This window comes from Pseudomonas sp. B21-017, from assembly GCF_024749245.1.
Lineage (GTDB): Bacteria > Pseudomonadota > Gammaproteobacteria > Pseudomonadales > Pseudomonadaceae > Aquipseudomonas.
Window position 1 is genome coordinate 3,174,231 of sequence record NZ_CP087194.1, and the last position, 115,343, is coordinate 3,289,573.

At 58.9% G+C, this 115,343-nt stretch carries 86 protein-coding genes, 1 tRNA gene and 5 pseudogenes; 26 read left to right on the plus strand and 66 right to left on the minus strand.

What is annotated here, in order from left to right:
* Positions 1 to 39 precede the first annotated feature (39 nt).
* The 3 genes and pseudogenes from LOY28_RS14335 (at position 40) to LOY28_RS14345 (ending at position 3,595) form a co-directional block, all read left to right on the plus strand.
* Positions 40 to 517, plus strand: a pseudogene (locus LOY28_RS14335) (hypothetical protein).
* A 102-nt stretch (positions 518 to 619) separates the two neighbouring features.
* Positions 620 to 2,173 carry a sensor domain-containing diguanylate cyclase gene (locus tag LOY28_RS14340; RefSeq protein WP_245220332.1) on the plus strand — a complete coding sequence of 518 codons (1,554 nt, stop codon included), beginning with the start codon at positions 620 to 622 and terminating at the stop codon, positions 2,171 to 2,173.
* 555 nt (positions 2,174 to 2,728) lie between these two features.
* Positions 2,729 to 3,595 carry a patatin-like phospholipase family protein gene (locus LOY28_RS14345; protein WP_018925936.1) on the plus strand — a complete coding sequence of 289 codons (867 nt, stop codon included), beginning with the start codon at positions 2,729 to 2,731 and terminating at the stop codon, positions 3,593 to 3,595.
* A gap of 76 nt (positions 3,596 to 3,671) precedes the next feature.
* On the opposite strand, the gene LOY28_RS14350 is transcribed toward LOY28_RS14345, so the two are convergent.
* The 7 genes from LOY28_RS14350 to LOY28_RS14380 all read right to left on the minus strand — a co-directional run bounded on the left by LOY28_RS14350 (position 3,672) and on the right by LOY28_RS14380 (position 11,884).
* Positions 3,672 to 5,090 (minus strand): aldehyde dehydrogenase family protein, encoded by a 1,419-nt coding sequence (locus LOY28_RS14350; RefSeq protein ID WP_018925937.1) that lies wholly within the window; start codon positions 5,088 to 5,090, stop codon positions 3,672 to 3,674.
* 12 nt (positions 5,091 to 5,102) lie between these two features.
* Positions 5,103 to 6,143: a homoserine dehydrogenase gene (locus tag LOY28_RS14355; protein ID WP_086944289.1), complete on the minus strand. Its 1,041-nt coding sequence runs from the start codon at positions 6,141 to 6,143 to the stop codon at positions 5,103 to 5,105.
* 115 nt (positions 6,144 to 6,258) lie between these two features.
* The gene (locus LOY28_RS14360; protein ID WP_018925939.1) at positions 6,259 to 6,696 is read right to left on the minus strand and encodes an Lrp/AsnC family transcriptional regulator; all 438 of its coding nucleotides are present in this window, start codon (positions 6,694 to 6,696) and stop codon (positions 6,259 to 6,261) included.
* Positions 6,693 to 8,081: a threonine synthase gene (thrC, locus tag LOY28_RS14365; protein WP_258614345.1), complete on the minus strand. Its 1,389-nt coding sequence runs from the start codon at positions 8,079 to 8,081 to the stop codon at positions 6,693 to 6,695. Before thrC ends, LOY28_RS14360 begins: the two co-directional genes overlap by 4 nt.
* 18 nt (positions 8,082 to 8,099) lie before the next feature.
* Positions 8,100 to 8,990, minus strand: coding sequence for a LysR substrate-binding domain-containing protein (locus tag LOY28_RS14370; protein ID WP_258614346.1), 891 nt, complete (start codon positions 8,988 to 8,990; stop codon positions 8,100 to 8,102).
* A gap of 51 nt (positions 8,991 to 9,041) precedes the next feature.
* Positions 9,042 to 10,478: an amino acid permease gene (locus LOY28_RS14375; RefSeq protein WP_258614349.1), complete on the minus strand. Its 1,437-nt coding sequence runs from the start codon at positions 10,476 to 10,478 to the stop codon at positions 9,042 to 9,044.
* A gap of 137 nt (positions 10,479 to 10,615) precedes the next feature.
* Positions 10,616 to 11,884, minus strand: a complete 1,269-nt coding sequence (locus LOY28_RS14380; RefSeq protein WP_064621278.1) for a cystathionine gamma-synthase family protein — start codon at positions 11,882 to 11,884, stop codon at positions 10,616 to 10,618.
* A 456-nt stretch (positions 11,885 to 12,340) separates the two neighbouring features.
* On the opposite strand from LOY28_RS14380, the gene wrbA reads away from it, so the two are divergent.
* The 3 genes from wrbA to LOY28_RS14395 all read left to right on the plus strand — a co-directional run bounded on the left by wrbA (position 12,341) and on the right by LOY28_RS14395 (position 19,331).
* Positions 12,341 to 12,943 (plus strand): NAD(P)H:quinone oxidoreductase, encoded by a 603-nt coding sequence (gene wrbA, locus LOY28_RS14385; protein ID WP_008010452.1) that lies wholly within the window; start codon positions 12,341 to 12,343, stop codon positions 12,941 to 12,943.
* Positions 12,944 to 13,465: 522 nt separating this feature from the next.
* Positions 13,466 to 18,280, plus strand: coding sequence for a M10 family metallopeptidase C-terminal domain-containing protein (locus LOY28_RS14390; protein ID WP_258614350.1), 4,815 nt, complete (start codon positions 13,466 to 13,468; stop codon positions 18,278 to 18,280).
* A gap of 400 nt (positions 18,281 to 18,680) precedes the next feature.
* Positions 18,681 to 19,331: an MliC family protein gene (locus tag LOY28_RS14395; protein ID WP_258614351.1), complete on the plus strand. Its 651-nt coding sequence runs from the start codon at positions 18,681 to 18,683 to the stop codon at positions 19,329 to 19,331.
* 141 nt (positions 19,332 to 19,472) lie between these two features.
* Here LOY28_RS14395 and LOY28_RS14400 read toward each other — a convergent pair whose 3' ends face one another.
* From LOY28_RS14400 to LOY28_RS14415, 4 genes are all read right to left on the minus strand, one after another.
* Positions 19,473 to 19,814 carry a hypothetical protein gene (locus LOY28_RS14400; RefSeq protein WP_026286402.1) on the minus strand — a complete coding sequence of 114 codons (342 nt, stop codon included), beginning with the start codon at positions 19,812 to 19,814 and terminating at the stop codon, positions 19,473 to 19,475.
* Between the two features lie 75 nt (positions 19,815 to 19,889).
* The gene (locus LOY28_RS14405; protein ID WP_258614352.1) at positions 19,890 to 20,534 is read right to left on the minus strand and encodes an ATPase; all 645 of its coding nucleotides are present in this window, start codon (positions 20,532 to 20,534) and stop codon (positions 19,890 to 19,892) included.
* Positions 20,535 to 20,687: 153 nt separating this feature from the next.
* A complete protein-coding gene (locus tag LOY28_RS14410) occupies positions 20,688 to 22,190 on the minus strand; it encodes a sensor domain-containing diguanylate cyclase (protein WP_258614353.1) in 1,503 nt (500 codons plus the stop codon).
* Positions 22,191 to 22,278: 88 nt separating this feature from the next.
* Positions 22,279 to 23,190 carry a LysR family transcriptional regulator gene (locus LOY28_RS14415; protein ID WP_258614355.1) on the minus strand — a complete coding sequence of 304 codons (912 nt, stop codon included), beginning with the start codon at positions 23,188 to 23,190 and terminating at the stop codon, positions 22,279 to 22,281.
* Positions 23,191 to 23,331: 141 nt separating this feature from the next.
* On the opposite strand from LOY28_RS14415, the gene LOY28_RS14420 reads away from it, so the two are divergent.
* The 3 genes from LOY28_RS14420 (at position 23,332) to LOY28_RS14430 (ending at position 25,144) form a co-directional block, all read left to right on the plus strand.
* Complete coding sequence (locus LOY28_RS14420) at positions 23,332 to 23,715, plus strand: DoxX family protein (RefSeq protein WP_018925955.1); 384 nt, start codon at positions 23,332 to 23,334, stop codon at positions 23,713 to 23,715.
* Positions 23,716 to 23,756: 41 nt separating this feature from the next.
* Positions 23,757 to 24,596, plus strand: a complete 840-nt coding sequence (locus LOY28_RS14425) for a pirin family protein (RefSeq protein WP_258614356.1) — start codon at positions 23,757 to 23,759, stop codon at positions 24,594 to 24,596.
* A 116-nt stretch (positions 24,597 to 24,712) separates the two neighbouring features.
* Positions 24,713 to 25,144, plus strand: a complete 432-nt coding sequence (locus tag LOY28_RS14430; protein WP_258614357.1) for a nuclear transport factor 2 family protein — start codon at positions 24,713 to 24,715, stop codon at positions 25,142 to 25,144.
* A gap of 387 nt (positions 25,145 to 25,531) precedes the next feature.
* Here the strand turns inward: LOY28_RS14430 and LOY28_RS14435 are convergent, their stop codons facing one another.
* From LOY28_RS14435 to LOY28_RS14445, 3 genes are read right to left on the minus strand one after another with little or no spacing between them, the layout of a single operon-like run.
* The gene (locus LOY28_RS14435; protein ID WP_258614358.1) at positions 25,532 to 27,040 is read right to left on the minus strand and encodes a tripartite tricarboxylate transporter permease; all 1,509 of its coding nucleotides are present in this window, start codon (positions 27,038 to 27,040) and stop codon (positions 25,532 to 25,534) included.
* A 24-nt stretch (positions 27,041 to 27,064) separates the two neighbouring features.
* Positions 27,065 to 27,556, minus strand: a complete 492-nt coding sequence (locus tag LOY28_RS14440) for a tripartite tricarboxylate transporter TctB family protein (protein WP_111453354.1) — start codon at positions 27,554 to 27,556, stop codon at positions 27,065 to 27,067.
* A gap of 1 nt (position 27,557) precedes the next feature.
* Positions 27,558 to 28,523 (minus strand): tripartite tricarboxylate transporter substrate binding protein, encoded by a 966-nt coding sequence (locus tag LOY28_RS14445; protein ID WP_018925961.1) that lies wholly within the window; start codon positions 28,521 to 28,523, stop codon positions 27,558 to 27,560.
* Positions 28,524 to 28,746: 223 nt separating this feature from the next.
* Here LOY28_RS14445 and LOY28_RS14450 point away from each other — a divergent pair, with 223 nt between their 5' ends.
* Both LOY28_RS14450 and LOY28_RS14455 read left to right on the plus strand, forming a co-directional pair.
* Entirely contained in the window at positions 28,747 to 29,400 is a 654-nt protein-coding gene (locus tag LOY28_RS14450; protein ID WP_028940578.1) for a hydrolase, read from the plus strand.
* Positions 29,401 to 29,449: 49 nt separating this feature from the next.
* Positions 29,450 to 30,802, plus strand: coding sequence for an OprD family porin (locus LOY28_RS14455; protein WP_155944796.1), 1,353 nt, complete (start codon positions 29,450 to 29,452; stop codon positions 30,800 to 30,802).
* Positions 30,803 to 30,820: 18 nt separating this feature from the next.
* On the opposite strand, the gene LOY28_RS14460 is transcribed toward LOY28_RS14455, so the two are convergent.
* The 7 genes and pseudogenes from LOY28_RS14460 to fdnG all read right to left on the minus strand — a co-directional run bounded on the left by LOY28_RS14460 (position 30,821) and on the right by fdnG (position 39,772).
* Positions 30,821 to 30,916 (minus strand) — tRNA-Sec (locus LOY28_RS14460).
* 6 nt (positions 30,917 to 30,922) lie between these two features.
* Complete coding sequence (gene selB, locus LOY28_RS14465; protein WP_258614364.1) at positions 30,923 to 32,842, minus strand: selenocysteine-specific translation elongation factor; 1,920 nt, start codon at positions 32,840 to 32,842, stop codon at positions 30,923 to 30,925.
* Entirely contained in the window at positions 32,839 to 34,287 is a 1,449-nt protein-coding gene (gene selA, locus LOY28_RS14470; protein ID WP_258614367.1) for an L-seryl-tRNA(Sec) selenium transferase, read from the minus strand. The genes selB and selA overlap by 4 nt, the downstream gene beginning before the upstream one ends.
* Before the next feature lie 60 nt (positions 34,288 to 34,347).
* Positions 34,348 to 35,107, minus strand: a pseudogene (fdhE, locus tag LOY28_RS14475) (formate dehydrogenase accessory protein FdhE).
* A gap of 4 nt (positions 35,108 to 35,111) precedes the next feature.
* Positions 35,112 to 35,765: a formate dehydrogenase subunit gamma gene (locus LOY28_RS14480; RefSeq protein WP_258614368.1), complete on the minus strand. Its 654-nt coding sequence runs from the start codon at positions 35,763 to 35,765 to the stop codon at positions 35,112 to 35,114.
* A complete protein-coding gene (gene fdxH, locus LOY28_RS14485; protein ID WP_258614369.1) occupies positions 35,762 to 36,706 on the minus strand; it encodes a formate dehydrogenase subunit beta in 945 nt (314 codons plus the stop codon). The genes LOY28_RS14480 and fdxH overlap by 4 nt, the downstream gene beginning before the upstream one ends.
* A complete protein-coding gene (gene fdnG / locus LOY28_RS14490) occupies positions 36,707 to 39,772 on the minus strand; it encodes a formate dehydrogenase-N subunit alpha (protein ID WP_258614370.1) in 3,066 nt (1,021 codons plus the stop codon).
* 235 nt (positions 39,773 to 40,007) lie between these two features.
* Between fdnG and LOY28_RS14495 the strand changes: the two genes are divergently transcribed.
* Positions 40,008 to 41,156: a MalY/PatB family protein gene (locus LOY28_RS14495; RefSeq protein ID WP_258614371.1), complete on the plus strand. Its 1,149-nt coding sequence runs from the start codon at positions 40,008 to 40,010 to the stop codon at positions 41,154 to 41,156.
* Between the two features lie 52 nt (positions 41,157 to 41,208).
* Here LOY28_RS14495 and LOY28_RS14500 read toward each other — a convergent pair whose 3' ends face one another.
* From LOY28_RS14500 to LOY28_RS14510, 3 genes are all read right to left on the minus strand, one after another.
* Positions 41,209 to 42,117, minus strand: coding sequence for a zeta toxin family protein (locus LOY28_RS14500; RefSeq protein WP_258614373.1), 909 nt, complete (start codon positions 42,115 to 42,117; stop codon positions 41,209 to 41,211).
* A gap of 128 nt (positions 42,118 to 42,245) precedes the next feature.
* Positions 42,246 to 44,525, minus strand: a complete 2,280-nt coding sequence (locus tag LOY28_RS14505) for an ATP-dependent DNA helicase (protein WP_258614374.1) — start codon at positions 44,523 to 44,525, stop codon at positions 42,246 to 42,248.
* Entirely contained in the window at positions 44,522 to 46,189 is a 1,668-nt protein-coding gene (locus LOY28_RS14510; protein WP_258614375.1) for a VRR-NUC domain-containing protein, read from the minus strand. The genes LOY28_RS14505 and LOY28_RS14510 overlap by 4 nt, the downstream gene beginning before the upstream one ends.
* Positions 46,190 to 46,396: 207 nt before the next feature.
* Between LOY28_RS14510 and LOY28_RS14515 the strand changes: the two genes are divergently transcribed.
* The gene (locus tag LOY28_RS14515) at positions 46,397 to 46,621 is read left to right on the plus strand and encodes a YgdI/YgdR family lipoprotein (protein ID WP_258614376.1); all 225 of its coding nucleotides are present in this window, start codon (positions 46,397 to 46,399) and stop codon (positions 46,619 to 46,621) included.
* A 180-nt stretch (positions 46,622 to 46,801) separates the two neighbouring features.
* Here LOY28_RS14515 and LOY28_RS14520 read toward each other — a convergent pair whose 3' ends face one another.
* From LOY28_RS14520 to LOY28_RS14580, 13 genes are all read right to left on the minus strand, one after another.
* Positions 46,802 to 47,881, minus strand: a complete 1,080-nt coding sequence (locus LOY28_RS14520) for a tartrate dehydrogenase (RefSeq protein WP_138867568.1) — start codon at positions 47,879 to 47,881, stop codon at positions 46,802 to 46,804.
* A 24-nt stretch (positions 47,882 to 47,905) separates the two neighbouring features.
* Positions 47,906 to 49,363, minus strand: a complete 1,458-nt coding sequence (locus LOY28_RS14525; protein WP_192350539.1) for an NAD-dependent succinate-semialdehyde dehydrogenase — start codon at positions 49,361 to 49,363, stop codon at positions 47,906 to 47,908.
* Positions 49,364 to 49,604: 241 nt separating this feature from the next.
* On the minus strand, positions 49,605 to 50,762 hold the full coding sequence (argE, locus tag LOY28_RS14530) for an acetylornithine deacetylase (RefSeq protein ID WP_258614377.1): 1,158 nt from the start codon (positions 50,760 to 50,762) through the stop codon (positions 49,605 to 49,607).
* Positions 50,759 to 51,928: an FAD-binding oxidoreductase gene (locus LOY28_RS14535; RefSeq protein ID WP_018925979.1), complete on the minus strand. Its 1,170-nt coding sequence runs from the start codon at positions 51,926 to 51,928 to the stop codon at positions 50,759 to 50,761. Before LOY28_RS14535 ends, argE begins: the two co-directional genes overlap by 4 nt.
* The gene (locus LOY28_RS14540) at positions 51,925 to 53,316 is read right to left on the minus strand and encodes an NAD(P)/FAD-dependent oxidoreductase (RefSeq protein WP_258614378.1); all 1,392 of its coding nucleotides are present in this window, start codon (positions 53,314 to 53,316) and stop codon (positions 51,925 to 51,927) included. The genes LOY28_RS14535 and LOY28_RS14540 overlap by 4 nt, the downstream gene beginning before the upstream one ends.
* Positions 53,298 to 53,606 carry a (2Fe-2S)-binding protein gene (locus LOY28_RS14545; protein ID WP_018925981.1) on the minus strand — a complete coding sequence of 103 codons (309 nt, stop codon included), beginning with the start codon at positions 53,604 to 53,606 and terminating at the stop codon, positions 53,298 to 53,300. Before LOY28_RS14545 ends, LOY28_RS14540 begins: the two co-directional genes overlap by 19 nt.
* Positions 53,603 to 55,444 carry an ABC transporter ATP-binding protein gene (locus LOY28_RS14550; protein ID WP_258614379.1) on the minus strand — a complete coding sequence of 614 codons (1,842 nt, stop codon included), beginning with the start codon at positions 55,442 to 55,444 and terminating at the stop codon, positions 53,603 to 53,605. The genes LOY28_RS14545 and LOY28_RS14550 overlap by 4 nt, the downstream gene beginning before the upstream one ends.
* A gap of 1 nt (position 55,445) precedes the next feature.
* A complete protein-coding gene (locus LOY28_RS14555) occupies positions 55,446 to 56,321 on the minus strand; it encodes an ABC transporter permease (protein ID WP_018925983.1) in 876 nt (291 codons plus the stop codon).
* A complete protein-coding gene (locus tag LOY28_RS14560; protein ID WP_064617984.1) occupies positions 56,318 to 57,274 on the minus strand; it encodes an ABC transporter permease in 957 nt (318 codons plus the stop codon). The genes LOY28_RS14555 and LOY28_RS14560 overlap by 4 nt, the downstream gene beginning before the upstream one ends.
* A gap of 47 nt (positions 57,275 to 57,321) precedes the next feature.
* Positions 57,322 to 58,959, minus strand: a complete 1,638-nt coding sequence (locus LOY28_RS14565) for an ABC transporter substrate-binding protein (protein ID WP_064617986.1) — start codon at positions 58,957 to 58,959, stop codon at positions 57,322 to 57,324.
* Positions 58,960 to 59,053: 94 nt separating this feature from the next.
* Complete coding sequence (locus LOY28_RS14570; RefSeq protein WP_258614381.1) at positions 59,054 to 60,328, minus strand: FAD-binding oxidoreductase; 1,275 nt, start codon at positions 60,326 to 60,328, stop codon at positions 59,054 to 59,056.
* 42 nt (positions 60,329 to 60,370) lie between these two features.
* Positions 60,371 to 61,039 carry a haloacid dehalogenase type II gene (locus LOY28_RS14575; RefSeq protein WP_018925987.1) on the minus strand — a complete coding sequence of 223 codons (669 nt, stop codon included), beginning with the start codon at positions 61,037 to 61,039 and terminating at the stop codon, positions 60,371 to 60,373.
* Positions 61,040 to 61,566: 527 nt separating this feature from the next.
* Positions 61,567 to 63,039: an aldehyde dehydrogenase gene (locus tag LOY28_RS14580; RefSeq protein ID WP_258614382.1), complete on the minus strand. Its 1,473-nt coding sequence runs from the start codon at positions 63,037 to 63,039 to the stop codon at positions 61,567 to 61,569.
* A gap of 241 nt (positions 63,040 to 63,280) precedes the next feature.
* Here LOY28_RS14580 and LOY28_RS14585 point away from each other — a divergent pair, with 241 nt between their 5' ends.
* From LOY28_RS14585 to LOY28_RS14595, 3 genes are all read left to right on the plus strand, one after another.
* Positions 63,281 to 64,138, plus strand: coding sequence for a GNAT family N-acetyltransferase (locus tag LOY28_RS14585; protein ID WP_258614383.1), 858 nt, complete (start codon positions 63,281 to 63,283; stop codon positions 64,136 to 64,138).
* 69 nt (positions 64,139 to 64,207) lie between these two features.
* Entirely contained in the window at positions 64,208 to 64,921 is a 714-nt protein-coding gene (locus tag LOY28_RS14590; RefSeq protein ID WP_258614384.1) for a cupin domain-containing protein, read from the plus strand.
* A 113-nt stretch (positions 64,922 to 65,034) separates the two neighbouring features.
* Positions 65,035 to 66,339, plus strand: coding sequence for an amidohydrolase family protein (locus LOY28_RS14595; RefSeq protein WP_258614385.1), 1,305 nt, complete (start codon positions 65,035 to 65,037; stop codon positions 66,337 to 66,339).
* A 313-nt stretch (positions 66,340 to 66,652) separates the two neighbouring features.
* Here the strand turns inward: LOY28_RS14595 and LOY28_RS14600 are convergent, their stop codons facing one another.
* The 6 genes from LOY28_RS14600 to gabT form a co-directional block, all read right to left on the minus strand.
* Positions 66,653 to 67,963, minus strand: coding sequence for a hypothetical protein (locus LOY28_RS14600; RefSeq protein ID WP_258614386.1), 1,311 nt, complete (start codon positions 67,961 to 67,963; stop codon positions 66,653 to 66,655).
* An 87-nt stretch (positions 67,964 to 68,050) separates the two neighbouring features.
* Positions 68,051 to 68,239 (minus strand): OprD family porin, encoded by a 189-nt coding sequence (locus LOY28_RS14605; protein WP_258614387.1) that lies wholly within the window; start codon positions 68,237 to 68,239, stop codon positions 68,051 to 68,053.
* 97 nt (positions 68,240 to 68,336) lie between these two features.
* Positions 68,337 to 69,542 carry a DUF1624 domain-containing protein gene (locus LOY28_RS14610; RefSeq protein WP_258614388.1) on the minus strand — a complete coding sequence of 402 codons (1,206 nt, stop codon included), beginning with the start codon at positions 69,540 to 69,542 and terminating at the stop codon, positions 68,337 to 68,339.
* Positions 69,543 to 70,114: 572 nt separating this feature from the next.
* The gene (locus LOY28_RS14615; RefSeq protein WP_003174918.1) at positions 70,115 to 70,603 is read right to left on the minus strand and encodes an Lrp/AsnC family transcriptional regulator; all 489 of its coding nucleotides are present in this window, start codon (positions 70,601 to 70,603) and stop codon (positions 70,115 to 70,117) included.
* Between the two features lie 45 nt (positions 70,604 to 70,648).
* Entirely contained in the window at positions 70,649 to 71,305 is a 657-nt protein-coding gene (locus LOY28_RS14620; protein ID WP_064617999.1) for a hypothetical protein, read from the minus strand.
* 96 nt (positions 71,306 to 71,401) lie between these two features.
* Positions 71,402 to 72,694, minus strand: coding sequence for a 4-aminobutyrate--2-oxoglutarate transaminase (gene gabT, locus LOY28_RS14625; RefSeq protein ID WP_204123552.1), 1,293 nt, complete (start codon positions 72,692 to 72,694; stop codon positions 71,402 to 71,404).
* A gap of 272 nt (positions 72,695 to 72,966) precedes the next feature.
* Here gabT and LOY28_RS14630 point away from each other — a divergent pair, with 272 nt between their 5' ends.
* Positions 72,967 to 73,893 carry a glyoxylate/hydroxypyruvate reductase A gene (locus LOY28_RS14630; protein WP_258614389.1) on the plus strand — a complete coding sequence of 309 codons (927 nt, stop codon included), beginning with the start codon at positions 72,967 to 72,969 and terminating at the stop codon, positions 73,891 to 73,893.
* A gap of 29 nt (positions 73,894 to 73,922) precedes the next feature.
* Here LOY28_RS14630 and LOY28_RS14635 read toward each other — a convergent pair whose 3' ends face one another.
* The 11 genes and pseudogenes from LOY28_RS14635 to LOY28_RS14685 all read right to left on the minus strand — a co-directional run bounded on the left by LOY28_RS14635 (position 73,923) and on the right by LOY28_RS14685 (position 88,910).
* A complete protein-coding gene (locus LOY28_RS14635) occupies positions 73,923 to 74,288 on the minus strand; it encodes a hypothetical protein (protein ID WP_258614390.1) in 366 nt (121 codons plus the stop codon).
* A gap of 257 nt (positions 74,289 to 74,545) precedes the next feature.
* Complete coding sequence (locus tag LOY28_RS14640; RefSeq protein WP_258614391.1) at positions 74,546 to 76,399, minus strand: polyurethanase; 1,854 nt, start codon at positions 76,397 to 76,399, stop codon at positions 74,546 to 74,548.
* Positions 76,400 to 76,496: 97 nt separating this feature from the next.
* Entirely contained in the window at positions 76,497 to 78,185 is a 1,689-nt protein-coding gene (locus tag LOY28_RS14645) for a polyurethanase (protein WP_258614392.1), read from the minus strand.
* A 23-nt stretch (positions 78,186 to 78,208) separates the two neighbouring features.
* Positions 78,209 to 81,256 (minus strand): autotransporter serine protease, encoded by a 3,048-nt coding sequence (locus LOY28_RS14650; RefSeq protein ID WP_258614394.1) that lies wholly within the window; start codon positions 81,254 to 81,256, stop codon positions 78,209 to 78,211.
* A gap of 66 nt (positions 81,257 to 81,322) precedes the next feature.
* A pseudogene (locus LOY28_RS14655) lies at positions 81,323 to 81,580 on the minus strand (autotransporter domain-containing protein); the annotation flags it as partial.
* A pseudogene (locus LOY28_RS14660) lies at positions 81,576 to 82,079 on the minus strand (S8 family serine peptidase); the annotation flags it as partial. The pseudogenes LOY28_RS14660 and LOY28_RS14655, both read right to left, overlap by 5 nt.
* A 180-nt stretch (positions 82,080 to 82,259) precedes the next feature.
* Positions 82,260 to 83,624, minus strand: coding sequence for a TolC family outer membrane protein (locus tag LOY28_RS14665; RefSeq protein WP_258614396.1), 1,365 nt, complete (start codon positions 83,622 to 83,624; stop codon positions 82,260 to 82,262).
* A gap of 2 nt (positions 83,625 to 83,626) precedes the next feature.
* On the minus strand, positions 83,627 to 84,976 hold the full coding sequence (locus LOY28_RS14670; protein WP_111453380.1) for an HlyD family type I secretion periplasmic adaptor subunit: 1,350 nt from the start codon (positions 84,974 to 84,976) through the stop codon (positions 83,627 to 83,629).
* Complete coding sequence (locus tag LOY28_RS14675; RefSeq protein ID WP_064618015.1) at positions 84,973 to 86,760, minus strand: type I secretion system permease/ATPase; 1,788 nt, start codon at positions 86,758 to 86,760, stop codon at positions 84,973 to 84,975. Before LOY28_RS14675 ends, LOY28_RS14670 begins: the two co-directional genes overlap by 4 nt.
* A gap of 211 nt (positions 86,761 to 86,971) precedes the next feature.
* Positions 86,972 to 87,394, minus strand: coding sequence for an AprI/Inh family metalloprotease inhibitor (locus LOY28_RS14680; RefSeq protein WP_018926003.1), 423 nt, complete (start codon positions 87,392 to 87,394; stop codon positions 86,972 to 86,974).
* Between the two features lie 67 nt (positions 87,395 to 87,461).
* Positions 87,462 to 88,910, minus strand: coding sequence for a serralysin family metalloprotease (locus LOY28_RS14685; protein ID WP_018926004.1), 1,449 nt, complete (start codon positions 88,908 to 88,910; stop codon positions 87,462 to 87,464).
* 514 nt (positions 88,911 to 89,424) lie between these two features.
* Here LOY28_RS14685 and LOY28_RS14690 point away from each other — a divergent pair.
* Positions 89,425 to 90,456, plus strand: coding sequence for an NAD(P)-dependent alcohol dehydrogenase (locus tag LOY28_RS14690; protein WP_258614398.1), 1,032 nt, complete (start codon positions 89,425 to 89,427; stop codon positions 90,454 to 90,456).
* A 270-nt stretch (positions 90,457 to 90,726) separates the two neighbouring features.
* Here the strand turns inward: LOY28_RS14690 and LOY28_RS14695 are convergent, their stop codons facing one another.
* From LOY28_RS14695 to LOY28_RS14710, 4 genes are all read right to left on the minus strand, one after another.
* On the minus strand, positions 90,727 to 91,185 hold the full coding sequence (locus LOY28_RS14695; protein ID WP_192350564.1) for an REP-associated tyrosine transposase: 459 nt from the start codon (positions 91,183 to 91,185) through the stop codon (positions 90,727 to 90,729).
* Between the two features lie 89 nt (positions 91,186 to 91,274).
* Positions 91,275 to 92,360 carry a polyamine ABC transporter substrate-binding protein gene (locus LOY28_RS14700; protein ID WP_019579015.1) on the minus strand — a complete coding sequence of 362 codons (1,086 nt, stop codon included), beginning with the start codon at positions 92,358 to 92,360 and terminating at the stop codon, positions 91,275 to 91,277.
* Positions 92,361 to 92,495: 135 nt separating this feature from the next.
* Positions 92,496 to 93,902 (minus strand): FAD-binding oxidoreductase, encoded by a 1,407-nt coding sequence (locus tag LOY28_RS14705; protein WP_258614402.1) that lies wholly within the window; start codon positions 93,900 to 93,902, stop codon positions 92,496 to 92,498.
* A gap of 51 nt (positions 93,903 to 93,953) precedes the next feature.
* On the minus strand, positions 93,954 to 94,769 hold the full coding sequence (locus LOY28_RS14710; RefSeq protein ID WP_086944249.1) for an AraC family transcriptional regulator: 816 nt from the start codon (positions 94,767 to 94,769) through the stop codon (positions 93,954 to 93,956).
* 275 nt (positions 94,770 to 95,044) lie between these two features.
* Between LOY28_RS14710 and LOY28_RS14715 the strand changes: the two genes are divergently transcribed.
* A complete protein-coding gene (locus LOY28_RS14715) occupies positions 95,045 to 95,320 on the plus strand; it encodes a DUF1652 domain-containing protein (protein ID WP_018926009.1) in 276 nt (91 codons plus the stop codon).
* Positions 95,321 to 95,537: 217 nt separating this feature from the next.
* Here LOY28_RS14715 and LOY28_RS14720 read toward each other — a convergent pair whose 3' ends face one another.
* The 3 genes from LOY28_RS14720 to LOY28_RS14730 form a co-directional block, all read right to left on the minus strand.
* Positions 95,538 to 96,734 carry a cystathionine gamma-synthase gene (locus LOY28_RS14720; RefSeq protein ID WP_018926010.1) on the minus strand — a complete coding sequence of 399 codons (1,197 nt, stop codon included), beginning with the start codon at positions 96,732 to 96,734 and terminating at the stop codon, positions 95,538 to 95,540.
* Positions 96,731 to 98,107 carry a cystathionine beta-synthase gene (locus tag LOY28_RS14725; protein ID WP_064618027.1) on the minus strand — a complete coding sequence of 459 codons (1,377 nt, stop codon included), beginning with the start codon at positions 98,105 to 98,107 and terminating at the stop codon, positions 96,731 to 96,733. Before LOY28_RS14725 ends, LOY28_RS14720 begins: the two co-directional genes overlap by 4 nt.
* Positions 98,108 to 98,388: 281 nt before the next feature.
* Positions 98,389 to 100,863, minus strand: a complete 2,475-nt coding sequence (locus tag LOY28_RS14730; RefSeq protein ID WP_258614403.1) for a UvrD-helicase domain-containing protein — start codon at positions 100,861 to 100,863, stop codon at positions 98,389 to 98,391.
* 281 nt (positions 100,864 to 101,144) lie between these two features.
* Between LOY28_RS14730 and LOY28_RS14735 the strand changes: the two genes are divergently transcribed.
* Positions 101,145 to 101,840, plus strand: coding sequence for a pirin family protein (locus LOY28_RS14735; protein ID WP_018926013.1), 696 nt, complete (start codon positions 101,145 to 101,147; stop codon positions 101,838 to 101,840).
* Positions 101,841 to 102,015: 175 nt separating this feature from the next.
* Here the strand turns inward: LOY28_RS14735 and pgm are convergent, their stop codons facing one another.
* Positions 102,016 to 103,662 (minus strand): phosphoglucomutase (alpha-D-glucose-1,6-bisphosphate-dependent), encoded by a 1,647-nt coding sequence (pgm, locus tag LOY28_RS14740; protein WP_138867588.1) that lies wholly within the window; start codon positions 103,660 to 103,662, stop codon positions 102,016 to 102,018.
* 110 nt (positions 103,663 to 103,772) lie between these two features.
* Positions 103,773 to 105,020: pseudogene (locus LOY28_RS14745) on the minus strand (aminotransferase class I/II-fold pyridoxal phosphate-dependent enzyme); the annotation flags it as partial.
* Positions 105,021 to 105,096: 76 nt separating this feature from the next.
* On the opposite strand from LOY28_RS14745, the gene LOY28_RS14750 reads away from it, so the two are divergent.
* From LOY28_RS14750 to LOY28_RS14765, 4 genes are all read left to right on the plus strand, one after another.
* The gene (locus LOY28_RS14750) at positions 105,097 to 106,467 is read left to right on the plus strand and encodes a site-specific integrase (protein ID WP_258611983.1); all 1,371 of its coding nucleotides are present in this window, start codon (positions 105,097 to 105,099) and stop codon (positions 106,465 to 106,467) included.
* 137 nt (positions 106,468 to 106,604) lie between these two features.
* Positions 106,605 to 108,296, plus strand: a complete 1,692-nt coding sequence (locus LOY28_RS14755) for a hypothetical protein (RefSeq protein WP_258611984.1) — start codon at positions 106,605 to 106,607, stop codon at positions 108,294 to 108,296.
* Positions 108,297 to 108,301: 5 nt separating this feature from the next.
* A complete protein-coding gene (locus LOY28_RS14760; protein WP_258611985.1) occupies positions 108,302 to 110,350 on the plus strand; it encodes a hypothetical protein in 2,049 nt (682 codons plus the stop codon).
* Between the two features lies 1 nt (position 110,351).
* Positions 110,352 to 110,762 carry a hypothetical protein gene (locus tag LOY28_RS14765; protein ID WP_258611986.1) on the plus strand — a complete coding sequence of 137 codons (411 nt, stop codon included), beginning with the start codon at positions 110,352 to 110,354 and terminating at the stop codon, positions 110,760 to 110,762.
* A 597-nt stretch (positions 110,763 to 111,359) separates the two neighbouring features.
* On the opposite strand, the gene LOY28_RS14770 is transcribed toward LOY28_RS14765, so the two are convergent.
* The gene (locus tag LOY28_RS14770; RefSeq protein WP_258611987.1) at positions 111,360 to 111,866 is read right to left on the minus strand and encodes a hypothetical protein; all 507 of its coding nucleotides are present in this window, start codon (positions 111,864 to 111,866) and stop codon (positions 111,360 to 111,362) included.
* 461 nt (positions 111,867 to 112,327) lie between these two features.
* Here LOY28_RS14770 and LOY28_RS14775 point away from each other — a divergent pair, with 461 nt between their 5' ends.
* Entirely contained in the window at positions 112,328 to 112,651 is a 324-nt protein-coding gene (locus tag LOY28_RS14775; protein ID WP_258611988.1) for a tyrosine-type recombinase/integrase, read from the plus strand.
* Between the two features lie 98 nt (positions 112,652 to 112,749).
* Positions 112,750 to 113,049, plus strand: a complete 300-nt coding sequence (locus LOY28_RS14780) for a hypothetical protein (RefSeq protein WP_258611989.1) — start codon at positions 112,750 to 112,752, stop codon at positions 113,047 to 113,049.
* A 108-nt stretch (positions 113,050 to 113,157) separates the two neighbouring features.
* Here the strand turns inward: LOY28_RS14780 and LOY28_RS14785 are convergent, their stop codons facing one another.
* Together LOY28_RS14785 and LOY28_RS29930 are read right to left on the minus strand one after the other, a co-directional pair.
* The gene (locus LOY28_RS14785; protein WP_258611990.1) at positions 113,158 to 113,715 is read right to left on the minus strand and encodes a hypothetical protein; all 558 of its coding nucleotides are present in this window, start codon (positions 113,713 to 113,715) and stop codon (positions 113,158 to 113,160) included.
* 726 nt (positions 113,716 to 114,441) lie between these two features.
* Entirely contained in the window at positions 114,442 to 114,876 is a 435-nt protein-coding gene (locus LOY28_RS29930; protein WP_309475727.1) for an antitoxin Xre-like helix-turn-helix domain-containing protein, read from the minus strand.
* Between the last annotated feature and the right edge of the window lie 467 nt (positions 114,877 to 115,343).

The window sequence follows — 115,343 nt, forward strand, 5'->3', positions numbered from 1 at the left end:
CCACATCGAGCAGGGTCTAGCGCGGCGTAAAAAGCTCCCATGATGCAGCCGCTCTTTGATTTTGACCTCAAACGCGCCTCCCGCGAAAACTACATTACAGGGAAAGCCGCCATCAATTTCCCACATCCAGGAAGCACCACGGGTGGGTGGCATTTCCTTTCATATTTTGATCGGGAATCCGGCGTGGCCAACGTATCATTGGCAGGCATCCATTATCCTGACACCACCGACTACTTTGGCGACCTGGGCATCAGACGTCACTGATCAGCTAGTTGGCCGTGGCTGGGCTGTTGAAGGACGACGTCTATACATGGCGGATCACTAAAGGGCTGCAGCGGACATGATCGTGAGATGGGCATTGAGCGAGTCCATACACTGCAGCGTTGAAATTGATGATTGGTTTCCCTCCCGAATAGAAAAACAGCGACTGCTTGAGGTTTTAGATCTAGCAAAGTCAAAGCTTCTCGAGATTGGCAGATTGCAAAAAGTGGAAGCTTGGCTACGCACGCAAACCTGAAGATTGAGTAGATAGGTATCCGGGTCGCATAGCCTATAAAGATGTCGTCGGAAGTGCCGATAATTCGAAAGAATACTAGATGACCGCGCGTCGATTTTGGCGATGAGCAAGGAACAGAAAATGATGTCTTCTCGTCAGAACGCATTCAAAGCATCAGATGTGAGCCTCTGCGCTCTGGTGTTCCTAGCTGGTGTCGCCGTCACGGTCTTGGTACTGATTCTTTTCGTTGGGTCAGAGCAGCGCACCGTCAACGTTGCGTTCCAACTGGAGGTCGACGAACGATTCAGTCGCCTGCAACGACGCTTTAATACGCAGGTCTTAAAACTAGACGTTGTGAAGCGTTTCTTTATCAATGCCGACGATGTCACTGAAAAGGAGTTTCTGGGATTCGTCACACCTCTAGTTGGAGAGGACGAAGCCTATAGCTGGGTACCGAGGATTCTTGAGAAGGATCTACAGTCGTTTCGCGCGAAGGCGCTCCTCAACGGTACAAGTGATTTTTCATATCATGAAATTAATCCAGTCACCGGCGAAAAAATCCCCCTCTCCAGCAGGCCGGAACACTGGATATTGCTCTACCTATTGAAGCTCGATGACGTGAAGATCGTTCCTGGCATGGATGTCATGGCTCGCCCGGGTCGCCAGGTCTTGATGAGCAAGGCGAGAGAAACACATCAAATAGTCGTGTCGGAACCATTGAAAATGACTAATGGGCAGTCCGGGATTTTCTTCGTCGCACCCGTATTCCAGGACTACCTTAAGGTTCCATCTAAAGATGATGGTTTGCAGGGTTTCGTTGTCTCCACCGTACGCCTGGCGTCTTTGATGGAACAAGGCATTCCATCACCCAGTCTGCAACGGCTGAACGTGAGACTTTCACTGATCGACACGCAGCATCAAGGGGAAACCATTTATCAGAGCCAGGCCCCCGCTGCCCCGTCAGAGCTGTACGCACAACGGCTGTTGAAAGTGGCCGACCAGAATTACCTGATGCAGTTTCGGCCCAGCTCAACTTTTCTGGTCGCCAACAGCAACGTCCTGTCCGTCAGTTTGATTGCAGTATTCGGAGTAGGATTGACGCTGCTGCTGACCTTGATGGTGTACTTGCTGATCACACAGCGCGCCCGCGCCCTCTCGCTGGTTGATGAGCGCACGCAAGACTTGCGTTTATTGAACATTACCGATCACCTGACCGGTGTCTATAACCGCCGGTATTTCGAAGATTTGATGGAGCGCCTGCTCATCGAGGCTGACGAGCACGACAAGCCTCTATCGCTGATCCTGTTCGACGTCGATCACTTCAAATGCATCAACGACCGCTGGGGGCATCAGTGTGGTGATAACGTTCTTAAGTCGTTGTGCGCACGAATACGTACGGCAACACGCAATACCGATTTGCTGTGCCGAACGGGCGGAGAAGAGTTCGCATTGATCTGCCCGGACAGCGAATCGAACGATACGAGCCTGCTGGCAGAAAAGCTTAGAGTGCTGATAAGCGCCCTCCCATTTGACGAGGCAGGAGAGGTTACTTGTAGCTTCGGCGTTGCAACGTGGGTTCCATCGGAATCGTTTGACGCCTTCATTCGGCGTGCCGATACCGCTATGTACAGTGCTAAATCAAGTGGTCGTGATCAAGTCCAACTTGCGAATCCGTAACAAACTGACTATCGAGTTGTCACTACACAAGGTTGTCAGTCCCCGCCACAAAACCACATGACGTACCCATTGCCATGCATTAAGAAAATGTCTGGCCTGGCGTTCGGAAGCTGTGTTGTAACAGTACCGGGAACGCACCTTCCAAACTCCGAAGTCCAAGATTGATCACGGAAACGTTCACAGCGCCGACTAGCTGAGCGCTGGCCCCCTGCTTTTCTCAAGACAGTGATACACATCAACTATGCCAGCCCCTGAGGCCTATAGGCATTTAACGAATGATATCGACACCGCCCATGTAGGGTTTGAGCACCCATCCTCATCGGAGCCGATTGGTACGCTAGCGTCCGATAGGTTGGGAACGGCCAGAACGATATCGTCCAGTTCTGCCTGAAGTCTCGCAGTAGAAGTACGCTCCGTTACGCATTGATCCCGTGGGATTCGGCATCGTCCGGAACTACTAGCTTACGACGGCTCGAGCATATGGCGAGCCGCCCAAAGTAACACCACCCCACCAGCTACACTCATTCGATACATTTCCGCACCGAGACTTCGACCATGGCGACCAAAACCGCAATCGTATTCGCTGGCGGCGGCAGCTTGGGTGCGGTCCAGGTGGGGATGTTGCGGGCCTTGGTCGAGGCCAATGTTCGATTCGACATGGTGGTTGGCGCTTCGGTAGGCGCTATCAACGGTGCCTACTTTGCCGCAAGGCCCGATTCCGATGGCGTCGAGGCGCTCGCCGGATTCTGGCGCGGGCTGAGTAAAACGGACATCTTTCCCCTCTCCTGGCTCGATACCTGTAGAGGACTGCTCAAACGGCGTGGTTTTCTGTTGCAGCCGGCGGCCTTGCACCGATTGCTGGGTCAGGCACTGCCCATTCATCGCATTGAGGATGCGGCGCTGCCCCTGCACATCGTCACCACCGACCTGCTCAGTGGCGCCGAGACGGTGCTGTCCAGTGGCGAACTTGAGCAGGCGTTACTGGCCAGCGCTGCTATCCCACTGGTGTTCCCCTGCGTACAAATCGCCGATCGGTTCCTGGTTGACGGCGGCGTGGCAAGCAATACACCTATTTCGACTGCCGTAGCCTTGGGAGCCAGCAACGTCGTGGTCATCCCCACCGGGGTCAGTTGCGCCCTGACACAACCGCCCCGAGGCTTGGTCGCCTTGGCCTTGCACACCGTCAATCTGATGAGCATGCGCCAACTGGTGAGCGACATCGAACACTTCCGCACGCTCACCAGCCTGCACATCGTCCCGCCCTTGTGCCCTGTGGATGTCTCGGTGTTCAACTTCGACCAGACCGAGTCTTTGCTGCAGCGTGCCTATGAGCAGACCCTCCGGTGGCTGGAACATGGGGGGCTCGAACGCACCAAGGTACCGGGTGCCCTGACCATCCATTCACATGCCCATGAGCATTGAGAAAAAACATCGGGTGTCACTGGACGAGCAACTTCACCCGATGTAACGGTCGACGGTAATTAGCTACTTTGATGGCTCAACCCATTTCATTGATGCAGACCACTTTAGGCTGCGTCATGTCCTCATAGGCAAACCGGACACCTTCTCGCCCCAGACTTCCGTACTTGAAGCCACCGAAAGGCATGGCATCAAAACGATAATCGGAAGAGTCATTGATCATCACGCCACCGGCTTGAATTTGCCGCGCCAATTTCAAGGCCTTGGAAAGATCACGTGTGAAGAGTCCCGCATGTAAGCTGTACTCCGGAGCGTTGGCCAGAGCAACAGCATCATCCAACTGGTCAAAAGGCTCCAGGATGACAACCGGCGCGAAGACTTCCTGCTGCCAGATACGACTGTTATGGCTTACACGCTCCAGCACGGTCGGCGCATAGCTTCCCACTTCGCGATGGTGCCCACACAGAAGAACGGCCCCCTCGGCCAGTGCTTCATTCACCAATTGTTCGGTACGACGGGCCGCCTGTTCTGTAATCATCGGGCCTACATCCGTTGCTCGCTGGTCAGGATCACCCACTACCAAGGCACGCGTTTGGCTGACAAAACGCTCACGGAAGTCCTCATAAATTGAACTGTGTACAAGGATGCGTTGAGTGCCGATGCAATTCTGCCCTGCTGCCCAAAAGGCGCCAGACACACAGGACTCAACAGTCGGTTCGATATCGCAATCTTCAAGCACGAGAACCGGGGCATTTCCTCCCAGATCCATCGCTAGCTTCTTCAACCCTGCACTACGAGCGATGGCCTCACCTGTGGCAAAACCGCCCGTAAAGGAAATCATCCGAACTTCACGAACCTCCACCAATGCTTTACCCAGATCGACGCCACCGGTCGCCGGGGTTACCACAGACGGAGGCAGACCCGCTTCCACCAGGCACTCAACCAGCTTGAGAGCAGACAACGGTGCGAGCTCTGAGGGCTTCAGGATCACAGCATTACCACCGGCGATGGCCGGGCCAAGTTTATGGGCGACCAGGTTCAGCGGATCGTTGTAGGGAGTGATCGCGACGATAAGCCCCAACGGTTCTCGAGTGAACCAGCCTTGGCGCGATTCGGAGCCTTCATATGCCTCAAATGGAATCACTTCCCCGGCGTTACGACGAGCCTCTTCCGCCGATAGCTTCAGCGTGTTCACACAGCGCTTCACTTCCTTCTCTGCTTGTCGCAGCGTCTTCCCCGCCTCTGCAACAATGAGTTTGGCAAACGCTTCAGCCTCAAGCTCTACACGCCGGGCCGCCTCCTCAAGGATGCGTGCACGCAGGTGACGAGGCATTGCCGCACTCTCACGCACGCCAATTCGCGCACGTTCCAGCAAGCCAGGAACTGCGGCGGCATCGAGGCAAGGGACACTGCCCACCAAGCGACCATCGAATGGACTGAACACATCAATCTGTTTGGCTTCAACAAGCTGGATACTGGCCATGCTGGATACGCTCATGACTATCTCCTGTTATTTGCCGTGGGCGGAGTGGATGGCGACGATGTCCGACAGCAATGCGAAGGCTGTTTCGATGCGCCCTGCCCCAGGCCCGGACACCGTGACAGCTCCCAGGAGTTCGGTCTTGAATGACACTGCATTCGTAGCGCCGTTGATTCCGGCAAGAGGATGTGAGTTCGACAGTAAGCGAGCCTCGACACTCGCTCGAACCGAGCCATCCGCTTCACGATCGGCTGAGCCAATCAGTTTCCAGCTCGCGCCATTGGCACTTGCCTGGGCAATATCTTGTGCGCTGATATTGCTGATACCCGAGCACGCTACATCGCTGACATTCAGTCGTGCGTTGAGCAGTTCGTTGGCCAGGATCACCACCTTGAGGCGTACGTCAAACCCTTCCACATCGGCGGTTGGATCTGCCTCGGCGTAGCCGAGTTGTTGCGCTTGTACGACGGCATCGTTGAACGCCAGGCCGTCTTTCATCCGGGTGAGCACGTAGTTGGAAGTGCCGTTCAGGATGCCTTCGAAGCCTTGCACGTTGGCACCCGCCAAGGCCTGCCTGGCCAGACGAATCACGGGGGTGCCACTCATCACCGCCCCCTCGTATTCGAAGGCGACCTGGTTGCGCCGGGCCAACGCCTTGAGCTCGGCACCGTGCAGCGCAATAGGTCCCTTATTGGTGGTCACTACATGAATGCCGCTTTCCAAGGCCCAGCGGCAAAAGGTAGTGGCGGGCTCGCCATCCACCGGATTGGTGAAAGTGGCTTCTGCGATGATGTCTGCACCGGAATGCTTGATCACGGTTTCGTTGAAGGCCTCAGCATTGCCGCCGGGCAGTTGAGCGAATGCGCCCTTCTCAACCGGCAGCGCCACCAACTGCTTTGCATCCAGACCGTCCTTGGCAACGATTGAGCCGAGGAACAGATCGGTGACACCGACAATTTTAATGGTGAAGCCGAGGGCCTCTTTCCACTCGGCATTACGATCGGCGACCAATTGGGCGAAGCCACGGTTCACGCCACCAAACCCTACCAAGGCAATTTTGTACTCAGTCATAAACGCTGTTCCTTTATTGATGTTGTTCGTTAGGAACATCCTAAGAGCCGGGCTTTGGCAGTTGAATATGGCAGAGTGCTGTATTAATTGAGCGTTTTGCCCAAGCACGATGTTGTCAAAACACCGCAGAAAGGACGAACGATGTCACGGTGTTTTCCACCCCCGGCATGGCCGCGATTTCCTTCCACACGAGATGGACGCGTTCAGGTGTGGCGGCATTCACACGCAGCATTAAATCGAACTCACCACTGAGTACTTCACATTGCACGACTTCGGGAATGGAGCGCAGCGCAGTCAGTACTTCTTCGCCACGCATGCGGTCGTAGCGGTAGACAAAGATCACCGCGCTGATAAGTGACGTAGGCCGCCGCGACTCACCGAGAAGTACCGTATAGCCCTGGATCGCACCGTCGCGCTCAAGACGCTCGATGCGCTGGCGCACCGCATTGCGCGACAAGTTGATCTTGGCACCCAGTTCGATATGGGCTATTCGCGCATTGGCGGTAAGTTCGGCCAGTATGCGTTCGTCCAACGGATCTAGAATGCGCTTCATGCAGACCTCTGCTGCGCCAGACGAAGAGCCTGGCACAGACCGTCCAGATCGCCCTTGGCCAGGTACGGCGGTTGCGCGCGCACCTCGACAGTGCTCGGAACGCTTGCTTGCCAGACGCCCAGTTCGGCCAACAGCGCCGCTGACTTGGCCGGCGCAATTTGCCCGAAGGTGACCATCGGCGCGCCCAGGCTGCGTCGATGAAGCCTGCCGGCCAGTACACCGACAGCGGTGTGAGGATCGATGGCCGAGCCTGTCTCTCGGAACAGTTCGACTACTTCATCGCGCACCTGGGATTCGTGTACGGCATAGGAATCGAAGAGTACTCGAGCACGCAGCCATTGCTGGTTGCCGATGCTCATTTCTCCGCAACTTTCAAAATGCTCCATCAGTGTCTTTGTTGAGCAGCTATCGTGCTCGTAAATCTCCCAGATAAACCGCTCCAGGTTGGAAAACAACGAGAAGTCCATCGCCGGCGACACTGTTCGATTAGTCATCCGGGTGGAGTACCGATTGCAATGAAAAAACTGGTGCAGGGCATCATTGCTGTTGGTGGAAATGATCACCTGATTGATGGGTAATCCCATTTTCTGCGCAATGTAACCAGCGTAGATTTCGGCCGAGCTGGCAGCTGGAACGCTAAAGCCAACGGGACGCGAGCCACCGCCCAGTTGCAAGGCTGCGTGGAAGTAAAAAACGATCTGGGCCAGGACGCCGATCCAATTGGTCGAGTTGAAACAGACCGGCAACACTCCATCCAACGGCCACTCACGCAAGAGTCGGGAGACCAGCGTCTGGCAATCATCGAAATTACCGTCAACCGGAAACAGCTGAACCCGCTGCGGGTCGGCTGCCTGCAAGGCACTGAGTTGCTCAGGTGCAAGCCCGTCGCGCGGATAAAGTATCGCCATGCGGGCGGCCGGGCAGTTAGCAAAGGCTTCAAGCGCCGCGACGCCGGTATCACCGTTAGTTGCACCGACCACCAACGCTTCTTTACCGATCTCCTTCAGGAAATGGTCGACCAGGCGCGACTGCAATTGCGCGGCGAAATCCTTGGAAGAGCCGGTCGGACCATGAAACAACTGGAGTATCCACTCGTTGTGCCCGATTTGCTCAAGCGGCGTAATAGCGCGGTGCTTAAATTGTTGATAGCTGTCACTGAGCAAGGCACGCAGGGTGCTTTCGTCTATGGAAGAGCCGACAAAAGGCGAAATCACTCGCCAAACCAACTCATCAAACGGCAGCCACGACCAGCCAGCAATCTGTTTCTCGGTAAAGACAGGCAAACTGGCTGGGACATAGAGACCGCCATTTTCGGCGAGCCCCGACAGAACCACACTGCGAAAATCAGCACGCATGTCGCCGCCGCGAGTGCTTACATAATCCATGGCAACTCCAAATCAGTTTTACAAAAGGCGATGGGCTTGAGCCACCAGCCAGGTAGAAAAATGTGCGGCATCAGGCGAGAGCGCTTCGTTCTGTTCGTGCACCAGATAAAAGGATTCGCTTGCCTCGATTCGGTGATTGAATGGCGCAACCAATTGCCCGCTCTTAAGCAAATCCTCGACCACGGAAGACCGTGCCAGCGCAACGCCCTGCCCCAATTCGGCCATGCGGATCGTGGAAATCAGCGTGTCAAACTGAAGGCCACGGGAGTAGTCGACGTCGTCTGCACCAACTCGTTTTAACCAGTAACCCCAACCTTCTTCGTACCCCAACACATGAAGCAGAGAATGGTTCATCAAGTCGCGTGGCTCATGTATGGGTGAGCTGGCCATGAGCGTTGGGGAGCAAACAGGCTGAAGGATGTCCCAAGTCAACCGCTGAGCGTGCAAGCCCGACCACTCACCGCATCCCCAGCGAATCTCCAGGTCATCCTCGCCGTCCGGTTCTTTCACCCAAATATTGCTGATATATCGAATATCAATCTGGGGATACTCCCGACAAAAATCTGCGAGTCGGGGGGCCAACCAATAGTGAAGAAAGGAAAGGCTGCCACGCACCTTCAAATGTCTTCGATTGCGCTGGCCGAAAATCTCGTTTGTGCCGACTGCAAGGCGACTGATCGCGTCTTGTACGACAGGCAGGTACGACTGCCCTTCCTCGGTCAAGCCAAGTCCTCGAGGTAAGCGCTTGAACAGCGCCACACCGAGGTGACTTTCTAACTGACGGATCTGCTGACTCACAGCCCCTTGAGTCAAATGGAGTTCTTCCGCCGCGTGGGTAAAATTTAAACAACGCGCCGATACTTCGAATGCCCTCAACCAGTTCAAGGGTGGTAGTGACTTTTGACTCATCGGCGCAACCTCATCAGGGCTTTAACTATGCTCAATCATTGCCTGAGAAACTCACACGGTGCCAGAGGAATGAACAGCGGCGGCTAAAGCCAATCGCTCTGCTCTCTTGTTTCGAGTGACCCAGTAAACGAAATAACACCACGCGATAAAGGGCAGTCCGAAGTAAAGCGCCACTCGCTGCTCAGGATCAAAAGCGATACCCACACAGGCCAGCAAGCAACACAACAGTGCACCGATAGGCACCCATGGATAGCCGCGTACACGGAAATGCAGGTCTTCAACTCGTCCGCCATTAGCAACGTATTGACGACGGAACGCGATCTGGCTGGCAGCAATGCTCATCCACACGACTACGACCGCCAGACCGGAAATGGACACCAAGGCCAAGTAAACCGTATCAGGGGCAAACACACTGCTGAGCAGAGAAGCCACTGCGCCCGCCATACTAAGCACGATGGCGTTCACCGGTGTGCCACGACTGGAGAGCCTGGCGTAACGCTTAGGCATATGTCCTTGATCGCTCAATGTCCACAGCATGCGCGATGCTGCATACAGCCCCGAGTTAGCGGCGGAAATCAGTGCCGTAAGAATGACGAAGTTCATAATGTCGGCAGAGTATGGGATGCCAATCAGCTCAAACACCATGACGAACGGACTTTCTACAAGCCCCGCTTGCTCTCGTGGCAGTAACGTCGCAAGGACGAAAATGGTCCCCACGAAGAACAGCGCCAAACGTACCACTGTCGTGCGGATTGCCTTGGGCACGCTAGTATGTGGGTCTTGCGCTTCGCCTGCCGCAATCCCGATCAGCTCAGTTCCCGAAAAGGCGAAGGAAACAGCCAGGAGGGTCATTGCAATGGGTAGAAATCCGGTGGGAAAAAGCCCCTCACGTGTGAAGTTGGAAAGTCCCGCACCCTGCAAACTCTGTACTTGAATAAGACCGAAAATTGCCGCTCCGCCGATCACAATGAATGTGATAACGGTCAGCACCTTAATCAGCGAAAGCCAAAACTCAGTCTCCGCAAACCACCGAACGGAGACAACATTGCTTGAGAACACTGCGATGGCAAATAGCGCGCTCCAAATCCAGACGGGTGTATCAGGAAACCACCGAACCATCAGTATGCCCGCAGCTGTGAACTCTGAACCGATAGCTACTGCCCAAGTGAGCCAGTAAAGCCAGGCCACTGTATAGCCTGTGCCTGGGCCCAGGTATCGCGTTGCGTAACTACTGAAAGATCCGGTTTCTGGCATCTGTACAGCCAGCTCACCGAGACAGACCATGACTAAATACACCATCACTGCACCGATGATGTAAGCAATCACTGCACCGAGTGGCCCTGCCTGATTAACCGTGTAACCGGAGGTAAGGAATAACCCCGTACCGATCACACCGCCCAGTGCCAACATAACGATGTGGCGTGTTTGCATTTCCTTTTTGAAACGCGAGTTTGGGTCGGACTGATTATCTTTAATATGCGTGGACATAGTTTTATTCTCATGAAATGTGCGGACAAGCGTCCTTGTAACTGGCGGTTGGGCAGTACAATTTAGTTGTCGCTGGATTTTATTATTTTCATTCTTCATGAAGGGCTTAAGATGAATCTCGAGCGTCCTGCCCGTATTCAGGCTTCTACCTCAATGAAACGTTGGGCATTATCAGCGTTAATGTTTGCATCACCGTGTTTAATTCGCACTAAAGCGAAGGCTTGTTTTAGGTCAGCCAATAAATCTGCTGAATCTTCAATACCTACGGACACTCGAACCAAGCCTTCGGAGATTCCCAGTGCCTGACGCTCTTCCAAAGTATTTTCCACGTGACTGGTCGTCCGAGCCGGCCCATAGATGGTCTCGACAGCGCCCAAATTACCCGCCCGATGCGCATACCTGAGCAGCGGTAGCAAACGAGTCACTGTGTCCATGCCTCCTTTCAGCACGAAGCTGACGATGGCTCCGAATCCGTTCATTTGCGAACGAGCGATGTCATGACCTGGATGTTGAGGCAGCCCCGGATAGTTCACCGACTCAACCAGCGGTTCGGTACAGAGGTACTCGGCCAAAAGCTTCGCGCTCGCCTGTTGCTGGCGAACACGCAGAGCCAGAGTCTTGATGCCTCGGATGATTAGATACGCCGAAAAAGGATCCAGCGAGGCACCATTGATTTCGCGGTAATGGCGAACTTGAGACATCAAATGCTCGGCGCCGCAGACCACACCACCGAGGACATCACCATGACCGGACAGGAATTTGGTCGCGCTGTGCACAACCACATCAACGCCTAAGGCGAGCGGGTTCTGATTCAGAGGCGTCGCGAATGTATTGTCCGCAACAACCAAAGCGCCCACTCGCTTGGCCGCTGCCACAAGGCGCCGAATATCAACGATTTTCAGCGTTGGGTTCGTGGGTGTTTCCAGGTACAGGACGTTGCAGCCTTTAGCGATCTCCTGCTCAAGTGCCACGGTGTCGAGCGTATCGCAAAGGGTTACCTCCACCCCCATGCGTGGAAGAAACTCCTCGAAAATCTTGTTCGTACCACCGTAGCTGTCACGCGTAGATATCACACGCTGCCCAAAGGACAGGAAGGTGTGCAGTACACCGCTGATCGCGGCCATTCCGGTACTGAAAGCTACGGCCGACTCTGCGTTTTCGAGCTCACAGAGTTTATCTTCCAAGACGGAGACAGTGGGATTGCTCATCCGGCTGTAAATGAAGCCGGGCTCCTTTCCCAATGCCACGTCATACCACTTATCGATATCGTCATAGCCATAGGCAGCACTGACCACGATGGGTGTCTGCGTCGCATTGTAGGGATGTTGAACCTGCTCTCCTCCCCATACGACTCGAGTCCCCATCCCAATGTCTGAAGCCTGGACGGCGCGTTTCTTATTTTCCATAAAGTTCTCTCGCATCAAGGGAAACACAGCCGTGTTCCAAGTGGGCTTGGGAGGACTATATGGAAAGCTCATGCATGTGAAAAATCATGATATCCGGGAGTAAGGGGTACTTTTTTTAATGGCTGGGTACCGGGTGCCCTGACCATCCATTCACATGCCCATGCGCATTGAGTGAAGTGAATTACCTATGACAGATGCCCTCTTTGCTGCGCGCCCTTCCCCACTACACGTGCTGCCATCTGCCACCAATCAAATAGCTTCCCTGACTGCCCGGCAGGCAGCATACGGAACTGCTAGTGTTAATCCGCATGCCGTCAAAGTCCCTGCAGTCGGGTGGGTGTGAGCCGCCGTTTTGTTCGTGACCGAGTGCTGCACCTGCCGCTGCTGTTCGTTGGCAGTGGTGTAACCCAAGATCTTCCTAATCCATCGAATGGCGCTTAATCCAGGAGAAAAATCATGGCGAAGGTACTGGTTCTCTATTACTCAATGTACGGTCACCTCGAAACGATGGCTGGAGCAGTGGCCGAAGGCGCACGATCCGTACCTGGCACCGACGTGACGCTCAAGCGTGTTGCTGAAACCATCCCGGCCGAACAGGCAGCAGCCATCGGCGTCAAACTTGACCAGAAGGCACCGGTGGCGACACCTGACGAGCTGGGCAATTACGATGCAATCATCTTTGGTACACCGACGCGCTTCGGCAATATGGCGGGACAGATGCGCACGTTTCTCGACCAGACCGGCGGACTGTGGATGAGCGGCGCGCTGGTCGGGAAAATCGGCAGTGTCTTTGCATCGACCGGCACCCAGCACGGTGGCCAGGAAACCACGATTACGTCGTTTCACAGCACACTCCTGCATCAAGGGATGGTCATCGTGGGTGTGCCTTACACCTGCGCAGGGCTGACCAACATGAGCGAGATCACCGGCGGTACGCCCTATGGCGCGACCACCCTGGCAGGCGCTGACGGTAAACGGCAACCGTCACAGAATGAACTGGATATTGCGCGTTTCCAGGGTAAACACGTCGCTGAGCTTGCAATAAAGATCGCGGGTTAACGCAAGCACCTGAATGGGCGCGTATTGCAGGACACGAGCTAGCCTGTGTAAGGCCGGGGCGGACTTCACCACCGCGCCGCTGATACTCGCTGGTGGCTTGGCGATTCTAGAGAAAGCCTTGCGCGTCGGGAGTCATTGAAGACGACGTAAGCGTTGTTGGATTCAGAGGAGCGACGTTCTGGCGAGGTCGCTCCTCATTACCCATGCCGCTCATACACCTCCAGCTCAAGCATCGCGCATACAACATTGCTGCAGCGCACCTGCGGGCTATCGATAGCACCTCGTAACACACCTCAATGATGAAAAACCGCTCCCACAGAGCCATCGCTCGCTACCGGAGTGAGCGTCAACAATCTGTTACTTTTTTGAAACACCTTCTCAACCGCTAATCAGTTAGTCCGGTTTTTTGACACATCCCCGATATGTGGTCATAACTTTTGCACTCCGCTGGGTCAAACCACGGTGGCTGTCGATGGAATATTGGCATCTTCCGAGGTTCTTGCCTGATACGGAGATAAGCTCATGATTTTCAATGTACAAAATTTTGGCGCCAAAGGAGATGGCATCACTGACGACACAGCGGCGATACAACGTGCAATTGATGCGGCGGCCGCCGCAGGCGGGGGGCAGGTTTACGTGCCGACCGGAACCTATATCGTTTCGGGAGGAGTGGAACCTTCCGACGGCTGCCTGATGCTCAAGAGCAACGTCTACCTGTACGGCGACGGCATGGGCGCTACCACCGTCAAGGTGGCTGACGGCTCCGACACCAAGATCACCGGAGTCATCCGCTCCGCCTATGGCGAGGAAACCCACGACTTCGGCGTCAGCAAGCTCACCATTGACGGCAACCGTGACAACACTACGGGCAAGATCGACGGTTGGTTCAACGGCTACATTCCCGGGCAAGCAGGCTACGACTCCAACGTCACCCTCGACAGCGTCGAGATCAAGGACTGCTCCGGGTACGGTTTCGACCCCCATGAGCAGACCGTCAACATGGTCATCAAGAACAGCGTGTCCCACGGCAACGGCCTGGACGGTTTCGTAGCTGACTTCCTGAGCAACAGCACCTTCGAAAACAACGTCGCCTACGACAACGACCGGCACGGTTTCAATATCGTGACCAGCACCCACGACTTCACGCTCACCAATAACGTTGCCTACAACAACGGCGGCAATGGCATCGTGGTGCAGCGCGGCAGCGAGAACATCCCCTCCCCCAGCAACATCACCATCACCGGTGGCGAGGTGTATGGCAACGGCGCCGAAGGGGTGCTGATCAAAATGTCCAGCGAGGTGACGGTCAGCGGCGTCGACATTCACGACAACACCAGCGCCGGGGTCCGTATCTACGGCAGCAACCACGTCGAGCTTATCGACAACACGCTCAACAGCAATTCCCTGGGCAACCCCGTGCCGGAGATCATCATCCAGTCCTACAACGACACCCTGGGTGTGTCCGGCAAGTACTACAACGGCAGCGATAACACCATCCAGAGCAACATCATCACCGGCAGCAACCTGTCGACCTACGGCGTTGCGGAGCGCAATGAAGACGGCACTGATCGCAACGCCATCATCGGCAACACCATCAGCCACACCAGCAACGGTGCGACGCTGGTCTATGGCGACGGCAGTTACGTCAGCGACACGGTCCCGATGATCACCGTGCAAGGCACAGCTGGCAACGACACCCTGCTGGGCAGCGCCGGCAGCGAGATTTTCTATGGCGGTGCTGGCAACGACACCATCAATGGCGGGGCCGGTGACGACATTCTGGTAGGCGGTGCAGGCATCGACAAACTCACCGGCGGTACCGGCGCCGATACGTTCCGTTTCACCACTCAGTCCGACAGCTACCGCAATGCAACCGCGAGCTTCGATGACACCATCACCGACTTCGATGTCACCCAGGACAAGATCGACCTCGCCGGCCTCGGTTTCACCGGCCTGGGCAATGGCCATGGCAGTACCCTGCAAGTCAGCTACAGCGCCAGCACTAACCGCACCTACATCAAGGACTACGATGCCGACGCCAGTGGCAATCGCTTCGAATTGATACTCTCGGGCAACCTCGCCAGCACTCTGACCGCGAGCAATTTCATCTTCAATCGTGTGCTCACCGGCACCAGCGGCAACGACTCGCTGCTGGGCAGTGATTCGGCCGACACCCTGCTCGGCCTGGCGGGCAACGATAGTCTCAGTGGCGGCGCGGGTGACGACAAACTCGACGGCGGTGCCGGTATGGACACCCTCACCGGTGGCGCCGGAGCGGACACCTTTGTGTTTTCCAATCGCCTGGACAGTTATCGCAATTACAACACCGGTGGTGCCAACCTTGCCGACCTGATCACCGATTTTGATATCACCGCCGACAAGATCGACCTCTCGGCCATGGGTTTCACCGGCCTGGGGGATGGCAAGAACAACACCGTGTACGTGGTGCTCAACAGTGCCGGCACCAAGACTTACATCAAGTCCCTGACTGCCGACGCCGATGGCAACCGCTTCGAAGTGGCACTGAACGGTAACTACCTCGACAAGCTGACCAGCGCCAACTTCGTCTTCGCCACGTCGTCACCGACCAACCACGCACCGGTTCTGGCCACGCCGCTGCTGGATCAGAACGCAACCGAAAACGCCCCGTTCAGCTACGTGGTGCCAGCCACCAGCTTCACCGATGCGGACAATGACAACCTCAGCTACACCGCCACCCTCGCCGATGGCAGCGCCCTGCCCGCGTGGCTGAGCTTCAATGCCACCAACCTGACCTTCAGCGGCACGCCGACCAGCACCGCATCCGGCAATTACGACGTGCTGGTCAAGGCCACAGACCCGGCCGGTGCATCGGCCAGCGATAGCTTCGCCCTGGGAGTGGCCAACACTGTCACCGGCACCAACAATGCCGAAACCCTCAACGGCACGGCGGGTGCAGACCTGATCCTCGGCCTCGGTGGCAACGACACGATCAAGGCCGGCGCTGGCGCCGACACCGTCGACGGCGGTGCCGGACGCGACTCGCTGTATGGTGGCGACGGTGCCGACACCTTCCGCTATACCAACCTGCTCGACAGCTACCGCGACTACGACACGGGTGGTATCACGGCCACCGACACGATTTATGACTTCACCGCGGGCGTCGACAAAATCGATGTGTCAGGCCTGGGCTTTGTCGGCCTTGGCGATGGCCACAATGGCACGTTGTACATCACCCTCAACGCGGCGGGCGACAAGACCTACATCAAGTCCGCCGAAGCGGATGCCGATGGTAATCGTTTTGAAATCGCCCTCAGCGGCAACTACCTCAACACCCTGACCGCCAGTGACTTCGTGTTTGGCCAGCACGCGCAGCAGGACATCCTCTACCTGCCCACCCTCGGCCAATCCAATGCGCGCCTGCTGCGCATGACGGAGGACGACAATCAGTCCGGCACCTCGATGCTGGTCAACGACCTGGATCGCTACACCCCCTATGACGTGCGCAGCCAGTTCACCGATGCCGATGGCAACGGCATCGACATCGCGGTGGGCGGCAGCACGGTCACCGGCCTGTCGACGCTCAGCGCCGAGGAACTCAAGTTGTGCTGGTGGCTGACCGACACCAACCAACCCGGGGCTGCGCTGTTGCGCGCCGTGACGCTGCTGAGCGAACAGCGCTCCGAACTGCAATCGATCAATAACGTCACCATGGGCATCATTTGGGGCCAGGGTGAGGAAGCCGCTCAGGAGATCGCCCAAGCCACGGACAAAGCAGCGGCAGCAGCAGCCTACAAGGATGCGACCCTAAAGGTGTTTGACTACCTGCATGCCCAGCTCGGCAACTTCGACGTGTACATGATGGAAACCGGTCACTACGAGCAGGACGCGGCGCGCGCCCGTGGCTATTCGGAAGAGAAGATTGCCTCCATCGTCGAGGGGGTTGGCTATGTTCACGCCGCCCAGGAAGCCATTGCCGCCGAGCGCGCCGACGTCAAGCTGGCGGTGGACTACAACGACCTCCCCTTGCGACACGAAGTCGATCCGCTGACGTATCCCGACGACGTCTGGCACCTGCACGAGGAATCGGCGGAAATCGTCGGCCAGCGCCTGGCCGACTACATCGCCAATGACCTTGGCTTCCAGGGCAACCCCAACGACAACAACAGCGTGCAGGACATTTTCGACAACAACCGGAAGATGATTTCCGGTACCGACCAGGCGGATACCCTGGTGGGCAGCTCGGGTAACGACACGCTGGATGGCGGCCTGGGCGCCGACACCATGACCGGTGGCGACGGCAACGACATTTATGTGGTCAACAACGTGCTCGACCGCGTGGTGGAAACCAACACCTCGACCTCGCAGATCGATACGGTACAGGCCTCGGTCAGCTGGACCCTGGGCGCCAATCTCGAGAACCTGGTGCTCACCGGCGTGTCGGGCATCAACGGCACCGGCAATGAGCAGCACAACTTCATCACCGGCAATGCCGGCAATAATGTGCTCGATGGTGCCGCAGGGGCCGACAGCATGAGCGGCGGCGATGGCAACGACACCTACTATGTCGACAACGCTGACGACGCCGTGATCGAGACCAACAGCAATGCGGCGTCCGGAGGGATCGACAGCGTGCACAGCAGCCTGGCGGCCTATACCCTCGGCAACAACGTCGAGCATCTGTATATCGATAGCACTGGCGCCGCCAATGGCACGGGCAACGCGTTGGACAACACGCTGTTCGCCGGAGCCGGCAACAACGTGCTGGACGGACGCGAGGGCAATGACACGGTGTCTTTTGAACGCGCCGCGTCTGGCGTTACCGTCAACCTCTCGACGTCAGCGCAGCAAAACACCGTGGGTTCCGGGCTCGACACCGTGAAGCTCTTCGAAAACCTCACGGGAAGCGCCTACGCCGACACTCTGTCGGGTAACAGCGGCGCGAACGTTCTGAACGGTGGTGCGGGCAACGATACGTTGGTGGGCGGTTCGGGCGATGACCGGCTGATCGGCGGCGCCGGCACCGACAACCTCACCGGAGGCACTGGCGCGGATACCTACGTGTTTGATGCGCTGTCAGACATGGGCGCCGGCGCTTTACGCGATGTGATCAACGGTTTCAAGAGCACCGAGGGTGATCATCTGGACTTCACCGGCCTGGACGCCAACCCGCTGACCACTGCTATCGACGCCTTCACCTTCATCGGCGCCAACGCCTTCGACCCTGCCGACGCCACCGGCCAACTACGCTTTGCCGATGGCATTCTCTACGGCAGTGTCGATGCCGACGCCGCCCCCGAGTTCGAAATCGCACTGGTGGGCGTCACGGAGTTGCACGTCAGCGATTTCACAGCCTGAGTCAAGCCGAGAGGGGATTTGCAGTGCTCGAAAGATTGAAAACAACACAGACAATGTCGGGGTATAGACGAATTTAGTGGCGAGGGAGCTTGCTCCCGTTCGGCTGCGAAGCAGTCGTGAGCCGATGGACTCGGTCGGCCTGATGCGGCACATCCAACGGGTTTTGGGGCTGCTTCATTGCCCAACGGGAGCAAGTTCCCTCGCCACGGGCGCTACTTGAAACCAAGAGATCGCGCTTCTCGGCGAGCCCCTTCCTACAACCCAACCACCGCCGAGCGGTATGGCAAGTTCTGAGCACTGACTTACACTGCGATACACCAATGCGAACGAATAACTATTCAACGCATCGATCAATCCCACGGCAATCCGGGCATCACGTAATGATCTGGGTGAAGCCAACATGAAAACGGTCACGGCCCTTTTCGCCTGTCTACTCGCTGCCAGCGTATGCGCGGCGGCGAGCACTTGTGTTAATGCTGCACCAACCTTCAAGACCAGCTTCGACTGTGCCGAGGCAAAGGCGTCCGTCGAAAAGCTGATCTGTCGCGATCCGCAGCTGGCGCAGATGGATATCGAACTGACGCGTCTTTATCGCCTGGCGCTCACGGATGAACATTCAGTGCCGCGTCCGGACAAAATCATGATCGACCAGCAGTTCTGGATCGATGCCCGCAATCAGTGCGCCTCCACACCTGTACCCAAGGCGTGCACAGTCCGCAGTTATGCCGAGCGCGCGTACCAGCTGCGCCAAGGCTCGGCCATCGTGAGAACCAAGGACCCATACAGACTCACCGAGGGCCCCCTGGCTTTTCGTTGTACAGGGCTTGACCCGCTGGTTGCCGCCACCTTCTTCACCACGCAGCCTGGTGTCGTGTACCTGAAATGGGCGAACACCTCGATCGTCCTGAACCAGGAGCCGAGTGATTCGGGAACCCGATACACAGGCAAGGACTCCCAAGGGAATTACAGTTTCTGGCAAGACGGCGACGTGGTGCTATTCCAGAAGCCAGGCTCAGGGCCAATGAGTTGCAAGGCCGAGCCGGTCGGTTGATGTCTCTGGCGCAAGTACCGGCGCCCTGCTCCCAGCCCCAAAACCTGCGCGCAAAAAAAGCCCCGAAACCACATAAGGTACGGGGCTAAAAATTGGTTGGTTGCGGCCAACCAAAGGAGCATTTTTCAAAGCGGTTACGGGTTACAGGCAATCCTGCGCGGCACGTTCGAAACTCGAAGGCATGAAGTTCGACGCCAGCAAGTGGCGCTCATACAAAAACACCTTGCCGCCGTTCGGCGCTTTGTAGGCTTCCAGAACGTTGTCCGCGGCGACTTTGCTCGGCACCACGATCCGGTAGCTGCGCTGGGTTTGCGAGACCGTCGGGTTCAGTGCGCTGCCCTGCAACTTTGGCACCACGCAATCGGCGTACTCGGCAGGCGTTTTTTTCGTCTGCAGGATCTGCGTCGGGTCGTTCGGCGCAGTGGCACAACCGGCCAGCAGCAAGGTGGCGAAAGCCATGGCAGGAACAAATAAAGGGCGCATCGGTGCAGGTCCTGAAGTAAAAAATCTGTTTCGTTGCGCAACGGGTCACTGTCGTTGCGGTTATGGTCCGGGTGTTCAGCCAGCAGTCACCAGGGTTTTGAGCGAGTCATCGAACTGCTTCAAGGCGCTGAGTTGCAGGTCGCGTTGTTGATCAATCTGGGCGGCAATCTCGGCTGCCGCTTTACGGTGTACCCAGACCGAAGGCATTTGTTTCTCGACGGCGCCTTCGGCCTTGCCGATGTATTGCAGGTTGGCGTCGTAGAACCGTGCGGCGAAACGCGCTTCGACCTGACTGTTGCGTTGGGTCAGCAGACGGTTATGCGTATCGAGCATCACCACCACATCCGGATGGGCCTGCAACAACGCATCGAGGTTGTTGTAGACGGTCACCGACAGGAACTGCTGCTGTAACGAACTCATCAGCCAGTCGATTGCCAACTCTGGGTCGGAGCTGTTGATGAACGCGTCGCGAATCCGCGCATCCAGCGCATCGCGCGCGCCGTTCACCGCCACATCGTGGTAACGCTCGAGGTATTGCAGGTTATCCAGGGTGTTTTCGCTGTACAGCACACCGATGGTTTGCGAATGCTGCAATCCGGTACTGGCGCCGGCGATGGGCAGAAAATGGCACGACTGGGCGTCGTCTGCGTAGGCGGTTGCAGCAGTAACAACCCCGCCCATCAACAGGGCGACAATTGCCAGTCGGGTCAATGTCTTCATCGCGCAAATTCCTTGAGCTGCGTCTTCGATGGAGGCGATTTTCCGCCTTTACCCGATCCAGCAGAACTTGCGTTTCTTGATTGTCACTATCACTTGAACCGATAGTTGCGCCGCGTGCCGATTGTTCGCTCTTTCCTCCAAGTGCCTGCTCGTTCACGCGACGCTCAGCTGATTTCTCCCCTGCGACTTTGCCGCATAAAGTGCGCGGTCTGCACGACCGATCAGTGCCTTTTCATCAGGGTCGCTGCCGTCGGCGACATAAGTCGCCACCCCAAGGCTGACGGTCACGATACCTAGCGGGCTCGACAAATGCGCAAGCTGCTCGGCCGCAATCCCCGACAGGATCGCCTCGGCAACCTTGCGCGCTCCTGATTCGTCCGTATTGGGCATCACCACGGCGATTTCTTCCCCGCCATAACGAGCCGCCATGTCTCCCGGGCGACGTACACAGTGCTTGATCGCCTGACCAATGATCCGTAGACATTCGTCTCCAGCGAGATGGCCGTAGTGATCGTTGTAGCGTTTGAAAAAGTCCACATCGATCAGGATCAGTGACAACGGGCTTGCGAGTCGCTTGGCGCGTTTGAGTTCGACATCCAGGAACTGATCGAAATGCCGGCGGTTGGCGAGGCCGGTGAGTTTGTCCTCGCTGGCGAGAACTTCCAGCGTCTGGTTAAGCTCGATCAGTGCGGTTTGAGTGGCGAGCAATTTTTCCTCCGCCCGAATACGCCGGCTGATGTGGGAAATCAGCCTGCGCCCCAGTGCGACCAGGAGCCCCAGCAACAGCAGCACCACAGCGACAGATTGCTTTGTCTGACTGAGCCACGCTTGCATTGCCTCGGCCTGCCCCACCGCAACCGTCGTGACGACAGGATATTGATCGTTTCTCTTGAACGCGTAGAGGCGATGGATGCCATCGACATTCGACGCAAAATCCACGGTGCCCGATGAGCTGTTGCGCAAGTATTCGGAGAATATCGGTGCGCGCGACAGATCACGGCCGATGTCTTCCACTTGAAAGGGATACCTCACCAGCAGGCGCCCTTCGGATGAGGTCAGGCTGATCGCGCCGAATTGCCCCACATGGATGCTTCGATAAAGTTTGAGGAAGTGTTCAAGGCTGATGGTCGCGGCGATTACCCCGGCAAAACTTCCATCAGGGTGATCGATGCGTCGGCTGACCGAAATCACCCAGGCGCACGTGGCCCGGCTGAGAATCGCCGGGCCGATATAGATACCGCGATCCGCGACATCTCGGTGATGCTTGAAGAACGCCCGATCTGCGTTGTTGCTATTGGATGAGATCAGCATGTTGGTCGAGAATAGCCAGTCCCCTTGGGCGTCATACAGCACCACACTATTTAATTGCGGGAGCGCATCCATCTGCTGGGCAACCAACTTGCTCAGCCGTTCGAGTTGCTCCGGGCCGGTGCCGTCTTTCTCGATCCTTTCTGTCAGGCCCAGCAACAGCACTTCACTTTGCTTGAAGGTGCCCTCGGTGTAAGTGTTGAGCGCGTGAGTCAGGTTCAATGTATCGGTATTGATGTCGCTCAAGGTGTTCTGTCGGGCTGTCCATGTCTGCCAGGCCGTCAGCAGCACCACGGAGACACACACCAGAAAGATCAGAAAAGTGGCAAGTCGAAGATCGCGTTTCAAGGAAATACCGGGCTGTTGAGTACACTGGCGTTAAAGGCTGTGCATTATAGAAGGCTTTTGGCCAGCATTGCTGATGCATATGGATAGGTCAGCCCTGCGCCGGGAATGCTTCCACTCTTAGTTTCTCCATCACCAGTTCAATGAAGGCCGATACCGCCAACGGCAGATGCTGCCGGCTCGGGTAAAGCACGTGCAGGCCAAAGCCCACACGCTGGAAGTGTGGCAACACACGTACAAGTCGACCCGCCTGAAGATCGAGCATGGCGAGCGTCGGCGGCAGCAGTGCGATGCCCAGGCCGGCCACCGTAGCCTTGCGCAGTGCCTGGGCCGTGTTACCGGAAAAACGGCTGGCGATTTGCACCTCTTCCTCCACGCCCTCTGGTCCGGTCAGACGCCAGGTGGTGAAGCCGCTGGGATGGGCGAAACTCACGCAGTCATGGTTCACCAGGTCCTGCAGCGTACCGGGCATACCGCGAGCAGCGATGTAAGCCGGACTCGCCACCAAGCCCTCGCTGCCTGCACTGAAGAGCTGGCGCCCGACGTAGCCTGAGTCTTGCAGCGGACCGCCGCGAAACGCGATGTCGATACGCTCGGCGATCAAGTCGGCGCGGGCATCACTGAGCACGAAGTCAAGCCGCACCCGCGGATGCGCGGCAAGAAAGTCAGCCACCCATTCCATGGGGAAGAAGTCGAAGAAATCCGCCGTCGCCGCGACGCGCACCAAGCCGCTGGGTTCCTGGCTGCCCGTCATCAACTCGTGCCCCGCCTCGATCAGCCCGTCCACCGCGCCCACGCAGCGCTCGTGAAAAACCTGCCCGGCATGAGTCAGCGTCAACTTGCGCGTGGAGCGTTGCAGCAGTCGTGTGTCGAGTTGTGCCTCGAGCTGCTGGACACGCCGGCTGACGGTGTTGGGCGGCATGCCCAGCCGCCGCGCCGCTTCGGCAAAGCTGCCGCTGCGGACCACTTGGACAAACAAGGCAATGTCATTCAAGTCGAGCATAAGGCGATAATTCCAGCAAAAAATGGACGGGCTCAATCCAATTGTGCCATCTAATCAACCAATCCGGGCACGCTTATCCTTCTTGCATCGCGGCAGTTAGCCCTCTAACTGCGTTAACCACAGGCAAGGACATCGTTTTCCATGACTCAAACTTCATCCCTCTCCCCTATTCAAAATCGCATCCTTTGGGGTGTTCGCATCTTTCTGGCCTTGGCGTTCGCTGCGGCCGGCATCGCCAAGCTGGCCGGCGCTCCACAGATGGTTCAGGTGTTCGATGCCGTCGGCCTTGGGCAATGGTTCCGCTACCTCACCGGTGCCATTGAAGTGGCTGGCGCTGTGTTGTTGCTCATCCCGGTCACGAGCTTTTTCGCCGGGCTGCTGCTGACGGCGACCATGACCGGCGCAGTGGTTACGCATCTCTTCGTGATTGGCGGCAATCCCGCCCCTGCCCTGGTGCTGTTGGCGATGTCTGCCTTCGTGGCCTGGCGGCAGAAGCCCGCGGCCTTGCTCGGTGCAGCGCGCTGATCCATGCCCAAGGCGATCGGCTCAAGACTTGAGGAAAACCTATGAACAGCATCATCGCCACACCAACGCGCACCATCGTTCACCGCACATCCGGCAGCACTCACGGGCCGATCACGCGACTCATGAGCCCTGGCGACCTAGGCCAGTTGTTGAAGCCTTTTGTGTTTCTTGATCTCTTCGGCTTCAAGCCCCAAGGCGGGCAGAAAGGTTTCGGCATGCACCCGCATTCAGGGATCGCAACACTGACCTACATGATTGAGGGCGGCGTGGAGTACGAAGACACCACGGGCAAGACGGGCGTGCTGCCCACCGAAGGTGTGGAGTGGATGCGCGCCGGTAATGGCGTGTGGCACGACGCTAAACCAGTCGGCGACAGCTCAATATCGGGCTTCCAACTCTGGGTCGCCCTGCCCGCTTCGCACGAAAACACACCGGCGGAAAGCCTCTACCTGGCGCCCTCGCAGATCCCGCAAGCAGGCCCGGCGCGTGTGCTGCTCGGACGCTATGGCGCAGCGCAAAGCGCGATTGCAGCACCTTCGGACATGAACTACCTCGTCGTGCGCTTGAAAGATGGAGAGCGCTGGCGCTACACACCTCCCGCCGGCCACAACGTGGCGTGGCTGGCGGTCAATGCCGGTCGGCTGGGCGTTGGTGGCCCGGTCAATACTGGCGAGTTGGCGGTGTTCGAGGAGTCAGACCAACCCATCGATTTCGTGGCGCACGGCGACACGTCTTTCGTGCTGGGCTCGGCGGTGAAGCACCCACATGATTTGGTGATGGGGCGTTATTCAGTACACACCAGCCGAGCGGCACTGGCGCAGGGCGAAGCTGAAATTCAGCGTATTGGCGCGCGTCTGTTTCATGAGGGACGGCTGGCCTAGCACTCGCTAATGCCATATCTGCATCACTTGGTAAAAACCTGATATGTTGTACGATGACAGATGAGTATGCGTAATTCATCTGTCATCCTCGCACCTATAACAACAAGGAATTACCCATGAAAAAAGTGAAGCTAATTATCGGTTTTTTATGCCTGTTCAGTGGCTACGTGGCGGCCTCCCCCGCATCGAGCGAGAAGGATGTTGCCGCTGCGGTAGACCATCTGACTCAAGCGATGCTGACCAAAAACGTCCCTCAACTGAATGCGCTCACCGCTGATAACCTGTCCTACGGGCATTCCAGCGGGAAAATCCAGGACAAGAAAGAATTCATCGCCGACATCGAAACCGGAAAAAGCGCTTTCAAAACGCTGGAGATGCAGAACCAGAAAATCACCGTCTCGGGTGATGTGGCGTTGGTCCGCCATCATTTTTCGGCGCAAGCCATCAAGGGCACCGAGATTGTTCCCACAGAAATCGAGAACTTTCAGATCTGGCAAAAGCAGCAAGGAAAATGGTTACTGGTAGGACGACAAGCGTTTCGGCTCTGACTGTCGCGTAAGCCGGTTTTCGGCCATCGCGCGGCCACTCCTCAGTCCCTTGCGGCGAGAATTAAGTGGGGGTGTCAGGCAGTTGCAATGCTGGATCGCGAGCAAGCCCGCTCTCACACTGGATTGCCTGTGAACACATTATTTGTGCACGTCAGCGATCACATATGGGAGCGGGCTTGCTCGTCCGTCGCTACACCGCTAGACAGCAGCCTTGAACCCCTCCTCCCTTTGCAACGCCCGAGCCTGTGCGCCACGTTCCTACGATTTGCCCGGGAGCGAATGCGGTATGTCAGGCAGACCGCGTCAGTCGTATACACGACCGCTTCGCAGCCGAACGCAGCCTTCGGCAACTGCTATGGATCGCGCTGGGAGCCAGGCAATCAGCCGTCAATCATCCTCATGCAACTTGATCCCACGCTTATGCAGCAAATACGGCACCAACAGCACCAACAACGTCACCGCCAGCACCGACGCCGCAATCGGTTGCGTCACAAATATCATCCAGTCGCCCTGGCTGATGGATAAAGCATTACGTAGCTGTTTTTCCGCCATCGGCCCCAGCAGCATGCCGACGATCACCGGGGCGACGGGGAAGTCGAAGCGGCGCATCAACACCCCCGCCCAGCCGATGCCCAGCATCAGGAACAAGTCGAAGGTTGAGTGGCGCATGCCATACACGCCGATGGTGGCGAATACCAGGATCCCGGCGTTCAGGTACGGCCGAGGGATTTGCAAGAGTTTGACCCACAGCCCCACCAGCGGCAGGTTCAGCACCAGCAGGATGACGTTGCCGATATACAAAGAGGCCACCAGGGTCCAGACCAACTCGCCCGAGGTCTGGAACAGCAGCGGCCCCGGTTGCAGGTTGTAGTTCTGGAACGCCGCCAACAGAATCGCCGCCGTGGCGGAGGTCGGTATGCCCAGGGTCAGCAGCGGCACCAGTGAGCCGGTGGCGCTCGCGTTGTTCGCCGCCTCGGGACCTGCGACGCCTTCGATGGCGCCTACGCCCTTGCTGGCGGCGAATTCTTTCGGGTACTTGCTGAGTTTGCGTTCAGTGGAATAGGACAGGAACGTCGGGATTTCCGCGCCACCGGCCGGAATCGATCCGAAGGGAAAACCGATCAAGGTGCCCCGCAGCCACGCCGGGACCGAGCGCTTCCAGTCTGCGCGGGTCATCCACAACGAGGTCAGGCGGTGTCGGCTGGCCGTTTCTTCCTTTTGGTAAAGTACGCCGTACAAGGCCTCACCGACGGCAAACAACCCCACCGCGACCAGCACCACTTCGATGCCATCGACCAGTTCGGGAACTCCCAAGGTGTAGCGGGCAATGCCTGACGTCGAGTCGAGGCCGATCAAACCGATGGTCAGCCCGATGCCCAATGAAGCAAAGCCGCGCAGCATCGACGCGCCGAGCACTGCCGACACGGTGGTGAAGGCCAGCACCAGAATCGCGAAATACTCCGCCGGCCCGAATTTCAGCGCCAGCGTGGCTACGAGGGGCGCGAACAACGTCAGCAAGATCGTTGCGATGGTGCCAGCCACGAATGAACCGATGGCGGCCGTTGCCAGCGCCGGGCCTGCCCGTCCGTTGCGGGCCATGAGGTTGCCTTCCAGGGCCGTGACCATCGAGGATGACTCCCCTGGCGTGTTGAGCAGGATCGAGGTGGTGGAGCCGCCAAACTGAGCGCCGTAATAGATGCCGGCGAACATGATCAGTGCCCCGGTCGGATCGACCTTGGCGGTAATCGGCAGCAGCAAGGCGACGGTCAGCGCCGGGCCGATCCCCGGCAATACTCCGATTGCAGTGCCCAGCAGACAACCGATAAAACCCCACATCAGATTGATCGGTGTCAGCGCGCCAGCGAAGCCGACGGCCAGATTCGAGAGAATATCCACCTTGTCGACCTCCTTCGGCCTGGATCAGATCCAGGCGTTGATCAAGGGCGGAAGGGAAACCCCTAGCCCGGCGGTGAAAAGCCAGTAGATCGGCAGTGCCAGAGCGATGCCTATGGCCAGGTCCCGCACCGGGCTGCGGCTGCCAAAGCCCCGCGCCGAACAGGCAAACAGCAATGCAGCAGCCAATACGAAGCCGATGTAGGAAATGAGCAACGCCACGCCCAGCAGCCCTGCCGTAACCCAGGTCGCCCCGGACTTGCCGCCGGGCTCGGCCCCGGAAGTCTCATGATCATCGGCGAGGTTGCGAAAACCACCGGTGAGCGCCTGATAGCCCATCAACAGACCGACGGCGCCCAGAAATGCCGCCACGGCATAGGGATAGACGTAGGCCGGCATGATGACGAACCCCATCTCGGCGGGAAACCGCGAGGCGCCGACCGCCAATACCGCACTGATCACGACAATACCGACGCCAATCGCCAGTTGGGCCGGCCTTACGCTCCAGCGCCCGGCCATCTCAAAGCAGCCCGACCTTGACCAGCATCGCGCGCAGGCGTCCGTGCTCCTCATCGACGAATTTGCCGAAATCATCCCCGGTCAGAATGCTCGGCGACCACGCATTGGTTTTTACGTTTTCCTGCCATACGGCGCTTTTGGTGGCGGTCAGCACGGCTTCCGTCAGTGCCTTGCGCTGTTCAGGCGTCAGGCCCGCGGCGCCGTAAACACCCCGCCAGTTGCCGATCGTCACGTCGTAGCCAGACTCTTTGAGCGTCGGTGCGTCGATGCCTTCAACGCGGTTGGGCGCGCCGACGGCCAGTAAGCGGAACTGTTTGGACTGCACGTATTTGGCCAGCTCAGCGTAGCCGCCGGTGATCACCGTGATGTGCCCCCCCAGCACCGCGGCAACGACTTCGCCGCCACCGGCGAAGGCAACGTAATTGACCTTATTGACGGGGATGTCCATTTTGCTCGCTAGTTCGGCGATGCCGATGTGGTCGATCGACCCCTTGGAGCCACCGCCCCATTTGATGCTGGACGGGTTGGCTTTGAAGTCCTTGAGCAAGTCCTCCAGGGTTTTGTACGGCGAGTCGTCGCGTACGGCGATCACGTTGTATTCGGTAAACAGCCGGGCGATCGGGGTTACGTCCTTCAAGGTGATTTGCGGTTTGTTCTGCTCGATGGACGCGACCATGATCGCGCCGACCACGATCAGCGCATCGGGGTCGCCCTTGGTGGCGTTGGCAAATTGCGCCAACCCCAGGGTCCCGCCGGCGCCACCCTTGTTCTCGAAGGTGGCGGCTTTGGCCGTTTGGGCCTCGACCATGGCTTTGCCCAGGACTCGCGCGGTCTGGTCATAACCGCCACCCACGGAACCTGGGGCCATGAACTTGACGGTGTCCAGGGCAAAAACGGGGGATGCGAGTGCGGCGGCGGTAATGAAAGCGGCGAGGTTGCTGCTGAATCGACGGGCCAGTGCAAACATGAGACGTCTCCGGATAGCCGTTCTTGTTGTTTTCGATCAGGGAGAGCCCCTGTTCGGTGAGCATTCGTCTGGAAACAAGCGTAGGTCATAGATGTGTTTGTTGACGGCCTTTGTGCTGATGCGCCGTTAATCAAAGACAGCACATCGACTCAATATCCGCATCGAAATCTACGCAACCATAGGCCCTGTGAACCACCCACAATCCACTTGCAAGGACATCATCATGGCCATCGCAAAAGCAGCACCTGGCAAAACCCTGCTGAACCCGACCGACCACACCCTGATCATGATCGATCACCAGTCGCAAATGTCCTTTGCGACCAAGTCGATCGATGCCGTCACCCTGCGCAATAACGCCGCACTGGTGGCCAAGGCAGCCCGGGGCTTCAAGGTGTCGACCATCCTCACCACCGTTGCCGAGAAAAGCTTCTCCGGCCCGATTTTCGACGAAATCAAATCGGTGTTCCCGGAACACAAAGTGATCGACCGTACCAGCATGAACACCTGGGAAGACGAGCGCATTGCCGTTGAAGTCAACGCCATCGGCAAACAAAAAATCGTCCTGGCCGGCCTGTGGACCTCCGTGTGCATCGTTGGCCCGGCACTGTCGGCCCTCGACCAAGGCTTCGAGGTGTACTTCATCGCCGATGCCTGTGGCGATGTCTCCATCGAAGCCCATGAAATGGCCGTGCAGCGCATGATCCAGCTCGGTGCCCGCCCAATGACTTCGCTGCAATACCTGCTTGAACTGCAGCGCGACTGGGCACGCACCGAGACTTACGACGAGACGGTGAAAACCTCCATCGCCAACGGTGGTGCCTATGGTCTGGGCCTGATCTACGCCAAGACCATGTTCCATGCCTCTGAAGGCCATTGAGAATAAATAGCGACTCTTCGGAGTCGCTGTTTCAAGCGGGAGATCCGTCATGTTTTCTTTACAAACCCTCCCGCGCATTTCCGGGCGGAAGGACGTACCCAGGGCGTCCTTCTGGCTCTGCGTGTTTTTTGCCGGAACAGCCCTGGCGGATGAGACACCGGATTCCGCGCAAGGATTTCTCGAGGGCGGGAAGCTTGAGGTGCTCAGTCGAAATTTCTTCCTCAACAGCGACTACCGCTCACCCCAGCCTTCGGGCAAGAACTACAAACAAGAGTGGGCTCAAGGCTTTATTGGCTCATTTGAATCCGGATTCACCCCCGGCACGCTGGGTTTCGGCGTCGACAGCCACGCGTTTATGGGGCTGAAGCTCGACGGCGGCAAAGGGCATTCGGGAACCGGGTTACTGCCGCTGGACAGTGACGGTCGCAGCGAAGACAACTATTCCAGTGCCGGTGGCGCGCTGAAAATCAGGGCCTCCCGAACCACCCTGGCCTTCGGTGAAATGACCGTGGAAACCCCAGTGTTCGACACCTCCGACAAACGCCTGCAACCGGAATACGCCACGGGCTTTCTGTTGAACAGCAACGAAATCGACAACATGAAACTGGTGGCTGGTCATTTCACGGCGTTCAAGAATCAGGACAACACAACAAGCAAGGGCAACTTTTACGGCTACGGCGCCAACACCGAAGCTGGTGGCATCACGTTTCTGGGCACCGACCTGTTCACAAACAGTCCTGTCGGCGGCGCGTTGTACGCCTCCGAGCTGAGCGACACCTGGCGCCAGTATTACGCCAACCTGCACCTGAAACAGTCCGCCGTGTTCCTCGACGCCAACCTGTACCGCACGCAGGACACCGGCAAGGCACTGGCCGGTGCCATCGACAACACCGCCTACAGCCTCTCGGGCAAATACACCCTTGATGCCCATGCCTTTACCCTGGCCTGGCAACGCATCAATGGCGACACACCGTTCGACTTCGTCGGTGGCGACTCGATTTACCTGGCCAACTCGATCAAGTACGCCGACTTCAACGGCGCCCATGAACGCTCCTGGCAGGCACGCTACGACCTCGACCTCGGTGCTTATGGCATCCCCGGCCTGAGTTTCATGACGCGTTATGTCCGGGGCAGCGACATCGACGGCACCCGAGCGCCCAAGGGTGGGGCCTACAACCCGTTCGACCCGACCATCGGCGAGTACGTACCTCAACAGGGCGATGGCGGGCGGCATTGGGAGCGCGACATCGACCTGCGCTACATCGTGCAGTCAGGCTCCGCCAAGGGGTTGTCACTGCAACTGTCCCATGTGTCTCATCGGGCCAACACCGCTCAGGCGGGCGATGACATCGACAGAGTTTACGTCGTCATCCAGTACCCGCTGACCTTCGGGCACCTGTGATCGAGATCACCATGGAAATGGCGGAAGGCAGCCGGAGTCGAACCTGCCCGGGAACGGATGCCGTCCCCAACCGGGTTTGAAGCCCGGCCGCGCCACCGGGCGCGATTGCCTTCCTTGAAGTCAGACTGCGGCTTGTTGGGCCAGTGCATTGTCGAGCCGGATATGGCGTCGATCGCCAAAGCGGCGGGTCAGGCCGAGCCGGTCGAAGTACTCAAGAATCTGAATACTGCGCTTGCGCCCCAGGCCCACGGCATCGCGAAACCCGACGACCTGGATCACCGGGTTATCGCTGGCCAGTTGCACCAGCATAGCCGCCAATCGGCGCAGCAGCGTGTCGGTGTAAAACAGGTCGCGAACGATTTGATGCAGCAGTCCCAACCGGGCCATCTTGCGCAGCAGCAGGCGCACGGCAGCCTCGTCATGGCCAGTGGCTTTGGCCAGATCACGCACCCACGGCGGATCGAAACCCGCCTGTTCGAACAATGGCTGCAATTGTTGCCAGAGGCTTTCGTCGTCCTCGCTCAAGCGCACTTGGTGATCGGGTAAATGCAGCCACGGGCCGCTGGCCGTCATTGCACCACTGGCCAGTAATTCGTCGAGCAGGCTGATAAAGGTCGACCGTTCCAGCACGCTGCCGGCGAAGCGACGCAGGCGATCCCGGTCCGGTCCCATCTGGTCCGGTTCGAGTTGATGAAAGCGTGCGAGGTGTTCCAGCAGCGGCGCTTTCAGCGCTTCCCAACGCACCGCACTGAACAACAATGGCCCCTGCCGCGTATCGATGAGACGCACGTCATCAGGCAATTCCCAAGTCTCGCGCGGACGGTTGAACTGACGCTCCAGGCGCAGCGGATCGAGCCCGGTGTCGCTGTTGGCCAGCAGCGCCGGCAGTGCCGCTTCCAGGCTATTGGCGGTGGACAGCGCCTGTAGCTGCGCCAATCGCTCAGGGCTGCGACGATGTCGGGCCGGGGCGAACGGGTCCAGCACTTGGCCACCGCCAAGGGTGCGTTGGGCGCTTTGGTCGCGCAGGATCAAACGGTCGCCCTTCACTGCCAACACCGGTACATTGACCAGCAGTTGCGCGAACATCTGCCCGCCCGGTGCCAGGCTGGAACCTTCCAGCAAGGCCACCCGCCCCGTCACGTCCTGAGTTCCAATATGTACATGCACCGGTTGAAAGTGTTCGAAGCTTCGCGCTTCGCTGGTCAACACGCTCATCCGGATATCCAGACGCTGGGTCGGCGCATACAGCCATTCGGCCACCAGCCAATGGCCACGGTGGATCTGCTCCAGGGCCAGACGCTCGGCACTCAGGTTCAGCGCGACGCGCTGCCCGGCCATTGCGTTGTCAGCGGCCTGGTTTTGCGCATGCAGGCCACGTACTCGCACCAGTTTGCCCTGCGGGCTCAACATCAGCGTATCGCCCACCGCCACTTGGCCGGACAACGCCGTACCGGTCACCACGATGCCGGCGCCGGCCACGCTGAAGGCCCGATCAATCGCCAGACGAAAACCGCCGCCGGTGCTGCGTTGAACAACCTCATGCTGTGCATCCAGCAAGGCTTGGCGCAGTGTCTCGATGCCCTCGCCAGTGACACTCGACAGCGGGATTTGCGGCGCGCCGGCATACGGGCCGGGCGCCAGTAATGCATCGATCTGCTCACGAACAGCCTGCACCCGAGCCGGGTCAACCCGGTCGCACTTGCTGATTGCAATCAGTGCCCGAGGGATGCCCAGCAACTCGACAATCGCCAAGTGTTCACGGGTTTGCGGCATGACGCCGTCATCGGCCGCTACCACTAGCAACACCAGATCAATCCCTTGAGCGCCGGCCAACATGTTGTGGGTGAAGCGCTCATGGCCGGGCACGTCGATAAAACCCGTCAGGGCGGCGCCCGGTTCCAGCGCCGCATAGACATAGCCCAGGTCGATGGTCATGCCACGTTCGCGTTCTTCGCGGCGACGATCACCGGCCTGCCCGGTCAGTGCCTGGAGCAAGGAAGTCTTGCCGTGATCGATATGCCCCGCCGTGCCGACAATCACCCGTCCCGGCCCTCCTCCTGCAGTTGATCGAATTGCGCCAGCTGATTGAGCTGCGCCAGCCACGCGGCTTCGTCGTCGAGTTGACGCAGGTCGAGCCACAAGGCGTCATCGTCAATGCGACCGAGCACCGGAATGGGCAGTTGCCGTAATGCTGCCTCCAGCCCTAGCAACCGTCGCCCACGCAGGCGTTTGGAAACGTTGGGCCGCAGGCATAACGCCGCGCTGGGCAATCGGGCCACGGGTTGGCTGCCGCTGCCGATCATGCCCAGTGCTGGCACCGCGCTGACGCTCCAGCCATCGCCCAGCACCTGCGCCAATGACGGTTGCAGGCGTTCGGCCTGGGCGAGGATGTCGGCTTGGGGCCGGGTCAATAGACGCAGACTCGGCAGTCGTTCGGCCAGACGATCGGGATCGCGGTACAGCGCCAATACGGCTTCGAGGGCGGCCAGGGTCAGTTTGTCGACCCGCAAGGCACGCTTGAGCGGATTCTTCTTGATCCTGGCGATCAGGTCTTTGCGGCCGACAATCAATCCGGCCTGAGGCCCGCCAAGCAGTTTGTCGCCGCTGAAGGTGACGACGTCCGCACCGTCGAGCAACGCCTGGCGCACCGTCGGTTCGGCGGGCAACCCCCAGCGTGTCAGGTCCAGCAGGCTGCCGCTGCCGAGGTCTTCGAGCAAGGGCAGTCCGTGGCGGTGAGCCAGCTGCGCCAATTCCGCCGTCGGCACTCTCGCGGTGAAGCCTTCGATGCTGTAATTGCTCGCGTGTACGCGCATCAGCAGACCACTGTGCGGGCCGATGGCGGCCTCGTAATCGCGAGCATGGGTGCGGTTGGTGGTGCCCACCTCATGCAACCGCACCCCGGCGCGGGCCATGATGTCGGGAATGCGAAACGCGCCGCCGATTTCGATCAACTCTCCTCGGGAGATGATCCCTTCCTTGCGCGCGCCCAGGCTGTTGAGCGTCAGCAACACGGCGGCGGCATTGTTGTTGACCACCGTCACCGCTTCGGCGCCGGTCAGTTCGCGGATCAAGCCTTCAATCAAATCGTCCCGGTCGCCGCGCTTGCCGCTGTGCAGGTCGAATTCCAGATTGAGCGGATAGCGTGCAGCCCGTTGCACCGCTTCAATGGCTTCTTCCGGCAACAACGCGCGACCGAGGTTGGTGTGCAGCACCGTGCCTGTGAGGTTGAACACCCGGCGGATCTGGCTGCGATGCTGAATTGCCAGACGCTCACCTGCCCTCCCCGCTAATACGTCGGGGGCGATTTCAATGGCAGCGAGTTCACCGTTGTGCACCGGCTCGCGCAAGTCATCGAGCAATTGCCGCAGGCCGGCCAGCAGTGCGTCGTGTCCGTAACGCTCGGCCAACGGTTGGCAGGCGGGATGGCGTAGCAGGCTGTCGATGGAAGGCAGCCGCAAGGTTTTGCCGGCGAGGGTTGCGGGCATCAGAGGCTCCCGGAAGCGAGTGACCGTCGCGTCTGAGTGTAGCCGCTGGGATCGATAAGCTCAGTCGCCTCCGGGCGCCAGCAGCAGATTGGGCGCTGGCCGCTGATAGCCTTCCTGCTCCAGACGCATGTCCAGCATCAGGCTGGACAGGTCCGCCGACAGGGCTTCGGCTTCGGCGTCGTTTTCCAGGTAGAGCAGTTTCGAGTAGCTGTTGCAGCCGGGGCAGACTTCCGCCCGCAGCGGTGCCTGATTGGCAGCGTGGCGATCATCCTCGAAGCTGACGTATTCAAGCCCCTTGCTCTGTTCGCAATACACGCATTTGACCCGCACCACATGCCACTCGCAGGCACACAACGAGCACACCAGATAACGCAAACCGTTGTATTTGCCGCGATGACGAATCACCCCGGCCATCGCCGGCGAACCGCAGGCCGGGCATTGGCTGAGGCTGTCGCCATGCTGTTGCTGTAGATGGAGTTCAAGGTTGGGCGTGTTCAGCAGCCAATAACTCCAGGCCGCTTGCAGCGCGGCACCGAGAAACGGCACCAGCGCTGCCGGCAGCATCGAGTACTGGCCGCTGACCAGGGCAATCGCCCACGCCTTGAGCAGCCCAGGGTTCGCGCTGCGCAACGTCGCCACGGCGTTTTCTACTGCAGCGTGTGGCGAAGGCTGATAGCGTTGCAGCAAGGCTTCGAGATAGGGCAGCCAAACGTTCCAGGCGCAACGCGCGCAGGGTGAACAGGTTGTTCGGCGGCAGGTACAAAAACGGCGGTGAACTCGCCGCCGCTTCTATTTGCCCGGGCTCGAGGATTGTGGCCAAGGGATCATCCTTTTTTGCTGATCGGTGGCTCTGGCGTTTCGTCGCCGGTCACTTCCCGGTACCAGAGCTCATGGTGTTTTCTCGCCCAGGCGCGGCTGACCCGGCCACGCACCATGGCGTGGACCGAACCGCGAATCCAGATACCAGCATAGACGTGGACGATGATGCTCAACACCAGGATGAACCCTGCCAGCGCATGCAGCAGCATCGCCCAGCGGATGCTGGTGATGCCGAAGTACGCACTGAACCAGGCACGCCAGATCACCAATCCGCTGAATAGCAGCACCAGCATGCAGATCAACAATACCCAGAACAGCAGCTTCTGCCCCGGATTGTATTTACCGATGGGCGGCACGCCCTCCTCCTCGTTACGGATCACATGCCCGACACGCCTGAGCCACAGCCGGTCGTTGGTGATGAAGTAGTTCGCCCGCCAGAAACTGCACACCAGGCCGAGGAACAGCACAAACATCGTCACGCCCAGGTACGGATGCAGAATGCGCGTCCACGAACCGCCGCCAAACAAATTGCTGAGCCAGAACAACCCCGGATGAAACAAGGCCAGCCCCGACAACGCGGCCAAGAGGAACACAATCGCCACCAGCCAGTGGTTGGTGCGCTGGTTGGCGGTGTAGCGTAGGATCGGTTTGTCGTTCATGGCCTGTCCTCCCCGCCCGGTTTGGTCGGATCGAATGTGTGCACCGACGGATCGAACTCATGCACGGCAGGGTCGACGGTGGTCGGATGTTCGTCTTCCTCGATCAGTTGTGGCCCGACACGCACGTAGTGGAAGAACCCGGCCAGCACCGCCGCGCCCATGGCCAGCAGCGCCAGGGGTTTGCTCAGGCCTTTCCACAGGTCCACCAGCGGACTGATCGCCGGGTGATCCGGCAGCCCGGCATACAACTTGGGCGTGTCGGCGTGGTGCAACACATACATGACGTGGGTGCCACCGACGCCCGCGGGGTCATACAAACCGGCGTTGTCGAAGCCGCGGCTCTTGAGGTCGACGATGCGTTCGGCGGCGTGTTCCTTCATGTCTTCCTTGCTGCCGAACACGATGGCGCCGGTCGGGCAGGTTTTCACGCAGGCCGGTTCCAGCCCCACCGCCACCCGGTCCGAACACAGCGTGCATTTATAGGCCTTGTGGTCCTTTTGCGAGATGCGTGGAATGTTGAACGGGCAACCGGTGATGCAATAGCCGCAGCCGATGCAGTGGTCCTGATCGAAGTCGACGATGCCGTTGGCGTGTTTGATGATCGCGCCGGGGCTCGGGCATGCCGCCAGGCAGCCGGGCTCGGCGCAGTGCATGCAGCCGTCCTTGCGGATCAACCATTCGAGGTTGCCGGCGTCGGTTTCATGCTCGGTGAAGCGCATCAGGGTCCAGGTGTCTGCGCTGAGGTCGTGAGGGTTGTCGTAGGTGCCCAGGTTGTGACCGACATCGTCGCGTAGCTCGTTCCATTCCGAGCAGGCGACCTGGCAGGCCTTGCAGCCGATGCACTTGGTGGTGTCGATCAGCTTGGCCACTTCCTCCTGGGTGCGCACCGAGGGCGGCACGGTGGTGGTGGCCGAACGGGCGATGATGTCTTGGCTGGCCATTTAGACTTTCTCCACGTTGACCAGGAATGACTTGGATTCCGGGGTCTGTGTGTTGCCATCACCGAGGAACGGCACCAGGGTGTTGGTCAGGTAACCGTGGCGGGTGGCGCCGGTGAAACCCCAGTGCAACGGGATACCGATCTGGTGCACCACCTGATTGTTGACCTGCAGCGGACGAATCCGCTTGGTCACCACCGCCACTGCTTCGATATGTCCGCGCTTGGAACTGACCCTAACCCGGTCGCCAGCGGCAATCCCCTTCTCCTTGGCCAGCGCCTCGCCGATCTCGACGAACTGCTCGGGCTGGGTCACGGCGTTGATCGGGCAATGCTTGGTCCAAAAGTGGAAGTGTTCGGTCAGCCGGTAGCTGGTCGCCGCATAAGGGAAGTCCTTGGCCTGGCCCAGGGTGTCCCAGACCGAATCGAAGATCCGCCCGGCCGGGTTGCTGGTCGCCTGTTTGTTATTGGGGTGCATCGGGTTGATGCCGATGGGCGTCTCGAACGGTTCATAGTGTTCGGGGAATGGCCCTTCGTTCATCTTGTCGAGGGCGAAGAACCGCGCCACGCCTTCGGGGTTCATGATGAACGGGTTCATCCCGGCTTCCGGCGGCACATCGACCTTGTAGTCGGGCACGTCGGTGCCGGTCCAGACCTTGCCGTTCCACCACACCAGCCGCTTTTTCGCATCCCACGGTTTGCCTTGAGGGTCGCAAGAGGCGCGGTTGTAGAGAATCCGTCGGTTCGCCGGCCAGGCCCACGCCCAGCCGAGGTTCTGCTTCATGCCGTAAGGATCACTGTTGTCACGACGGGCCATGTTGTTGCCCTGCTCGGTCCAACTGCCGCAGAAGATCCAGCAACCGGAGGCCGTGCTGCCATCGTCCTTGAGCTGGGCGAAACCGGACAGTTGCTGACCGGCCTTGACCACCGCACCCGAGGCGTCGGTGACATCGGCGATGGCGTAGCCGTTGAATTCCCGGGCCAGTTCTTCCGGTGTCGGGTCATCCGGTACTTTGTAGGGCCAGTCGAGCTTGAGGATCGGCTCGGCCCAGGCGCCGCCGTTGGCCTGGTAGCGCTGGCGCAGGCGCATGAACAGCTCGGCCATGATCTTCACGTCGGTACGCGCCTGTCCCGGGCCGTCGGCCCCCTTCCAGTGCCATTGCAGCCAGCGGCCGCTGTTGACCAGCGAGCCGTTTTCTTCGGCGAAACAGGTGGTGGGCAGACGGATGACTTCGGTCTGGATGTCGGCCGTTTGCACATCGTTGTAAGGCCCGACGTTGCGCCAGAACTCCGAGGTCTCGGTGGCCAGCGGGTCCATCACCACCAGCCACTTGAGTTTGGCCAGTGCCTTCATCACCCGGTTCTTGTCCGGCAAGGCGGCGATCGGGTTGAAGCCCTGACACATGTAGCCGTTGACCTGGCCCTTGCCCATCATGTCGAACATTTTCAGGATGTCGTAGCCGGGAATATCCAGTTTCGGCAGCCAGTCGTAGCCCCAGTGATTCTCGGCGGTGGCATTGGCGCCGTACCAGGCTTTCATCAGGCTGACGTGGAACTTGCCGTAGTTCTGCCAGTAGGACATCTGCCCGGGACGCAGCGGTTTGAGGGCGCGTTTGGCGATGTAGGCGTTGTAGTCCTGTTCGGCTTCGGACGGCAGGGTCAGGTAACCGGGCAACAGGTTAGACAGCAAGCCGAGGTCGGTCAGGCCCTGGATGTTGGAGTGCCCGCGCAAAGCGTTGACGCCCCCGCCCGGCATGCCGATGTTGCCCAGCAGCAGTTGCACCATGGCCGCGCTGCGGATCATCTGCGAGCCGATCGAGTGCTGGGTCCAGCCCAGGGCATAGAGAATCGTCATGGTCTTGCCCGGTTGCGCACACGTGGCAATCTCTTCCCAGATTTTCTTCATCGCGTCGGTGGGCATGCCACAGACCTGACTGGCCAGCTCCAGGGTGTAGCGGCTGTAATGCTGCTTCATCAATTGATAGACGCAGTGTGGGTCCTGCAAGGTCGGGTCGACTTTGGCAAAGCCGTCCTCGCCGATCTCATACCCCCAGCCGGACTTGTCGGTGTAGCTGCGCTTGCTCGCGTCGTAACCGCTGAACAAGCCATCCTCGAAACCGTAGCCGGCCTTGACGATGAACGACACGTCCGTATAGCTCCGCACGTATTCGTGCTGGATCTTGTCTTCGGTCAGCAGGTAATTGATCAGCCCGCCCATGAAGGCGATGTCGGTGCCGGTGCGGATCGGTGCGTAATAGTCCGCCACCGAGGCCGTACGGGTGAAACGCGGGTCGACCACAATCAGCCGCGCCTTGTTGTGGGCTTTGGCTTCGGTCACCCATTTGAAACCGCAAGGGTGCGCTTCTGCTGCGTTGCCGCCCATCACCAGAACCAGATTCGCGTTGGCGATATCGGTCCAGTGGTTGGTCATGGCACCACGGCCATACGTCGGGGCAAGACTTGCCACCGTCGGGCCATGTCAGACACGTGCCTGGTTATCGAACCCCAGCATGCCCAGACTGCGAATGACCTTGTGGGTGATGTAACCCGCTTCGTTGGACGAGGCCGAGGCCGCGAGGAAACCGGTGGTCAGCCAGCGGTTCACCGTTTGCCCCTGGGCGTTCTTCTCGATGAAGTTGGCGTCACGGTCGGCCTTCATCAGGTCGGCGATACGGTCCAGCGCTTCATCCCAGGAGATCCGCGTCCACTCCTTGGTGCCGGGCTTGCGCACTTGCGGGTATTGCAGACGGCTGGGGCTGTGAATGAAGTCGAGCAGGCCTGCGCCTTTTGGGCAGAGGGTGCCGCGATTGACCGGGTGGTCGGCATCGCCTTCGATGTGAATGATGCTCTGGGCGACATTCTTCGCATTGTCGCCCTGGCTGTACATGATCAAGCCGCAGCCGACCGAGCAGTACGGGCAGGTGTTGCGGGTTTCATGGGTATGGGCGAGCTTGAAATGACGCACTTGTTCGGCGAAGGCTGGCGTCGGGGCCATGCCCAGCGCGCCAAGGGTGGATCCTGCAAGGCCGAGACCAGCGACCTTGAAGAACTGACGACGGTTGAGGTCCATCGTGCACTCCTGATCAGGTGGAAACCCGGTGCGTTGGCCGGGTTTTTCTGGACGATCACGGTGACGGCAACGGAACTACCGCCAATTAGAACTTTAGACAATGTTGTGGTGCACGGTCTGAAAACCGACCGTCGGCGGCTTGCCGGTCATGCCCTGTTGCACAACTCGCCAGCAGTGAAGGTTGGCGCTTATCATGGTCGCCGGATTACCCCCTCTGCCTTTTATGAGACTGAGCATGACTTTCGATTTTGATCAGGTGTTCGACCGCCATGGCACCGGCAGCACCAAGTGGAGCCGCTACCCGGCCGACGTGTTGCCGATGTGGGTCGCGGACATGGACTTCGCCGCACCACCGGCGATCATTCAGGCCCTGCAAAAACGCCTGGAACACCCGATGCTCGGTTACAGCGTGGCCCAGGATGACTTGCGTGACGCCATCGTCGCCGACCTGTGGGACAAGTACGCCTGGCGTGTGCAGCCCCAGGAACTGGTGTTCCTGCCGGGTATCGAATCAGGCTTCAACATGGCCCTGCATGCACTGGTTCAGCCGCAACAGAACGTGGTCGTGCAGACACCCAACTACCCACCACTGCGCCATGCGCCGGGCCACTGGCAGCTGAACAAGGTCGAACTGGACTTCAACGTGCTGGCCGATGGCACGTACGCCACGCCACTCGATGCCTTGCGCCAGGCTCTGCAAGGCGGTGGCGCGTTGCTGCTGAGCAACCCGCATAACCCGCTGGGCAAGGTCTTCCCTCGGGAAGAACTGCAAGCGGTTGCCGACATCTGCCTGGAACAGGGTGCCTGGATCATCTCCGACGAGATTCATTCCGAGCTGTGCTTCGATGGGCGCGTGCATATTCCGACCGCCTCGCTCAGCCCGCAGATCGCCAAGCGCACCATCACCTTGATGTCGGCGAGCAAGGCCTACAACATCGCTGGCCTGAAGACTGCGTTCATGATCATTCAAGACGCAGCGCTGCTCCATCGCGTCAACCATGCCCGCTGCGGCATGGTCGACAGCGTCAACCCGCTGGGCCTGGAAGCCACCCGCGTCGCCTACAGCGAAGGCCGCCCATGGCTGACCGAACTCATGGCCTACCTGCAAAGCAATCGGGACTATCTGGTGGAGGCCGTTCGCACGCGGTTGCCGGGCGTGACCATGAACGTTCCCCAGGGCACTTATCTGGCGTGGCTCGATTGCACGGCACTGGGGCTGGACAACCCGCAGCAATTCTTCCTCGAACAGGCCAGAGTCGGGCTGAGCGCCGGGCTGGATTTCGGCGATCACGCCCAGCAATTCGTGCGCTTGAACTTCGGCTGCCCACGGGCGTTGCTGGAAGAAGGGATTGCGCGGATGGAGCGTAGTTTGCGCAACCGCTGACTCGTGCGGCAACCACGGATCAACTGTAGGAGCTGAGCTCCTACAGCGCGGATTATCGGTACACGTATTTGACGATGTAAGCGTACAGCTCGTTGTAGACGAAGTTCGGGACATAGCGGGCATGGGTCCGGGACTTATGCAACGCCACATGACATTCTTTGACCATTTCGTCCCGGTCGGTCATCGCGAAGACATGTTTGTCGATGATGCCGGAATAGACACCGTGCGAAAAATGCGCGTTGAGTGTCGTCGAGTCGATTGCTCCGTTGGCGGCCTTTGTGTAGGTGCTCTGAGCGCGCAAGACACGGTCTTTCAAACCACCAAACCCACGCTCGTACAAGATGATTTGCGAGCCGCTGATCGCCTTTGCGGCTGTCTCGAAGGCCGGGATGATCGCTTGTGCATATCTCATGCTGGCCTCCAGCTTTGATGCCGGGAGAAATCTTTCCATTTCCTGATCTTCCAGGCTTTTCAGTGCTCTTTTGATGCTCGATACATGAGCGAACTCCTGATTGCAGGCGACGATGTGAGTTTCGAACTGGTAGCCGGCAGCCGTCGCCGTCGGTGGGAAAGCCGCGAAATCGATGCTGTCGAATGCACATTCCATGATGATGTTGTATTTGTTTTTAAACGCCTCGGTGAAGATCTTCGTGCTCACATCCCGGACAAAAGCCTCCGTATGTTCATAAGCGTGCAGGACACCGAGTTTGATCATTTCTGCGTATTGAGGGTGTTTTTTTCGGTATTCGGGCAAGTACAGCCGGACATAATTGGCATAGCGGCTGGTGGGCAAAAGGCTTTTTTCCAGCAGATAGGTTTTACCCGAGCCCTGTACCCCCGCGACAATCAGCATCTTGGGGAGTGTTTCGGCGGTGATGCCACTGAATAATGTGGTGGTGATTTCAGTGAACGCTGCGGTGACTTGTTCTGGCGTGTAAGCGTAATTCGGTGCTACTGACATACCTTGATTTCCTTATCAAAGATTCGCTTGAAAGTGATTGCCTGCCCTTTGAATAAAGCGGTGTTTCGTTGTTTGTTCAAACGAGCGTGTCTTTCAAGATATGTCACTGTTTTACAAGGTAAAAACTCCTACAAACCAGAAGGAAATTGCGTCAGCTCAACGGACCACCAACGCGGCAGCAATTGCTTGACCTTACTCTCCCCAAACCGGTCGTCGATCAGCATCACCACCCCTTGATCCTCCCGTGTACGGATCACCCTTCCTGCCGCCTGCACCACTTTCTGCAGACCTGGAAACAGGTAGGTGTAGTCATAACCGGCACCGAAAATCGCCGCCATGCGCTGTTTCAGCTGTTCGTTGACCGGATTGAGTTGCGCCAGCCCCAGGGTGGCGATGAAGGCGCCAATCAAGCGGGCGCCGGGCAAATCGATGCCTTCACCGAACGCGCCACCCAGCACCGCAAAGCCGATGCCCTGCCCGTCGGCGGTGAACTGGTCGAGAAAGTCCTGACGCTGCGCTTCCCCCATGCCCCGGGATTGCGACCACAGCGTGATCTGCGGATACCGCTCGGCCAGCAACTGCGCCACTTGTTGCAAATAATCGAAGCTGCTGAAAAACGCCAGGTAGTTGCCGGGCCGTTGGCTGAACTGTTTGGCGATCAGCTCGACGATGGGCGCAAGGGACGCCTGACGGTGAACGAACCGCGTGGAAATCTGGCTGACGATGTGCACTTGCAGCTGATCGGCGTGAAATGGCGATTCCACATCGATCCATACCGTATTCGCCGGAGTGCCCAGCAAGTCGGCGTAGTAATGCCGAGGGCTCAGGGTCGCGGAAAACAGCACCGTGCTGCGCGCTGCGGTCAGGCGCGGGCGGAGGAAACCGGCGGGTACCACATTGCGCAGGCACAGCTGCGACAGATTGCGCTTGCGCTCGAGGTCACGCTTGCTGATGTCGAACAGGAAATGCTCGTCGAACAGTTCAGCCACGCGGCCGAATTGCAGCATGTCGAAGTAAAAATTCTGCAACCCGCTGTCCAGGCCCTGAGGATGATCATTCAGGTAGTCGCCGATGCTTGCGCAGCACAAGGACAAGGCCTGAAGCAGTTTTTCCGGGGCTTTGTCGTAGGCCTGATAGGGGCCGAGTTGCTGATCGTGCAAGGCATTCCATTCACGATTGACTCGCTGCAAGGATCTCTTCAACGACTCGGGCGCGGTTTTTCGTACGCCGTTCAAAGTCGCCTGGTCGAGGCTGGCGCTGTACATTTGCCGGCCGCGCTCCACCAGGTTGTGGGCTTCGTCCACCAGCACCGCGACGTTCCAGTTATTGGCCTGGGCCAACCCGAACAGCAACGCGCTGAAGTCGAAATAGTAGTTGTAGTCAGCGACCACCACGTCCGCCCAGCGGGCCATTTCCTGGCTCAAGTAATAAGGACAAACCTCGTGCTGCAGGGCAACCTCGCGCAAGGCACTTTGGTTCAACAGACTCAATTGACTGGCGGCCTGACGCGCGTCCGGCAGACGATCATAAAAACCCTGGGCCAACGGGCAGGATTCGCCATGACAGGCCTTGTCCGGGTGCTCGCAAGCCTTGTCCCGCGCGATCATCTCGAGGACTCGCAACGGCTGTGCATCGGCACTGTCGAGGATGACCTGAGCAGCGTCCAGCGCCAATTTGCGCCCCGGGGTTTTCGCCGTGAGGAAAAACACCTTTTCCAGTTGCTGCGGCGCCAGGGCCTTGAGCATCGGGAACAGCGTGCCAATGGTCTTGCCGATACCGGTCGGCGCCTGGGCCATCAGACAGCGGCCGGTGCTGACTGCCTTGAACACCGATTCGGCCAGATGCCGCTGGCCAGGGCGAAAATCGGCATGGGGAAAGCTCAGCTGTCGAGCCGCCAGATTGCGCCCTTCGCGATGGGCCATTTCCTGCTCGGCCCAGTGCAGGAACAACCCGCAGTGGTGCTCGAAGAACAGCTGCAAGTCGGCGGCGCTGAAGTTCTCGACCAGACAGGTTTCCTTCTCGCTGACGATGTCGAAGTACACCAGCGCCAGGTCGATCTGCGCCAAATCCAGTTTCTGGCACATCAACCAGCCATAGACTTTCGCCTGCGCCCAGTGCAACTGCCGGTGGTTGGCCGGTTGCTTGCTCAGGTCGCCCCGGTAGGTTTTGACTTCTTCGAGGCAGTTTTGCCCCGGATCGTAGCCATCCGCCCGGCCTTTCACGCTCAAGGTTCGATACTGGCCCTCAAGTGCGACCTCGTTCTGGTAACCCTCGCTGCGTCGTGACGCCACGGTGCGATGGCCGACAATGCCTTCCAGCGCGGTTGGCGACGGGGTGAAACGCAGGTCGAGGTCGCCGACCTTGGCGGTGAATTCACACAACGCCCGCACCGCAATGCTGTAGCTCAAGCGCCCTGCTCCACCCATTGCACATAGCAAACGGCGATGGGCATCTGGTGCTCGTGACAGAACTCCAGCCAGCGCAATTGGTTGTCTTGCAGGCGATCGCCGGGGCCTTTGACTTCGATCATTCGGTAGGTTTTGTGTTGCGGCCAGAACTGGATCAAGTCCGGCATGCCGGCGCGGTTGGCCTTGATGTCGAGCAGCAGTCGATTGAACCAGTGCTTGAGGTGTTCGGCGGGCAGACAGTCGAGCGCCTGCTCCAGCAGTTCCTCGCTCAGCGCGCCCCAGAATACGAACGGCGACTGCACGCCCCACTTGGCGGTGTAACGCTCGCGGATGGTCTGGGCGTAACGCCCGTCATCGAGTTCGGCGAGGCAGGCCTGGAACAGATCCGCGCGCCGGGCATGAAAGTCTTCGTTGTGCAGGTCCGCCGGGCCGCGCTGGAATGGGTGAAAAAACGCCCCCGGCAACGGGGCGAAGATCGCCGGCCAGCACAGCAACCCGAACAGCGAGTTGATCAGGCTGTTCTCGACGTAATGCACCGGTGCCGACTCGTCCGCCAGATGCGCCTGAACGTAATACTCCACCGACAATGCCGGGTCGTGCCTGGGCAATTGCAGGTCCAGGCGCTGCATGGCCCGCGGGGCTGGCCGCTTGATCGGCGGCCCGCCCAGTTTGCGCCGCAGCCTGGGCAGCACACGCAATAAATGCTGATGTTCGGTGGCGCTTTCCGGGGTTTGCTCGGCGTGGCTCGCCAAATCCATGGCCAGTTGAAACTCACCACAGCGCTCCAGCACGCGAATCAGCCGCAGGCGTGCGCCGGGGTAGGCGCAATCGCGGTAGAGGCCCAGGGCGGTGGAAAAATCCGCCATGCGTTCGCAGTGCTGAGCGATCTGGAACAGCAGCTTGGCCCGACGTCTTTGCAGCCAGGGATTGGCGAGTTCCAGCCCGTTGATTTGCTCGACAACCACCGCCACCTCTTCACCCGCCTCGAAACGCTGCTGACAGCTGTGCAGGAACAGGCAGGCGTCGACGTCTTCGCGGCTGCGCAAGCCTCGGGACTCGGCGCAAAACTCGACTTTTTCGTAGGTGTAGATGCCCAGGTCAGCCAGAACGAATTCCGACCAATCCTGGTAAAGATTGCCGAAGAACATCAGGCGCAACCGATCGCACAGGCCCATGACGGTCAGGCTGAACAACCGGTCATCCAGTGCCGGGCACCACTGGGCAAAACTTTGCTCTTCAGGAAACTGCTCGCTCAGGGCCGGCAGCCAATCGCTCTTTTTGCCTTTCGGTTGATCGATGGCATCGCCAAAACACTGGAGAATCTCGGCCTTGAGCAGCACCTCGAACACCTCCTCGACAGGCAGCGGCAACTGCTCGTCGATCCAGCCCAGGGCCAGGAGCGGCGCGGCGGCGCTGGCGATGTCGCCGATTTCGACGTAACTCAGTTTGCCGGCCCTGAAATGCACGCCCTTGCGCATCACCAATCTGACCAGCAAAGCCTGGGACTCGCGGGGCAGTCGATTGAAGTCGCGGATGAAGTCCTGCTCTTCGATGCTGAGTACATCGGCATAACGATGCTCAAGCCAATCAAGCACTTGCATGAAGTTGTTCAAGTAATAGAACGGATCATCGAGCGGATTTACAATCACGGGCAATCGGGCCATGGCAAGCGAATACTGGTTATGCGTACAGATACCAGCTATGCCCCACCCGGTGCAAACGGAAAAGGATAAGTGGCGACGCTATCGGGCAATTTTCGGGTGACCATCGAACTTTCTGCAATTCCATCGCACAAACCGCGTTAGAAGCACAGTGAGGATTGATCTCGAATGAGGCGTTCGCATTGTTTTTATTGAGTGATGGAGGTGTGTATGAATATCAAGACTCTGGGTTTGCCCCTGGCGGCAGCGGCCTTTCTGGCCCTGACCGGTTGCTCGACGCCAACAGTCGTGACCCTGCAGAACGGCACCCAGTATTTGACCAAGGACATGCCGAACACCAAGGGCAAGGATGGCTTCTTCGAGTTCGAAGATATCTCCGGGGCGAAAGTGCAAGTCCGCGCCGATGACGTGGCCACGATTCGTAAGGAAGACTGATCCCCTGCGTTCGGCCGTAGCAGCTGTCGAGCCTGCGAGGCTGCGATCGGCGACGAAGTCGTCGTAAATCCTGTCCACGGTTTAGCTGAAACACCGCAGTGCCTGATTTCACGACTGCTGCGCAGCCGAACGCAGTCTCGCAGGCTCGACAGCTGCTACACAAGGAGTGCGTCGCAGGCTTTAAAGCGCTTGCGCGATCGCCTTGCCGACCTCCTGAGTCGAGCCCTGCCCGCCCAGGTCCGGGGTGATTGGCCCTTCTGCAATCACCCGTTCGATCGCCTGCAGAATCCCGTCGTGTGCGGCGCGATAGCGCTCATCGCCATTGCCCAGAAAATCCAGCATCAACGCACCGGACCAGATCATCGCGATCGGGTTGGCGATGTTGCGCCCGTAGATGTCCGGGGCCGAGCCGTGCACCGGTTCGAACAGCGATGGAAAACGCCGCTCGGGATCGAGGTTGGCCGACGGCGCAATGCCGATGGTGCCTGCGCAGGCAGGTCCCAGGTCGGACAGAATGTCGCCGAACAGGTTCGACGCCACCACTACATCGAACCGGTCCGGTTGCAGTACAAAACGCGCGCACAGGATGTCGATGTGCTGTTTGTCCCAAGTGATGTCCGGGTACTGCGCGGCCATCAATGCCGTGCGTTCGTCCCAGTACGGCATGCTGATGGAAATCCCGTTGGACTTGGTCGCCGCCGTCAGGCGTTTGCGCGGTCGGGTCTGGGCCAGGTCGAAGGCGAACTTGAGAATCCGGTCCACGCCGCGCCGGGTGAATACCGACTCTTGCAGCACGAATTCATGCTCGGTGCCTTCGAACATCTTGCCACCGACCGAGGAATACTCGCCTTCGGTGTTCTCGCGAATCACCACGAAATCGATGTCCCCCGGTTTGCGCCCGGCCAGCGGACACGGCACGCCGGGAAACAGACGTACCGGGCGAATATTCACGTATTGGTCGAAGTCGCGACGAAACTTCAGCAGTGAGCCCCACAAAGAAATGTGGTCCGGCACCTTGTCCGGCCAGCCGACGGCGCCAAAGTAGATCGCATCGAACCCCTTGAGCTGGTCGAACCAATCGTCGGGCATCATTTGCCCGTGTTCCAGGTAGTAATCGCAGTGAGCCCAGTCGAGCACTTCGATGCTCAGCTCCAACTGCCACTTCTTCGCGGCTTGCTCCAGTACCCGCAACCCTTCCGGCAGGACTTCCTTGCCGATGCCATCGCCGGCAATCGCGGCGATTCTGAATGTCTTGCTCATCAATCGTGCCCCCGTGTCCGTTAATTACAGCCCGCCGATGTGGAAAGCTTTGACTTCAAGGTATTCATCCAGACCGTACTTGCTGCCTTCACGGCCCAGCCCAGACTGCTTGATGCCGCCGAACGGCGCGACTTCCATGGAAATGAGCCCGGTGTTGAGGCCGACCATGCCGAACTCCAGCGCCTCGCCGAACCGCCAGGAACGGCGCAAATCCTGAGTGAAATAGTAGGCGCCCAGGCCGTAAGGCGTGGCATTGGCCAAGGCCAGCGCTTCGGCCTCAGAGGTAAACCGCATCAACGGCGCCACCGGGCCGAAGGTTTCTTCGTTGGCCAGCAGCATGCCGGCGTGGGTGTCGCCAAGGACGGTCGGCTGAACGAACTGGTTGTCGCCTTCAGGAATGCCGCCGCAGAGCAAACGCGCGCCCTGGCTCAGGGCATCGTCGATGTGCCGGGCGACCTTGCTCACCGCCGCCGGGTTGATCAGCGGGCCGATGGTCACGTCGGCGTCCAGGCCATTGCCGACCTTGAGTTTGCCCACCTCCTCCACCAGTCGCTGGGCGAAACGTTCGTAGATGCCATCCTGCACCAGAATGCGGTTGGCGCAGACGCAGGTCTGCCCGGCGTTGCGAAATTTGCTGAGCATGATCCCGGTTACCGCCTGCTCCAGGTCGGCGTCGTCGAACACAATGAACGGCGCGTTGCCGCCCAGTTCCAGGCTCAAGCGCTTGATGTGCTCAGCGCTCTGACGCATCAGCAGCCGACCGACCGCAGTGGAGCCGGTGAAGGAGATCTTGCGCACCGTCGGATTGCCGGTCAGTTCTTCGCCGATGCCGGCGGGCATGCCGGTCAGCACGTTGAACACCCCGGCCGGAATGCCGACGCGTTCGGCGAGTACTGCCAGGGCCAGGGCCGACAGCGGGGTCAAGTCCGAGGGTTTGACGATGATCGGGCACCCGGCGGCCAGGGCCGGCGCGCACTTGCGGGTGATCATCGCGTTGGGGAAATTCCACGGGGTGATCGCGGCGCACACGCCGACCGGTTGCTTGAGGGTCAGCAGGCGGCGGTCGCCGCTGGGGGCCGGTATGGTTTCGCCGTAGACCCGGCGGGCCTCTTCGGCGAACCATTTGACGAACCCGGCACCGTAGCGGATTTCACCCTTGGCTTCGTTCAGAGGTTTGCCCTGCTCGCAGGTCATGATCAAGGCGAGGTCGTCGAGGTTATCGATCATCGCCTGATACCAGCGCTCCAGCAGCGCCGCCCGTTCTGCTGCCGGGCGTGTGCGCCACGCCGGCCAGGCCCGTTCGGCGGCCTCGATGGCGCGCCGGGTTTCCGTGCCCTGCATGGCCGGCACCCGGGCGAGTAACTGGCCGGTGGCCGGGTCGATGACGTCCAGGGTCGCGGCGTTATCGGCGCCGATCCACTGCCCGTCCACATAAGCGAGTTCTGCCAGAAGGCTGGGGTCTTTCAAACGATTCTTGAGCATGGTCGAGTCCTGATCCGAGACATTTCCAGTCTAGGGAGGTGCCACGGATAAGGATGCTGAAAGCGTTTGATGGGCAGTGTTGGATGCTGAAATTCGCGGTGGGACGGCAGGCTCTACCGAGGGCCTAATGATCGTTCCCACGCACTGCGTGGAAATGCCTCAATGGACGCTCTGCGTCCGCTTCGAAAGGGACGCGGAGCGTCCCGGGCTGCATTCCCACGCAGAGCGTGGGAACGATCTTTCACACCTTCAGAGAACCGAGCAGGCCATCCAAAAACCGCTCCCCAGCCTCTATCTGGCTGATCTCGATGAACTCGTCCGGCTTGTGCGCCTGTTCGATCGAGCCCGGGCCGCAGACCACCACCGGTACGTCCAGACGCTGCTTGAACAACCCGCCCTCGGTGCCGAACGAGACTTTGGCGGTGCCGGTGTCCGGCGCGGCGAAGTTTTTCAGGAAGCGCACCGCTTCAACGCTCGGGTGGGTATCGAGGCCCGGATAGACGTTGAGGGTTTCGATCTCGATGTCTGCCACGCTGGACAGCTTTTTCGCCTCGCGCACGATCACTTCGGCACGCTCGCGCATCTGCTCCAAGAACTGATCCAGATCGTCCGCCGGCAAGTTACGTACCTCGAAATCCAGGGTGCACAGGTTCGGCACGATGTTCAGCGCCTTGCCGCCGACAATCTGCCCGACGTGCACGGTGCTGTAAGGCACGTCGTAATCGGCATCCTGCGCGCCCTGCTCTTGCAGTTGCTGCTGGCTCTGACGCAGAGCCGCGATGAAATCGCAGGCCACGTGAATCGCATTGACCGAACGCGGCGCCAACGAGGAATGCGCTTCCAGGCCACGGCAATAAGTGCGGTAAGACCCCTTGCCCTTGTGCCCCAGCACGAACTGCATGTTGGTCGGCTCACCGATCAGGCACAAAAACGGCCGTACCGGCGCCAGGTGCAGCACGTCGAGTAAACGTCGTACACCGACGCAGCCGGTTTCTTCGTCATGGGACAAGGCGATTTGCAGCGGTCGGCTCAACGAATGGTCGGCGGCATCGAGCATGGCGTCGATGGCCAACGCGATAAACCCCTTCATGTCGCAACTACCGCGCCCGTAGATCCGCCCGTCCTGCACCGTCGCCTGAAACGCCGGCAAGGTCCAGGCCTGGCCGGCCGCCGGCACTACGTCGGTGTGGCCGGACAACAGAATGCCTGGTAACTCTTTAGGGCCGGTGCTGGCGAACAGGTTGGCCTTTTTACCCGTTTCGTCCTTGACGATCAGTGACTCGATGCCCTTGGTCAGCAGCAAGTCGCGTACGTACTCGATCAGGGCCATGTTCGACTCCGAAGACACGGTGTCGAAGGCCATCAGGCGTTTGAGAATATCCAGTACACGGGGTTTCATGAGGCCCTGCTCCTTTGCTCGGTTGTCCGTTGCTCGGCTGAAGGGGTGAACCGGCGGATCGAGAACGGCTCAATCGAAGTGCTGGTGCTGCCGGTGCTGATCAGTTCGGCCATCACGTCGCCGACGCCTGGGCCGAGCTGGAAGCCATGACCGCAGAAGCCGAACGCGTAATACAAACCGTCAACGTTGCCGCTGGGGCCCATCACCGGCAGGGAATCGGGCAAGTAGCCTTCAATGCCGCTCCACACGCGGATGATGTTCAGGTTGCCGACGCCTGGCAGCAGGCGACGCATCTGGTCCATCTGATTGAGAATGCTGCGCGGCTCGACATAGGCGCGGCGGTTGAGCATGTCCGGTTTGCTGCGGTAGCCGCCACCGATGATGATGTTGCCGCGCGGGATCTGGCGGAAGTAGATCACTTCTTCGGGGATCTTGGTGTACACGCCGATCACCGTTGGCAAGGCGTACGGCACCGGTTCGGTCACGGCCATTTGTGGGCCGTTGGTATCCAGCGGCACCGGTTCGCCGAACTGCGCCGAGAGTTTCTGGCCCCAGGCGCCGGCGGTGATCAGCAAGCGCTCGGCGCCGAACTGGCGACCGTCGGTGGTAGTCACCGTGAACTCGCCGGCAATTTTCTGCACTTCAGCGACTTCAGTCTGTTCCTCGATCCGCGCCCCGAGGCGGCGGGCAGCCCGGGCAAACGCCGGTGCGGCCAGACGCGGGTTGGCGTGGCCATCGTGGGGCGCGTAAGAACCGCCCTTCACGTCCGGCCCGAGAAACGGAAAGCGCTGGTGCAGCTCGGCGCCACGATAGATTTTCAAATCCAGCTGCGCCGCCTCGGGTGCTGCCGCATAGGCTTCCAGTTCAGGGATTTCATCCTCGCGGTAACACACGCGCATGTGCCCGCTGGCGATGAATTCGAGGTCGTCGTCGATCAGCTCAGGCAAGCGTTTCCACAGCGCCCAGGAACGGTTGGCCAATTCCAGTTGACCAAGGAAGCGTCCCTGACGCCGGACGTTGCCGAAGTTCACGCCGCTGGCGTACTGACCAATCTGGTCGCGCTCCAGCAGAATCACCGACTGCCCGCGCTGGCGCAGGAAAAACGCCGCCGCCGAGCCCATCAGGCCGCCGCCAACAATCACTACATCAGCTTTGTGTAGCGTCATGGCGACACCTCCTCGGTGAGCATCGAAAGGGGTTTGACCGGTGCCTGTCCACGCTGCCGACCGACCTGTTGCACACTGACGCCTGCCGCCGCCGCGATCACTTCGGCCCCGGCCTGGGAGCAATAACGCCCCTGGCAGCGGCCCATGCCGACCCGGCTGAAGGCCTTGGCCCGATTGACTTCACAGGCCCCCTTCTCACTCACGGTACGGCGCAACTCGCCGGCGCTGATCATCTCGCAGCGACAGACGATGGCTGAATCCGGCAAGGCTTTGGCTTGCGCCGTCGGCCAGGGAAACGCCTGGGCCAGGCCGAGGCGAAACTCATCCATCACCGCCAGCGCGTGCCGTTGTTCGTCACGCAAGCCGGCGTTCACCGGTTGCTGCAGATCCTCCAGCAACGCCATCGCCGCCAGACGCCCGGCGTGCTCGGCGGCATCGGCGCCGCGAATCTTCGAACCGTCCCCGGCGGCATACACACCGTTGACCGAGGTGCGGCCCTCTTCATCGACGGCCAGCCACCACTGGCTGGACGCCTCATCGAAGCGCATGCGACAACCGGCCAGATCGGCCAGTTGGGTTTCCGGGCGCAAGTGATAACCCAACGCCACAGCATCACAATCCACCGTTAACGTCTCACCGCGCGCGGTACGCACCCGCACACCGCTGACGCCACTGGCCGCGTCGCCTTGCACCTGAAGCGGCGAAATCCCCAGATGCACCGGGATTTTCGCCCGGTACAACTGCGCCAGTAACTTCATCCCGGTGAACAGCAATCCCGGACGCGCCATCAGCTTCGGCACTGCCGCGATGCGCTTGCTGAGGGGTGAAGTGTCGAGCACCGCCGCCACATTGGCGCCTGCTTTGACGTATTGGCTGGCGACCAGATACAGCAACGGCCCGCTGCCCATGAACACCACGCGGTGGCCGATGGAAACCGCCTGGGACTTGAGCGCGATTTGCGCCCCGCCAAGGCTGTAGGTGCCTGCCAACTGCCAGCCTTCGATCGGCATCAAGCGGTCGGTGGCACCGGTGCAGAGGATCAGCGCATCGTAATCCACCGTCGAGTGCTTGCCCTGGCTGACGCAGCACAATTGCCCCGGCGTCAGGTTCCACACCAGCGTGTCGGGGCGGTAGTCGATTTGCCCGCGCAATCGGTCGAAACTCTGGTGCAGATTCTTGGCCTTGGCCGCTTCGGTGCCATACAAGGTGGCGTAGTCCCGGGTAAAACCTTCGGGCTGGCGCCGGTAGATCTGCCCGCCATCCCGGCGATTCTCATCGATCAGGATCGGTTTCAAGCCAGCCGCCAGCAGCGTTTCGGCACAGCGAATGCCGGCCGGCCCGGCGCCGACAATAACCACTCGTTGAGCGCTCAGCCGTGCAGTGGCCATATTGCCTCCGGTTGTGTGGTGACGATGTCCAGCCCTTCGCGGACTTCATTGGAACAGGCGCGCAGGCGCTCGCCGCTGCGGGTCCAGACCCAGCAATCCTGGCAAGCGCCCATCAGGCAGAAACCGGCGCGGCGGCCCGAGTCGAATTCCGATTGGCGCAGCGCCGAGCCCTGGGTCAGCAACGCGACCATTAATGTGTCGCCCTGCAATGCCTCAATGGGCGAACCGTCCACCGTCAGCTTGACGGTCGGCCGGCCCTGCTCGGCCAGCCTCACAAAACGCCCTTTCATGCATAAGCTCCCAGGCTCATGGTGGATAAACCCTGCTGTGTTTTCAGCAACTCGGCACTGTCGTGATGACAAAGAATTTCGCTACCGCCGTCGATGATCCGCCGGTTCGGCGCGGTGCGATTGCACAGACCGTCGACCCGCACCGGGCAGCGACTGAGAAAGGTGCACAGCTCTGGCACATTGGCCTTGGCGCCAATCGGCGGCAGCGTGCCGCAGGTGGTGCCGCAGTTTTCCAGCCAGCCCTGACGCAGTTCCGGCACCGAATGGATCAACAGGTCGGTGTAGGGATGGAACGGTGCCTGGGCAAACGACTGCCGGCTGCCGGCCTGAACCTTGTGGCCGCTGTACATCACCACAATGTCGTCGCACAGCGCGCGTACCGTGGAAATGTCATGGCTGATGAACAGATACGACACACCCAGTTGCTGACGCAGGTCGCGCAGCAGTTCGAGAATCGCCGCGCCGACCACGGTGTCCAGCGCCGAGGTCACCTCGTCGCAGAGGATCAGGTCCGGTTTGGCCGCCAGGGCACGGGCCAGGTTGACCCGCTGTTTTTGCCCGCCGGAGAGTTCATTCGGACGGCGTTCGGCCATGGCGCGCGGCAAGCGCACCAGGTCCAGCAGTTCGCCGATACGCTCGCGCAGCGCGGCGCCCTTGAGGCCAAAGTACATTTTCAGCGGACGGCTCAGAATAGTGCTGACGCTGTGCATCGGGTTGAGCGCGGTGTCGGCATTCTGGAACACCATCTGAATCCGGCGGAACTGCTCATCGGTGCGCTCGGACAGGCTGCCGCCCAGTGGCTGGCCATCGAAGGTCAGGCCGCCCAAGGCCGGCGTCAGCAACCCGGCCACCACCCGCGCCAGGGTCGACTTGCCGGAGCCCGACTCGCCGATCACGCCAATGGCCTGGCCCCGGCGCACGGTCAGGTCGATATCTTCCAGCACGCGAATCGACGGCATGCCTTGCAGGTTCTTGTTGCCGTAACCGGCGGTCAGCCCCTGAATTGTCAGCAATGGTGTTTCTTCGGCGATACCACAAGGTGGGCGGATCGTCGTGTCCGGGCGGGCCGCCAGCAGCAGGCTGCGGGTGTATTCGTGGGCCGGGGCCTTGAGCAGCGGCGCGGTGGCGCTCTGCTCGAAAATCTGTCCGCCGTTGAGTACCACAATCTGATCGGCCATTTGCGCGACGACCGCCAAATCATGGGACACATAGACCGCCGTCGCCCCACGTTCGCGGACCACCCGCTTGAAGGCGCGCAGCACGTCGATCTGCGTCGTCACGTCGAGGGCGGTGGTCGGCTCGTCGAGCACCACCAGCAGCGGATCGCTGATCAGCGCCATGGCCGCCATCACCCGTTGCAACTGCCCGCCGGATACTTGGTGCGGGTAACGCTGGCCAATGTGATCGGGGTCCGGCAAGGCCAGATCGCGGAACAGTTCGATGGCTTTGGCTTCCAGCACGGCCCGGCTACCCAGGCCGTGAATCAATGCGCCCTCCACCACTTGATCGATCAGTTTTTTCGCCGGGTTGAACGCAGCGGCGGCGCTCTGGGCAATGTACGACACCCGATTGCCGCGCAGGCCTTGCAGCTCGCCTTCGCTCAACGCCAGCATGTCGTGCTCGCCGACTTGCACCACGCCGGACGCCAATCGACAACCGCGTCGGGCATAGCCGAGCAACGCCAGCGCTATGGTGGTCTTGCCGGAGCCGGACTCACCGATCAACGCCAGCACTTCACCTTTGGCCAGGGAGAAGCTCACGCCTTTGACGATCTCCACCTCGCCACGCTCGCCGCAAGCGACCACGCGCAGGTCTTCGACTCGAATCAAATCACTCATTTCAATGACCTCCCGTACGTCGACTACGCCGTGACGACAGTCGGTCGATGAACAGATTCACGCCGATGGTCAGGGTGCCAATGGCCAGCGCCGGAATCACGATGGCCGGCGCGCCCTGATTGAGGCCGCCGATGTTCTCGCGCACCAGCGAACCGAGGTCGGCATCTGGCGGTTGCACGCCGAGGCCAAGGAAGCTCATGCCACTGAGCAGCAGCACGATGAAGCCGAAGCGCAGCCCCAGATCGGTCAGCACCGGGTTGAGCATGTTCGGCAGGATTTCCACGCAGGCGATGTACAACCGGCGCTCGCCACGGGTGCGGGCCACTTGCACGTATTCCAGCGCTTCGATGTTCACCGCCATGCTGCGGGCGATGCGGAACGCGCCTGGGGTGAAACTCAAGACTGCGGTGCAGATCAGCAACAGCACCGATGAACCGAACGCCGAGACCATGATCAACGCCAGCATCTTGCTCGGGATGGATATAAAGGCATCCATCAAACGGCTGATCACTTCGTCCAGCCATTTCGGCGACACCACCGACAGCAGCGCACATCCGGTCCCCAGCGTGCTGGCCAACACCGCTGAAATCAGCGCCAGGCCCACGGTGAACCGCGCGCCGACGAGAATGCGGCTGAGCATGTCGCGGCCCAGGTAATCGGTGCCCAACGGGTAAGCCGCGCTGAGGCTGTCGAACACGTTATCGGAGACCACTTCACCCACCGGGTGCGGCGCCAGCCACGGACCGAAGATAGCCACCAGCAGCCAGATCACACACATCGCCGCCCCGACCAGTCCAAGCCACGACGGCCCATGGGCGACCTTGCCCAATGCCAGCTCCGGTCCGGCAGGTGCCGATTTCGCCATGAGATCGTTCATTGGTTTCTCAGCCTCGGATTGGAAAGAATCGCGCACAGGTCGGCAACCAGCACCAACCCCAGGTACGCCGTACAAAACAACATGGTGCAGGCCTGAACCAGCGCCATGTCGCGGTTGGTCACGGCATCGACCATCAGGCTGGCGATGCCGGGGTAGTTGAAGATCGTCTCGACGATCACCACCCCGCCCAGCAGGTACGACAGGCTCAGGGCGATGGCATTGGCAATCGGCCCGATGGCGTTGGGCAAGGCATGGCGCAAGACAATCCGCACCGGACTCACGCCTTTGAGCCGGGCCATTTCCACATAGGCGCTGTCGAGTTGATCGATCACTGCCGCCCGGGTCATGCGCGCCATTTGCGCGACAATCACGCAGCACAGAGTCATCACCGGCAAGGCGTAGGTGCGCATGAATTGCCAAGGTGAGGTGATGTCGCTGGCATAGGACAGCGCCGACAGCCAGCCCAGGTTCACCGCAAAGATCAGCACTGCCAGGGTCGCCACCAGAAACTCCGGCACGGCGACCAGGGCCAGGGTGATGAAGCTGAGGACACTGTCCATGCGCCCGCCCCGGCCCATGGCCGAGCCGATGCCGATGATCAGCGCCACCGGCACCGACACCAGCGCCGTGACGGCCGCCAGCATCAGTGTGTTGGGCACCCGCCCGGCCATCAGCTCGCTGACCGGCAAGGCATTGGACACCGATTGCCCCATGTCGCCGCTCAGCAGGTTCATCAACCAATGCAGGTAACGCACCACACCGGGTTGATCCAGCCCCAGTTTCAGGCGCAAGGCCGCCACCTGTTCCGGCGTGGCGAATTGCCCGAGTGCCTGTTGCGCCGCGTCCCCCGGCAATACCGCCGTGATCGCAAACACGACCATGGACACGATCAACAAAGTCACGATCGCCGCGCCCAGGCGCCGGCCGATCAACCACAGTGTGTTGCTATTCATCGCCCTACCCTCATGCAATAGCCCCGCTGACGCCCGTGTGCGGCCGATCAGGCATCGAGCCAGACCTGTTCGGCGAACATGTAGCCCATGAAACCGCCGAGGGGGTTGCTGCCGTAGCCCTTGATGCGCTGGTCGACACCGTCGATGTTGCTAATGAACACCGGCACGCCGATGCCACAGTGTTCATGCACCAGGGCTTGCATATCGGCGTACATCTTGCTGCGCTTGGCGTCGTCGGTTTCACCGCGGGCGAGCATCAGCAGTTGGTCGAACTGATCGTTCTTCCAGCCCGACTCGTTCCATGGCGCACTGGACTGGAAGAACTGCGAGAACATCACGTCGGCGTTCGGCCGAGGGTTGATGTTGCCGAAGCTCAGCGGGTGCTTCATCCAGTGGTTGGACCAGTAGCCGTCGCTGGGCAGGCGGTTGACGTCGAGCTTGAGCCCGGCCTGTTTCGCCGATTGCTGCAACAGCACGGCGATGTCCACCGAACCGGTCGCGGCAGGCGATGCCACCAGCGGCATGCTGATGCTTTCCATACCGGCCTTCTTCAGCAGGAATTTGGCTTTTTCCGGGTCGTAGGCCCGCTGCGGCAGGTCGGCGTTGTAGTAGCGCGAGCCAGGGGAAATCGGATGGTCGTTACCGACGACGGCAAAGCCACGGAACACCGCGGACTTCACTTGCTCACGGTCCAGCAAATACTTCATCGCCTGAGTGAATTCGGCGCTTTTACCCGGCATCTGGTCCTGACGGATGATCAGGTCGGTGTAGTTGCCCGACGGCGCATCGACGACCCGGTGTTTGGCGCTGGCCTTGATCCGTGTGGTCGAGCGTGGGTTGACCTCGTTGATCATGTGCACGTCGCCCGACAGCAGCGCGTTGACCCGTGACGGTTCGTCGGCAATCGCGATGAATTCGATCTCGTCCAGGTACGGCAGGCCCGGTTTCCAGTAGCCGGTGTTGCGCGCGGCAATCGAGCGCACGCCCGGTTTGAATTCCTTGACCGTGAACGGCCCGGTGCCGATGCCCTGGTTGAAGTCGGTGGTGCCTTCGGGAACGATCAACAAGTGCGACACGGCGAGGATCGACGGCAGCTCGGCGTTCGGCGCGCTCAGGCGGATCTGCACTTCGTGGGTGCCGGTGGCCTTGATCTCTTCGAACTGCGCCATCAGCGGCATGACCTTGGAACCGGTCAGCGGGTCTTTGTGGCGCGACAGCGAGAACACCACGTCGGCGGCGCTCAGGGTCTTGCCGTTGTGGAAGGTCACGTCCTTGCGCAGGGTGATGATCCACAGCGTCGCATCGGTGTTGTCGATGCGCTCGGCCAGTTCCAGTTGCGGCACCAGGTGGCTGTCGAAACGGGTCAGGCCGTTGTAGAACATGAAGTGACGCACGTAGTCGGTAGACAACGCGCCCTTGGCCGGGTCCAGGGTGTCGGCGGTGGAACTGGACATGCCGGCGACGCGAATCCGCCCGCCCGGCTTGCCTTTGCCCGGGGTTGCCGCTTCTTCGGCGAACAGTTTGCCGGCAGCGCCGAACAGGCTACCGGCGCCCGCTGCGGCAACACCCGCCACGCCGAGCATCTGCAAGGCGTGGCGGCGCGACATGCCACGATTGAGGCCTTCGAATACCCGCAGGCTGTCCTGGCCGGAAATCAGTTTCGAGTCGATCTTGTTGTCAGTCATATCAGTTGTACCTGTCGAAAATCAGAAGATTCGAGTGCTCCGGTTGACCGGAACGTCCTGGAAACGCAAACGACGGTGACGCCACAACATCAACTCAATGCAAGTAGTCCTGGAGGCGGTAGTAAGCACCTACGAACGGCAAGAACCACGGCTTGCCGAAATGCCCGGGAATCGCCGGCCAGTCGAGTTCGCGCCAGGGATTGGCCTCGACTTTGCCGGCCATCACCTCGGCCATCACCTGGCCCATGTGCACCGACATCTGCACCCCATGGCCGCTGTAGCCCATGGAGTGATAAACCCCGCCATGCTGGCCGGCGCGAGGCAAACGGTCGGAGGTCATGTCCACCAGCCCGCCCCAGCAATAGTCGATTTTCACCTTGGCCAACTGCGGGAACATCTGCACCATCGCCGCTTGCAGCACCTTGCCGCTCTTGGCGTCGGACACGCTGTCGGACATCGCGAACCGCGCACGTCCGCCGAACAGCAAGCGGTTGTCCGGGGTCAGGCGAAAGTAGTTACCGATCATGCGACTGGTGACATAGGCACGCCGACCGGGCAGCAGTTGATCGATCAGCCACTGCGGCAACACCTCAGTAGCGATCACGAAACTGCCGACCGGCACGATCCGCCGCCGATACCAGCCCAGGCCACCGTGCTGACAAGCGCCGGTCGCCAGCAATACTTGCCCGGCGTGCAAAGAACCCTTCGCGGTGTTGACCCGATAACCGCCGGCCTGGGCCTTCCAGTCCGTCACCGGTGTACCTTGATAGATCAGCGCGCCATGACGAGCAGCGGCCTCGGCCAGACCGACGCCGAAGCGCCCGACGTGCATCTGCACGCCGTTGCGCTGCAGCAAGCCGCCATGGAACTGGGCCGAATTCACTTCGGCGCGGGTCTGTTCGGCGTTCAGCAACTCGACCTCGGCATCGACCTCCTTGCGAATCAATTCGCAGGTGCGCGCCAGGCCTTCGTAGTGCAGCGGTTTGGCCGCCAGTTTGAGCTTGCCGTTGCGCTTGAGGTCGCAAGCGATCTGCTCCTGCTCCACCAGGGACACAACGCTCTGCACCGCGCTTTCATAGGCCTGGTAATAGGCCCGCGCCTTGTCGGCACCGAGGCTGGCACTCAGCCCGGCATAGTCCTGGGCAACGCCGGTGTTGCATTGGCCGCCGTTGCGCCCGGAGGCTTCGCCGATCACTCTCCCGGCTTCCAGCACCACCACACTGGCGCCCTTCAAGGCCAGCGCGCGAGCCGCCGCCAGGCCGGTGAAACCGCCACCGACGATGGCCACGTCGACCTGCCCGGGCAATGCGCCGAGCTGAGCACCGGTAAACGCCGGTGCGGTGTCGAGCCAGTAGGATTCACTGCCCATGTCTAACCCCTTATTCCGTGAAGAGCGCCGTTACCGTTCAACTCAGAGACCGACCAGCGCCGCCAGTCCACCGATGTCGGTGATCTGCTGGTAGCCGTAGAACGCATTGCCCGGAACCTCGTGACCGCGGGCGACGAAGGCCTTGTTCTTGATCTTCATGTCGTGGGCCGGCATCAGGTCGTAACGGAAACTGGAAGACACATGCAAGATGTCTTCCGGGCCGCAGTTGAGGTTGTCGAGCATGTACTCGAACGCGGCCAGGCGCGGCTTGTAGGCCTGGGCCTGTTCGGCGGTGAAGACTTTGTGAAACGGTGCGCCGAGCTTGTCGACGTTGGACATGATCTGGCTGTTGCTGGCGTTGGAGAAAATCACCAGGGGGATCTTGTCGGCGATTTTCGACAGACCGGCCGGCACGTCCGGGTGCGGGCCCCAGGTCGGCACGGCGTCGTAATACAGCTGGCCTTCGCCACGGTATTCGACACCCCAACGCTTGCAGACCCGCGCCAGGGAGGTCTTGAGGATTTCGTCATACGGCATCCAGTCACCCATGACCTGGTCCAGGCGATAGGCCGAGAAGTCCTTGACGAACTGATCCATCTGCTCGGGCGCCACGCGGTCGGCGAACAGTTCGCGAGTCATCGTGCCCATGTGGAAATTGGTCAGCGTACCGTAGCAGTCGAACGTAATGAATTTGGGGCGTAGAAAGCTCATTGAGTGCGGTCCTGAAGTTCGTTGAGGTCATGGCGCGACAGGTATTCGCTGCGTTTCGGGAGCGGCGATGCAACGCTGCAGCACACCGTCATTACAACACCGTGAAATCAGCAGATGGCGTTAAAAGCGACCTCTGCTTGATACAAACCACCGTTTTAGCCTGCCCCCTCAGCAGACTTTGCGGCTCGCTCCAGCCTTGGGCAACCCCCGTATTTATGCGCTCTTATGGACCTTCATGGCTATGCGAGGCTGACGAACGCCCCCATTCACGGCAGAACCTGCGCCGGGCTGAACGAAAACGGGCGCCTCCCTGAGGAAGCGCCCGTTTGGGTGCGGTTTGAAACCCGTCGACGATCTGCGGTTAACGGATCACCTGTGGCGAGGGAGCTTGCTCCCGTTCGGCTGCGAAGCAGTCGTAAAGTCGGCTGATGCGTTCTACCTGAAGGATTGCGGTCGTTGGATTTTTGGGGGGGCTTCGCCCCCCAGCGGGAGCAAGCTCCCTCGCCACAGGTGTTAGGGGGCGGACATTAGCCAGCGATATCGATCAGCACACTTTTGAAGCGCAGATTGGCTTCGAAGGCTTCGCGACCCAGGTCCTTGCCGATGCCGGAGCGTTTGTAGCCACCGGTCGGCAGGATGTAGTCGTTGCTGCGTCCATAGCGGTTGACCCACACCGTGCCCGCCTCCAGCCGCCGGACCAGTCGCAGGGCGCGGTTGATGTCGGCGGTGTGCACGCCCGCCGCCAGGCCGTAGGTGGCGTGCGCGGCCAGGCTCAGTGCCTGCTGTTCGTCATCGAACGCCTGCACCGTCAGCACCGGGCCGAAGATTTCTTCACAGATCGCCGGGTTCTGATTGTCCAGGCCAGCCAGCAAGGTCGGCTGGTAATAGGCACCGCCCAGCCCTTCAAACAAACCACCGCCAGTCAGCACTTCGGCCCCGGCCTGGCGCGAACGCTGGACGATGCCGTCGATACGGCTGGCCTGCAACCGGGAAATAATCGGCGACAGCGTGCTCTCGGAGGACCAGGTCGGCCCCGGGCGCAATTCCTCGAAATACGCCTGCAAGTGCGCAACGAACGGCTCCATGATCGAGCGCTCGATCAACAACCGCGAACCAGACACGCACACCTGCCCGGCATTGCCGGTGATGGCCAGCGCCACGGTGCGTGCGGTTTTCGCGATGTCCGGCACGTCAGCGAACACCAGTTGCGGGCTCTTGCCGCCCAGCTCCAGCGTTACCGGTTTCGGCCCCACCAATGCACAAGTGGACATGATGCTCGAGCCGGTCGCCGTGGAGCCGGTAAAGGTTACCTTGCCCACCCGTGGATGACGGCACAAGGCGTCGCCAGTGACGCGGCCATCGCCCTGAACCACGTTGAAAATCCCGGCAGGAATGCCCGCCTGCACCGCCAGTTCGGCAAAGCGCAGGCTGGAAAACGGCGTCAGCTCCGATGGTTTGAGCACCACGGCATTGCCGGCAGCGAGCGCCGGCGCGACTTTCCATGAAGCCATGCTCAAGGGGAAATTCCACGGCGCGATGGCGGCGATCACGCCGTACGGTTCAGCGATCTGCATGCCCAGGCGATCGGTCTGGGTCGCCGCGACTTGGCCGCCGTGCTTGTCCGCCAGTTCGGCAAAGAAACGAATGCCCTCGGCGACATAAGGAATGTCCCAGGCGATCACATCTTTATGCGGACGGGTCGAGCCCACCGCTTCCAGCGGCGCCAGCACGGCGACATCGGCTTCGATCAGATCGGCCCAGCGACGCATGACCCGTGCCCGCTCCCGGGGCGGACGGCTGGCCCAATCGCTGCGGTTAAACGCCTGCCAGGCATCGTTGACCGCCTCATCCACCAGGTCGGCATCGGCGATCGGCAACTGGGCATAGGCCTGACCGTCTGAAGGGCGAACCACCTCCAGCCCCGGTTGGGCGTCGCGGTATTTGCCAGCAATAAAGTGAGCGCTGCGCACAGCGATAAGGCGAGGATCGAAGCTATCCATGGAGCACTCCAGAAAGGGACGGCGAGGCGTTTACTCAGGCCTCCATCGTAGAAAAAAAGCCCAAGCATTTGCTGCCGACCTTATGGGGCAATTAAGTAGTAAGTGTGGTCTGCAGGCCTTTGATGTGAGGAATCTGCCGAATCCTTCCGCCCCCCTTGTCAGGCCTTCACACAGATGGGATACAGGCATCCTCGCGCCGGAAAACCGGTTGATCGCGCACACTGTAAAACGGAGATTCATCATGTCCGCCTCGCACCCTTCCGCTTATGTCTATCGGCCGATGACCGCTGCTGATTTGCCTTCGGCCCATGCCTTGTCTGTTGAGTTGAAGTGGCCTCATCGCCTGGAAGACTGGGCGATGTTGCAGCGGGTCAGCGAAGGTTTCGTGGTGCTCGATGGCCCGCGTTTAATCGGTACCGCATTCGCCTGCCGGCAAGGCGACTTCGCCACCATCGGCCTGGTGATTGTCAGTGACGACTATCAGGGCAAGGGCATCGGCCGTCGATTGATGGAGCACGCACTGGAGGCCTGCCAGTCGCGCACGCCGATGCTCAATGCGACCCTCGCCGGTGCGCCGCTTTATGCCAGCCAGGGGTTTGTCGAGTACGGACGAATTCAGCAGCATCAAGGCCTGGCCCAGGTGCCCGCGCTTGAACCACTGGCGGACGGTGAGGAATGCCGCCCGTTACAGGCGACGGATCGGGCTCCTCAACTGGCACTGGCCAACGCCGGCAGTGGTCTGGACCGGCAAGCGGTGCTCACGGAGCTGTTTACGGTGGCCGAGCATTCGGTAGGCATCGAGCGCGACGGTCAGTTGCGTGCCTTCGCCCTGCTGCGCCCGTTTGGTCGTGGTCGTTGCCTCGGCCCGGTCATCGCCGAAAATCTTGAACAGGCCAAACACCTGATCGCCGTGTTGCTGGCCCAGGTGCCAGACGCTTTCGTGCGAATCGACATTCCAGCGGACAGTGGTTTGAGCGAGTGGCTGGAGCTGGCCGGTCTCAAACAGGTCGACACCGTAGCGCAAATGGCACGGGGTACACCGCCGCAAGCGGCCAACGGCGTACGCCAATTTGCCCTCGTCACCCAAGCCATCGGCTGATCCCGGCGCGCAATGAAGCGAGCGCCGTCCATCACTTTCTACCCCCCATTTGCAGGGAGCGTCACCCGCATGTCTCAACCCACCATTGTGCTGTTGGCCCGCGCCGACGGCAGCCGCGTTTCTACGTCTTTCAAGGCAGCGCCCTTGAGTTCCATCGATCCGTTCATGGACGGTCGTCAGATCGCCTACATTGGGTCCGACGGCGTCTCGGCGGGCCTTGTTCACACCAGCAAAACCGTCGATATCGAGCACTTCCCGCACACCGAAGTGATCGTGGTCCATGCCGGGCACGTCGTGCTGCAATCCGGGGAACAGGTGCTGGAACTGGGCATCGGTGCCAGCGCGGTGATCGGTAGCGGCACAGCGCTCAGGTTTGAGGCACAACCCGATACGTGCTGGGCCTTCTGCGCCGTCACCAGCCCCAGCGCCGAAAAGAAACCGGGGCTGACAGCGCTCGACCCGCTGGCGATGCTGTCCCCTTCGGCGGCACCGGAACCGCAGATACTGATCGGGCCTACGCCGCAGTGTCGCTCGCGCAATGCCTTCGAAGATGACGCCACTGATCTGCGTGTAGGCGTGTGGGATTCGACGCCTTACACCCGCCATGGCCGAGCGCACAAACTCAACGAGCTGATGCACCTGCTCGAAGGCAGCGTGACTTTGCAGGCGCCGGATGGAACCAGCGTAACGGTCAACCCCGGTGACACCGTGTTCGTGCCGCAAGGCGCACCGTGCGCCTGGAGCAGTACGCGGTATGTGCGCAAGGTTTACGCAGTTAAATAACCTAACCTTTTAAATGTTGACTAAGCTGCGAATACGTCAGAAGACGTTAAGGTGGCAGAGAACTCACATTCATAGTCTCGGCAACCTTATTTAAACAAATAAGGAGCCGAACCATGAGTGAAGAGAATAATGCGATTCCGGCGAAAATATTAGATTTGCACACCCATCTGTTCAATGCGCGCTATATGCCTTTGGGGCGGGTCATTGCCGACAAGATGGGAAAAAATAAAAGCAAATTAGCGGACGTAACTGCTGAACTGTTATGGCGTTTGACGGGGTCAGAAAGCAGCCTTCTTGCCAAAGATGTCGACATCAACCCATTGACTATTAAAAGTAATGAACCGTTTGTCGATTTGATTTGGGCCGTGGCGGATTTTGAACTGACTGCGATTCCTATAGAGTCCATCGAACCGCAGCACACCAAAAATTTCTCACTAGAGGATGGGCGCTCAAAAGTAATTCTTGATTCAGACCTGGCCAAAATCATCGACCAGTTAAATGATATCGTCTATGAAGATGAAGGCCTCGGCACAGACGCGCTGATACTCATCCATGACAATTCATTAGCGCCGATAAACCTTTCCCCCAGTACCATGGGCATCAAATTCTACACATGGGAAAAGGCAGTTAAAAAAGCGCTTCGTGCAGTTTCAAGGCTCTGTAAAAATGTTGAGGACGGAGGCGACTTTATCGAATTTTTATGGACCATGCTTCACGCTGAAGAGGTTTTGGTTGAAAAACTGAACGACAGCTATGGAATATACAAAGATAAAATGCTTTTCGTACACTTCATGATGGACATGGAAAAAGCTTACAAACAACCCGCCGACGTCTACTATCCGTTCTTCCCTAAGCAGCTTAATAACATGGAGGAGCTACAGCTAAAATACCCAAAAAAAATCATTGGGTTCTCGGCATTCGATCCTCGTCGAGATAACTGGAAGGAAATTGCAGACGCCTCCATAAAATCATTCTCAGGATATAAATTCTACCCGGCCATGGGTTACTTACCTTTTGAAGATAGTGATTTAACTGTACGCGACCGAATCGATCAATTTTTTGCATATTGCGTAGAACGCGACAGGCCAATATTCGTCCACTGCACCCCCATCGGTTTTGAAACCAAGGAGCATTATGGTCTGAATACCCACCCGAAACATTGGGCCAATGTACTTTTAAAATTCCCTGGTCTGCGCCTGTGCTTTGGGCATGCGGGGGGAGGTCAAGCCGAAAGAGATGACGGAGCAGGGAAAAAGAAATACTACGGATGGACCGCCAAAACAGCCGAGCAATGGGATGACCCAGATAATTTTGCAAGGATCATTGCAAAACTGTGCACCCAATACAAAAACGTTTACTGCGAAGTTGCTTACATTACGGAATTACTTCTGGGGAAGACTGGGTTAATTGTTTTATAGCTAACCTGGAAACAGCAAGAAAGAATAACGGGCAATATGACCTGATGAAGAAAATAGCCTATGGCTCAGACTGGGACATGCCGTCCATGGTGGATCACACGTTACCGTACCTTGAAGTCTTCCTGAGCATTTTCAACAAGCCTGAGTACGCGCCCTACAGGGAGCGATTCTTTTCAGAAACGGGTTATGAATTCCTCGGCCGAACATAATTGCGTACGAAGCCCCCCGTACCTCGGCCAACCTCATGTCCGGAGCAATCACTCCGGACATCTGACCAGCACCTGAAACACACCAGCAATCAGATCAATTGCCTTTAATTACACCGTCGAAACAAAGGTTTTCTGACATTAAGCAGATACTTTTGCCCATCGTTCAGGCGCAAGGGAATGACGATCCTGGTGCGGTGGGCAAACTCGCTGGCGATTGCGTTCAGCCATGCAGCGGCGCTCACCGGGTAAAACGGGATAGACGCCAGACACGCCTTTTGTCCCTGGTTGAGCCTGTCGGCCTCGTCAACGGCATCCAGCACGGTAATGGCGCTTCGCGTAAAGCGAACACAGCGCTGGGTGTACTTGCGCCGTTCAGGTGCTTTGACCAGTCTAAGGTTAGCCGGGCAAAGCAATTCGACCGAGCCAAATGAGTACAGGGAGATAGCATCAATGATGAACTTTTTCTCTTGATCCTCCACCGTATTCCAACGTGTCTTGTCAAATTTTCCGATCGGGTACTTGTCACTTGAAATAAGATAGTGCCGTTGTTCCAGATCGCTCAGACCGATGGTATGAGCGCCGCCCACAGAAACGAAGCCAAACATTGCCGGCGCGGTAATCGTCAAGACACCGATAAAACCGAATACACTGGCCAGCACTAACCTAAAGCGAATCAGTCTGCTTTCAGCCATGCTCATGTGAAAAACGACTGCTGGAAACAATGACCCCAGCATCGTTATAAAACTGAATATAAGCGCTTGGGATAGTCCGAGAATTGTATCGGGGCCGACGAACGACTTGGCGACCACCGATGCCGGGAAAATACCCAGAAAAGCAATCAACTCCAACGCCGCGACCAGTAATGCACACGCCAGGATTTTCCTTGACGTACCAGCCTCTAGAGGTAAACAACCTAGCTTGCCGGCGTTAACCTTAAAAAATTTCCAGGCGGTGCCGACCAGTGGGATTAATGAAAGAAATGCCCATCCTAAATGGGCAGTCGAATAGTCAAGTAGCGTACCCGCCAGCACGACCAATATAAGGACCGCCATGGCGGCTGCCGTCATTCCAAACAACCAGCGAACGACCGTTTTTGCCTGCTCAATCTCTGGCTTTAGGAAGGAGATTGTCGACGAAAAAACATAAGAAGTCACCAGCATGCTGCCGACTAGACCGACAAACAAAAGAAAACACGCAACAAACAGAATGGCCAAAGAGGGACCGAACTCCAGCGATCGCAAGAAAACATCCGGGCGGCCTATGTACAACGAATATGAACTTAAGCTTGCAACTCCGGCAAAAGATGCCAAGAAGGCACACAGTGCAGTGATCCAGCCATAATGCTCTTTAGCAAAGTCTAGCGCCCAGTAGATATCCTTGGCCTTATCCTTAGGTCGTTTAAAATCCGTTCGCACTACAAACCTCTGCTAGCTTATTCCAAAGACCAATCATACAAGATGTTCAGTCATGCGGAGGTATAGAGCGCAGCAGCGCCGGGTGCATCAGGCGATGCGCGCGCCGTTGCTGAGCGCGCCGTGTTCATAATCGCGTCGATCATAGAGGCTGCGATTGAGCAGGCTCCATTGGCTGTCCTGCAAAAAACCGTTGGCGTTGTCTTGTTCCGATGCTTGAGCGAGCAGGGTTTCCCCTCCCAAGGCCAAAAGCAGGGCGTGCGTGGTTAACGTCTTCACAGCTTTCTCCTGGAAAATCGGTCGTGCATAGCGGGTCTGGAAGGTGTCCCACCGAATGGGGGACACCGAGGGGCATCTTTAAATCAGCGTCGTTGAGTCAGAGATATTTAAGAATCGCGATATCGCGACGGCGCTGCTTGAGGTTGGCGAACCAGCGTGTCGGGAAGAACAGCAGCACCCCGAGAATCACGCTCCACAGCCAGACCATGGGCAGGTTATCGAAGCCGTAATAGGTGCCCTGATTGGCGCCCCAGATGGCAACGGCCACCAGGTACATGGCCTTGAGCACATACAGGTGCAACAAGTAGAAGAACATCGGCGCACCACCGTAGACCGCCAGGGTCGCGGTGGACCAGCGATTCTGGGCCTTCTCGAACAGCGCCAGAAGGATCAGCCCCAGGCCGAGGGTCGGCATCAGGAACATCAGTGACGGCGGGTACTTCTTCGCGCTCATGAAACTCATGAAGGTGCGCAGCGAATCACCGGTCTGCACCCAGGGTTTCTCGCCGTAAACGTTCAGATAGCGGATGAACACAAACGCCGCCAGCAGGCCGAAGCCGACTTTGAGCAAGCGGGAAATCCGCTCTGCCGGGTCCATGTCCTTGCCGAACCACGGCCCGATGGCCCAGCCCAGCAGGATTACGCCGATCCACGGCAACACCGGGTACGTGGTGCGAGCCCGGGTGAACTCGGTGATGTCGATGAATACGCGCTGATGCAGGATCGACCACGGCACGAAGAACGGCGACTCCGGCCCCACGGTCACGCCATCGAGCAGGTTGTGCCCGGCGACAATGGCCACCCCGAGCACGATCAGCCAACCGCGCTTGAAGTGCAGCAACCCGGCAAGCACGATCATGCAAATGCCAATGCACCAGATCACTTGCAGCCACAGCGTCTTGGGCGGGAACTCGGCGTTCCAGGCAAAGCACACGAACGTGAGCTCCAGAAACACCAGGAACAGCCCGCGCTTGAGCAGGAACACCGAGGTTTCACCGGCCGTGTGTTTCTGGCTGTAGAGCCAGGCCGACAACCCGGTGAGGAAGATGAACACCGGGGCGCAAAGGGTGCTCAGCAGGCGGGTGAAGAACAGGTCCGGGGTCACGCTCAGCGCATCGATCGGGTCGGTGACCTGACGGTGCAGCAGAAAGGTTTCGCGCACATGGTCGATGAGCATCAACAGCATGACGAAGCCGCGCAAGGCATCGATGGCCAACATCCGGGTGTTGGTTTTGGCAACGCTGGTGGCCAGCGCAGGGGAAACACTTCCCGCCTGCCCTGCCACGCTTGTAGATAGGGTCATATCAGTCACTCATGTCTTGGTCAGTGGACTACCGCTGGCTCAGCCCTGTTTCTTCAGCCTGGCAACTTCCGATGCCGGCAGCTGCGACGGCGCCCGCGGCAAGGGTACCTGACCTTCCTTTCGATAGAACGACAGTGTTGAACTGAAGCCGTGCAACGACCTGCCCCTCTCTCTGAACGCATTACAACGCAGGCGATTTTGCGCTTTGTTCCGAATTCATCGCCCGTAATGCAAACGAAGACTGTTTTCGCCGCGTAAACAGCGGTTTATACGGCCTGCGCCAGCATGAAGCGTGTTGAAGCGGTTGTGCGGCCCCGATGTCCGATTGAGGTGCATGCCCAAACCGAATTCTCCGTAGCAGCTGTCGAGCAGCGCGAGGCGGCGTTCGGCGGCGAAGCAGCCGCAAAATCAGTCACTGCGATCCGTCAGGTACACCGTGCATTCAGGGTTTACGACTGCTACGCAGCCGAACGCCACCTCGCGCTGCTCGGCAGCTGCTACACAGAGCCCGTCGCGCGCCTCTTTCGAAGGCGCGGCAGGCTGCAAGGGAATGGGGGGATGTGGCGTCAGCTTCAGTGCCGCAACAATTTGCGCAGCGGCACGCCGTCCTTCAGTACGGGTGACTTGATGACGATGTAGCTGAAATACTTGGAGATGCCGATGTTCTTGTCCAGCAGGCTTTCGACCACTTCCTGATAATGCTGGATGCTGCGTGTCATGAAGCGCACCAGGTAATCGTAGCCACCGCTGATCAGGTGGCATTCGAGCACTTCGTCGACCAGACGGATATTGGACTCGAACTTGGCGAAGTCTTCGCGCTTGTGGTCGCTCAAGGTGATCTCGGTGAACACCGTGACCGAGTCGGTGATCTTGGCCAGGTTCAGGTGAGCCTTGTAGCTGGAAATATACCCGGCCGACTCCAGCCGCTTGACCCGTTGCAGGCAGGGGCTGGCCGACAGGCCCACGGCATCGGCCAGGCTGACGTTGGTCATGCGCCCGTCCTTTTGCAGCTCAACCAGGATGCTGATGTCGATTCGGTCCAGTTTTACTAAACCTTCCATTGCGTACCTCTTGACTGCCGTTTGTAAGACAATCTTCTAGCAAAATCAGCGCCGTAAAGACAGCTGATGCTGAGCCACCAGATCCGCCATGCTGTTAATGCAGTAATCCGCCGCGCACGGCGACGGTTGTCTGGCCCGGCCGCGACAGATCAGGCAGACCGCCCCCGCCCCCGGTTGCCGGGCGCCAGGCCGGGTTACCTGGAGGATGGTGTTGGCATCAAGGTCATTGGCCGCCAGCCAGTCATGGTCCTGCAATGGGTCGCTTGCCAAAGAAATAAAATCGTCGGGCATAATCCCCAGGCGTTCGCACAGCAGGCCGCGATCTTCGGCGTCACGGTCGCCATGCACCAGCAGGCGATAGAACTTGCGTAAATACAGCATGGCGCCGGGTGCATCCTCGAACAACGACCAGCCGACGACGGACCGGGCGAAGCTCATGCCCTCCTCCCAACTGGCTTTCAACGCCCAGCGCTCGGCCAATTGACGGTGGGCGAAACACAGCAAACCACTGAAGCCCAACTCGCCGAAACGCGGGTACAGCGCCCGCACCACCTCGCTGAACTCGGCCAGCACCTGTGCCTTGTCCGGGTGACCGCCACGGCTGTCGAGCAGCGGCTGCAACGCCGCCCAGACTCCGGAATCGCGATCCACCAGCACCTCATCGCAATCGATCAGCAACGCTCGATAATCAGTCAGCCCCATGGTGTGTAAAGCCTCCGATGATGCATTCCATCAATCCATGCTCCATAAATGCTCACGGGCGATGCCGTGTGGCAGCGCCCGTGAGCTGGCGTGAGCTCAGTTCAAGACTCGTGCCAGTGCCGCGTCGAGAATCTGCAACGCTTCATCGATCTGTGCTTCGCTGGTCACCAGTGGCGCGAGGAAGCGCAACACGTTGCGTTGCACGCCGCACTTGATTACCAACAGGCCACCGGCCCGGGCTTCATCGATCAGTCGTTGGTTGAGGTCGGCATCTGCGGTCCGTGCCTCGTCATCCTTGATCAGCTCGATCGCCAGCATGAAGCCGCTGCCGCGCACGTCGCCGATCCGTGGGTAACGGGCCTGCAAGCGCAACAGTCCCTGACGCAGACGCTCGCCCAACGCTTCGCCACGGGCCAGCAACTGCTCTTGCTCGTAGGCCTCGATCACCGCCAGCGCCGCCGCGCACGACAGCGCGTTGCCGCCGTAAGTACCGCCAAGGCCGCCGGGCAATGGCGCGTCCATGATCTCGGCTTTACCGACCACACCGGACAGCGGCAAACCGCCGGCCAGGCTCTTGGCCACGGTGACCAGATCCGGCTGAATCCCGGCGTGCTGGAAACCGAACCATTTGCCGGTACGCCCGAAACCGGTCTGGATCTCATCGAGGATCAGCACGATGCCGTGCTTTTCAGTCAGCGCGCGCAGGGCCTGAAGAAACTCCGCCGGTGCCGCAAGGAAACCGCCATCGCCCTGCACCGGTTCGATGATGATCGCCGCGACCCGCTCAGGCGCCACTTGGGTCGCCAACAACTCGTCCAGTGCCTTGAGCGCCATGTCGCTGGTGACGCCGCGATAGGCATTCGGATACGGAGTGTGGAAAACCTCCGGCGCGAACGGCCCGAAGTTCTGTTTATACGGCTGGCTCATGCCGGTCAGCGTGGTGCCGAGCAAGGTCCGGCCATGGAACCCACCACGAAAGGCGATCACCGCCGAGCGGTTGGTGTGGGCGCGGGCAATCTTCACCGCGTTTTCCACCGCTTCGGCGCCGGAGGTGAAGAACGCTGCTTTATAAGCGTCCTGGCCGCCGATCATTTCGCACAGGCGCTGGGCCAGGTCGAGATAAGGCTTATAGGCCACCACCTGAAAACAGGCGTGGGAGATTTTTTGCAACTGCGCCTGCACCGCCGCGACCACCTTCGGGTGGTTGTGACCGATGTTAAGCACACCGATACCGCCGACAAAGTCCAGGTAGCGCTTGCCGTCCACGTCCCACAATTCTGAACCCAGGGCCCGATCGATCACCAACGGATGCGCGGTAACCAGGCCACGTGGCACGAATTGATCGCGCTGACGGAGCAAATGAGGGGTTTCGTCGACTTTGCTATTCATGGCATTTCCCATCGTGAGTCCGGCAACCGGGAAGTGGTTGCGATGGTGTTCAGGTTAAGGCTTGCGCGAAACGAACTACGCCGAACTTGCCCCCTGAGAAATTCGGATCAACTGTTTTCACCCCGCCAAACGGCAGATTCCTTCAGCCCGCCGAATCTGCCGATGCCGGGTCGATACAAGATCACACAACCCGTTAAAGCCGCTGCTTTCGACAGATCCTGCGCTGGTATTGCGCGATGATGGGCAGCCCCTTCACCTTTCAGGAAATGCCCATGGCCCTGCTGTATAAAGCTGACCCTGTGCGCGGCAAACAGTGGCAAGCGCTGTTTGCCGAACACGCCCCGGATATTGAATGGCGCGCCTGGCCGGACATCGGCGACCCGAAGGACATTCAATACCTGGCCGCGTGGCAGGCACCTGACGATCTCGACGTTGTGCTGCCGAATCTGCAAGTGCTGTTTGCCTTGTCCGCCGGCGTCGATCAACTCGACCTCGGTCGCTTGCCGGCGAGCTTGCCGGTGGTGCGTCTGCTGGATCCGGGCATCACCCGTGGCATGTGCGAATACGCGACTTTTGCCGTACTCAGCCTGCACCGCGACATGCTGCGCTACCGCCAGCAACAAATGGCCCGCTGCTGGCAGGCGCACTTGCTGCAACCGGCGGCCAAACGTCGGGTCGGGGTCATGGGGCTCGGCGCCCAGGCGCAGCAGATTCTGGCGACCTTGCAACCGCTGGGCTTTGCCTTGTCTGGCTGGGCGCGCAGTGCCCATCACATTCCGGGGGTCGATTGCTATGCCGGCAACGCGCAACTGCCGGCGTTCCTCAGCCAGTGCGACATTCTGTTGTGTGTATTGCCGCTGACCGAACAGACCCAGGGCATTCTTGATCGCAACCTGTTTGAGCAACTGCCCAAGGGCGCGGCGCTGATCAACATGGGCCGTGGCGGGCATTTGATAGAAGAGGATCTGCTGGAAGCGCTGGGCAGCGGGCATTTGAGCGGCGCGGTACTTGATGTGCTGCAGCAGGAACCGGCACAGGAGGATCATCCGTTCTGGCACCACCCGCAGATTCTGCTGACACCGCACATCGCCGCGATGACCCAGCCGGAAAGCGCGTTCGGGGTGTTGCTGGAGAACATCCGCCGGCATCAACGGGGTGAGCCGATGCTCGGCGAGATCGATCGCGCGCAGGGTTATTGAACGCCGATGCCATAACGGTCGCTCGGTGTTTAGTGGGTGCCCGGAATGCTGTTATCGCAGGAAATGTATTGCCCGCCACGCCGAAGCAGTTGTTCCTGCATCCGCTGGCAGCGCTCCTGTTCCTGCTGCATCGAACGATCAATGCTGATGTTGCCGGTCTTCTCCGGTTGTTTGCCATCGCCCAGGCGCAACGTCACCCAGGGCTGTTCCGGCTGGAGCTGGAAGCGGATTTTTTCTTCGATGGGCTTGGCGGTTTCGGTTGCTGGCGGTTTCGGCAGTTGATCGGAGGTGACCCCGTAACGGGTCAGAATCGAGCTCTGAGGCAGTTCTGCGGCGGCGGCTGCCGATAACAAGGCCAGCGCCAGACCGAAGGTGTACCTCTTGCTGTTACTCACGTTACTAAATCTCCTGTACTCAATGGCGGCATGCAGCACCGGCGTCATAAGGATAACGCGTGGATGGGCTGATGCTTTAGGGCCGTTGCTGTTGAGGCAGGTATTGGAGTCCGGGAGTGGCCAGTGAGTCACGGGGACAGGCAGGATTACCGCGTTATCGTTCTTCGCGGGCAAGCCTCGCTCCTACAGGGGAAATGGATTCCAATGTAGGAGCGAAGCTTGCTCGCGAAGAGGCCCTTACCGGCGCCGCCTCACCCTCAGGCGATCACAACGCCGCTGCTGGACAAACTGTCCAGCCCAACGCCTACCAGGGTCACCGAATCACTGCCAAACGTCAGCAACGTATCCTGCCCCACCGCCGTGGCATGGGCGCGGAAGTCGTCGTTTGGCGCAACGCCCTGAACCCCGAGGAACACCAGTTTGTCGTTGGCCTGGTAGCCCACCACCCGGTCCTGGCCAAACGCGCCGCTGAACAGGAAAGTATCAATCCCGCCGCCCGACTCGATCAGGTCATTACCCGCCCCGCCGACAAACACATCGTTGCCGGCGCTGCCGATCAAGTGGTCGTTGCCGTCCAGGCCAAACAACCAGTCGCCCGTTGCATGGGCCTTGAGGGTGTCGGTGCCGGTGGTGCCCTTCACGCTCGAGGCGTACTGGGTCAGGTTGCTGCCGACGGTGAGGCCATTGGCGGTGACGCTGTGGGTCACGTCATCCTTGAACAGGCCCCAGAGCAACCCCGGCTCCTTGGTGACGATGCTGCCGATGTCGCGGGTGATGCTGATGCCGCCATTGGCGTCGCGCACGTACAGGTTGCCGACACCGTCATTGGCGAAGACGAAATTCTTCACCGACTGCTGCAGGTCCAGCACGTTGCTGCCCTTGCCGCCCAACAGGATGTTGTAGCCACCACTGTCGCGGAAGGTGTCGTTACCGTCGCGGCCTTCGATGTAGTCGTTGCCCTTGCCGCCCTGGATCAGGTCATTGCCGTCGCTGCCGATGATGAAGGTGCTGCCTTTGTGGGTTTCGGCGTTGCGGTTCAAGTCCTGGACCCAGGTGTTGGCTCGCGCCGGGTCCGAGAGGTTGGCGACGATGATCGTCGAGTCCTTGCTGGTCAGGTCGTAGAACTTGGACTCCAGCACCCGGGTCATGCCGTCGCCGTAACCGGTGGGCAAGTGTGAAATCCAGGTGGCGATGTTGGTGATGGAATACGGCAACACATTCCACGCCGTCGAGGCGTAATGGTCGTTGAAGCTGACGATGTTATCGGTCGCTGAATCCTTGGGAGCGTCGTGCACGCCCACCGAAGCCAGGTTGAACGACGAGCCATCGAGCGCGCGGAACACCGGGTCGTTTTCATAACCGATGTTCAGCACTTTGTCGCTGCTGCTTTGGGTCGGTGAGGCGTAGGCGATGTAGTTGGAATCCTGATAGAACCCGGACCATTTTTCGCTGCTCAAGTCCGCCAGGCTGTTGACCGCCAACCCGCCGAGGCTGTGGCCGCTGACCAGCACGTCCTTGCCCGCAAGGCCATTGGCCTGGGCAAACGCCGCGACTTTGCCGAGCAAATTGCCGAAGGCTTCGCCCGCGTAGTTTTTCGCGTAATCCTTGGGGCCGAGCGCCGCCAGCAGATCGTTGATCACATCACCGATGGAATCGCCGATCTGGATTTCCCTTGGGCCGCTGGTGCCACGAAAGGCAATGCCGATTTCCGTGAGATGACCCTGGGCGTCGTACTTGCCGAGGATCTCCACTTGCGCGCTGGTGTAACCGGCCTTCTCGCCGAAGAAGGTTCCGCGAGCGTCGGTCTTGCCGTCATAGCCCAGTTGCGTGGCCGTGATCGGGGTCCAGCCGGCCTTTTGCACGGCGTCGAGCGCGGCCTTTTCCGAATCGGGGTTCCAGGGAATGCCGGGAATCACGCCCTGGGAGTCGGTGCCGCCGATCAGCGCGGTCACGAGGGTGGCCGGCAAGCCCAGGCCGAAACCGTTTTGCTGGTAACCGGTGGCGAAACCGTTGTCGAGGTTGTGATAGGAATACAGCATGATCGCCATGGCGTCGCTGAACAACGCCTTGGAGTCTGCTGCGCCGAAGTTCTTGTAGTCATACACACCCATTGGTATTGCCTCTCTCTTTGTTGGAATTGTCAGAGATAGCTCACAGCCAGGACGCCTCGATCACGAGGCGCCCCGGAGCCTCTAGTGCATGCCGCCTTTACGCAAACGTAATTCCCGAAGCCGACAGGTTATCCAGTCCCACCCCCACCAGCGTCACGGCGTAATCGCCAATCTTCAGCACCGTGTCGTTGCCGGCCTGTGAAGCGTGCTGGGTGTAGTCATAGCCCTGCCCCGCGCCCTGGACGCCCATGAACACCAGTTTGTCGCTGCCCTGGTAGCCATTGATCGCGTCGAAACCGAAGGCGCCGCTGAACAAAAAGGTGTTGCCGCCGCCCGAGGCATGCATCACGTCATTGCCCGTGCCGCCGACGAAGGTCACATGGCTTTTATCGCTGCGCAGCAGGTCGTCGCCGGCATTGCCGAACAGCCAGTCACCGTCGACGCTGGCCACCAGCGTGTTGCTGTGGGCATCGCCGTTGAGCGAATGGTTGTAGTGGGTCAGTTCCGTGCCATTGAGCAAGCCATTGGCGGTGACGTTGTAGGTCACCTCTTTGCTGCCCCACCACGAGCCCGATTCCTTGCTCACCAGCGCGCCGATGTCGCGGGTCATGCTGATGCCGCCGTAGGCGTCGCGCACATACAGGGTGCCGTCGCCGTCATTGGCAAAGCTGAAGTTCTGCAACGGCTTCTGCAGCTCGAAGGTGTTGCTGCCCTTGCCGCCCAGCAGCAGGTTGTAGCCGCCGTCATCGCGGAACCGGTCGTTACCGTCTCGACCTTCGATGAAGTCATTGCCGGCGCCGCCCTTGAGCCAGTCATTACTGTCGGTGCCGATGATGAACGTGCTGCCGGTGTGGGGCTCGCCGCTGCGGCCCAGGTCTTCGACCCAGGTGGTGCCTCGGGACGACTCCGACAGGTTGGACACGATCAGCGTCGAGTCCTTGTCGGTGAGGTCGTAGAAGCGCGAGTCGATCACCCGGTTCAAACCGTCGGCATAGCCCAACGAGCCGTGGGCCGACCAGTTCAGCGGGTTGAGGATGCTGAACGGCACCAGGTTCTGCGCGGTGGACGCGTACTGGTCATTGAAGTTGACGATGTTGTTGGTCGCCGAATCCTGATGACCGTCGTGCTTGCCCAGCGAGCCACTGCTGAAAGTGGTGCCGTCGAGCACGCGAAACACCGGGTCGTTCTCGTAACCGATGTTCAGCACGTTGTTGCCGGTGGCGCTTTGGGTTGGCGAGGCGAAGGCGATGTAGTTGGCGTCCTTGAAGAAACCGCCCCAGTTATTGCCGCTCAACTCCGCCAGGCTGTTGACCCCCAGCCCACCGAGACTGTGGCCGCTGACCAGCACGTCCTTGGCGCTCAGGCCGTGGGCGATGGCAAACGCGGCGACGCTTTTGAGCAAGGTATCGAAGGCGTTTTTCGCGTAGTTGCTCGCGTAATCCGCCGGTCCGACCGCGGCCAGCAGGTTGTTTTTCATGTCGCCGAAGGTGTCGCTGTAACCCAGGCCGCCAGTGCCACGGAACGCAATGCCGAGGCCGATCAGCTGCCCTGCCCCGTCGTATTTACCGAGGATTTCGGCTTCGGCGCTGGTGAAACCGTCCTTCTCGCCATAGAAGGTGCCTTGAGGCCCGACCTTGCCCTGATAGCCCAGGGCTGCCGCGCCAATCGGCGCCCAAGCGGTCGCTGGCAGTGGCTGGCCGGTGGGCGTGTACGCGTAGAGCGTCAGCGCGATCGCGTCGCTGTACAACGTCTTGCCGTCAGCATTTTTGTAATCAAACAGTCCCATGTTGTGGCTTCCTTTGCGTCAAATCAGAACTGCCAGTCCAGGGTCAGGCCCACACCGTGGTTTTTTTCCCGGGAGCCGAGCAGCCCGTTGTAATCCAGGTTCAAACGGGTATCGCGGCCCAGCGCCAGTCCGGCACGGGCGCCGACCACCGCGGCATCGCGGTCCATCGACACGCTTTGCACGCTGAACGCGGTGTTGCCGTTGACGAAGGCCAGGTGGTCTTCGGAACGGGTGCTGCTCAGGTTGTGCTGCCAGCCGAGCGTGCCGGACAGTTCCAACTGATGCTGGTCGGACAGCGCAATGGCTTTGCTCGCCCGCAGGCCGAGGGTCGAGAGCACCGCATCGCGGTTGTTTTCACCGCCCTTGAGTGCGGCGGCATCACCTTTTTCGCTGAAGCTGTCGCTGTTCAAATGCACGTAGGCCAGGTTGGCGAACGGCTCCAGTGCCAGCGGTTGCAGGTCCAGGCGATAGGCTGCTTCGGTGAACAGTTGCGCGGTGGTCGCATCGCGTTTGGATTTCTGCTTGCCGCTGACGTCACCGAATTGCAGGTCGCGTTTGACGTCGATGCGATGCCAGCTGTAAGCGCCGCCGACACTCAGGCGCAGCGCGTCGATCTCATGGCCCAGGTAGGCGCCCAAGTGATAGCTGTCGACGGAAGCTGAAGAGTGCGTGCCATCGCCCATGCTCAATGAGCTGTCGCTGTAACCAGTGACGAAACCCAAGCGCGTATGTTCAGTGATCAAGCCATCGACACCGGCCAGCAACCCGCCAATGGAGCTGTTAGAACTGGCGTTGTCATGCCCGCCATCGCTCTTGCCCCAGGCGCCGAGCACTTTGAGCCAGGCATTGCTGCGGTCATCGGTCGGTGCGCCGGCGTCGAACAGATCATGCTCGCGCAAACGTTCGCCGACGGCATCGCGCAGGTAGTGGCTGTCGTTGATCAGCAGCGTGCCGATCGCCGGATGAATCTCGCCAGACAGCTGCTGGAACGCCTGTTGCGCGACAGCGGCGGTCGGCGACAGCAGCAGGGTTTCGTACAGCGGATTGCCTGCGCCCAGTTGCTCGGCAGCAGCGGCCACGGCGCGTTGGTTCGGGGTTTGGCCAACGCTGGTGAAGGACGTCGCATTACGCTCGACGGCCAGTTGAATGCCGTTGGCCGCGTAGTCGAGGGTGCCACCGATAAACAGGTAATCCGGCAGCACTGCTCCGAAGCGCCCTTCGATTCCGCCGGCCGCTTGCAGGATGTTGTACTGATTGCCGAGCAGGGTTTTCGCCTCGCCGGTGGTCAGCAGCGTCGGGCTGTTTTCCAGCGACAGGCTGACCGTTGCGCCGTCAATGATCGCCTTGCCGCCGGCGATGATCCGGTCGCTGCTGGTGGGCGACAGTTCTACGGCGTAGGTCGAACCAGGTTCGAAGGTCACGTCGCCCGCCACCTGCAAGGTGCCGATGGAATTGCCGGGGGCTACAGTACCGCCGCTTTTCGCGGTCAGTGCCGCGATGCTGCCGTTACCGCCAAGGATGCCGCTGTTGTTGACGGTGACGGCCGACAGCAGCGAACCGTTGATCGCCAATCGGCCCTGATTGACCAGGGTCGGGCCGGTGTAGGTGTTGGCGCCGGTCAGCACCAGCGTGCCGATGCCCTGCTTGGTCAGGCCGCCATGGCCGGAAATGTCGTTACGCCAATAGTCGAGCCCGCAATGCACGTCATTGCACACGCGCTCGGTGGGTTTGCCAGCATCGATGATCGCGCCGATACCCGGCAAGTCCGCGACAAACTGGCTGGAGCCGTAGGCGCCGTTGATGCGGAACTCCTCGGGAATGTCCTGCTCAGTGACGAACATCGCCGGGCCATCGATGCCTTTGCGCAGGTTGATCATGCCCCAGCCGTACAGTGCGTCGACGCCGGGTGCGCCGAGGTCGGTGGCGGTGGTGCGCAGCACGCTGGCAACTTGCGCGCCGGTCATGTACGGGAAGCGTTCCATCAACACTGCCACCGAGCCGGCAACGTGCGGCGCCGCCATCGAGGTGCCGTTGTAGTTGGCGTAGCCGGTGGTCAGGTTATCGGCATTGGTGCCACTGATGATCGAGCTATAGATGCGGCTGCCCGGTGCCGACACGCAGAAACTCGCGGTGTAGCCGCAGCGCGACGAGAAGGTGCTGATGGTGTAGAGGTCGGGGCTGTTGATGTCCGGGTTCTTCTGCAACGCGGCGACGGTCATCCAGTTCGGCGCGATCTGGGGGACGAAGTAACCGAGGCCGGCGATAGCGTCCGGGTTGTTGAGGTTGTAGTCGTTGCCGGCGGCGAAGATCGTGACGATGCCGCTGCGGGCCGCCGCAATGGCGCCGTCGTAGGCTCCGCCGGGTTTGGTCCCGAGCAAGGTCTGGATTTCGTTGAATTGCAGTTGCGCGTCCTGCACGGTGAAGTGCGGGTACGCCGGGTTCCGGCCGCCGAGATCGAAGCGGTCGGTGATGCCGATGCCCCAGCTGTTGTTGATGATCCGCGCGCCGCTGGCGATCAGGGCGTCCCAGCCGGCCTTGTACACCGCGCCGTCGTTGCCACGGATGATGCCGTCTTCCGGGCCTGGGTCGCCGTTGTCAGCGCTGATGATTTGCGCGCCAAAGGCGACGCCGTGCATCGGTCCGCCATCGCGACTGCCCGCGGCGATCCCGCCAACGTGGGTGCCGTGGGCGCCGAGTTTGCCGTTGGAACCTACTGAAGGCGAACCGTCATAGAGAAAGGCGTCCCCGGCTTTGACCGGAATGTACGGATCGGTGTACTCGCGGATGCCGCTGGTGACCAGGGTTATTACCTTGTTGGCCCCGGAAAACTCCGGGTGCAAGGCGTAGACCGGCTGGTCGAAGATCCCCAGTTTCACCCCTTTGCCGGTGTAACCGGCCGCATAGGCATCCTGAGCGTTGATCGCCCCCAGCCCCCAGTCGGCGTTGAACTCCGCGCTGCGCCAACTGTTCGGGTCACCGACCCTGCCGTTTTCCACGTAGGGTGCCGCGTGTGCGGTGCCCAGGGTTGCCAGTGCACAGAGCAAGGCAAGTTTGTTGTACTTGTTATCCATCAAGCTACCGTCCTTAGTTGTGTTGCAAAGATCCTTGGGCCTTCAAAGGCGTGTCTTGTCCTGCTACTAAAACTGCCAATTGAGACTCAGCCCTACTCCATGGCTCTTCTCGCGGCTGGCCAGTTGGCCGGTGTAATCGAGGTTCAACCGAATGTCCCGACTCAAGACCAGGCTGGCATGGGCGCCCACCAGCGCCGCATCACGAACCAGCGGCGAGCTCTGCACCGCGAACGGTGCGCCACCGCTGGCAAACACCAGGTGTTCTTCGGAATCGGTGTTGCTCAGGTTGTGCTGCCAACCGAGGCTGCCGCTCAGGTCCAGCTGTGAAGTAGCGCGGGTCGGGGTTGGGACCGAACAGGAAACTGTCGTTCTTGTTGGTGTTGCCGACGTAGATTTGTGCGTTGAACGCCACGCCGTACATGCCGCTGCCATCCCGGGACGCGCCCATGGTGCCGGTGACGTGGGTACCGTGGGAGTCGTTGTGGGCGTTGAGCGTGCCGTCGATATTGAGCGCTGAACCATCGACATAGCTGCCGCCGGCCGTCACTGCGTGATAGCGGTCGGCGGCGAATTCGGGATGGCTGGAATCGAAACCGGAATCCAGCGCGCCGATTTTCACGCCTTTGCCGGTGATGCCGGCGGCATAGGCTTGATCGGCCTGCATCCGCCCCAGACCCCAATCGCGCTGGAACTCCGCCGAACGCCAACTGGCCGGGTCACCGAGGGTGCCGGTTTCCAGGTACTGCGCCAGGGCCGAACCCGGCGCTGATGAAATCAAGAGCAGCAGCGTGCCGACCGACATCGGCTTGATCTGTACGTCCATGTGCATGAAATCTCGCTTTCTTGGCGTTTTTAGAGTTCTAGGCCCCGGTCCCAGGGGCGAGGTGTTGCTGTGATTCTGTGGCGAGGGAGCTTGCTCCCGTTCGGTTGCGCAGCAACCGCCATTGGGTCTGCTTCGCAGCCCAGCGGGAGCAAGCTCCCTCGCCACACTGTTTTCTAACGGCTACTGTGCCCTCGCGCCCTGGCCGAACGCCTCATCCACCTTGGCCAAGTCCTGTTCGTTCAAGGTGCCGGCGTAGTAATGCAACTTGGTCCAGGCCATCAGATAGTCGTAGCGTGCCTGTGCCAGATCCCGGCGGGTGGTAAATAGTTGTTGTTCGGCATTCAATGCGTCGAGGTTGACCCGTTCACCACCCAGAATGCTTTGTTTGGTCGAGACCACCAGCGCTTCGGCCGAGGTCAGGGCCTTCTGATAAGCGCGCAGCTTGTTGACCCCCGACAGGCAGGCGCTGAACTGGCGGCGCAGCTGGATCAAGGTTTCCCGGGTCTTGCCGTCCAGCTCGTACTCAGCCTGTTCCATGTTGCGGCTGGCCTGCCGGGTCGAGGCCGAGACGCCGCCACCGGCGTACAGCGGCACATTGACTTCAATACCGATGGTGTTGGTGTCGTAGCGCTGGTTGTAGGTGTTGCCGCTTTCCGATTCGTTCTGGCGCATCGAGGCGTAGGCGCTGACTTTCGGCAGGTGCCCGGCGCGGTTGCGTTCGACTTCATAGCGCGCCACTTCCACCGCCTGGCGCTGGGAAGCCAGGCTCGGGTTATTGGCCACCGCCATCTCGTGCCAGGTGTCGTAGTTGGCCGGTTGCAGGGTGAAGGTCTGGAAGTTCTGATCCAACGGCGTCAGGTCGCCAATGTCGATGGCGGCTACACCCACCAGGGCGCCCAGTTCCCGCAGAGCCGCATCCTGTTCGTCCCGCGCCTCGATTTCCTCGGCGGTCGCCAGCTCGTAACGTGACTCGGCTTCGAGGATGTCGGTGCGCGTGCCTTCCCCTTGGCGGAACATCTGCTCGTTCTGCTGGAACTGCTCCTCGAAGGCTTTTTTCTTCGCGCGCGCGATGTCGATCTGGTCCTGGGCGAACAGCGCCTTGGTGTAATTCTCCAGCACGCGAACCAGCAGTTCCTGGCTCTTGCCACGGAAGTTTTCATCGGCGAACAGCGATTGCGCCACGCCTTTGCGATACGCAGCGTAAGCCTCGTAATCGAGCAACGGCTGTTGCAGGGTCAGGGTCGAGCCGTAACTGCTGTAGTTGCGATCTTCACTCTGGCTGTTACCGCGGGCATTCAGATTGGTGGCCTTGGAGGAGTTACGCCCCTTGTTGTAGTTGTAACCCAGCCTCGGCAACAGCCCGGCGCGGCCGATGTCGCGGTTTTCGAGGCCGGCATCGCGCTCCTTGATGGCACCGAGGAACACCGGATCATTGCGTAACGCTTGCTCGTAGATGTCGAACGGCCCCATGGCCATTGCGCTGTTGCACGTCAGCAACGCCAGGGTCGCTGCGAGCAGGGAAAGCTTATTCATACAACCGAACATCCTTATTCCTCGGTCAACGCGGAGCCTGCCCGGTCGAGCAGCGGTTTGAACAGATAGTTGAGGAGTGAACGCTCACCGGTGCGCACGAACATTTCTGCCGGCATGCCAGGCTTGATCACCAGGCCGTTGAGTTTTTCCATCGCCTGATCGCTGACGCTGCTGCGCAGCACGTAATACGGCGCACCGGTTTTCTCATCGACCATTTGGTCGGCGGAGATCAGGCTGACTTCGCCCGGCACTCGCGGGGTACGGCTCTGGTTGAACGCGGTGAACAGAATGTCCACCGGCAAGTGCGTGCCGACCTTGTCGATCAAGTTGATCGGCAAGTGCCCTTCCACTTCCAGGCTGGTGCCTTGCGGGACAATCTCCAGCAGGTTTTCGCCCTGGCGTACTACCGCGCCTTCGGTATGAACCCCAAGGTTGACCGCAATGCCATCGGCGGTGGCGACGATTTCGCTGTGTTGCAGGTCGAAGCCGGCGGAAGTCAGCTGCTCTTCCAGGGTCACGCTTTTGAGCTGCGCGTCGGCCAGTTGGCTGCGGACTTCCTTCTGGTATTCCTCACTGTGCTGTTGCAGCTTCAGTCGGGACTCGAGGATGCCCTGCTCCACCCGGCCGCTTTCGCCGGTGTTCTCTGCCAGTTGTTGCTGCACTTGCGACAGCTGACGCTGGTACTCCATCAAGCGGTTGCGCGGGATGTAGCCGTTGTCTGCCAAGGGCTGCAGATTGCTCAACTGTTGTTGCAGGGAACTGGCCTGGGCTGTCAGGTCCGTGCGCGCGCGGCGCATGCCGGCCAGTTGCGCGCTGGCGCCTTCGATGTTCGCGCGCAAAGCGCCTTGCTCACGGGAAAACGCTTCGCGGCGGCTGCTGAACAATTGCCGTTGGCCTTCAAGCACCAGCGCCAGGCGCGGATCGGGATCGTTGCTCAGTTCAGCGGGGAAATTCACCTGCTTGAGGTTGTCCCGTTCACTCTGCCAGCGCGCCAGGCTGGCCCACGCCATGCGGTATTGCGCTTGCAGCGATTGCACGTCGGCCGCGACCTGAGTCTGGTCGAGGCGGAACAGCGGCTGGCCTTGTTTCACCACTTGGCCTTCACGCACCAGAATCTGGCTGATCACGCCATTGCTCATCGATTGCACGGCCTTGCGCTTGCCCGAGACCACCACGGTGCCCTGCACCGGGATGCCTTGATCGAGTGGCGCGAGGCTCGCCCAAGTGAAAAAACTGCCGGCGCCGACAATCGCCAGAATCCAACCCATGCGGGCGAAGAAACGGGCATCGCGCTCAGGGCGTTCGGCAATGTAATCGTGTTCCATCGTCGCTTCGCTGTCGTTGTTCATGCGTGTGCTGCTCATACACCCGAATTCCTGGTCGTGGGCTGATACTGCCGGCTCATGCTGAGCCCGCCCGGTGCCTGCGCGGCTTTTTCACGTGATTGTTCCTGGGTAGCCGACGGGTTGCCGGCAAGCGCCTTGAGCACGTCCTGGCTTGGGCCGAAGGCTTGCAAGCGACCTTCGTTGAGCACCAGCAACTTGTCGGCCTGGGCCAGGGCCGAAGAACGATGGGTGACCAGAATCACGCTGGTGCCCCGGGCCTTCATGTGTGCGATGGCGCCGGCCAGTGCCGCTTCGCCGACGGTATCGAGGTTGGAGTTCGGTTCATCCAGTACCACCAGGCTCGGATGACCGTACAACGCACGAGCCAGGGCCACGCGTTGCTTCTGGCCACCGGACAAACCGCTGCCGTCTTCGCCGAGCACGGTGTCGTAGCCCTGGGGCATGCGCAGAATCAATTCATGGACGCCAGCCTGTTGCGCGGCTTCGACGACTTTTTGCGGGTCTGCCTCACGGAATCGGGCGATGTTTTCGGCGATGCTGCCACTGAACAATTCGATGTCCTGGGGCAGATAGCCGATGTAAGGGCCGAGGTCGTCGCGGTTCCAGCGATGAATGTCCGCGCCGTCGAGGCGCACCGTGCCGCCCAGCGTCGGCCAGACGCCGACCAGCACCCGTGCCAGAGTCGATTTACCGGAACCGGAAGCCCCGAGCACGCCCAGCACTTCGCCGGCGCCGAGGTTGAAATTGACCATGTGCAAGGTCGCTGCCCGCTGCCCCGGCGGGCCGGCGCTGACTTGCTCAAACGTGATCTGGCCTTTCGGTGCCGGCAGCGCCATGGCCTCGTCACTCGCAGGAAAGGCTTGCAGCAAGGCGTCGAGGCGGCGGTACGCGAGTTTGGCGCCGCTCCACTGTTTCCACACGGCAATCAACTGATCGATGGGGCTCAGCACCCGGCCCATCAAAATGGAGCCGGCGATCATCATCCCGGCGGTCATGTCGCCCTTGATCACCAGCAAGGCGCCCAACCCCAAGACCAGGGATTGCAGGCACAGGCGCAGGGTTTTGCTCAAGGAACTGATGACCGCGCCGGTATCGCTGGCCTGATTCTGCAGGCCGAGAAAACGCGAGTGCACCCCGAACCAGCGCTTGCGCAATGCACCAAGCATGCCCATGGCTTGAATGGTTTCGGCGTTATGCAGATGACTGGTGGCCAGTTGGCTGGATTTCTGGGAAAACCCTGCCGCTTCGCCCAAAGGCTTTTTGGTCATGGCCTCGTTGAGGCAGGCCAGCCCGATCAGCAGCACCGCCCCTGCAGTGGCCAATACGCCGAGCCAGACGTTAAACAGGAAAATCACAAACAGATAGACCGGAAACCATGGCGCATCGAAGAAGGCAAACAGCGCCGGACCGGTGACAAACTGGCGAATATGGGTCAAGTCGCCCAGGGATTGCCCGGCGTTGCCCTCACCCTTGAACAGGTTGCGCTCGAAAGCAGCCTGATACACCCGCAGGTTGAAACGGCGCTCCAGTTGGCTGCCGATACGGATGACGATGAAACTGCGCACAGTCTCCAGCAACCCGATGAAGGCGAAGAACCCGACCACCATCAGCGACAACATCGCCAGTGTGGTTTCGTTTTGCGACGACAGCACCCGGTCATAAACCTGGAGCATATAAATCGACGGGACCAACATCAGAACGTTGATCAATGCGGTAAAGCAGCCGACGCTGATCAAGATGCTCTTATAGTCGCCCAGTGCCTTGAATAACGGTGCGGTGGCCGGGCTCTTCGCCATCTTCATTGGTTTTTCCTGAGGTATTAAGCCTCGCCTCACTTGGCAAGGTTCCAATTAACTGTCCGCACGCGGGTCGAGACATTCTCTTGCCGGTTATCGCTGACAGATTAATAACAACTCTTTTTAAACTTTAAAGAGTCCCGGTTATTGATCTGCTGCTTATAACTGCAATAACGGTCTTTATATTCAGCACTGCTATCGGTCCGACGCTTTTCGCTTATTGCGCTGCGCGCGTAAGCGTAATAATCAGCCCCGACTTCAAGGTGCTTTTATAAAGCCCCTCATGCTGTCGGCTGAAAAACACAATTCTTGAGCCTTCTTCCCCGGTCACGGCAATGCCGTCCGGCTCCGGGAACCAGCCCATCGCCGATTTGTTCAGCCAGGCACTGAAGCAATCGGCCCCCTCACCCAGGGTCTGGTCCGATTTAAGCTCTATCGTGCAGACATTCGACGGTTTGTCCTGCAGCGCCTGCGACTCGGGCGAGTCTTGCGCGGTATTCAAAATGGCTTGCCATTTGCCGGCGAGCTCCGACGGATCGGCTAATTTCAGACTGCTTGCCATGGCTACTTCTCCAAGAAACATCATTAGCGTCGCTAACAGCCACGCGGTTGTTTTGCAGGTAAAAGCGTTCTGGGTCATAGGGCGTTTTACTCTGGATCGGGGCAGAGAACGACGCGTAAAGCGCCGCCCTCCTTTATGCCTTGAATCAGGCCACGATGTCCGAGAACGCCGCCTGGCCAACGGTGCTGACCAGGAAATCAGCCACGCCGTGCCCGGAGAAGTCCACCGACAACAGGCTGTTGCCGCCCGAAGTGGTCAACACTGCATCGCCTGCCGCACCGGTGAACGAGTTCACGAAATGCAGGCCCGCGCCTTTGGTGATGCCGGTCAGGTCGATCTTGTCCAGGCCGCTGACAAAATCGAGGATCTGGTCGACCGCGCCTGGCTTGGAGTCGCTGCTGGCCGCGAACACGAAGGTGTCCGAACCCGAGCCGCCCCACAGTTTGTCTGCACCGCCCGCGCCGAAGAGGATGTCGTTGCCGGCACCGCCCTTCAGTTCGTTGGACACACTGTTACCGATCAACAGGTCGCTACCCGAGCCGCCAATCGCGTTCTCGATCGTGACGCCTTTGGCGATGGACACGTTGCCCACCAGGCCGCCAACGTCGGAGAACGAGGCTTCATTGAGGTTGATCTTCTGGTTCTGGGTAAAGCCGGAGAAATCCAAGGTGTCCTTGCCGCCCGCATCCCACACCGAAAACACGACTTTGTCCGACGAGGAAGATGCGCTCAAGAAGTCGCGACCGGCGTTGGAGTTGAAGCCGTAGGTGGTGTCACCGGTACGGGTGGTGGTGTTGGCACCGTAGAGCTTCTGGATGGCCGCGATATCGTCCATCAGCGGGCCGGAAGAATACGCTTCCACACCGCCCTTGCTGAAGTTCTGATCGGTATTGCTTTCACTCCAGTAACTCATGACGCTATAACCGCGGGTGTCTTGCCCGTAAGTCGCGTCATTGTAGGTCGGCGCACCTTCACCGGCGTTGTAATCGCCAGGGTGGGCCAGCCCCAGGGTATGACCGATTTCGTGGGTCAGGGTCTGACGGCCGTAGTTGTTCAGGTCCGGCGTCTTGTTCGGCGTATAGCTGCTGTTGGTCAGGTACCACGAAGTACCGTCATAACCGGCGCCCGTGCCAGGCAGATAAGCGAATGCCGCTGCGCCATCCTGACCACCGCTGTAGTTGCCGAAGGTCATGTGACCGTCACCACCGGAGGACTTCTCGGTGAAGGTGACGTTGGCCACGTCGGCCCAGGATTGCATGGCGAGCACGGCCTGGGCTTTCTGTTGCGTATTGAACTGGCTGAACCCGGTAATGCCGTGCTTGTTCATGGTGCTCGACGAGGCCGAGGTCAGGAACGTGTAGGTAAGTTCGATTTTGCCACTGCCGTCCTTGTCCTGGTAAGCAGCGCCGTCACGCAGCAGCTGGGTAGCGGCCTGGTCGACGGAGAAGGAGGGTTTGCCATTGACCGTGAGATTGCCACCCCGATCATACTGATGGCTGAAACTATCGATCTGGTTGTAGGCAGAACTGGCGGCAGCCAATGGTGCAAAGGCCTGTTCGGCAAGATCAATAGCGTTGTCTTTTACTTTCGACATAAACACACTTCCTTGTTTAGCAATGGAACAGTTTTTGTCCGATACGACAATCTCTGGCGAGATCGTCCTATCACTCGCCCAATGAAGGCGTATGAAAACTGACACAATTCGAAATCAAACGTCTACATTTTTTTTGACGTCAAATTGAACTGTTTCGCAGAACTCCAGCAAACATTGCTTGTGCTGTCAAAAGATTGTTCTTAGTACAGGGTTTCAGCCGGATTGTCCGACAATTTCATATTTAAATATTAAATATTGGTAAGTTGTTTTTTTGTTGATTGGCTCTCTTTTTTTGGACTTCTTAGTATCAGTGCCAGTGTATTGACATCAATCAAATTAAACGTCCAGTTAGTTGCCGCAGTGGACAACGACAGGGCTCCGACGACCCGTTAATCCCGGCACCGCTCTCAGACCATGCTCGTGATTGCGGCCTGCTAGACTGATTACGCTCTGGCTTGCCAGGCCACCGCATCCGAACGGCCAAAGTCCCTGTCTCCTGATCTGGAGGTATCCCATGAGCAACAGTACCGAACTCACAACTTTTAACGGCTGGGCCGCAACATCGGCAGGCGCGCCGCTGGAGCGCTATAGCTACGACCCCGGTCCATTGGGCGCCGAGGAGGTGGAAGTCGCCGTGGAGTATTGCGGCGTCTGTCACTCCGACCAGTCGATGATCGATAACGAATGGGGTCTGAGCCACTACCCGTTTATCCCTGGCCACGAAGTAGTCGGCAGTATCGTGCGAGTGGGCGCACAGGTACGCGGTCTCGAAGTGGGGCAACGGGTGGGCATTGGTTGGTACAAGGGCAGTTGCATGCATTGCTCCTCGTGTATCGAAGGCTCCCACCAGCTATGCAACACAGTCCAACCCACCATCGTCGGCAGCAACGGCGGCTTCGCCGATCGCCTGCGTTCGCACTGGGCCTGGGCGCTTGCGATACCGGACGGACTTGACCCGGCCATGGCCGGACCGCTGTTCTGCGCAGGCTCGACGGTGTTCAACCCGCTCGTGGAATTCGACGTCAAGCCCACTGACCGGGTCGGTGTCGTGGGAATCGGCGGCCTCGGTCATCTGGCACTACGCTTCCTCAACGCATGGGGTTGCGAAGTCACGGCCTTTACCTCGTCGCTGAGCAAACAGGACGAAGCCAGGCGCCTGGGGGCACACAACGTGCTCGCCTCTACCGACAGTAACGCGCTGAAATCCATTGCCGGCACCCTGGATTTTCTCCTGGTCACCGCCAACGCCGACCTCGACTGGCCGGCCATGCTCGGCACGCTGCGCGGCAAGGGTCGCCTGCACTTTGTCGGCGTCGTGCCTGGCGCTATTCCAGTGCACGTATTCAACCTGCTGCCCCAACAAAAGAGTGTGTCCGCCTCGCCGGTTGGCTCGCCCAGTAACACAGCAACCATGCTTGAGTTCTGCGCCCGGCATCAGATCTTGCCGCAGGTCGAACACTTTCCCATGAGCCGGATCAACGACGCCATTGATCACCTACGCAGTGGCAAGGCACGTTACCGCGTCGTGCTGGACGCCAGCAAATGACAGACTGGCGCGTCGGGTAATACCGCACGCGCCTTTTGCCATCGCTACGTAAGGCGATCCTGGAAGCAAGCGATGTTGACCTGGTCGCTTCTGGGTGCCCCAGTTGCCCCCGGACACCTGTTCGTTTCCAAAAGAGGTACCAACCCTATGAAGGACACGACTGCTGCGCAGCCGAACGCAGCCTTCGGCAGCTGCTACGGGTCCGCGCACGCCACGGCTTTTGTAGCAGCTGGCGCAGCCTGCGTTCGGCTGCGCAGCAGTCGTAAATCATCACAGCCAACACGCATCCCACAGCGGATAATCATGAACACGTATCACCAGTCCCGCCCGAACAGGATTGGCAACGACATATCGGGCAAGACCTTTCACGTCCTCCTCTTTCCGAACCGCTCGATCGTGATAGCCCTTCTGCCACAAACGCCCGCTTCGCCCTAGCGCCTGATTAACGGCCAGACTACTTCGGGACTTGATTCGACACATCAGCTCGGCCAGTGTTTTATCCCGAAGTTCTACCAAACAGTGCATATGATCTGGCATCACCACCCACGTCAAAAACTCTACCCAATGCTCCTCCTGAGCCTGATGTAATTGTTGGGCAACCAGCCTACCTAAGCGCCAATCGGTAAAAATTGGCTGCCGATCGTGAACCACAGCTGTTAACAAGTAGATGCGCCCAGGCTCCGAGTACCGCCCAATGCGTAGATGACCAGCTTTCGAACAAACAGGCATTCCATTGCCTCCTACTTACTGAAAGAGACATGGAATCTAACCCATTGCAGTCAACCCAACCGTAGCCATTGGCCACAAAAGATGACCGATCAGCTACCGGTCCTGATCTTGTTCCACACCCGCGTCCGCACCCGGTCGATGTTCAACGGCATCGCCTCAAGGGCAAACAATTTGCCCATCATTTCCGGGCTCGGATACACCTTGGTGTCGTTCTTGATCGCCGGATCGATCAGGTGGTCGGCCTGTTCGTTGCCGTTGGCGTAGTGCACGTAGTTGCTGATGCCGGCCATGACGTCGGGACGCAGCAGGTAGTTCATGAACGCGTAACCGGCTTTCTCGTCCGGGGCGTCGGCGGGCATGGCGACCATGTCGAACCAGATGGCCGCGCCTTCCTTGGGAATCGAATAGCCGATGTCCACACCATTCCCGGCTTCCTTGGCGCGGTTTTCCGCCTGGAGAATGTCGCCAGAGAAGCCGACGGCCACGCAGATATCGCCGTTGGCCAGGTCGCTGGTGTATTTGGATGAGTGGAAATAGCTGACATAGGGCCGGACTTTCATCAGCAGCGCTTCGGCCTTTTTATAGTCTTCGGGGTTCTTGCTGTGATGCGGCAGCCCCAGGTAATTCAACGCCGCCGGCAACAGTTCGGGCCCGTTGTCGAGGATCGCCACGCCGCACTTTTGCAGTTTTGCCATGTTCTCGGGTTTGAAGATCAGGTCCCAGGAATCCACCGGCGCGTTGTCGCCCAGCACCGCCTTGACCTTGGCCACGTTGTAGCCGATGCCGGTGCTGCCCCATAAATACGGGAAGCCATGCTCGTTGCCCGGGTCGTTGGCTTGTAACGTTTTGAGCAACACCGGGTTGAGGTTTTTCCAGTTCGGCAGCTGGCTCTTGTCGAGTTTCTTCAGGGCCCCGCCCTCAATCTGTCGGGCCATGAAGTGGTTGGACGGGAATACCACGTCATACCCGGATGTGCCGGTCATCAACTTGCCATCCAGGGTTTCGTTGCTGTCGAAGACGTCGTAACTGAAGGCGATACCGGTTTCTTTCTGGAAGTTTTTTGTGGTGTCCGGGGCGATGTAGTCCGACCAGTTGTAGATTTTCACGGTCTCGGCGGCCTGACTGAGGGTCGCGACGAGCGCAAGTGGAGCAAGCGTCAGTGTCTTTCGGATCATGGGTCGATTCCTGTATGGGTTGTTTTCTTTTTATTGGAGAACTGGCAGGCAATCAGAGATCAAAAAATCAAAACGTAGGTCTTGCGCACGGTTTCCTGGATGTCCCAGATGCCGAGGCCATCAGTGCATCGTCGTTCAGCGCATGAAACCTTCCATGAACCCCGCGACCCGGCCGGCCAGTTTGCGACGCCAGGGCGCGGTGTACGGATTGGCCAGGGTCTGGTCTTCGTGAACGAAGCTGCGGATGATTGCGTTGTAGCCCAGCCAGCGGCAGGGCTCCGGCTCCCAGGCCTTGAGCGCGTCGAGACCGCCCTCCGCAATCACCCACGGCTGGCGCACCAACTCGGTATCGCGCCGAAGAATCAGATCGGCCAGCGTCCGCCCGCCGAGGTTGCTGGCACCCACGCCTTCTCCGCCATAACCGCCCGACAAGGCGATGCCGCTGGCCTGATCGCAGAGCATGTGCGGCCTGAAGCGCCGGGACATCCCCAGGTTGCCTCCCCAGGCGTGGGTGATTCGCACGTTCTTGAGCTGTGGGAAGAGTTCACCGAACAGGTAGCGTCGCAACTGCACTTCGCTGGCGCTCAGCTCGAAGTCATGGCGCAACTTGCCGGCAAACTGATAGCCGCCACGGGCGCCAAACACCAGACGGTTGTCGGCCGTGCGCTGGCCGTAGGTGACCTGGCGGCTGCTTTCGCTGAACGCCTGACCATGGCTGAGGCCGATGTCGTCCCAGGTCGCGGCGGACAGCGGTTCGGTCGCCACCAGTAAACTCTGCACGGGCAATTGATAACGACCCAGCGGCGGCAACGTGACCGCGTAACCTTCTACCGCCGGCACGATCCAGCGGTTGCGAACCTGCGCGCGGGCGGTACGCAAACTGCCCGACTGCCATTGGGTGACCGGGCTGTTTTCATAAATTTTGACCCCCATGCGCTCCACCGTCCGTGCCAGACCTCGCACCAACTTTGCCGGGTGAATGGTCGCCACGTGCGGTGCATAGATACCGCCATAAGGTTTGGCAATTCTGATCTGTTGCGCCAATTGCTCGGGGCTGAGCCAGCGGTAGTCAGCCTCGGTCAGCCCTTGGCGGTAGAGCGCGTCCAGATAATTGCGCAGGCTGGCTTCCTGCTCCGGGTAACGCGCCGCACAGTAAAGCGCCCCGCCCTTGCGGTAATCGCAGTCAATGCTTTCTCGTTCGAGGACGATCTCTACTTCATCAGGGATGCTGTGCAACAGATCGAAAGAGGCGCGACGTTGTTCCGCCGGTAGTCCGGCGAGCAAGCGGTCTTCACCCAGCAGATTGCCCATCAACCAGCCGCCGTTACGGCCCGACGCACCAAACCCCGCGGTTTGGGCTTCGACGATGGCGATGTTCAGTCCCGGCGCCAGGCGTTTGAGGTAGTACGCCGTCCAGAGCCCGGTGTACCCGGCGCCAATGATGGCCACGTCGACGTCCAGGTCCTGTTCCAGCGCCGGGCGCGCCAGCATCGGCTCGTCGAGTTGATCCATCCACAAACTGATCGTTCGCCACGCTGCCATGCAAGACTCCGCCGCTCAATACTTCGATGGCGTCGATCCTAGTGCGTGGGCTCAGGGGCCGTCTTGCGCGCGTGCACGCAAAGAAATTTGTTTGGCGTAAGCCTTGGGCGACAGACCGGTGTGCTGGCGGAAACAGCTGTAAAACGCCGACAGCGAATTGAAGCCTGCGGCAAAGGCCAGCTCATCGATACGCAGCGGTGGAGTGGCACTGTCCAGTGCCGCGAGCAAATGCTGCAACCGCGCCTGATTGACGTAACGGTAGAAGCTTTGGCCGAGCACCTGGTTCAACAGGTAGGAAATCTGATTGCGGCTGTAACCGCACTCCTTCGCCACCCGTTGCAGGTCGAGTTCGGGATCCAGATACGGCTGCTGCCCCTGGAAATACTGCTGCAAGTCTTCGGCCATGAAGCTCAGCTGTCGCGGTGACAACCCGAGCCGACTGACCGCCGGGCGCAGGTTGCGGGCGGCTTTGCCGGATGTTTGTTCATGTACAAGGGTGGCGTATTCATTGACCCGCCAGATCAGCCCGTCACGTACGGTGATCGCCTCGCTGGTCCGAAACGACACCAGCCCTTCACCGCCGCGAAGGGTGATGCGGTATTGAATGAACGCCGTGTTGCCATCCAGTCGAATACGGTCCGAGTGCTCCAGCGCCTCATCCGGATCCCGGGGCATGCTGTCGCGCACGTAGTCGCGCAACGCGTCCAGCCCCATCACGCGGTTCTGGAAAAAGTCGTTGTACTGAATGTCCGGGTGATAAAGCGCCATCACACCATCCAGATCCCGGTGCTTCCAGCGCAGGTGGTAACGCATGACCGTGTCGCCCGTGGCCTGGGTTTGCGACGGACCATCATCATCGGCGTGCATAGAGGACTCGACGAGAAAAAATCGAGCTTGCCGAAGTTCTGTCCGGGCTTCAATGACCAATGGGATGCCCGGCAATGCTGGCCCTTGGCCGAGATGCCCGTATCTCATGACCTGCATCAAAAAAAACTGAACCAATCGCTGAACGGTCTGAAAAAATCCACATGATTTTCACATCCGGGTGCTACTTTTAAAGACAGTCACCGGTTGAGCCATTGAAGGCTCTTCCCTCCTAACATGAGCTAAAGGAAGCGCTCGATGAAGAAGGTGGGCAACACATGAATCAAGGTTCATTCAGCAAGGTTACTTTTCCAAATGCCTGCCAGCTGATGCGCTGGCATTTTCATCCCATGGGTTTCGAGGCGACCATGGATGCACCGGGCAGCATGGTTGCTCGCCTGTTCGACCGAGCCAGCGGCGAAACCATGATCGCCATTGCCGGCATTCCTTGTGCAACGGTCATGAACGCCGCCGATGTAGAGCGGATTATCGAAGCGGTCGAGGATGAGCTGGAAGCGTTCATTCCTCCGCAGACGCTCAGGAGTTATGCCTGACAGCCAACACCCGACAAAAAGCCCGCTTATCGATTTAGCGGGCTTTTTGTAGCAGCTGCCGAGCCCGATCGGCTTGTAGCAGCTGTCGAGCCTGCGAGGCTGCGTTCGGCGGCGAAGCCGTCGTAAAATCAGAACTCACGGTGTATCAGGCAGACTATGTCAACCGGATTCACGACGGCTTCGCCGCCGAACGCTGCCTCGCGCTGCTCGACAGCTGCTACAAGGAATGCGTCGCCGCAACTTGCATCAGCGCCTGGGCCAGATCGGCGCGTAGGTCTTCGACATCCTCCACCCCTACAGACAAACGCACCAGCGCATCGCTGATACCTAGCTGTGCGCGTGTTTCTGCGGGAATGGTGGCGTGAGTCATGATCGCCGGGTGCTCGATCAGGCTTTCCACCCCGCCCAGGCTCTCGGCCAAGGCAAAGATCCGCACACTCTCGAGAAAACGTCTGGCGCCCGTCAGGTCGCTGTTCAGCTCGACGGAAATCATCCCGCCGAACCCGCGCATCTGCCGCCGCGCCAATTCGTGCTGCGGGTGCGATGGCAGGCCCGGATAATACACGCGTGCCACTTGCGGCTGACGTTCCAGCCATTGCGCCAACTCCAGCGCGTTGCTGCAATGACGTTCCATGCGCAGCGCCAGGGTCTTCACCCCGCGCAAGGTGAGGAACGCGTCGAACGGCCCGGCGATCGCCCCCACTGCGTTCTGCAGAAAGCCCAGGCGCTCGGCCAGTTCTGCATTCTGCCCGACCACTGCGATGCCGCCGATCACGTCGGAATGACCGTTGAGGTACTTGGTGGTCGAGTGCAGCACGATATCAAAGCCCAATTCCAGAGGACGCTGGATCCACGGGCTGGCGAAGGTGTTGTCCGCCACGCAGATGATGCCGCGCTCGCGACAGATGCGTGCGACGGCGGCGAGGTCAGTGAGGCTGAGCAAAGGATTGCTCGGCGTCTCGACCCAGACCATCCGCGTGTCATGCTGCAGCGCCGCTTCGAAGGCCGCCAGGTTCGTCAGATCAACGAAGCTGAAGCGATGCCCCGCGCTGCGCCGACGCACCCGTTCGAACAGACGGAAAGTCCCGCCGTACAAATCATTGCCAGAAACGATGTGCGCACCCGCGTCGAGCAATTCGAGCACAGTGGCGATCGCCGCCAGCCCGGAGGCGAAAGCGAACGCCTGGGTGCCGCCCTCAAGGTCCGCCACGCAACGCTCCAGGGCAAAGCGCGTCGGGTTGTGCGAACGCCCGTAATCGAAGCCCTTGTGCACACCGGGGCTCTGCTGCGCATAGGTGGAGTTGGCGTAAATCGGCGGCATCAGCGCCCCGGTGGTCGGGTCCGGCGTCTGTCCGGCATGGATCACACGGGTGGCAAAGCCCCGTGGCGCGGTGCTTTCATCGTGCTGACTCATGCCAGGGACCTCCGCAAGTGATTGAGCATGTCGACGCGGGTAATCAGGCCATGGAAGCCCGAGGTGTCGGCGATGATCGCCACCAGCCCACGGTCGAGCACCGCCTCCAGTTCAGCAAGACTGGCGCCGGGAGGCAGGGTTTCGAGTTTGTCGGTCATCGCGCTGGTCACGGTCATGCGAAAGTGCGTGGCGTCTTCATGCACGCCAAACAGAATATCGGACTCGTCGATGACCCCGACCAGCCGCTGCCCGTCCACCAGCACCGGCAGTTGCGACACATCCGCCAGGCGCATGCGCTGGAAGGCGGTGAGCAAGGTGTCGTCCGGGCCGACGCTGACCACCCGGCCATCCTCGAAACGCCGCGCGATCAGGTCACGCAAATCGCCGTAGCGTTTGCGCGCAAGCAGGCCCTGATCGTTCATCCACTGGTCGTTGTAGATCTTCGACAGATAACGGGTGCCGGTGTCGCAAACGAAACTGACCACCCGCTTCGGCTCGGTCTGCTCGCGGCAGTAACGCAATGCCGCCGCCAGCAAGGTGCCAGTCGAAGAGCCGCCGAGAATGCCTTCGGCGCGCAGCAGCTGGCGGGCATGATCGAAGCTTTCCTCATCGCTGATCGAATAGGCCTTGCGCACGCTGGAAAGGTCGGCAATCGACGGAATGAAGTCCTCACCGATGCCCTCCACCGCCCAGGAGCCGGGCGTACCAAGGGTGCCGCTGCGGCTGTATTCCGCCATCACCGAGCCGACCGGGTCGGCCAACACCATTTCCAGATTCGGTTGTACGCGCTGAAAGAAACGAGTCAGCCCGGTCAGCGTGCCGGCCGAACCGACACCAACCACGATGGCATCCACATCATGCTGAGTCTGCGCCCAGATCTCCGGCGCGGTGCTGCACTCGTGGGCCAGCGGGTTGGCCGGGTTGTTGAACTGATCGGCGAAGAAGGCGTCGGGAATGTCCTTGGCCAGCCGCGCAGCGACGTCCTGGTAATAATCGGGATGGCCCTTGCCGACGTCGGAGCGGGTGATATGCACCTCGGCGCCCATCGCTTTGAGGTGAAGGACTTTCTCGGTGGACATCTTGTCCGGCACCACCAGTACCACCCGATAGCCCTTGGCGCGACCGACCAGGGCCAGCCCCAGGCCAGTGTTGCCGGCCGTGGCCTCGACGATGGTACCGCCGGGGCGCAGGCGACCGTCGCGCTCGGCGGCGTCGATCATCGCCAGGCCGATGCGATCCTTGATCGAACCACCGGGGTTCTGCGATTCAAGCTTGAGGAACAGTGTGCATGGGCCGGTATCGAAGCGGCTGATACGCACCAGCGGCGTATTGCCAATCAGTTCGAGCACGGCGGGACGGGAGTTGTTCGGCATGTCGTCACCTCGCTACGGGTATCCGCACTGGATGGACAGCGACCTGAAGCGAGTCGAGCGCCTCGTCGCAATCAAAGCCTCGCTTGGACCATAGGCCGGGATCGCGACCCTCGCAACTTTTGTGGCGAGCGAGCTTGTTGTGGCGAGGGAGCTTGCTCCCGCTTGAGTGCGCAGCGCTCACAAAAATCGGCAATGCTTGTCGCATTTTTGGGGCCGCTACGCAGCCCAGCGGGAGCAAGCTCCCTCGCCACAGGTTTTTTGACTCAAGACTCTCTTGAGGTTCAGGCCTGCACTTTTCCCTGACGGTGATCGGCAAAAAACGCCTTGCCCTTGCCGATCCGGTCGGAGGCCTTGGGCATATTCGCCGCCTGGGTATCCTGGCCATCGACATACCAGTAGCAATGGCTCACCGCCCGGGTGATGCCCACGTAGGCCAGACGCAGGATCTCGTCTTTCTGTGCGCTGTCGTAGGGCTCGCTGTCGCCGGCCTTGCCGAGCCCGGCCATGCGATAGACCTGGTTCTTGTAAGGCGAACTGGTCAGATGCTGGCAATCACCCAGCAGGAACACCGCATCAGCTTGCAGGCCCTTGGCGCTGTGATAGGTCAGTTGCTTGAGCCGTCGCGCGTCGTACGGCAAGCTAGAATCAACATTAACTACAGACTGAATATGCTCTTCTATCAATGACTTATCGCTACTTTTTCGATAAAGCATCAAGATTGAATCGCCTTTTCTGTAGTGCTCGATCAGGCGCTGGGCCATGCCCTGGTCATCCCGATCGAGGACGTTCACCGGCAGCAACGCCTTGGGTTCTCCGCTGGCCTTGGCCTTCTTGCCGGCGATTGCCGGTGCGGCGCGGACGATGTGCTCCGCCGCGTCGATGATGTGCTGATGGCTGCGGTAATTGTCGCTGAGCATCACCTTGGTTGTGCTCGGCGACGGGAACTCCTTGTTGAACTCCATGAAGTAGCTCGGCGAGCTGCCACGCCAGCCGTAAATCGATTGCCAGTCGTCCCCCACACACAGCAATGACGAACGTTGCGCCCCTCGCCCTACGTGCATGGCCGGGCCACGACTACGGATCTCGGCCAGGCTGGCGCGAATCCAGGAAACGATCTGCGGCGACACGTCCTGGAACTCATCGATCATCAAGTGCGACATTGGCCTGAGCAGTTCATCGCCGAGCAACTTGAGATTCTCCGGTGAATGCTCGCTGAACAGGGCAAACATCCGGTTGTAGGTCATCAGGGGTGGCGATTGATCCAGCAGATGATCTTCCAGCGCTCGCCAGAACAGGCTCAAGGCCTCGAAGAAGAATCGGTCCGGGTCATCTTTGGCGAAACTCATCTGGCCCACGGCATTGGGCACATCCAGGCCGAGGTTTTCGATAAACCCGGCTGCCGCGACAAAACAGTCCAGCAACGGCGCGGAAGCCAGCTCGCCCTTGACCTTGTAATCGAAGCCCGGCCCGGCGCTGGCGTCACCGGCAAGCGACGCCAAAACACGTTTTGAAGATTCGTAACTATCGAGCCATATCAATGGTTTACGACAGAAAGCTTGAAACAAGGTGCGCTTTACAGCCCATTCCGCACGCACGGTCAGCTTGGCATTCGGGCGGCTGACCTGGGGATTTTCCCGAGGATCGAAACCCAGCACCACCCAGGCATCCAGCGCCGGAATGTAACCGTGGCAATGGAAGGTCGAACCGTTGATGTCGAAGGTCTGACGATTCGGCTCGATGCCCTTGATCGGCCAGGCGCCGGCGCGAAACCACAGGTCCTCGATGGTGTCACACAGCTCTTCATCGCGCTTGGCCGCCAGTTCAGTCACCGCCATGCGCTTTTGCACGTCCGGGTGATCGCGCTCCAGTTCCTTGAGCTGCAAGGCGTGACGAGACAACGGCTTGATCAATTCGCGGAAACGCTCATCGCGGGTATGCAGGCTGTGATAGCAGGCGTTGAGCTGCTGGCGCTGGGCGTCGTTGATTCGCAGGTCGAAGGGGTTGCTGTCGACCTCCTCATCGGTGCCCTGCACGCGAAAGCTGAGGTTTTCGAAGGCTTGCAGCCGTTCGAAACCCGGCAGGCTGCGCACCATTGGCAGGATCCGCGAATGAAAAGTACGCACCAGGTCCCGCGCTTCTTTGAAGCTGAGCGCCCGGCCCCACACGGCAAACAGTTCGATCAGCTTATTGATGAAGTCCTTGCGCGACTCGCGGGTGAAGGTCACCACGGTCATCGAGCTCAGCTCAAACCCCAGGTAATGGCTGAGCAGCAGGATACGCAACACCAGGGTGGTCGACTTGCCCGCGCCCGCGCCGGCGATCACCGAAGTCGACGGTGTGTCACTGAAGATCATTTTCCATTGGGCAGCGCTCGGCTGGGCATGCGCAGGCAGCAGTCGCGCCACGTCGGCCTTCATGCGCTTCTTCAGCTCGGCGCTCAATGGCAGGCGCCAATCGTCGAACAGGTTGTCATCGACGTTGGGCGGTCGATGCTCGGTGGAGCGCGAGTCGCGGATCAGCAGCACTTGCCGGCCTTCTTCCAGACCCTCGAGCTTGCCTTCCTTATAGCCGTATTCCACGCCAGCGCTGTGACCGCTGCGAAAACCGTCGGCTTGCCCGTGCAGCCAGGACGCACGGTGTTGCGCGCGCAGGCGGGTCAGGCCGTGGCCAAAGAACCGGGCGGCCAGACGTTTGAGCAAAGGCATCTCGGCCAGGGGACGAAGTTCGGGCGGAAGATCGGGTGTGTGTTGCGGCACGCAGGCGGACTCCAGTGTGTGAGGCTGTCGGGGGCTATGGTGTCTGCATTTGCCGTTGAGTTCTAGTGAAATGCTTACAGGTCATTGGCTTATGCGATGAAGTGAAGGCTGGATGAGAAAAATTCGAGATTATTCGGTATCAAATAATTCGATTGTATTGAGGCATTTTTTACGCTTTTTATCGATGGGTACCTGATGGATGATACTGACCATCAACCACCGGTTCTCGTTTGTGGCTCAGACGTTCTGCCCCCATGACGAACCTTTTTCAGGAGACGATCATGCTTGAACTCAGACCTTTCAACTCCCTGGGCGGCGCGCACCATGGCTGGCTGGATGCTCACCACCACTTTTCGTTCGCCGAGTACTACGACCCCAAACGCATGAACTGGGGCAACCTGCGGGTGTGGAACGATGACGTGATTGCCCCCGGCACCGGGTTCCCGCAACACCCGCACCGGGACATGGAAATCATCACCTACGTTCGTGAAGGCGCGATTACCCACCAGGACAACCTGGGCAACAAGGGCCGTACCGAAGCCGGTGATGTGCAGGTCATGAGCGCCGGCACCGGGATCGCCCACAGTGAGTACAACCTGGAAGCGACCGAGACCCGGATCTTTCAGATCTGGATCATCCCCAACGAAACCGGTCTGGCACCGTCGTGGGGCGCCAAGCCCTTCCCCAAAGGCCAGCGCGAAGGCTTCGTGACCCTGGCCAGTGGCAAGGCCGGCGACGATCAAAGCCTGCGGATTCGCGCCGATGCACGTCTGGTGGCGGCCAACCTGAAAGCCGGGGAAACGGCTGAATATCGTCTGGACAGTGGCCGTCGCGCTTATCTGGTGCCAGCGACAGGAGCGATTGAAGTCAATGGCTTGCGCGCACAAGCTCGAGACGGGGTCGCGGTTGCCGATGAGCAAGTGTTGCGGGTGACTGCGATCGAGGACAGCGAAATCGTCTTGGTAGATGTGGCTTGAGGCGGTAAATGCGCGGCAAAAAAAGGGGCGACCGTTGATGGTCGCCCCTTTTTTTGGCTGAAGTCCTGTGTGACTGTATTGACGCTTTCGCGGGCAAGCCTCGCTCCTACAGGATTAGCGTCGATCGGCGCCGACCTTCTGTAGGAGCGAGGCTTGCCCGCGAAGGGGCCTTCAATCACTTCGCAGAAATTGCGCCATCTACCAGTGTCTGAGCCTCGGCCACCAGTTGTTTCAGGTGGTCGTCACTGACAAAGCTTTCTGCGTAAATCTTGTAGATGTCCTCGGTGCCCGACGGCCGCGCCGCGAACCAGCCGTTCTCGGTCATGACTTTCAGACCGCCGATGGCCTGGTCGTTGCCCGGTGCATGGCTGAGGATGCTCTGGATCGCTTCGCCCGCCAGTTGAGTCGAAGTGACCTGGTCCGGCGACAATTTGCTCAGCAGTGCTTTCTGTTCAGGGTTGGCCTTGGCATCAACGCGTACCGAGAACGGCTCACCCAGTTCATCGGTCAACGCGCGATAGGCCTGGCTTGGATCACGGCCCGTGCGAGCGGTCATTTCAGCGGCCAGCAGCGCCGGAATCAAACCGTCCTTGTCGGTACTCCAGACACCGCCGTCCTTGCGCAGGAACGATGCACCGGCGCTTTCTTCACCGCCAAAACCCAGGGAGCCGTCAAACAGACCGTCGGCAAACCATTTGAAACCGACCGGCACTTCGTACAGACGACGGCCCAGGCGTTTGGCGACGCGATCGATCAAGCCGCTGCTGACCACGGTCTTACCCACGGCCGCATCGGCGCGCCACAGTGGACGGTTCTGGAACAGGTAGTCGATCGAGACCGCGAGGTAGTTGTTCGGCGCCAGCAAACCACCGGACGGGGTCACGATGCCATGACGGTCGTGGTCCGGGTCGCACGCAAACGCCACGTCGAAACGCTCTTTCAGGCCGATCAGGCCTTGCATGGCATAGCTGGACGATGGGTCCATGCGGATCTGCCCGTCCCAGTCGACGGTCATGAAACGGAACGTTGCATCAACCTGTTTATTCACCACTTCCAGGTCCAGGCGGTAGTGCTCGGCAATCGCCGACCAGTAGCGCACCCCTGCTCCGCCCAGCGGATCGACACCCAGACGCAGCTTCGCATCGCGGATGGCGTCGAAGTCGATCACGTTGATCAGGTCAGCGACATAGGTGTTGAGGTAATCGTGACGATGGGTAGTGCTGGCCTTCAGGGCCTGCTCGTAGCTGATGCGTTTGACGCCGGCGAGCTTGGCTGCCAGCAACTCGTTGGCCTTGGCTTCGATCCACTTGGTGATGTGGGTATCGGCCGGGCCGCCGTTGGTTGGGTTGTACTTGTAGCCACCGCTTTGCGGCGGGTTGTGGGACGGCGTGATGACGATGCCGTCCGCCAGGCCTGAAGTGCGCCCGCGGTTGTAGCAAAGAATCGCATGGGAAATGGCCGGCGTCGGGGTGTACTCGTCGCCTTCGGCGATCATCACCGTGACACCGTTCGCCGCCAACACTTCCAGGGCACTGGCACCGGCCGGCGTGGACAGTGCGTGGGTGTCGATCCCGACGAACAGCGGGCCATCGATGCCCTGGGCCTCGCGATACAGGCAGATCGCCTGGCTGATGGCCAGGACGTGCCATTCGTTGAAACTCAAGTCGAACGAGCTACCTCGGTGTCCGGACGTGCCGAAGGCAACGCGCTGGGTAGAAATGGCTGCATCGGGCTGGCCGGTGTAATAGGCCGTTACCAGTCGCGGGATGTCGACCAACAGTTCTGCCGGTGCCGGTTTGCCCGCAAAAGGACTGAGTGTCATGCAAAACCTCTGAGAGAGAGTGGTTCGGGATAGGAGCGCAGTTTACTGACAGTTTGGCCGTTGCGCGACGTTATCGAATGTCAGGTTCCGAGGAGCTCTGCCACCTCGGCTCAATCGATCGATTCCAGACGCAAGGCATCCCCCAGTAGCCCCAGTGCAGCGACGAGCTCGTGGTCGCCACCGAACGTATGACTCAGGCGCAAGTGCTGCGCGTGCAGGCCCTGCAAACTGAACAACTCCCCCGGTGCGATGACCACTTGCTGCTTGAGCAGTCTCTGGAACACTCGATGTACATTGACCTGGCGCAACGAGCGAATCCACACCGTCGCCCCGCCCTGGGGCTCGACGAAATGCAGCGATTCCGGCAGACGCTCCTGGAGCAGTTGGGTCATCAGCACCATGCGTTCCTTGAGCAATCGACGCAACACCAGCAGGTGTTGATCGATGCGTCCGTTGCTGTACAGCCGCGCGATGGCTTTCTGACGAATCAGCGACAAACGGAATGCCCGCAGCAGAAAGTGCCGTTGCAGTTCGGCACGCAGTTGTCGCGAAAGCAGGTAACCAAAGGGTGCCTCCGAGCCGATGATTTTCTCGAAAGTGGAAAACACGATCAGCCGATCAGGGTCCACCAGGTCGCGAAACCGCAAGCCGCTCGGCTCGAATTCGAGCTCGCCGTAACAATCGTTTTCCAACACCCAACAGCCATGCCGTCCCAGCAGTTGCGCAGTGGACTGCCGGTTGTCGTCAGGCGCCACGCTCCCGCGCGGCATGTTCAGTCCCGATGAAAGCATCATCAGTCGCACCTGCCCGGTCTCGAGCAGCTCTCTCAGCTGTTCGAGATCCAGGCCACCACAGGCTTGCAGCGGCAGCTCGACAACCTGCACGTCGGCGTCCTGGAACAAGCGCAGAATCACCCAGTCGCACGGCGACTCGACCACCACCACCGAATCTTTGAGCTCAAGAACGGCGATCAATATTTCAAGTACGCCGCGCATATCTGCGCCGATATAGACATCATCGGCATGCCAGCAGCGTGTCGGCGAAGTGGTGTAGCGTGCCGCAAGGGCCGTGCGCAGTTCCAGCTCGCCGCAGGGTTGTGAAGACGGTTGTGGCTGGCGCGGATACTGGCGCAGCAATTCTCTCTCCAGCAACAACAACGGGCTGTCCAGGGGTTGTAACAACGCCGGCTCATCGGCGCTCAACACCAGCATGCCGGGGCGCCTGGCGTTGACATAGACCGTTTCGAGCAGGTCTTTGCCGCTGCCGGGAAGACCGATAGAAGACACCGGCAGTGCGTAATAGCCCGACTTGGCAACCGAATAGATGCGTCCTTCCTTCTCCAGCAGCGAATACTTCATACTGCAAGTACATAAATGACATCAGTTTTTCCGTATCGTGCCAATAAAATCAGTGTGATAGCATTTGGAAAGACGCATGGTTGTTGGGATTTTTTGTAAAAAACAAAATTCACTTACTAAAACTCCGATGGGAAGTGTTAACACGATGGCAATGATAGTGAGAGACTACAAAGCGCGAGACGGCAGTCGCTTCTCACTGCTCATAGACCTAGAGGGAGATGCCTTCCCGTTGTTCTATCCAACTGCATTCATCACCATGCGGATGGCGAGCAAAACAGCTGGCTCACAGAGGGTCGCCCTGTTCGCCCTAAAAAGACTGTACGAATGGGCCTCGCGGCATAAGATCGATCTTGACCACAGGTTCGCGACTAAGAAGCTACTGACCGTGCCGGAGGTCGAATCCCTCGTCCAGGCGATATCGGTGAACACCAAAAAGCGCGACGGCACCACTATCAAGGGAGCTCAGGTCGACTACTCGCTCGACATCCTGAAAGTCTATTTTGGGTGGTTGTTCGGCCACTGGATCACTGACTCGAATGCCACAGAGAACGCAAAGCTAATTGAACGTCTTCAGGCCAATCTCCAAGAGCGTAAGAAGAAAACCGGTTCAAAGTCTAAAGCGAAAAGGGAGCGTATCGCCAAGAGGCTCAGTGACCCCGCAGATGCGGCGCTCTTGGAGCTGTTCGAGAATGCGGACGAACTCATGAAGGGTACCCCTGGATCTGAGCCAGAGGAGCAGGCTAGCCTCAGCAAACCAAACCAACTCGTATCTCTTTTCAAGCGAGCGGTCTTATTTCGCAATGTCCTTGCCCTGCGCATCCTCTACGACACAGGTATGAGGTTGGGCGAGTTACTTAGCCTCCGGTACCCAGATTTCATCCCTGCATCTGGTGGAGACAGCGCCCACATCAGAATCCGCCGCAATCATGATGACGAGTTTGATCGCCGAATGAACCAACCAGTGGCAAAGACATTGGGGCGAACTCTCAAAATCTCAGAAGATCTTGAGAAGATGATGTTTGAGTATCTGGGAAGGTATCGAGCAGAGATCCCTAACGTTGGCTTCAAAAACGAATCGTTCATCTTTGTGAACCACAAACGGGGCGAAAATCAAGGTCGAGAGATCGAGATTACGACGTTTCGGTCTGCTCTGTCCGTGATCATTAAGCGAGACAAGAGACTCAAGGGACTGCACCCTCACCTGCTTCGACACCACTGGAATTACAGATTTTCCGAGCACTGCGAAAAAATGGGCTACAGCGATACAAAAATTCGGCAGGAGCGCGAGCACTGGATGGGATGGGTCGAAGGATCGTCATCGGCGCTCGACTATGACTTGCGTCACATTCAACAATCTGCGAACGAAACAGGTATTGCTGTCGCATCAGATACTGCAAGGAATAAATTTGATCGAAAACGATCAGGCAGTAGTCGCTATGGGCAGTGAAATCGTCTGTTGTTTCGATCACGGACAACGATCGCTTGCCCGGAGCTCTATGCACCAAAGCAGATATCGCTGAGCACAAAGGCACCCGCCAGCATTCCGCTCTGAATCGTCAGTAAATACAGTACATGGTAAGATTTATGGCCTCCAATAATAACGCAACAATAAACGCCGCAAAAGCTATCGATCGTCTTGACATACCGATCGAAGATATCGAAATCATGACGAATTTTGATCGCAATGAACTCCCGTCAAGTGGTTCTTACAGCGTAAGATTCTCAAATACGAGCGTCACTATCGCGGATCGGCGAACAGTTGATATTAGAAGTATCCTAGACATGGATAACCAAACTGTACTTGGATTCAAATCCACACTAGAAGCGATTGCCATCAGCAACTTACTTGCGCCTTCGACCTTGGGCAACTACGTTAACAGAATCGAACAAAGCATTAAAACAAGCTCAATCAAGGAATTTACTCATAACTCCTATCGAAAACTAATTAAACAGGTATCTCAAGATACTAATCATGCCTTCACGTCTATTCTAAAAACATGGTATAAATTGGGTTATCCTGGCGTTGACGCAGAGGCATTTAGCGTTGTAATGGCCTTGAAGGCCCCAGGTATGCAGAGTCGAAAACGAATTACTTCGGATGACCCCACTGAAGGCTGGTATTCAGCTCAAGAATACGACGATCTAATAGATACCTATTGGCTAGACTACGAGTCGGGGAAGATCAGCCTGCGAGACACGTCAGCACTGCTGTTGATGGGCCAATACGGCAAGCGAGGAGTCCAGCTTGCTAATCTTAAAGTATCTGACTTTCTTTCAGATGGAGAAACTGAAGGTCTTTCTGGGAAGCGTGTGACTTTTCCAGGATCCAAGGATAGGAGTGCCGAGTATTGGTTTCGGGGCTCAAAATTCGAAACTCATCCAATGGGCGACGACCTGTGGAACCTTTGCATGCTACAAATTTATAGTACCATTGCCGATCATGAAAAACATTTCCAACGCAAACTTACTGAAGCTGAACGCAATGAACTTCCTTTTCTCCAGCGTGATATGAGCCGGTTGAAAAAATTAAATGATGGTTCGTTTCCAATCGGCCTGTCGAGCGCTGTATTCCATCTAAGCAGCTCAGCGATTTCTACAGCGTTGAAAAGAGTCTCAGGATCCATAGTTGTCTCTCATCGCACTGGGAAGTCGGTACGTGAGTTTGCCTATCGAATGAGGTATACACGCGCTCGACAGCTCGCACGCTTGGGCGTACCTCGTGCGACCTTACAATACTGGCTAGGCCACAGTGAAAATACCTCTCTCGATCATTACTACGACGACCCGGCAGAAGATGCTCGGCTGCTAGATCTTGAAATGCAAGTAATACTTGCCCCTCTCGCTCAGGCCTTCTCCGGAACATTAAGGGATAAAGAGTCTGATGCAGTTCGCGGAAACAATCCTGCCAGCCGCATTGAATTGGACGGTCATCACAGCGTGGGTACTTGCGGGGAGCACGGATACTGCAATGCGTCGGTTCCAATCCCGTGTTACCGTTGCGCGAAATTTCAACCGTGGGTCGATGCTCCTCACGAAGAGGTGCTACTAAGGCTCATCGAACGGCAAGAGGAAGAGAATAATATCCACATGCCGAGTAAAACTCGCCGGATCCTAGTACCTCTCCAGCTAAATAAAGATATTGCTGCTGTCAAGCTGGTCATCAGACTCTGCGACGCTCGCAAACAGGAGCTGAGATCAGCTGCACAAGAAACTCAAATGCATCTCGATGAAGGCAACAACTTTATCGATGCAAAAAAGAAACACAAGGCCAGGTAGACAGCATGTCCAATCCAATCAACTTTGAGTCCAAAAGCCAGATCGCTTGCCAGAAACACCTGCAGAGTTACATCCACCTAGCAAAGCACGTAAGCCCTATTTGGAAAAACCACCCTGGCTTCGACTGGAATACAGATGTATGGCATACACCGCGCGGCAAGTTACGCTTTATGACTTACGGGGTAAAGCTACAGGCATCAAAGGTACCAACTCGTGATCAGCAATTTGATCCTGATTTTATGGAATTCGCCAAGGCTTACATTGTCAACACCCGGAAAGGTGATCCTGCCAAGGCCTTTCGGGTTGACTATCTTGCTGTCCAAATTATTGGTGCCGCACTGACTTTAGTCGACGGCCATGCTGATATCACCCGATTATCCGAGCGACATCTTGATAAAGCAGTTGAAATCATCAAGCAACGGAATAAAAGCCACCACGCCACAGCCGTCGCGGTGAAAGCCTTGGCAAGGGTTGTTGCTGAACAGAATATTTCCCCGCACTCGATCAAGTACTGGGCATCCCCTTTTAACGATAACTCGCAAGCGGAAAGCGCAAAGCCTGTCAAACAATCGCTTCCCGATGACGAGGCCATATTAGCGCTAGCCGAAATTTTCTCGCGCGGTTACCACAGCGACGATCTCGATGATGAGGCGGTTTACATCACGAGTATTACCGCAATTCTGTTATCAGCACCGATGCGAATTGCCGAGAAGCTAAGGCTCAGATTAGACTCGATGAAATCTGAAAAAGATAAGAATGGCGATACGCAATGGTATCTGCATTACTACTCCACGAAGAATAAAAAAATCATGACAAAAGGCGTTCCAGCCACCATGGTGGAGCATTGCAAAGAGGCATTCAGGCGCTTGACAGCCATTACGGAGCCAGGGCGCAAACTCGCTTTGTATCTCGAGAGCGGCAAAACTGAATTTTACCCTCACCCTGGCGTACCTGCCGTACCTGCCGATCAGATTTTGACGAAAGATGAAGTAATCTCAGCGCTTGGTCGTCCAACGGAAAAATCGACCGAGCAGGTGATGAAACACATGACGGGGTCGTACAAACTCGAGGGCTGGACGTTGAATAAATTGTGGGAGATTGTTCGGGCCTACAATATGAAGCTCAACCCTTTCTTCCCATATCAAGTTGATTCTGAGCTGCATATTACAAAGCCACCGAAAATGTCTGAGTCTTTGTTGTGTTTCCTCAAGCTTCAGATCAGCCAGGGGCTGGCAACCAGCCCAGTGCTGCTGACACCAGCAAACCAACACTACTATTCATCACGTGTAGGCCCGGATCGGGTGGCTACAACTAATGGCAAGACTTATCCCTCTTTCTTCACAAAGCAGGGCTATCCAAGCCTTTCTCTCCGATCGCACCAGTTACGACATTTCCTGAATACCGCAGCGAAAGAAGCTGGGGTTGGGATTGAGACCATCACCAAGTGGAGCGGGCGCGCATCGGTTAAGCAGACGCGTGACTATATCCATCAGGATCCGATGCGCAAAGCCGAGATGTATAGCGCTGATGTGATTCCCGTGAAAGACGTCACTCCCGAACCCATCACTGCTGCCGAATACAATATCATCAGCAAGGGGCCGATCATCACAACGCGGTACGGTATCTGTACGCACCCGTGGACAATTAGTCCATGTCAGAAATCGGGCGATTGCTTGAATTGTTCTGACTTGTTGCATTGCAAAGGGCACAAGAATTCATTAGCAGCTGTGAAGGTTGAGCGGGATCATGTGGCAGAAAACCTCGCGGCAACAATGAAAGAGATCGAGGCTGGTAATCGCCCGGCAACGCGTTGGGTGGAAACGCATACTCTTTACCTGGAACGTCTGAGCCAGATTGTAGCCATGCACGAAAACCCTGACATTCCGGACGGCAGTCCGGTACAAATGGTGGGCAAAGACTTCACGCATGCGAAGCGGATCATTCTCAATAAGCAGCCGGAAGCTAAGCTGACAAACAATACCGGCAGCGTTCTTAGCGGTATCGACGATGAAGATCTGCAGCTTTGCCTTCAAGAAATGATGAGTGGTAACTGATATGCCCCGTGCTTTTACACCCAAGGAACTCAAAGCCATTGTGGCGATTATCAGGGATTGGCCAATCAAGCAGAAGCTGACCTGGGATGAGATCTGCAAAGCGTCTGAATCGGTGCTGGACTTTGTTCCAAGCCGCCAGGCTTTTGTCGATAAGCCAGCGGTGGTCAATGCCTATAAGGTTCGGAAAGCGGCGATCATTTCTCACCGGGACAAGCTTGCGAGCATTCCAAAACCGAAGAGCCTTACGGCTGCTGCGGAGACGATCGCAAGGCAGCAGGAAGAGATCAGGCAGCTCAAGAACGAAGTTCAAGCGATGGCAGAGATGGCTCGACGCTTTATTCATAATGCAGTGGTGCATGGGTTGAAGCGGGAGCAGTTGAATGCCCCGCTGCCAAAAGTTGACCGGAAATGACCGGAGAGACATGGTATGTGCGGGGTGTCGTGACATCCGAATACTGCAACAACGGCTGCAGCTAGCCACAATTACACAAGTTGAAAAGCTGAAAACTTTTTTGCGCGCCCTGTCGGGACGGCTGTCGTAAATCGAGCCTGGGCGGTACCCGCCCGTCTCGCCCCTGACGGGCTTCCAACCTCGCGCCTTCGGCCTTCGCCTGCGCGCTCCGCTTGCTCTAAAGCCACTATCATGAGCGCATTGCTAGTCAAATGGCGAGAGTTTACGTCAGCGTATTTCACTCGACGAGCCGGATGAACGGGTCTAGAGCAAAAGGAGAAATAAACCTGGCGTTGGAAGCCAGAAAACAATTTCACCTAATCACTTAGGAAAAAGGCCGTCGTTTTCGTTCTTTGGGAAATGCGATTGGCCGCGTTGTAGGGCACTCAAGTGATCAGGGATGTGTACGCCACCTTGATCACCTATGGTTTATTACTCCCCGCTCGTGCTTACCTTTGCCTGCGTGGCTTAATGGTTTTGGCTGCTACTTGCCCTCCACGCCTGGTAAGGTCGATGCCGGTTACCTTTATGCCCTCAGCGTTAGGGTATACCAGTCCATCAAGGTTGGCCCGACTCGTCACTGTCATCGTTGTCGGAAATCCGCCAGTTACCCGTTAAGGGAATGACTGCACTATGTTGATACCTCCCGAATGGCGATTTTGCGTCGCGAGGAGGAAGCTGGAATGAATGTTTCCGCTCCAGCAACTCTGGAAAGCGCTTAAAGACCGTTAGGTGGTGCAAGGGGATGGTTTGAATGTAGGCAAAGAGATTGCCGAGGTTGATGCTGACGCTAGGGTTTCCGGGAGCTAGAAATTCATCGCTCAGTACATGCGAAAGATTCCACTCGATCGAATCGATATCAATGTCAGGGCGGGCTTCAGTCCAGGACAATGCTAGCTGTTTGGCGTGGTGGTAGCTGCGGTAGCCAAGACCTTTAGCGAGAAGTTCCAATGCTTGGGTATGCATGATCGGTTTTAAGCCAGGCCAGGTTTTGAAGAGGAAGCGAGCGGCTTTCTTCATACCTGTATGGCGTTCAAGATCAGCGGGGAAAATGGGAAGGATCATCGCAAGCTCCGGTCGTTAGCGGTGTCGGCTGCCCGCGAATGACGACTGTCGATTGCGTGAAAAAATGGGGGGTGTAACACCTGTGACTAGGTCTTTGCGTGCCGACCGCGCGATCCAGGTAATCGCTTGGTTGGCATGCTACTGTTGCCTGGCACCTGGGTCAATACGAGGAGCGAATGTCACTGTAATCAAGTGAGTAAGCCGCCGCCAATGGTGGTAAGTTCCGGAGCGTGATGAAGCATCGACGCGACATAGCCTTGGTGCTAATCGGATTCTGGCGGGGGGGTTCGCGGTGACGAGCTTGCAAAACTTCAAGTCGAGCACACTCAAGCGGAGGCCGGCGCCGGCATACGTTCTACCTGCCTTACACCAAAAGCGATCGTCAGCACCTGGGGACGACATTCCACACCCCTGCCCTCAAGAAGCTTTGTCCTGCGCAGGCTTACATCAACTGGATCACCTTGGCCGGCATTGCCCATGGGCCTGTGTTCAGAAAGATCGATCGTTGGGGCAAACTTGCTGATAAGGGCATCAACTCCAACAGCTTGATTCCAATGCTACGCCGTATCTTTACACAGGCAGGTGTGCCATCGGACATCTACAGTAGCCACTCGATGCGGCGTGGCTTTGCCACTTGGGCTTCCGCTAATGGTTGGGATATCAAGTCGCTGATGAGCTATGTCGGCTGGAAGGACATCAAGTCAGCGCTGAGGTACGTTGATGCGGGCTCCTCTTTTGGCGGCCTTGCTTTGAAGCCATCAGCGCCCAAAGTGGAAATCCTCTGAAGTCGTCTTACAAGATTTATCTGGCGCAGAGCGCCTAGGCTAGATGCCACCTTGTTCAATCGACGCAGTTTTTAGGTTCTCCCGCCATGGATACAAGAATGCTCACCGCTCAAGAGGTTCACCAGGTACTCCACGATGTTTCTGTCGGTTCACGCTCAATGCGCCGAATCACAGACCACACATGGAACGAGATCTATTGTGGCCTGATGACCGTCGAAGCAGATGGCTGGATGATCACGTTTTTCATTGATTGCGGTGAGCTGGACTACTGCGATAGCTGCTGCAGCCCTGACGACCGAAAGTACGACTTCACCTCAGACATCAACGCCCTTGATCCAGTAGCTCTTCTGAGCCCGGAGGAGCATCGCAAGCTTGAGGAACTGCTCACCGATATCTGATGGCACCTCAAGCAATGCTATTCGTGCGTCAGTCCCTGTTGTCGCCTGTTAGCAAGCCCAGAGATTTACGCAGAGTGGCCTAAGGCACCACTCTGAGTTCAGGGAGGCCTACAACCCGCTCGCTGTCTCTAATAGATCCAGTGGCTCACGCCCCATCGCCTCCATCAGCGCATTGGCAAGCCACACCGCGTCGAGCATGCTGAACGAATAGCACATGAAGTTAAAAATCAGCTCAACTCCCCCCTCTTCAATTGTGTAGACGCTTACCTTTTCAGTTTCGTCGTTCTCTTCTGTCGCGAGCTCAACAACGTAGCCTTCTTCTTCCGTTTCGTGACAGTCGAACTTGCCATCGGCGAAGTAATGCCATTCTCCAGACACTCTTTTTCGATATCTCCTTTCAAGAATGCTTTCGCGATCCGCTGGCGTCGGTACAAACCCTGCAAGATTTCCCACGGTTATGAGTACGGCATCGTAAAGGCAACGCGCGATATCTTCAGCTACGGCGTCGGCAAACCTAAAAGGCATGATGTCTAACTTTAAACTGACATACTGATCAACCTGCCTGGATACTTGGCACGGATACAGTTCGTCAAATTCACGGCCACGCCAGCAGATGAATTCGCGTTCTGCAAAAAACGCTGCCAGTTGCATTTCAGTTTGGTTCACAAAATTCACCATCGCTATGTTCTTAAAAATAACAACGGATGCTTTGAAGAAGAACTTTAGCGAAAGAATGAAATATTTTTTGGGAGGTTAGAGCCTTAAGAATCTGGAATAGGGATACGCGAGGATTGATCGCCAAAAAGTGAGGCCAAGTTCCGAGTCTTTAAGACAAGTCTGACCCTTAGCCGGGCCTGTTGGGCCCGAACAGACGACAATCGATCAATGTGTACAGACCTTGGTTCCTGGTTGCCTCTTTGCCAGGACAAGACTAAATGATCATGGTTGGCATAAAAAGCTCAGGACATTTACCCGCTCTTAAGCAATCATGCTCCCATTAATCTTGGCGTTCAGAGAAAGACATGAATAGGCTCGGACAGTGCATGGCGTGGTTTTGGCGGGACAAGAGGTCTCGATCTGAGCAGACGCGTGAGCGTGCGTTTATCGACTCAGTAAACGGGTTGAAGACTTTGAAGGTCACGCCTGACGGCGGTATGTCGATAGATCCCCAGGAGATACGCGACCGTGTAATTGCGAGTCGTCATGCGCTTAAGCATTTCGTTAGGAAAACGTAAGAAAACCTCCCCTAACCGTTCGCCGGGGCAACGGCAATGACTCTGCCTATGCAACTACTCCATTCTCTAGGCGGCCGATGAGGCCGACCACTGCTTGCGTTTCTGCCCTAGTGTGTAGCATTTGCAGTGGAGCTTTCATGGCAAGTCCGCGAGCCGGTCAGATCATCCATTTTCGTACCGCCAACACGCCCACTTCCAGCAACTCAAAAGCGGCATCTAAGACCGTAGTCAGTGAATACAAACGATCGCTTTCAGCGCATGTGAAGCGCGCAGCTTTTGCTCTCCGCGCCAGCGTGGAGCGAGACATGCCGACAGCTTCGAGCACCCTCATCTCTAATCCAGTCTTTCTGGATAGGTGCTCGAGAAAGGAAAACGGCAGGCCATTACGGACGCACTCATGCAGCCTGGAGCCACGACTAGGTAGTCCCAGGCTATCCCATATGCCTGCGGTGGGAGGCGCGCCTGGCCGGTATTCTTCAACGAAAGGCTGCGTCAATTCACCTAAGATAAGTTTGCGTGCCCGTTCGGGGGACTGCTTTCGTGCACCAAGCCTTCGCGCTGGCGCTAGCGTCTCGACTCTGTGGACTACCATCCGCACGTTTCTTGCCGCCGGGCTCCGCGCCCCGCGCCATTCGGGGCCTTAATGAGGCTAACTGTAACGTAACTTTTTCACTTGTAACGTAAGCAACGTTACAGAGCAAAAAGAACGTTACAGACCAATGAATTCAGGCATTTCGTTGAAATGAGGTGTCAGACCAAGCTTGAGGTCGCTTATGACACCTAACGCGTTCCTCTCTGAACAACTTCGAAATCAGGCTCAACCTGCCCACCAATGACAATGCTGTCATGGGTAATGGTAGCTGGAGCGCTGCATGAGGTGGTTAGGTCTATTCATAAAAGTCGTTTGTCGAGACAAAAGAAACCCATGTGCAAAAAAATTGTCCTCGCTGTCAATCATGGCGATCATTTTGAAATCGGCGTGATGAGAAAATACGCGACAAGCTATCCCTGCCTGCTCATATTGGTCTTTCACCGAGATGCGTCAACTCTTGTGAAAGG

Excerpts from the sequence above, each read along its gene's own strand:
- LOY28_RS14515 (WP_258614376.1), top strand. The coding sequence starts at position 46,397 with ATGAATATCAAGACTCTGGGTTTGCCCCTGGCGGCAGCGGCCTTTCTG.
- LOY28_RS14630 (WP_258614389.1), top strand. The coding sequence starts at position 72,967 with ATGGCCCTGCTGTATAAAGCTGACCCTGTGCGCGGCAAACAGTGGCAA.
- LOY28_RS14620 (WP_064617999.1), bottom strand. The coding sequence starts at position 71,305 with ATGGGGCTGACTGATTATCGAGCGTTGCTGATCGATTGCGATGAGGTG.
- LOY28_RS14570 (WP_258614381.1), bottom strand. The coding sequence starts at position 60,328 with ATGGGCAGTGAATCCTACTGGCTCGACACCGCACCGGCGTTTACCGGT.
- LOY28_RS14590 (WP_258614384.1), top strand. The coding sequence starts at position 64,208 with ATGTCTCAACCCACCATTGTGCTGTTGGCCCGCGCCGACGGCAGCCGC.
- LOY28_RS14615 (WP_003174918.1), bottom strand. The coding sequence starts at position 70,603 with ATGGAAGGTTTAGTAAAACTGGACCGAATCGACATCAGCATCCTGGTT.
- selA (WP_258614367.1), bottom strand. The coding sequence starts at position 34,287 with ATGCCCGCAACCCTCGCCGGCAAAACCTTGCGGCTGCCTTCCATCGAC.
- LOY28_RS14760 (WP_258611985.1), top strand. The coding sequence starts at position 108,302 with ATGTCCAATCCAATCAACTTTGAGTCCAAAAGCCAGATCGCTTGCCAG.
- LOY28_RS14710 (WP_086944249.1), bottom strand. The coding sequence starts at position 94,769 with ATGCACGCCGATGATGATGGTCCGTCGCAAACCCAGGCCACGGGCGAC.
- LOY28_RS14355 (WP_086944289.1), bottom strand. The coding sequence starts at position 6,143 with ATGACTGAGTACAAAATTGCCTTGGTAGGGTTTGGTGGCGTGAACCGT.
- LOY28_RS14360 (WP_018925939.1), bottom strand. The coding sequence starts at position 6,696 with ATGAAGCGCATTCTAGATCCGTTGGACGAACGCATACTGGCCGAACTT.
- LOY28_RS14450 (WP_028940578.1), top strand. The coding sequence starts at position 28,747 with ATGGCCATCGCAAAAGCAGCACCTGGCAAAACCCTGCTGAACCCGACC.
- LOY28_RS14350 (WP_018925937.1), bottom strand. The coding sequence starts at position 5,090 with ATGAGCGTATCCAGCATGGCCAGTATCCAGCTTGTTGAAGCCAAACAG.
- LOY28_RS14455 (WP_155944796.1), top strand. The coding sequence starts at position 29,450 with ATGTTTTCTTTACAAACCCTCCCGCGCATTTCCGGGCGGAAGGACGTA.
- LOY28_RS14445 (WP_018925961.1), bottom strand. The coding sequence starts at position 28,523 with ATGTTTGCACTGGCCCGTCGATTCAGCAGCAACCTCGCCGCTTTCATT.
- LOY28_RS14650 (WP_258614394.1), bottom strand. The coding sequence starts at position 81,256 with ATGGATAACAAGTACAACAAACTTGCCTTGCTCTGTGCACTGGCAACC.
- LOY28_RS14680 (WP_018926003.1), bottom strand. The coding sequence starts at position 87,394 with ATGACCCAGAACGCTTTTACCTGCAAAACAACCGCGTGGCTGTTAGCG.
- LOY28_RS14695 (WP_192350564.1), bottom strand. The coding sequence starts at position 91,185 with ATGCCTGTTTGTTCGAAAGCTGGTCATCTACGCATTGGGCGGTACTCG.
- LOY28_RS14705 (WP_258614402.1), bottom strand. The coding sequence starts at position 93,902 with ATGGCAGCGTGGCGAACGATCAGTTTGTGGATGGATCAACTCGACGAG.
- LOY28_RS14340 (WP_245220332.1), top strand. The coding sequence starts at position 620 with ATGAGCAAGGAACAGAAAATGATGTCTTCTCGTCAGAACGCATTCAAA.
- LOY28_RS14400 (WP_026286402.1), bottom strand. The coding sequence starts at position 19,814 with ATGCGCCCTTTATTTGTTCCTGCCATGGCTTTCGCCACCTTGCTGCTG.
- LOY28_RS14480 (WP_258614368.1), bottom strand. The coding sequence starts at position 35,765 with ATGAACGACAAACCGATCCTACGCTACACCGCCAACCAGCGCACCAAC.
- wrbA (WP_008010452.1), top strand. The coding sequence starts at position 12,341 with ATGGCGAAGGTACTGGTTCTCTATTACTCAATGTACGGTCACCTCGAA.
- LOY28_RS14540 (WP_258614378.1), bottom strand. The coding sequence starts at position 53,316 with ATGGCCACTGCACGGCTGAGCGCTCAACGAGTGGTTATTGTCGGCGCC.
- LOY28_RS14670 (WP_111453380.1), bottom strand. The coding sequence starts at position 84,976 with ATGAGCAGCACACGCATGAACAACGACAGCGAAGCGACGATGGAACAC.
- LOY28_RS14595 (WP_258614385.1), top strand. The coding sequence starts at position 65,035 with ATGAGTGAAGAGAATAATGCGATTCCGGCGAAAATATTAGATTTGCAC.
- argE (WP_258614377.1), bottom strand. The coding sequence starts at position 50,762 with ATGAAACCCCGTGTACTGGATATTCTCAAACGCCTGATGGCCTTCGAC.
- fdxH (WP_258614369.1), bottom strand. The coding sequence starts at position 36,706 with ATGGCCAGCCAAGACATCATCGCCCGTTCGGCCACCACCACCGTGCCG.
- LOY28_RS14545 (WP_018925981.1), bottom strand. The coding sequence starts at position 53,606 with ATGAAAGGGCGTTTTGTGAGGCTGGCCGAGCAGGGCCGGCCGACCGTC.
- LOY28_RS14525 (WP_192350539.1), bottom strand. The coding sequence starts at position 49,363 with ATGCTCAAGAATCGTTTGAAAGACCCCAGCCTTCTGGCAGAACTCGCT.
- LOY28_RS14765 (WP_258611986.1), top strand. The coding sequence starts at position 110,352 with ATGCCCCGTGCTTTTACACCCAAGGAACTCAAAGCCATTGTGGCGATT.
- LOY28_RS14675 (WP_064618015.1), bottom strand. The coding sequence starts at position 86,760 with ATGAAGATGGCGAAGAGCCCGGCCACCGCACCGTTATTCAAGGCACTG.
- LOY28_RS14345 (WP_018925936.1), top strand. The coding sequence starts at position 2,729 with ATGGCGACCAAAACCGCAATCGTATTCGCTGGCGGCGGCAGCTTGGGT.
- LOY28_RS14550 (WP_258614379.1), bottom strand. The coding sequence starts at position 55,444 with ATGAGTGATTTGATTCGAGTCGAAGACCTGCGCGTGGTCGCTTGCGGC.
- LOY28_RS14390 (WP_258614350.1), top strand. The coding sequence starts at position 13,466 with ATGATTTTCAATGTACAAAATTTTGGCGCCAAAGGAGATGGCATCACT.
- LOY28_RS14640 (WP_258614391.1), bottom strand. The coding sequence starts at position 76,399 with ATGGGTGTGTATGACTACAAGAACTTCGGCGCAGCAGACTCCAAGGCG.
- LOY28_RS14370 (WP_258614346.1), bottom strand. The coding sequence starts at position 8,990 with ATGAGTCAAAAGTCACTACCACCCTTGAACTGGTTGAGGGCATTCGAA.
- LOY28_RS14720 (WP_018926010.1), bottom strand. The coding sequence starts at position 96,734 with ATGAGTCAGCACGATGAAAGCACCGCGCCACGGGGCTTTGCCACCCGT.
- gabT (WP_204123552.1), bottom strand. The coding sequence starts at position 72,694 with ATGAATAGCAAAGTCGACGAAACCCCTCATTTGCTCCGTCAGCGCGAT.
- pgm (WP_138867588.1), bottom strand. The coding sequence starts at position 103,662 with ATGACACTCAGTCCTTTTGCGGGCAAACCGGCACCGGCAGAACTGTTG.
- LOY28_RS14555 (WP_018925983.1), bottom strand. The coding sequence starts at position 56,321 with ATGAACGATCTCATGGCGAAATCGGCACCTGCCGGACCGGAGCTGGCA.
- LOY28_RS14725 (WP_064618027.1), bottom strand. The coding sequence starts at position 98,107 with ATGCCGAACAACTCCCGTCCCGCCGTGCTCGAACTGATTGGCAATACG.
- LOY28_RS14520 (WP_138867568.1), bottom strand. The coding sequence starts at position 47,881 with ATGAGCAAGACATTCAGAATCGCCGCGATTGCCGGCGATGGCATCGGC.
- LOY28_RS14610 (WP_258614388.1), bottom strand. The coding sequence starts at position 69,542 with ATGACCCTATCTACAAGCGTGGCAGGGCAGGCGGGAAGTGTTTCCCCT.
- LOY28_RS14405 (WP_258614352.1), bottom strand. The coding sequence starts at position 20,534 with ATGAAGACATTGACCCGACTGGCAATTGTCGCCCTGTTGATGGGCGGG.
- LOY28_RS14690 (WP_258614398.1), top strand. The coding sequence starts at position 89,425 with ATGAGCAACAGTACCGAACTCACAACTTTTAACGGCTGGGCCGCAACA.
- LOY28_RS14420 (WP_018925955.1), top strand. The coding sequence starts at position 23,332 with ATGACTCAAACTTCATCCCTCTCCCCTATTCAAAATCGCATCCTTTGG.
- LOY28_RS14430 (WP_258614357.1), top strand. The coding sequence starts at position 24,713 with ATGAAAAAAGTGAAGCTAATTATCGGTTTTTTATGCCTGTTCAGTGGC.
- LOY28_RS14585 (WP_258614383.1), top strand. The coding sequence starts at position 63,281 with ATGTCCGCCTCGCACCCTTCCGCTTATGTCTATCGGCCGATGACCGCT.
- LOY28_RS14560 (WP_064617984.1), bottom strand. The coding sequence starts at position 57,274 with ATGAATAGCAACACACTGTGGTTGATCGGCCGGCGCCTGGGCGCGGCG.
- LOY28_RS14375 (WP_258614349.1), bottom strand. The coding sequence starts at position 10,478 with ATGTCCACGCATATTAAAGATAATCAGTCCGACCCAAACTCGCGTTTC.
- LOY28_RS14580 (WP_258614382.1), bottom strand. The coding sequence starts at position 63,039 with ATGGATAGCTTCGATCCTCGCCTTATCGCTGTGCGCAGCGCTCACTTT.
- LOY28_RS14415 (WP_258614355.1), bottom strand. The coding sequence starts at position 23,190 with ATGCTCGACTTGAATGACATTGCCTTGTTTGTCCAAGTGGTCCGCAGC.
- LOY28_RS14495 (WP_258614371.1), top strand. The coding sequence starts at position 40,008 with ATGACTTTCGATTTTGATCAGGTGTTCGACCGCCATGGCACCGGCAGC.
- LOY28_RS14425 (WP_258614356.1), top strand. The coding sequence starts at position 23,757 with ATGAACAGCATCATCGCCACACCAACGCGCACCATCGTTCACCGCACA.
- thrC (WP_258614345.1), bottom strand. The coding sequence starts at position 8,081 with ATGGATTATGTAAGCACTCGCGGCGGCGACATGCGTGCTGATTTTCGC.
- LOY28_RS14685 (WP_018926004.1), bottom strand. The coding sequence starts at position 88,910 with ATGTCGAAAGTAAAAGACAACGCTATTGATCTTGCCGAACAGGCCTTT.
- LOY28_RS29930 (WP_309475727.1), bottom strand. The coding sequence starts at position 114,876 with ATGGTAGTCCACAGAGTCGAGACGCTAGCGCCAGCGCGAAGGCTTGGT.
- LOY28_RS14755 (WP_258611984.1), top strand. The coding sequence starts at position 106,605 with ATGGCCTCCAATAATAACGCAACAATAAACGCCGCAAAAGCTATCGAT.
- LOY28_RS14565 (WP_064617986.1), bottom strand. The coding sequence starts at position 58,959 with ATGACTGACAACAAGATCGACTCGAAACTGATTTCCGGCCAGGACAGC.
- LOY28_RS14395 (WP_258614351.1), top strand. The coding sequence starts at position 18,681 with ATGAAAACGGTCACGGCCCTTTTCGCCTGTCTACTCGCTGCCAGCGTA.
- LOY28_RS14735 (WP_018926013.1), top strand. The coding sequence starts at position 101,145 with ATGCTTGAACTCAGACCTTTCAACTCCCTGGGCGGCGCGCACCATGGC.
- LOY28_RS14440 (WP_111453354.1), bottom strand. The coding sequence starts at position 27,556 with ATGGCCGGGCGCTGGAGCGTAAGGCCGGCCCAACTGGCGATTGGCGTC.
- LOY28_RS14500 (WP_258614373.1), bottom strand. The coding sequence starts at position 42,117 with ATGTCAGTAGCACCGAATTACGCTTACACGCCAGAACAAGTCACCGCA.
- LOY28_RS14510 (WP_258614375.1), bottom strand. The coding sequence starts at position 46,189 with ATGGCCCGATTGCCCGTGATTGTAAATCCGCTCGATGATCCGTTCTAT.
- LOY28_RS14700 (WP_019579015.1), bottom strand. The coding sequence starts at position 92,360 with ATGATCCGAAAGACACTGACGCTTGCTCCACTTGCGCTCGTCGCGACC.
- LOY28_RS14750 (WP_258611983.1), top strand. The coding sequence starts at position 105,097 with ATGGTTGTTGGGATTTTTTGTAAAAAACAAAATTCACTTACTAAAACT.
- LOY28_RS14665 (WP_258614396.1), bottom strand. The coding sequence starts at position 83,624 with ATGTTCGGTTGTATGAATAAGCTTTCCCTGCTCGCAGCGACCCTGGCG.
- LOY28_RS14535 (WP_018925979.1), bottom strand. The coding sequence starts at position 51,928 with ATGACGCTACACAAAGCTGATGTAGTGATTGTTGGCGGCGGCCTGATG.
- LOY28_RS14380 (WP_064621278.1), bottom strand. The coding sequence starts at position 11,884 with ATGGAAAATAAGAAACGCGCCGTCCAGGCTTCAGACATTGGGATGGGG.
- LOY28_RS14780 (WP_258611989.1), top strand. The coding sequence starts at position 112,750 with ATGCTCACCGCTCAAGAGGTTCACCAGGTACTCCACGATGTTTCTGTC.
- LOY28_RS14645 (WP_258614392.1), bottom strand. The coding sequence starts at position 78,185 with ATGGGACTGTTTGATTACAAAAATGCTGACGGCAAGACGTTGTACAGC.
- LOY28_RS14715 (WP_018926009.1), top strand. The coding sequence starts at position 95,045 with ATGAATCAAGGTTCATTCAGCAAGGTTACTTTTCCAAATGCCTGCCAG.
- LOY28_RS14575 (WP_018925987.1), bottom strand. The coding sequence starts at position 61,039 with ATGAGCTTTCTACGCCCCAAATTCATTACGTTCGACTGCTACGGTACG.
- LOY28_RS14770 (WP_258611987.1), bottom strand. The coding sequence starts at position 111,866 with ATGATCCTTCCCATTTTCCCCGCTGATCTTGAACGCCATACAGGTATG.